The 109,518-nt window shown below is 68.2% G+C and carries 111 protein-coding genes, 2 tRNA genes and 1 other RNA gene (1 of these 114 only partly in view); 37 read left to right on the forward strand and 77 right to left on the reverse strand.

Annotation, left to right across the window (positions count from 1 at the left end; all coding sequences use genetic code 11):
- The 4 genes in view from ACSFBM_RS08105 to ACSFBM_RS08120 are tightly spaced (at most 38 nt apart) and all read left to right on the forward strand, a layout consistent with a single transcriptional unit that may run on beyond the window.
- A protein-coding gene (locus ACSFBM_RS08105; RefSeq protein ID WP_435483903.1) for a YhgE/Pip family protein crosses the window boundary here: on the forward strand, positions 1-125 show its final stretch. 1,777 nt of this gene lie to the left of the window's left edge; the window shows 125 of its 1,902 coding nt (coding positions 1,778-1,902); the start codon falls outside the window, past its left edge; its stop codon occupies positions 123-125.
- A 38-nt stretch (positions 126-163) separates the two neighbouring features.
- On the forward strand, positions 164-886 hold the full coding sequence (locus ACSFBM_RS08110; RefSeq protein WP_435483904.1) for a MerR family transcriptional regulator: 723 nt from the start codon (positions 164-166) through the stop codon (positions 884-886).
- Between the two features lie 4 nt (positions 887-890).
- Positions 891-2,324, forward strand: coding sequence for a TolC family protein (locus tag ACSFBM_RS08115; RefSeq protein ID WP_435483905.1), 1,434 nt, complete (start codon positions 891-893; stop codon positions 2,322-2,324).
- Positions 2,324-3,310, forward strand: coding sequence for an HlyD family secretion protein (locus ACSFBM_RS08120; protein WP_435483906.1), 987 nt, complete (start codon positions 2,324-2,326; stop codon positions 3,308-3,310). The genes ACSFBM_RS08115 and ACSFBM_RS08120 overlap by 1 nt, the downstream gene beginning before the upstream one ends.
- Here ACSFBM_RS08120 and rpmF read toward each other — a convergent pair.
- On the reverse strand, positions 3,261-3,512 hold the full coding sequence (gene rpmF / locus ACSFBM_RS08125; RefSeq protein ID WP_435484779.1) for a 50S ribosomal protein L32: 252 nt from the start codon (positions 3,510-3,512) through the stop codon (positions 3,261-3,263). The genes ACSFBM_RS08120 and rpmF overlap by 50 nt on opposite strands.
- On the opposite strand from rpmF, the gene ACSFBM_RS08130 reads away from it, so the two are divergent.
- Complete coding sequence (locus ACSFBM_RS08130; RefSeq protein WP_435484780.1) at positions 3,405-4,517, forward strand: ABC transporter permease; 1,113 nt, start codon at positions 3,405-3,407, stop codon at positions 4,515-4,517. The genes rpmF and ACSFBM_RS08130 overlap by 108 nt on opposite strands.
- Positions 4,517-5,665: an ABC transporter permease gene (locus ACSFBM_RS08135; RefSeq protein WP_435483907.1), complete on the forward strand. Its 1,149-nt coding sequence runs from the start codon at positions 4,517-4,519 to the stop codon at positions 5,663-5,665. Before ACSFBM_RS08130 ends, ACSFBM_RS08135 begins: the two co-directional genes overlap by 1 nt.
- Here the strand turns inward: ACSFBM_RS08135 and ACSFBM_RS08140 are convergent.
- The gene (locus ACSFBM_RS08140; protein ID WP_435483908.1) at positions 5,662-6,291 is read right to left on the reverse strand and encodes a TetR/AcrR family transcriptional regulator; all 630 of its coding nucleotides are present in this window, start codon (positions 6,289-6,291) and stop codon (positions 5,662-5,664) included. The two genes, ACSFBM_RS08135 and ACSFBM_RS08140, sit on opposite strands and share 4 nt — an antisense overlap.
- Before the next feature lie 129 nt (positions 6,292-6,420).
- Between ACSFBM_RS08140 and ACSFBM_RS08145 the strand changes: the two genes are divergently transcribed.
- Positions 6,421-7,245: a metal-dependent hydrolase gene (locus ACSFBM_RS08145; protein WP_435483909.1), complete on the forward strand. Its 825-nt coding sequence runs from the start codon at positions 6,421-6,423 to the stop codon at positions 7,243-7,245.
- Between the two features lie 25 nt (positions 7,246-7,270).
- Here the strand turns inward: ACSFBM_RS08145 and ACSFBM_RS08150 are convergent, their stop codons facing one another.
- The 8 genes from ACSFBM_RS08150 to ACSFBM_RS08185 form a co-directional block, all read right to left on the reverse strand.
- Entirely contained in the window at positions 7,271-7,861 is a 591-nt protein-coding gene (locus ACSFBM_RS08150; protein ID WP_435483910.1) for a hypothetical protein, read from the reverse strand.
- 254 nt (positions 7,862-8,115) lie between these two features.
- The gene (locus ACSFBM_RS08155) at positions 8,116-8,346 is read right to left on the reverse strand and encodes a hypothetical protein (RefSeq protein WP_116907419.1); all 231 of its coding nucleotides are present in this window, start codon (positions 8,344-8,346) and stop codon (positions 8,116-8,118) included.
- Positions 8,333-8,695 (reverse strand): hypothetical protein, encoded by a 363-nt coding sequence (locus ACSFBM_RS08160; protein WP_435483911.1) that lies wholly within the window; start codon positions 8,693-8,695, stop codon positions 8,333-8,335. The genes ACSFBM_RS08155 and ACSFBM_RS08160 overlap by 14 nt, the downstream gene beginning before the upstream one ends.
- Before the next feature lie 26 nt (positions 8,696-8,721).
- Entirely contained in the window at positions 8,722-9,642 is a 921-nt protein-coding gene (locus ACSFBM_RS08165; protein WP_435483912.1) for a DUF6999 family protein, read from the reverse strand.
- A complete protein-coding gene (locus ACSFBM_RS08170) occupies positions 9,626-11,542 on the reverse strand; it encodes an iron-containing redox enzyme family protein (protein WP_435483913.1) in 1,917 nt (638 codons plus the stop codon). Before ACSFBM_RS08170 ends, ACSFBM_RS08165 begins: the two co-directional genes overlap by 17 nt.
- A 4-nt stretch (positions 11,543-11,546) precedes the next feature.
- Positions 11,547-12,491: a fatty acid desaturase gene (locus ACSFBM_RS08175; RefSeq protein WP_435483914.1), complete on the reverse strand. Its 945-nt coding sequence runs from the start codon at positions 12,489-12,491 to the stop codon at positions 11,547-11,549.
- Complete coding sequence (locus ACSFBM_RS08180; protein WP_435483915.1) at positions 12,469-13,245, reverse strand: sterol desaturase family protein; 777 nt, start codon at positions 13,243-13,245, stop codon at positions 12,469-12,471. The genes ACSFBM_RS08175 and ACSFBM_RS08180 overlap by 23 nt, the downstream gene beginning before the upstream one ends.
- Before the next feature lie 9 nt (positions 13,246-13,254).
- Positions 13,255-14,829: a phospholipase D family protein gene (locus ACSFBM_RS08185; RefSeq protein ID WP_435483916.1), complete on the reverse strand. Its 1,575-nt coding sequence runs from the start codon at positions 14,827-14,829 to the stop codon at positions 13,255-13,257.
- 131 nt (positions 14,830-14,960) lie between these two features.
- Here ACSFBM_RS08185 and ACSFBM_RS08190 point away from each other — a divergent pair, with 131 nt between their 5' ends.
- Both ACSFBM_RS08190 and ACSFBM_RS08195 read left to right on the forward strand, forming a co-directional pair.
- Entirely contained in the window at positions 14,961-15,524 is a 564-nt protein-coding gene (locus ACSFBM_RS08190) for a peroxiredoxin (protein ID WP_435483917.1), read from the forward strand.
- Between the two features lie 80 nt (positions 15,525-15,604).
- A complete protein-coding gene (locus ACSFBM_RS08195) occupies positions 15,605-17,038 on the forward strand; it encodes an aldehyde dehydrogenase family protein (protein ID WP_435483918.1) in 1,434 nt (477 codons plus the stop codon).
- 113 nt (positions 17,039-17,151) lie between these two features.
- On the opposite strand, the gene ACSFBM_RS08200 is transcribed toward ACSFBM_RS08195, so the two are convergent.
- Together ACSFBM_RS08200 and ACSFBM_RS08205 are read right to left on the reverse strand one after the other, a co-directional pair.
- Complete coding sequence (locus ACSFBM_RS08200; RefSeq protein WP_435483919.1) at positions 17,152-18,072, reverse strand: ZIP family metal transporter; 921 nt, start codon at positions 18,070-18,072, stop codon at positions 17,152-17,154.
- An 11-nt stretch (positions 18,073-18,083) separates the two neighbouring features.
- Positions 18,084-18,719: a superoxide dismutase gene (locus tag ACSFBM_RS08205; protein WP_435483920.1), complete on the reverse strand. Its 636-nt coding sequence runs from the start codon at positions 18,717-18,719 to the stop codon at positions 18,084-18,086.
- Positions 18,720-18,912: 193 nt separating this feature from the next.
- On the opposite strand from ACSFBM_RS08205, the gene ACSFBM_RS08210 reads away from it, so the two are divergent.
- The 5 genes from ACSFBM_RS08210 to moeA all read left to right on the forward strand — a co-directional run bounded on the left by ACSFBM_RS08210 (position 18,913) and on the right by moeA (position 24,157).
- Entirely contained in the window at positions 18,913-19,611 is a 699-nt protein-coding gene (locus ACSFBM_RS08210) for a hypothetical protein (RefSeq protein WP_435483921.1), read from the forward strand.
- A gap of 81 nt (positions 19,612-19,692) precedes the next feature.
- Positions 19,693-20,976: a serine hydrolase domain-containing protein gene (locus ACSFBM_RS08215; protein WP_435483922.1), complete on the forward strand. Its 1,284-nt coding sequence runs from the start codon at positions 19,693-19,695 to the stop codon at positions 20,974-20,976.
- A gap of 57 nt (positions 20,977-21,033) precedes the next feature.
- A complete protein-coding gene (gene moaA / locus ACSFBM_RS08220; protein WP_435483923.1) occupies positions 21,034-22,185 on the forward strand; it encodes a GTP 3',8-cyclase MoaA in 1,152 nt (383 codons plus the stop codon).
- A 14-nt stretch (positions 22,186-22,199) separates the two neighbouring features.
- A complete protein-coding gene (mobA, locus tag ACSFBM_RS08225; RefSeq protein WP_435483924.1) occupies positions 22,200-22,841 on the forward strand; it encodes a molybdenum cofactor guanylyltransferase MobA in 642 nt (213 codons plus the stop codon).
- Positions 22,838-24,157, forward strand: a complete 1,320-nt coding sequence (gene moeA, locus ACSFBM_RS08230) for a molybdopterin molybdotransferase MoeA (RefSeq protein WP_435483925.1) — start codon at positions 22,838-22,840, stop codon at positions 24,155-24,157. Before mobA ends, moeA begins: the two co-directional genes overlap by 4 nt.
- Here moeA and ACSFBM_RS08235 read toward each other — a convergent pair.
- The 11 genes from ACSFBM_RS08235 to ACSFBM_RS08285 form a co-directional block, all read right to left on the reverse strand.
- A complete protein-coding gene (locus ACSFBM_RS08235) occupies positions 24,154-24,645 on the reverse strand; it encodes a GAF domain-containing protein (protein WP_435483926.1) in 492 nt (163 codons plus the stop codon). The genes moeA and ACSFBM_RS08235 overlap by 4 nt on opposite strands.
- A gap of 28 nt (positions 24,646-24,673) precedes the next feature.
- The gene (locus ACSFBM_RS08240) at positions 24,674-25,663 is read right to left on the reverse strand and encodes an acetamidase/formamidase family protein (RefSeq protein ID WP_435483927.1); all 990 of its coding nucleotides are present in this window, start codon (positions 25,661-25,663) and stop codon (positions 24,674-24,676) included.
- Positions 25,664-25,674: 11 nt separating this feature from the next.
- The gene (locus tag ACSFBM_RS08245; RefSeq protein ID WP_435483928.1) at positions 25,675-26,385 is read right to left on the reverse strand and encodes an ABC transporter ATP-binding protein; all 711 of its coding nucleotides are present in this window, start codon (positions 26,383-26,385) and stop codon (positions 25,675-25,677) included.
- Complete coding sequence (locus tag ACSFBM_RS08250) at positions 26,375-27,100, reverse strand: ABC transporter ATP-binding protein (RefSeq protein WP_435483929.1); 726 nt, start codon at positions 27,098-27,100, stop codon at positions 26,375-26,377. Before ACSFBM_RS08250 ends, ACSFBM_RS08245 begins: the two co-directional genes overlap by 11 nt.
- Positions 27,097-28,191: a branched-chain amino acid ABC transporter permease gene (locus tag ACSFBM_RS08255; RefSeq protein ID WP_435483930.1), complete on the reverse strand. Its 1,095-nt coding sequence runs from the start codon at positions 28,189-28,191 to the stop codon at positions 27,097-27,099. The genes ACSFBM_RS08250 and ACSFBM_RS08255 overlap by 4 nt, the downstream gene beginning before the upstream one ends.
- Before the next feature lie 39 nt (positions 28,192-28,230).
- Positions 28,231-29,097 (reverse strand): ABC transporter permease subunit, encoded by an 867-nt coding sequence (locus ACSFBM_RS08260; RefSeq protein WP_435483931.1) that lies wholly within the window; start codon positions 29,095-29,097, stop codon positions 28,231-28,233.
- A gap of 40 nt (positions 29,098-29,137) precedes the next feature.
- Positions 29,138-30,361: an urea ABC transporter substrate-binding protein gene (locus ACSFBM_RS08265; RefSeq protein WP_435483932.1), complete on the reverse strand. Its 1,224-nt coding sequence runs from the start codon at positions 30,359-30,361 to the stop codon at positions 29,138-29,140.
- A gap of 43 nt (positions 30,362-30,404) precedes the next feature.
- Positions 30,405-31,805, reverse strand: a complete 1,401-nt coding sequence (locus ACSFBM_RS08270) for an amidase (RefSeq protein WP_435483933.1) — start codon at positions 31,803-31,805, stop codon at positions 30,405-30,407.
- Between the two features lie 268 nt (positions 31,806-32,073).
- Entirely contained in the window at positions 32,074-33,009 is a 936-nt protein-coding gene (locus tag ACSFBM_RS08275) for a helix-turn-helix domain-containing protein (RefSeq protein WP_435483934.1), read from the reverse strand.
- A 110-nt stretch (positions 33,010-33,119) separates the two neighbouring features.
- Positions 33,120-33,569 (reverse strand): ribonuclease HI, encoded by a 450-nt coding sequence (gene rnhA / locus ACSFBM_RS08280; RefSeq protein ID WP_435446254.1) that lies wholly within the window; start codon positions 33,567-33,569, stop codon positions 33,120-33,122.
- Positions 33,570-33,608: 39 nt separating this feature from the next.
- Positions 33,609-34,385: a class I SAM-dependent methyltransferase gene (locus ACSFBM_RS08285; protein WP_435483935.1), complete on the reverse strand. Its 777-nt coding sequence runs from the start codon at positions 34,383-34,385 to the stop codon at positions 33,609-33,611.
- Here ACSFBM_RS08285 and gloB point away from each other — a divergent pair.
- Together gloB and ACSFBM_RS08295 are read left to right on the forward strand one after the other, a co-directional pair.
- Positions 34,384-35,163, forward strand: coding sequence for a hydroxyacylglutathione hydrolase (gene gloB / locus ACSFBM_RS08290; protein WP_435483936.1), 780 nt, complete (start codon positions 34,384-34,386; stop codon positions 35,161-35,163). The two genes, ACSFBM_RS08285 and gloB, sit on opposite strands and share 2 nt — an antisense overlap.
- Positions 35,160-36,758: a transglycosylase SLT domain-containing protein gene (locus ACSFBM_RS08295; RefSeq protein WP_435483937.1), complete on the forward strand. Its 1,599-nt coding sequence runs from the start codon at positions 35,160-35,162 to the stop codon at positions 36,756-36,758. Before gloB ends, ACSFBM_RS08295 begins: the two co-directional genes overlap by 4 nt.
- Positions 36,759-36,794: 36 nt before the next feature.
- Here the strand turns inward: ACSFBM_RS08295 and ACSFBM_RS08300 are convergent, their stop codons facing one another.
- The 8 genes from ACSFBM_RS08300 to dnaX all read right to left on the reverse strand — a co-directional run bounded on the left by ACSFBM_RS08300 (position 36,795) and on the right by dnaX (position 44,286).
- A complete protein-coding gene (locus ACSFBM_RS08300; RefSeq protein WP_435483938.1) occupies positions 36,795-37,976 on the reverse strand; it encodes a low temperature requirement protein A in 1,182 nt (393 codons plus the stop codon).
- 67 nt (positions 37,977-38,043) lie between these two features.
- On the reverse strand, positions 38,044-38,880 hold the full coding sequence (locus ACSFBM_RS08305; RefSeq protein WP_435438095.1) for an ABC transporter permease: 837 nt from the start codon (positions 38,878-38,880) through the stop codon (positions 38,044-38,046).
- Positions 38,880-39,695, reverse strand: a complete 816-nt coding sequence (locus tag ACSFBM_RS08310) for an ABC transporter ATP-binding protein (RefSeq protein ID WP_435483939.1) — start codon at positions 39,693-39,695, stop codon at positions 38,880-38,882. Before ACSFBM_RS08310 ends, ACSFBM_RS08305 begins: the two co-directional genes overlap by 1 nt.
- A gap of 55 nt (positions 39,696-39,750) precedes the next feature.
- Positions 39,751-40,788 carry an ABC transporter substrate-binding protein gene (locus ACSFBM_RS08315; RefSeq protein WP_435483940.1) on the reverse strand — a complete coding sequence of 346 codons (1,038 nt, stop codon included), beginning with the start codon at positions 40,786-40,788 and terminating at the stop codon, positions 39,751-39,753.
- A gap of 172 nt (positions 40,789-40,960) precedes the next feature.
- Entirely contained in the window at positions 40,961-41,353 is a 393-nt protein-coding gene (locus ACSFBM_RS08320) for an MAPEG family protein (protein WP_435483941.1), read from the reverse strand.
- Positions 41,354-41,369: 16 nt separating this feature from the next.
- On the reverse strand, positions 41,370-41,960 hold the full coding sequence (gene recR, locus ACSFBM_RS08325) for a recombination mediator RecR (RefSeq protein WP_435483942.1): 591 nt from the start codon (positions 41,958-41,960) through the stop codon (positions 41,370-41,372).
- 7 nt (positions 41,961-41,967) lie between these two features.
- On the reverse strand, positions 41,968-42,300 hold the full coding sequence (locus tag ACSFBM_RS08330; RefSeq protein ID WP_007836669.1) for a YbaB/EbfC family nucleoid-associated protein: 333 nt from the start codon (positions 42,298-42,300) through the stop codon (positions 41,968-41,970).
- Positions 42,301-42,372: 72 nt separating this feature from the next.
- Positions 42,373-44,286, reverse strand: a complete 1,914-nt coding sequence (gene dnaX / locus ACSFBM_RS08335; protein ID WP_435483943.1) for a DNA polymerase III subunit gamma/tau — start codon at positions 44,284-44,286, stop codon at positions 42,373-42,375.
- A 178-nt stretch (positions 44,287-44,464) separates the two neighbouring features.
- Between dnaX and ffs the strand changes: the two genes are divergently transcribed.
- Positions 44,465-44,561: signal recognition particle sRNA small type (ffs, locus tag ACSFBM_RS08340), an RNA gene on the forward strand.
- A gap of 94 nt (positions 44,562-44,655) precedes the next feature.
- Here ffs and ACSFBM_RS08345 read toward each other — a convergent pair.
- The 3 genes from ACSFBM_RS08345 to ACSFBM_RS08355 are packed head-to-tail and all read right to left on the reverse strand — an operon-like array spanning position 44,656 to position 51,781.
- On the reverse strand, positions 44,656-45,894 hold the full coding sequence (locus ACSFBM_RS08345; RefSeq protein ID WP_435483944.1) for a TIGR03862 family flavoprotein: 1,239 nt from the start codon (positions 45,892-45,894) through the stop codon (positions 44,656-44,658).
- A complete protein-coding gene (locus ACSFBM_RS08350) occupies positions 45,891-49,151 on the reverse strand; it encodes a UvrD-helicase domain-containing protein (RefSeq protein WP_435483945.1) in 3,261 nt (1,086 codons plus the stop codon). Before ACSFBM_RS08350 ends, ACSFBM_RS08345 begins: the two co-directional genes overlap by 4 nt.
- Complete coding sequence (locus tag ACSFBM_RS08355) at positions 49,148-51,781, reverse strand: PD-(D/E)XK nuclease family protein (protein WP_435483946.1); 2,634 nt, start codon at positions 51,779-51,781, stop codon at positions 49,148-49,150. Before ACSFBM_RS08355 ends, ACSFBM_RS08350 begins: the two co-directional genes overlap by 4 nt.
- A gap of 159 nt (positions 51,782-51,940) precedes the next feature.
- On the opposite strand from ACSFBM_RS08355, the gene trxA reads away from it, so the two are divergent.
- Positions 51,941-52,273, forward strand: coding sequence for a thioredoxin TrxA (trxA, locus tag ACSFBM_RS08360; RefSeq protein ID WP_042578306.1), 333 nt, complete (start codon positions 51,941-51,943; stop codon positions 52,271-52,273).
- Between the two features lie 179 nt (positions 52,274-52,452).
- Positions 52,453-53,718, forward strand: coding sequence for a transcription termination factor Rho (gene rho / locus ACSFBM_RS08365; protein ID WP_435438086.1), 1,266 nt, complete (start codon positions 52,453-52,455; stop codon positions 53,716-53,718).
- Positions 53,719-53,772: 54 nt separating this feature from the next.
- On the opposite strand, the gene ACSFBM_RS08370 is transcribed toward rho, so the two are convergent.
- The gene (locus ACSFBM_RS08370; RefSeq protein ID WP_435483947.1) at positions 53,773-54,840 is read right to left on the reverse strand and encodes an oxidoreductase; all 1,068 of its coding nucleotides are present in this window, start codon (positions 54,838-54,840) and stop codon (positions 53,773-53,775) included.
- Positions 54,841-55,023: 183 nt separating this feature from the next.
- Here ACSFBM_RS08370 and ACSFBM_RS08375 point away from each other — a divergent pair, with 183 nt between their 5' ends.
- From ACSFBM_RS08375 to ACSFBM_RS08385, 3 genes are all read left to right on the forward strand, one after another.
- Positions 55,024-55,293 (forward strand): type B 50S ribosomal protein L31, encoded by a 270-nt coding sequence (locus tag ACSFBM_RS08375; protein ID WP_257860341.1) that lies wholly within the window; start codon positions 55,024-55,026, stop codon positions 55,291-55,293.
- A gap of 76 nt (positions 55,294-55,369) precedes the next feature.
- The gene (locus ACSFBM_RS08380) at positions 55,370-57,109 is read left to right on the forward strand and encodes a DUF2339 domain-containing protein (RefSeq protein ID WP_435483948.1); all 1,740 of its coding nucleotides are present in this window, start codon (positions 55,370-55,372) and stop codon (positions 57,107-57,109) included.
- On the forward strand, positions 57,106-58,449 hold the full coding sequence (locus tag ACSFBM_RS08385) for an MATE family efflux transporter (protein ID WP_435483949.1): 1,344 nt from the start codon (positions 57,106-57,108) through the stop codon (positions 58,447-58,449). Before ACSFBM_RS08380 ends, ACSFBM_RS08385 begins: the two co-directional genes overlap by 4 nt.
- A gap of 13 nt (positions 58,450-58,462) precedes the next feature.
- On the opposite strand, the gene phoR is transcribed toward ACSFBM_RS08385, so the two are convergent.
- From phoR to pstS, 7 genes are read right to left on the reverse strand one after another with little or no spacing between them, the layout of a single operon-like run.
- Positions 58,463-59,803 (reverse strand): phosphate regulon sensor histidine kinase PhoR, encoded by a 1,341-nt coding sequence (gene phoR / locus ACSFBM_RS08390; protein ID WP_435483950.1) that lies wholly within the window; start codon positions 59,801-59,803, stop codon positions 58,463-58,465.
- Positions 59,804-59,853: 50 nt separating this feature from the next.
- Entirely contained in the window at positions 59,854-60,546 is a 693-nt protein-coding gene (gene phoB / locus ACSFBM_RS08395) for a phosphate regulon transcriptional regulator PhoB (RefSeq protein WP_435483951.1), read from the reverse strand.
- A 28-nt stretch (positions 60,547-60,574) separates the two neighbouring features.
- The gene (gene phoU / locus ACSFBM_RS08400; protein WP_435446234.1) at positions 60,575-61,276 is read right to left on the reverse strand and encodes a phosphate signaling complex protein PhoU; all 702 of its coding nucleotides are present in this window, start codon (positions 61,274-61,276) and stop codon (positions 60,575-60,577) included.
- A 10-nt stretch (positions 61,277-61,286) separates the two neighbouring features.
- Positions 61,287-62,069, reverse strand: a complete 783-nt coding sequence (gene pstB / locus ACSFBM_RS08405; RefSeq protein ID WP_435483952.1) for a phosphate ABC transporter ATP-binding protein PstB — start codon at positions 62,067-62,069, stop codon at positions 61,287-61,289.
- A gap of 13 nt (positions 62,070-62,082) precedes the next feature.
- On the reverse strand, positions 62,083-62,967 hold the full coding sequence (gene pstA / locus ACSFBM_RS08410; RefSeq protein WP_435483953.1) for a phosphate ABC transporter permease PstA: 885 nt from the start codon (positions 62,965-62,967) through the stop codon (positions 62,083-62,085).
- Positions 62,964-64,046, reverse strand: coding sequence for a phosphate ABC transporter permease subunit PstC (gene pstC, locus ACSFBM_RS08415; protein ID WP_435483954.1), 1,083 nt, complete (start codon positions 64,044-64,046; stop codon positions 62,964-62,966). Before pstC ends, pstA begins: the two co-directional genes overlap by 4 nt.
- 30 nt (positions 64,047-64,076) lie before the next feature.
- Positions 64,077-65,111, reverse strand: a complete 1,035-nt coding sequence (gene pstS, locus ACSFBM_RS08420) for a phosphate ABC transporter substrate-binding protein PstS (RefSeq protein ID WP_435483955.1) — start codon at positions 65,109-65,111, stop codon at positions 64,077-64,079.
- A gap of 261 nt (positions 65,112-65,372) precedes the next feature.
- Here pstS and ACSFBM_RS08425 point away from each other — a divergent pair, with 261 nt between their 5' ends.
- Entirely contained in the window at positions 65,373-66,893 is a 1,521-nt protein-coding gene (locus ACSFBM_RS08425; protein WP_435438076.1) for a Ppx/GppA phosphatase family protein, read from the forward strand.
- A gap of 10 nt (positions 66,894-66,903) precedes the next feature.
- Here ACSFBM_RS08425 and ACSFBM_RS08430 read toward each other — a convergent pair whose 3' ends face one another.
- The 3 genes from ACSFBM_RS08430 to ACSFBM_RS08440 form a co-directional block, all read right to left on the reverse strand.
- Positions 66,904-67,365 carry a SixA phosphatase family protein gene (locus tag ACSFBM_RS08430; protein WP_435484781.1) on the reverse strand — a complete coding sequence of 154 codons (462 nt, stop codon included), beginning with the start codon at positions 67,363-67,365 and terminating at the stop codon, positions 66,904-66,906.
- Positions 67,366-67,384: 19 nt separating this feature from the next.
- A complete protein-coding gene (gene ppk1 / locus ACSFBM_RS08435; RefSeq protein ID WP_435483956.1) occupies positions 67,385-69,523 on the reverse strand; it encodes a polyphosphate kinase 1 in 2,139 nt (712 codons plus the stop codon).
- A gap of 191 nt (positions 69,524-69,714) precedes the next feature.
- Positions 69,715-70,605: a GNAT family N-acetyltransferase gene (locus ACSFBM_RS08440; RefSeq protein ID WP_435483957.1), complete on the reverse strand. Its 891-nt coding sequence runs from the start codon at positions 70,603-70,605 to the stop codon at positions 69,715-69,717.
- Between the two features lie 166 nt (positions 70,606-70,771).
- On the opposite strand from ACSFBM_RS08440, the gene ACSFBM_RS08445 reads away from it, so the two are divergent.
- The 4 genes from ACSFBM_RS08445 to ACSFBM_RS08460 all read left to right on the forward strand — a co-directional run bounded on the left by ACSFBM_RS08445 (position 70,772) and on the right by ACSFBM_RS08460 (position 73,638).
- The gene (locus tag ACSFBM_RS08445) at positions 70,772-72,451 is read left to right on the forward strand and encodes an FAD-dependent oxidoreductase (RefSeq protein ID WP_435483958.1); all 1,680 of its coding nucleotides are present in this window, start codon (positions 70,772-70,774) and stop codon (positions 72,449-72,451) included.
- 96 nt (positions 72,452-72,547) lie between these two features.
- On the forward strand, positions 72,548-73,252 hold the full coding sequence (locus tag ACSFBM_RS08450; RefSeq protein ID WP_435438072.1) for a glutathione binding-like protein: 705 nt from the start codon (positions 72,548-72,550) through the stop codon (positions 73,250-73,252).
- 47 nt (positions 73,253-73,299) lie between these two features.
- Positions 73,300-73,376 (forward strand) — tRNA-Pro (locus ACSFBM_RS08455).
- Positions 73,377-73,561: 185 nt separating this feature from the next.
- Positions 73,562-73,638, forward strand: a tRNA-Arg gene (locus ACSFBM_RS08460).
- Positions 73,639-73,682: 44 nt separating this feature from the next.
- Here the strand turns inward: ACSFBM_RS08460 and ACSFBM_RS08465 are convergent.
- The 21 genes from ACSFBM_RS08465 to ACSFBM_RS08565 form a co-directional block, all read right to left on the reverse strand.
- Positions 73,683-73,913, reverse strand: a complete 231-nt coding sequence (locus ACSFBM_RS08465) for a hypothetical protein (RefSeq protein ID WP_475544715.1) — start codon at positions 73,911-73,913, stop codon at positions 73,683-73,685.
- Between the two features lie 114 nt (positions 73,914-74,027).
- Positions 74,028-74,705 carry a class I SAM-dependent methyltransferase gene (locus ACSFBM_RS08470; RefSeq protein WP_435483959.1) on the reverse strand — a complete coding sequence of 226 codons (678 nt, stop codon included), beginning with the start codon at positions 74,703-74,705 and terminating at the stop codon, positions 74,028-74,030.
- Between the two features lie 476 nt (positions 74,706-75,181).
- Positions 75,182-75,445, reverse strand: a complete 264-nt coding sequence (locus tag ACSFBM_RS08475) for a hypothetical protein (protein WP_435483960.1) — start codon at positions 75,443-75,445, stop codon at positions 75,182-75,184.
- Positions 75,446-75,534: 89 nt separating this feature from the next.
- Entirely contained in the window at positions 75,535-75,855 is a 321-nt protein-coding gene (locus tag ACSFBM_RS08480) for a hypothetical protein (RefSeq protein WP_435483961.1), read from the reverse strand.
- Positions 75,856-76,003: 148 nt separating this feature from the next.
- Entirely contained in the window at positions 76,004-76,477 is a 474-nt protein-coding gene (locus ACSFBM_RS08485; protein WP_435483962.1) for a hypothetical protein, read from the reverse strand.
- A 201-nt stretch (positions 76,478-76,678) separates the two neighbouring features.
- The gene (locus ACSFBM_RS08490) at positions 76,679-76,876 is read right to left on the reverse strand and encodes a hypothetical protein (RefSeq protein ID WP_435438684.1); all 198 of its coding nucleotides are present in this window, start codon (positions 76,874-76,876) and stop codon (positions 76,679-76,681) included.
- A 69-nt stretch (positions 76,877-76,945) separates the two neighbouring features.
- Positions 76,946-77,245 (reverse strand): hypothetical protein, encoded by a 300-nt coding sequence (locus ACSFBM_RS08495; RefSeq protein ID WP_435483963.1) that lies wholly within the window; start codon positions 77,243-77,245, stop codon positions 76,946-76,948.
- 72 nt (positions 77,246-77,317) lie between these two features.
- Positions 77,318-77,578, reverse strand: a complete 261-nt coding sequence (locus ACSFBM_RS08500) for a hypothetical protein (protein ID WP_435483964.1) — start codon at positions 77,576-77,578, stop codon at positions 77,318-77,320.
- Between the two features lie 216 nt (positions 77,579-77,794).
- Positions 77,795-78,061: a hypothetical protein gene (locus ACSFBM_RS08505; protein ID WP_435483965.1), complete on the reverse strand. Its 267-nt coding sequence runs from the start codon at positions 78,059-78,061 to the stop codon at positions 77,795-77,797.
- A gap of 52 nt (positions 78,062-78,113) precedes the next feature.
- A complete protein-coding gene (locus ACSFBM_RS08510; protein ID WP_435483966.1) occupies positions 78,114-79,076 on the reverse strand; it encodes a cupin domain-containing protein in 963 nt (320 codons plus the stop codon).
- Positions 79,073-80,368 (reverse strand): Zn-dependent hydrolase, encoded by a 1,296-nt coding sequence (locus ACSFBM_RS08515; RefSeq protein ID WP_435483967.1) that lies wholly within the window; start codon positions 80,366-80,368, stop codon positions 79,073-79,075. The genes ACSFBM_RS08510 and ACSFBM_RS08515 overlap by 4 nt, the downstream gene beginning before the upstream one ends.
- Positions 80,368-81,249: an alpha/beta fold hydrolase gene (locus ACSFBM_RS08520; RefSeq protein WP_435483968.1), complete on the reverse strand. Its 882-nt coding sequence runs from the start codon at positions 81,247-81,249 to the stop codon at positions 80,368-80,370. Before ACSFBM_RS08520 ends, ACSFBM_RS08515 begins: the two co-directional genes overlap by 1 nt.
- An 11-nt stretch (positions 81,250-81,260) precedes the next feature.
- Entirely contained in the window at positions 81,261-82,436 is a 1,176-nt protein-coding gene (locus ACSFBM_RS08525; RefSeq protein WP_435483969.1) for a pyridoxal phosphate-dependent aminotransferase, read from the reverse strand.
- Positions 82,433-83,266 carry an SDR family oxidoreductase gene (locus ACSFBM_RS08530; protein WP_435438676.1) on the reverse strand — a complete coding sequence of 278 codons (834 nt, stop codon included), beginning with the start codon at positions 83,264-83,266 and terminating at the stop codon, positions 82,433-82,435. The genes ACSFBM_RS08525 and ACSFBM_RS08530 overlap by 4 nt, the downstream gene beginning before the upstream one ends.
- A gap of 52 nt (positions 83,267-83,318) precedes the next feature.
- Positions 83,319-84,053 (reverse strand): GntR family transcriptional regulator, encoded by a 735-nt coding sequence (locus ACSFBM_RS08535; protein WP_435483970.1) that lies wholly within the window; start codon positions 84,051-84,053, stop codon positions 83,319-83,321.
- 70 nt (positions 84,054-84,123) lie between these two features.
- The gene (locus ACSFBM_RS08540; RefSeq protein ID WP_435483971.1) at positions 84,124-84,963 is read right to left on the reverse strand and encodes a TauD/TfdA dioxygenase family protein; all 840 of its coding nucleotides are present in this window, start codon (positions 84,961-84,963) and stop codon (positions 84,124-84,126) included.
- Between the two features lie 43 nt (positions 84,964-85,006).
- A complete protein-coding gene (locus ACSFBM_RS08545) occupies positions 85,007-85,777 on the reverse strand; it encodes a class II aldolase/adducin family protein (RefSeq protein WP_435483972.1) in 771 nt (256 codons plus the stop codon).
- Positions 85,777-86,517 carry an ABC transporter permease gene (locus tag ACSFBM_RS08550; RefSeq protein WP_435483973.1) on the reverse strand — a complete coding sequence of 247 codons (741 nt, stop codon included), beginning with the start codon at positions 86,515-86,517 and terminating at the stop codon, positions 85,777-85,779. The genes ACSFBM_RS08545 and ACSFBM_RS08550 overlap by 1 nt, the downstream gene beginning before the upstream one ends.
- Positions 86,514-87,272 (reverse strand): ABC transporter permease, encoded by a 759-nt coding sequence (locus ACSFBM_RS08555; RefSeq protein WP_435483974.1) that lies wholly within the window; start codon positions 87,270-87,272, stop codon positions 86,514-86,516. The genes ACSFBM_RS08550 and ACSFBM_RS08555 overlap by 4 nt, the downstream gene beginning before the upstream one ends.
- Positions 87,269-88,120 carry an ABC transporter ATP-binding protein gene (locus ACSFBM_RS08560; protein ID WP_435483975.1) on the reverse strand — a complete coding sequence of 284 codons (852 nt, stop codon included), beginning with the start codon at positions 88,118-88,120 and terminating at the stop codon, positions 87,269-87,271. Before ACSFBM_RS08560 ends, ACSFBM_RS08555 begins: the two co-directional genes overlap by 4 nt.
- Positions 88,121-88,136: 16 nt before the next feature.
- A complete protein-coding gene (locus ACSFBM_RS08565) occupies positions 88,137-89,144 on the reverse strand; it encodes an ABC transporter substrate-binding protein (protein ID WP_435483976.1) in 1,008 nt (335 codons plus the stop codon).
- Between the two features lie 138 nt (positions 89,145-89,282).
- On the opposite strand from ACSFBM_RS08565, the gene ACSFBM_RS08570 reads away from it, so the two are divergent.
- Positions 89,283-90,725, forward strand: coding sequence for an amidase family protein (locus ACSFBM_RS08570; protein ID WP_435483977.1), 1,443 nt, complete (start codon positions 89,283-89,285; stop codon positions 90,723-90,725).
- 79 nt (positions 90,726-90,804) lie between these two features.
- Positions 90,805-91,128, forward strand: a complete 324-nt coding sequence (locus ACSFBM_RS08575; protein ID WP_435483978.1) for a hypothetical protein — start codon at positions 90,805-90,807, stop codon at positions 91,126-91,128.
- On the opposite strand, the gene ACSFBM_RS08580 is transcribed toward ACSFBM_RS08575, so the two are convergent.
- From ACSFBM_RS08580 to ACSFBM_RS08605, 6 genes are read right to left on the reverse strand one after another with little or no spacing between them, the layout of a single operon-like run.
- A complete protein-coding gene (locus ACSFBM_RS08580; RefSeq protein ID WP_435483979.1) occupies positions 91,049-91,843 on the reverse strand; it encodes an ABC transporter ATP-binding protein in 795 nt (264 codons plus the stop codon). The two genes, ACSFBM_RS08575 and ACSFBM_RS08580, sit on opposite strands and share 80 nt — an antisense overlap.
- Positions 91,836-93,644 carry a branched-chain amino acid ABC transporter ATP-binding protein/permease gene (locus ACSFBM_RS08585; RefSeq protein WP_435483980.1) on the reverse strand — a complete coding sequence of 603 codons (1,809 nt, stop codon included), beginning with the start codon at positions 93,642-93,644 and terminating at the stop codon, positions 91,836-91,838. Before ACSFBM_RS08585 ends, ACSFBM_RS08580 begins: the two co-directional genes overlap by 8 nt.
- Complete coding sequence (locus ACSFBM_RS08590; protein ID WP_435438664.1) at positions 93,641-94,501, reverse strand: branched-chain amino acid ABC transporter permease; 861 nt, start codon at positions 94,499-94,501, stop codon at positions 93,641-93,643. The genes ACSFBM_RS08585 and ACSFBM_RS08590 overlap by 4 nt, the downstream gene beginning before the upstream one ends.
- Positions 94,501-95,724 (reverse strand): amino acid ABC transporter substrate-binding protein, encoded by a 1,224-nt coding sequence (locus tag ACSFBM_RS08595; RefSeq protein WP_435483981.1) that lies wholly within the window; start codon positions 95,722-95,724, stop codon positions 94,501-94,503. The genes ACSFBM_RS08590 and ACSFBM_RS08595 overlap by 1 nt, the downstream gene beginning before the upstream one ends.
- 52 nt (positions 95,725-95,776) lie before the next feature.
- Positions 95,777-96,631: a fumarylacetoacetate hydrolase family protein gene (locus ACSFBM_RS08600; RefSeq protein ID WP_435483982.1), complete on the reverse strand. Its 855-nt coding sequence runs from the start codon at positions 96,629-96,631 to the stop codon at positions 95,777-95,779.
- A gap of 58 nt (positions 96,632-96,689) precedes the next feature.
- Positions 96,690-97,667 carry a VOC family protein gene (locus tag ACSFBM_RS08605; RefSeq protein ID WP_435483983.1) on the reverse strand — a complete coding sequence of 326 codons (978 nt, stop codon included), beginning with the start codon at positions 97,665-97,667 and terminating at the stop codon, positions 96,690-96,692.
- Positions 97,668-97,804: 137 nt separating this feature from the next.
- Between ACSFBM_RS08605 and ACSFBM_RS08610 the strand changes: the two genes are divergently transcribed.
- From ACSFBM_RS08610 to ACSFBM_RS08625, 4 genes are all read left to right on the forward strand, one after another.
- Positions 97,805-98,494 (forward strand): GntR family transcriptional regulator, encoded by a 690-nt coding sequence (locus ACSFBM_RS08610; RefSeq protein ID WP_435438660.1) that lies wholly within the window; start codon positions 97,805-97,807, stop codon positions 98,492-98,494.
- A 151-nt stretch (positions 98,495-98,645) separates the two neighbouring features.
- Positions 98,646-99,791: a DSD1 family PLP-dependent enzyme gene (locus ACSFBM_RS08615; protein ID WP_435483984.1), complete on the forward strand. Its 1,146-nt coding sequence runs from the start codon at positions 98,646-98,648 to the stop codon at positions 99,789-99,791.
- Between the two features lie 119 nt (positions 99,792-99,910).
- The gene (locus tag ACSFBM_RS08620) at positions 99,911-101,170 is read left to right on the forward strand and encodes an acyl-CoA dehydrogenase family protein (RefSeq protein WP_435483985.1); all 1,260 of its coding nucleotides are present in this window, start codon (positions 99,911-99,913) and stop codon (positions 101,168-101,170) included.
- Positions 101,171-101,223: 53 nt separating this feature from the next.
- Complete coding sequence (locus ACSFBM_RS08625; RefSeq protein WP_435483986.1) at positions 101,224-101,439, forward strand: hypothetical protein; 216 nt, start codon at positions 101,224-101,226, stop codon at positions 101,437-101,439.
- A 15-nt stretch (positions 101,440-101,454) separates the two neighbouring features.
- Here the strand turns inward: ACSFBM_RS08625 and ACSFBM_RS08630 are convergent, their stop codons facing one another.
- Together ACSFBM_RS08630 and ACSFBM_RS08635 are read right to left on the reverse strand one after the other, a co-directional pair.
- Positions 101,455-101,769 (reverse strand): hypothetical protein, encoded by a 315-nt coding sequence (locus tag ACSFBM_RS08630; RefSeq protein ID WP_435483987.1) that lies wholly within the window; start codon positions 101,767-101,769, stop codon positions 101,455-101,457.
- A 362-nt stretch (positions 101,770-102,131) separates the two neighbouring features.
- Positions 102,132-102,959 carry a crotonase/enoyl-CoA hydratase family protein gene (locus tag ACSFBM_RS08635; protein WP_435483988.1) on the reverse strand — a complete coding sequence of 276 codons (828 nt, stop codon included), beginning with the start codon at positions 102,957-102,959 and terminating at the stop codon, positions 102,132-102,134.
- Positions 102,960-103,057: 98 nt separating this feature from the next.
- Between ACSFBM_RS08635 and ACSFBM_RS08640 the strand changes: the two genes are divergently transcribed.
- Together ACSFBM_RS08640 and ACSFBM_RS08645 are read left to right on the forward strand one after the other, a co-directional pair.
- The gene (locus ACSFBM_RS08640) at positions 103,058-104,950 is read left to right on the forward strand and encodes a PhoX family protein (RefSeq protein ID WP_435483989.1); all 1,893 of its coding nucleotides are present in this window, start codon (positions 103,058-103,060) and stop codon (positions 104,948-104,950) included.
- A gap of 18 nt (positions 104,951-104,968) precedes the next feature.
- On the forward strand, positions 104,969-105,367 hold the full coding sequence (locus ACSFBM_RS08645; protein ID WP_435438653.1) for a DUF488 domain-containing protein: 399 nt from the start codon (positions 104,969-104,971) through the stop codon (positions 105,365-105,367).
- A 10-nt stretch (positions 105,368-105,377) separates the two neighbouring features.
- Here ACSFBM_RS08645 and ACSFBM_RS08650 read toward each other — a convergent pair whose 3' ends face one another.
- On the reverse strand, positions 105,378-105,986 hold the full coding sequence (locus tag ACSFBM_RS08650; protein WP_435483990.1) for a glutathione S-transferase family protein: 609 nt from the start codon (positions 105,984-105,986) through the stop codon (positions 105,378-105,380).
- Positions 105,987-106,110: 124 nt separating this feature from the next.
- Between ACSFBM_RS08650 and ACSFBM_RS08655 the strand changes: the two genes are divergently transcribed.
- Positions 106,111-106,578, forward strand: coding sequence for an Lrp/AsnC family transcriptional regulator (locus ACSFBM_RS08655; protein WP_435483991.1), 468 nt, complete (start codon positions 106,111-106,113; stop codon positions 106,576-106,578).
- Positions 106,579-106,595: 17 nt separating this feature from the next.
- Here ACSFBM_RS08655 and ACSFBM_RS08660 read toward each other — a convergent pair whose 3' ends face one another.
- The gene (locus tag ACSFBM_RS08660; RefSeq protein ID WP_435483992.1) at positions 106,596-107,498 is read right to left on the reverse strand and encodes an SDR family oxidoreductase; all 903 of its coding nucleotides are present in this window, start codon (positions 107,496-107,498) and stop codon (positions 106,596-106,598) included.
- Between the two features lie 167 nt (positions 107,499-107,665).
- On the opposite strand from ACSFBM_RS08660, the gene ACSFBM_RS08665 reads away from it, so the two are divergent.
- Positions 107,666-108,574 carry a CoA transferase gene (locus ACSFBM_RS08665; RefSeq protein ID WP_435483993.1) on the forward strand — a complete coding sequence of 303 codons (909 nt, stop codon included), beginning with the start codon at positions 107,666-107,668 and terminating at the stop codon, positions 108,572-108,574.
- An 18-nt stretch (positions 108,575-108,592) separates the two neighbouring features.
- Here the strand turns inward: ACSFBM_RS08665 and ACSFBM_RS08670 are convergent, their stop codons facing one another.
- Positions 108,593-109,513: a hypothetical protein gene (locus tag ACSFBM_RS08670; RefSeq protein WP_435483994.1), complete on the reverse strand. Its 921-nt coding sequence runs from the start codon at positions 109,511-109,513 to the stop codon at positions 108,593-108,595.
- Positions 109,514-109,518 lie beyond the last annotated feature (5 nt).

Here is a 109,518-nt window from a genome sequence, read left to right on the forward strand (position 1 = left end):
ACGGATGGGCGCATGCCTGCGGGGTGGTGGTGCTGTCCGGCACGGTGGCGGTGGGGCTGATGGCGATCTTCGGCAAGTGGAACGACGTGCTGCTGGCCGACTACAAGCCGACGATACAGGTTTGATCTATGTGACATTCACGATGTAACATTCGTACCGTCACATGAATTCCGCCCCTGCCCTCGCTGCTGCCCAGGACCTCTCCATCGAGGCCCTGGCGGCGCACACGGGCGTGACGGTGCGCAACATCCGCGCCTACAGCACCGCAGGGCTGCTGCCACCGCCCCGGCTTCGGGGGCGCCTGGGCCTGTACGACGACGAGCACGCGCAGCGCCTGGCGCTGATCCGCGAGCTGCGCGACCAGGGCTTCGGCATCGAGGCCATCCGCCGCATCTTTGCGCGCGCGCCGGCCTCGTCCTGGCCCGACCTGGTCGCCGTGGCGCGCTCGGTCTCCGGCAGCCTGTTCGCCGAAGAAACGCCGGTGGTGGTGTCGGCCAAGGCGCTCGCCGCCAAGTGGAAAGGCCAGATGACGCCCGCCCTGCTCGCACGCGCCACCAGGGCCGGCCTGATGCGCGAACTGCCCGACGGCAAGATCCAGATGCTCAGCCCCGCGCTGGGCCAGGTCGCAGAGCAACTCGCCGCGCTCGGCCTGCCGCTGGAGCAGGTGATCGGCATGCAGGAGACCATGGCGCGCACGCTGCGCACCGTGGCGCGCCACTGGCTGCGCACGCTGGCCGACAGCCTGCTGAGCGGCGACGCCATCGATGCCGACCGCCTGGCCCAACTGCTCGAGAAAGCGCGCCCGCTCGCCACCGGCGCGGTGCAGGCCGCGTTTCCCGTGATCCTGCAGCAGGAGCTCGACACCCTGCTGCGCAAGGCAGCCTGAAACGATGCAACGACCTCGCCACGCCCTCTTCCCTTCCCTGCTCCTGCTGCCGGCCCTGATCGGGCTCGGTACCTCGGCCTTCGCACAGGTGCCGCCCCGCGCGGACACCCTCTCACTGAGCTTCGACGCAGCCCGCGCCCGCATGGTCGACCGCTCCGACAAGCTGGCCGCAGCGCGCGCGGCCGTCGAATCGAAAGAGCTGCAGGGCGAAGGCGTCAAGGGCCTGGGCGGCCCGGTGGTCAGCATCTCGGGCCTGGCCTACGCGTACAACGCCAACCTGAACCTCGACCTCGATCCGCTCAACCAGAAGCTGGGGCAGATCGGTTCCTCGCTGCCCTCGTCGGTCCAGAGCTTCATCTCGCGCGTGCCCATTCCGCAACTGCCCAACAGCTACACGCTGAACCGGCACGACACGGGGACCAACACCTCGATCTCGGCCGTGTGGCCGCTGTACGTGGGCGGCGCGACCGACGCGGTGCGCGGCTTCGTGTCGGCACAGACGCGCGAGGCGCAGGCCGATGCCGAACAGGCCGGCCACGAGGTCGACACCCTGCTGGTGCAGCGCTACTTCGGCGCGCAGCTCGCGCAGCGCGCGGCCACGCTGCGCGCGCAGGCCGAGCGCACCATCGCGCAACACGATTCGGCCGCGCAGAAGATGCTCGCGGCCGGCGTGATCTCGCGCGTGGAGCGGCTGCAGGCCAGCGCCGCCTACGAAGAAGCGCGCCGCAACGCGCGCAAGGCAGAGGACGACGCGGCGCTGGCCGCCGTGGCGCTCGCCCGCACGGTGCGCGCGGACGGCAGCGTGGCGCCGCAGACGCCGCTCTTCATCCTCAGCACGCCGGTCGAGCCGCTGGGCTACTTCATCGATTCGGCGCTCACGCGCCACCCCGGCCTGGGCAAGGTCGCGGCCAAGAAGTCGCAGGCCGAGCAGCTGCACGAGGGTGAAGAGGCGTTGCGCCGCCCGCAGGTCATTGCCTTCGGCACGCGCGAACTCAAGAGCGGCAACGCCGACTGGGTGGCCGGCATCGGCGTGCGCTGGACGCTGTACGACTCGGTCGACCGCAGCGCCCTGTCGGCCTCCTCGCTCAAGCAGATCGAACAGGCCGAGCGCACCGACGCGCAGGCGCGCAGCGACATCTCGCTGCTGGTCGAGCGCAACTGGCGCGCGCTGGAAAACGCACGCCGCGAGTACCTGGAGATGAAGGCCTCGGTCGAACTGGCGCAAGAGGTGGTCAGGCTGCGTGTCTCGGGACTTCGCGAAGGCACGAGCACCACGCTCGACCTGATCGACGCCGAAACCAACCAGGCCAAGGTGCTGACCGAACGCGCGCAGGCCGCCAACGACTATGTGCAGGCGCTGGCGCAGCTGCTCGAGAGCGCGGGCATTTCCGACAGGTTTTCCGACTACATCGCGCGTGCCGACGTGAAGGTGAATTGATGATGAGTGCCAAGACCCGACAACTGATCGCCATCCTTGCCGCCCTGCTCGTGCTGGCGGTGCTCGTCTGGGGTTTCTGGCGCGCGTCGCAGCCCGCGCCCGAGGTGTTCCAGGGCCAGATGGAAGCACGCGAGACCGACGTGGCCGGCAAGGTCACGGCGCGCGTGGCCGATGTGCTGGTGAAGGAAGGCGATCGCATCCAGGCCGGTGCGGTGCTGGTGCGCATGGACAGCCCCGAAGTGCGCGCCAAGCTCGCGCAGGCCACCGCCGCCGAGCAGGCCGCGCAGGCCGTGGCCGACAAGGCGCAGAACGGCGCGCGGCCACAGGAGCTCGAGATGGCGCGCATGCAATGGCAGCGGGCGGAAACCGCGGCGCAGCTCGCGCAGACCTCGTTCCGCCGTGTCGACGGGCTGGCGCGCGAAGGCCTGGTGGCCGACCAGAAGCGCGACGAGGCCGAAGCCAACTGGAAGGCTTCGCGTGACGCCGCCATTGCCGCCAGGGCGCAGTACGACATGGCGCGCAGCGGCGCCCGGCCCGAAGACAAGGCCGCGGCCAATGCGCAGGCGCGCCAGGTCGCCGGCGTGGTCGCCGAAGCGCAGGCCGCCAAGGCCGAGACCGAGCTGCGCAGCCCCGTCGGCGGCGAGGTGGCCAAGGTGCTGGCCAAGGTCGGCGAGCTGTCGCCGCAGGGCGTGGCCGTGGTGACGGTGGTCGACCTCAACGACCAGTGGCTGGTGCTCAACGTGCGCGAAGACCGGCTCGCCCGGTTCGCGACGGGCAACGAGTTCGACGCGCGCCTGCCCGCGCTGGCCGAAGACAAGCGCACGGCGCGCTTCAAGGTCTACTACAGCGCCGTGCTGCCCGACTTCGCGACCTGGCGCGCCACGCGCGGCGGCGCCGGCTTCGACGTGCGCACCTTCGAGGTCCGTGCACGGCCGCTCAAGCCCGTCGAGGGCGCGCGGCCCGGCATGAGCGTGCTGGTCGACTGACCCCGCAACGAGCGCAGATCCGATGAGCCTCCGCGGCTTTTCCGCAGCCAGCGCACGGCGCGAGTTCGCGCTGCTGCGCACGCGCCCCTGGGACCTGGCCATGGTCTCGTGGGTGCCGCTGCTCGCGGTCTTCCTGATCTGGTGGATCTTCTCGGCCGGGCTGCCCGAGCGCTTGCCGATCGGCGTGCTCGACCAGGACCACTCCTCGCTGTCACGCCAGCTGGTGCGCTTTCTGGACGCCACGCCCGGCCTGCGCGTGGTGCAGCACTACGGCGACGAAGGCGAGATGGCTCGCGCGCTGACCAGCGGCGCGGTCGACGCCGCGGTGCAGCTGCCGCGCGCGCTGAGCCGCGACGTCAAGCAGGGCCGCGCCGGCCAGGTCGTGCTGCTGCACAACGCGCAGCTCGGCACGCATTCGAGCCTGATCCAGCGCGACGTGCGCACGGCCGTGGCCACCGTGTCGGGCGGCGTCGAGCTCACGGTGCGCAACAAGCGCGGCGAATCGATGACGGCCGCGCGCGTGAGCATGGAGCCGATCAAGGCGAGCATGGTGGCGCTGTTCAACACCTCGACCGACTACGAGCAGTTCCTGGGCGCGGCGTTGATTCCCGCGCTGCTGCACATCCTGGCGATGACGGCCGGCGCGTGGGCCGTGGGCCGCGAGCTGCGCGACCGCAGCATCGGCGAATGGCTGGGCGCCGCGCCGCGCTGGCACGAGGCGCTGGCTGCGCTGGCGGGCAAGCTGGCGCTGCCGTTCGCGAGCCTGAGCGCGGTGGCCATCGCTGCGATGCTATGGATCACGGCGGGGCGCGGGTGGCACCCGGTGGGCTCGCTCGGTTGGACGTTGTTTGCGCTGGTGGTTTTCCTGGCGCTGTCGATCGCGCTGGGGGCGTTCGTGTCGGGCCTCACGCGCTCCCTGCGCACCGCGCTGTCGGCCACGGGCTTCATCACCGCGCCGGCCTTCGCGTTCGGCGGCGTGGGCTTCCCGCTGGTCGCGATGCCGTTTTTCGCACAGGCATGGGCCAACCTGCTGCCTTACACGCACTACATCCGGGTGCAGATGGAGCAGTTGCAGATGGGTGCGCCGTTGGCCTACTCGGCGGCCACGCCGCTGTGGATGGTGCTCGGCACCGCCGTGCTGCTGGCGGCGACGGCCGTCGCGCTGGCGCGCGCCGCCAGGGCGCCTGAGAGCTGGGGCGGGCGCTGATGACGAACGACCGCCTGCACTTCGGCGCCGCATGGCGCGATACCGCCTTGGCCGTGCTTCGCGACAAGGGCGTGCTGCTGATCATGCTGCTCGCGCCCGTCATCTACGGCTTCTTCTACCCGTGGCCCTATGGCACGCAGGCCGTCACGCGCGTGCCGGTGGCCGTGGTCGACCAGGACCACAGTGCGCTGTCGCGCCAGATCGCGCGCTTCGCGATGGCCAATCCGCGCCTCGACGTGCGCATGGTCACCGCCGATGTGCACGAGGCGCAGCAGGCGCTGTGGCGTGGCGAGATCGAGGGCTATGCGCTGCTGCCGGCCGACCTCAAGCGCGACGTGCTGCGCGGCACCTCGGCCGTGGTCACCATCGAAGGCAACGGCGCTTATGCCTTGCTCAACAAGGCCGTGCTGTACGGGTTCTCGGAGGTGGTGGGCACGGTGTCGGCGGGTGTCGAGATCCGCAAGCTGCAGGCGGGCGGACAGAGCGCGATACAGGCCGCACGCAGCCGCAGCCCGCTCAACACGCAACTCGTCGCGCTGTTCAACCCGACCGAAGGCTATGGCAGCTACGTGGTGCCGGCGGTGGCGCTGCTGATCCTGCAGCAGACGCTGCTGATGGGCGCGGCCATGCTGGCCGGCACCTGGGCCGAGGCCGGACGGCTGCGCGCCTCGATGGGGGCCTGGCTGGGGCGGCTGGGCGCGCTCTCGGGGTTCGGCTTGCTGAGCGGGCTTTTCTACTTCGGCTGGGTGTTCTTCCTGCAGGACTATCCGCGCGGCGGCAATCCATGGGGTGCGCTGGTGCTGCTGGCCTTCTACGTGCCGGCGATCTGCACCGCCGGCCTGCTGCTGGGCTGCTGGTTCCGCGACCGCGAGCGAGCTTTGCAGGTGCTGCTGTTCACCGCTCTGCCGATGGCTTTTCTCTCGGGCTTCTCCTGGCCCGTCGAAGCATTGCCGGGGCCGCTGCAGGTGCTGCGCTGGATCTTTCCCAGCACGGCCGGCATCCAGGCCTCGCTGCGGCTCAACCAGATGGGTGCGCCGCTGCACGACGTGCTGCCTTACCTCGGCGGGCTGCTGGTGCTGACCTTGGCCGGACTGCTGACCCTGTGGCTGGCAGCCACGCCACGCGCCGTCGAACGCAAGCGCGTCTAACGCTGGCTCTCGGCCGCCACCGCGCGCACCAGCCGCGTGGCCGGCGCCACCAGCTCGCGCAAGTCGCCCGCGCGGTCCTGCTCGATGGCCTGCAGCACCAGTTCGTTGATGCCGCCGACCACCGTCATCGCCATCTCTCCGGTCAGGTGCGCGGCTGGCTCCTGGGGGCTGCCGCTGCTGTTGATCGCCACCTGGATGAAGCTGGCGATCTCGTCGTTCACCCGGCGCCGCACCACGAGGCCCGGCATGCCCAGGCCCAGGATCTCGACGAACAGCGTGCGCAGCAGCACCGGGTCTTGCGCCAGGTAGTCGAAGTAGGCCGCCATGGCCCGCTCCACCTGCGTGTGCCAGGGCTGCACCGGGTCGAAGGCCTCGCTCACCGCCTGCAAGGCAAGCCGGCTCGCCGTTTCGTAGAGCGCGATCAGGCACTCGGTCTTGGTGCTGAAGTGCTCGTAGAAGGTGCGGCGCGACACGGCGGCCTCGCGCACGATGTCGGCAATGGTCGTCTCCGCGTAGCCCTTGGCGGCCACGGCGTGCGCCATGCCCTGCAGCAGGCGAGCGTAGTGCTCGCTCCCCGGCGCGTCGCCAGACTTGGAAGACGCTGGTTTTTCAATGGTTTCGCTCATGAGCCGTACATTTTCCTACGCCTCGGTACTTGACAGTACCGATTCACAATTGCAATATGAAGGCAAGCGGTACGAAGTTGTACCAACTTTCCAGCCCACGCATTCCAGGCTTTTTTCGAGGTTTTTTGCATGACCGAACTCGTTGTCCGCCGTCTTCTGATCGACCTGCAGTCGCCCTTCTCCCGCAACTGGTGTGGCGGCGATGCATTCTCGACCGCTTTCTTCAACGCCCTGTCGATGAGCTTCCCCTTCGGCGAGCAGTTCTTCATCGACGCCGTGCGCAACACCGTGGCCACGCTGCCGGCCGAGGCGCAGGACAAGCACCGTGCCGAGGTGCGCGGCTTCATCGGCCAGGAAGCCACGCACCGGCGCATTCATTCGCTGTTCAACAACCACCTCGAAAGCCAGGGGCTGGTGGACGGCTGGACGGCGCGTGCCAGCAAGCGCCTGACGCTGATGGAGAACGCCGATCCGCGCCACGCGCTGGCGGTCACGGCCGCCACCGAGCACTTCACGGCGATGTTCGCCGAATGGCTGCTGGCCCATCCGCAGGTTCTAGAGGGCGCCGAGCCCCGGCTGCGCACCATGTGGCTGTGGCACAGCGCGGAAGAGCTGGAGCACAAGAGCGTGGCCTTCGACATCTACAAGGCCGCGGGCGGCTCCGACGCGTGGCGCAACCGCTGGTTCCGCCGCGTGACGATGATGTTCCTGGGCGACCTGATGCGCCAGACCGTCGACAACCTGCGCCACGAGAAGCAGCTGTGGAAATGGTCGACGTGGAAGAGCGCCGCGCGCATCCTGTTGAGCCGCGACGGCCTGCTGCGCGGCAACGTGGCGGGCTGGCGCAGCTACCTGCGGTCGGACTTCCATCCGGCGCAGCAGGACAGCGTCCTGTCCGAACGCTGGCTGGCGGACAACCGCGCGCAGTACACGCCCGTGGGCGCAGCGCCCTGAGCGGCCTCGGCTGACCAGCCAGGATTCAGTAAAAGCTGGCGCGGTGCGGCGCGCCGTTGCCGGACTGCTGCTGTTGCTCGGGGCGCAGCGAAAGGTCGTGCAGCGTGTCGAAGTCGGACGGGGCGTCCGGCACGCGCATCACGGTTTCCAGCTCGTGCATCGACGTGACCCAGCGGCCGGCCGGCGATTCGGCCGGCTCGTCGTTGGCGAACACACCATCGCGGATGTAGAGGGTTTCGCCTTCGGGGCGCTCGGCATGCAACTCGATCAGGCGCGCGATCGCGAAGTTGTAGGTAACGAGCTTTTCGCGCGTCTTGCGGTCCTTGCCACCGCAATTGAACGAGCCCTCGGCGGCAATGACGATGCAGGAGCCGTCCACGCCCCCGTCCATCTCGATCTCGCTGCCCGAGCGCCAGATGGCGTTGGGCAGGCGCACCCTCACCTTGTCGATCACCAGATCTCGTTGCTTGTTGAGGCTGCCCAGCGGCGGCACCAGGGAACGCAACTGGCGCAGGCGCTCGGCAAAGTTGTCGTCCATCAGGAACTCGACATGGTGCGTGGCGCTGCCAGACGAGCGCTTGACCACCTGCATGATGACGTGGCGCGGTTTAGCCATGGCGGCACCCCTTTGCAAGCGTTGGAACCCATGTCCCGCGCGAAGAGTCAATGGCGTGGCTGCAATTCATTGGAATCGACTACAAATTAGAACTTTGGCGTGAATGCAATTGCTTGCATCATTTGTTTCTAACTGTATAGCGATTGCAGCCACTGTGGAAGCCATCCGTGACTTTCTGCAAACGGGAATGTCTCCTAAATGTCTTCCTGACGTGCTAAGAGGTTACCCCGTCAGTGGCGTGTTTCCAACAACCCCTATTCGAGGGATTCGTCGAGCGCCTTGCACGAGGGCGCGCAAACGGTCTGGGACTTGCCCAGCACCTGGCGCGTGCGCAACTGCGAGCGCACCCGGTGCTTGCCGCACATGAAGCACGACATGGTCGCGCCGCTGAACGACGCGGAGGCACGAAACGGCGAACCCGGTGCCTTGGTCTTGTAGCGCAGGCCGTCCGCCACCACTGCCGTCTTCACTTCACCCTTCGCCATGCGTCTTTTCCTTGCTGTTCGGTTCGGCACGGCGCATGGCGCGTGCAATGGCTTCGCGGGCGCTGAATTCAGCAGCCAGCGAAGCGTCTAGTGCCGAGCGGCAAAGCCCGGCGTGCTGGTAATTGAGGTTTTCGTACACCTCGGCCGCGGCCGGAAAGGCGTCGAGCAGTCGGCCGAGTTCGGCTCCCTGTTCGACGTCCTCGAACTCGTGCACCAGGTGCTCGACAACGGAGCGGTACTGCGCTGCGCCGACGGGCACGGCACTGTGCTCGAGTTTTTCCAGCAGATGAGCCAGTACATGGGTCACTGCCAGATCGGTCTTGGGAGACGGATTATCGGTGGTGTTCATGAGTTCCATCTGGGGGCAGCATACGCCTATGCAAGTGGCTGCTCGTAGAGGGTCGTCTCCGGCGCCCCCGCCTGCTGCAGGTTCTGCGCCGCCTGCATGCGCTGGAGCAGGCTGTGGAGCATCTCGGTTGACAGCCCATGGATCACCAGCCGGTGCCCCGCCCGCAGGGTCGACAGCGGCACCAGCGGATGCTTGTTGTTGACCAGGATCAGGTGTTCCGGCGCATTCAGGATGGTCGCGGTGTAGATGCCGATGGTTTCATCCAGTTGCAAGGAGTTGGCCGCACGCCAGAAGTCGTTGTCCGTGAGCATCAGCTGGTACAGCGGCGTGAACAGCTCGATGGCGCTTTGCAGGTCGAGGAAATTGAGCTTGCCCTGGGGCATGTCCTCCAGCCGCAGCCCGGGCTCCTTGATCATCGAGAAGTCGACGTTCTCGGCCTTGCACAGCGCCAGCCCCTTGTCGCGCAACGCCGTGTTCAGCCGGATCACGAAGTTGAACAGGTTCAGGTCGTGCTTCAGGAACATCTCGTCCTTCAGCGCGTCGATGTCGGCCGGCTCCAGTGGATGGGTTCCGACGGGCGCCGGTGAATTGCGCCCGATGAAGGCCAGCACCTGCGAGCCCAGGTGAAAGTGCCGCAGGATCAGCCAGTTGGCCTCGGGCGAGACGAAGCGCTTCAGCCCCCACGCCAGAAACCGATGCAGCAGCATCGAGTGCGACCAGTTGCGCGGCACGAACACCTTCACGACCTGGATCAGGATGATCGTCAGCCGCGCCAGCGGCCGCAGGAACGGCAGCAGGTACTGACGCGAGCCCGAGCTCGAGTCGGCCAGCCACGCCGACTTCACGTTGTCAGGCAGCGGCGTGCTCTGGTCGAGGTACAGCGCCAGCCAGGGGCTGGGGTCGCGCTCGTCGTGCGCCTGGGTCAGGAAGTCAGGTGTTCGGTCCATGGGGCATTCGCTCGGTGATGTGCTGGAACTGCATCAGGTACAGCGCGGCCGTGTGGCGCGCGGTGTCGGTGATCTGGCGGGCGGCGCGCGCCTGCCCTTCCACGGCCATCACCATCTCGACCGCGGTGAGCCAGCGGCTCAGGTGGTGCTCGTCGTTGTGGCCGTGGTACTCGAGGAAGCGGAAGGCGTCGGGCGGCAGCTTCAGGCTGGCCTTGAGCAACGGCAGCAGCGCCGGCACGATGCGCTGGCCCGTGCCCTCGATGATGTAGATCGCGCCCAGCAGCCCGATGGGGTCGCGCGTGGCGGCCAGGCCGTGCAGGTAGGCGTTGAGCGCCTCGCCGCCGGGGTTGCGGCGCAGGTCCTCGATGCGCTCGACCTTGCCACCGGCCTGGCGGTAGTCGCTGAAGAGAATGTTGAAGTCGTTCTGCTCCTCGCCCGCATGCACGCCGATCAGCGAGGCCAGCATCTGGTACGGCTCGCTCAGCGAGGCTGCGCCTTCGCGCATCCACAGGCTGCCTTCGCGCACCTGCGGCACCCACTGCTCCATCCAGTTCAGGTAGTCGGGCACGGCGAAGCGGCGCTCGCGGATCTGCCGGACGAGCGGCGTGCGCCACACGCGCGAACGGTAGTCGTGCCAGATGGCGGCCAGCTCGGTCAGCAGGGCGCCCAGGCCTTCGGGCGCGGCGGCCGGGTCGTGCGGGGGCGCGATCACCAGGTCGTCGTCGGGCGCTGCCGCCGCGCGGGGCGCCACCGCCACGGGTGCGGCGTCCACCGCCTCCACCTCGAGCAGCATGTAGGCCGCCATGAAGCGCCCCGACTCCGGCACGTAGCAGAAGATCTGCTCGCCCGGCTTCAACGTCCTGGTGTGCAGGAACTCGGCCAGCATGACGAGGATCGACGCCGCGCCGGTGTTGCCGCGCCATGCGAGGTTGCTCCACCAGCGTTCCCGCGGAATCGACAGGTCGGCCTTGGCCATCAGGGCTTCGACCACCGGAATGAATTTTTCCGACGAGTAGTGACAAAGAAAGTGATCGACCCGCTTCGGATCGACCCAGCCGTCGCGCACCAGCCCCGCGTATTCATGGATGCCGATGTCGAACAGGTGCGGCAGCAGCCGGATGTCCTGCCGCAGCGACAAGGCGCCCGCCGCCTCGGCCTCGGCCCAGGAGCCGAAGTCGAGGTGACCGCGCGCGCGGTCTTCGGTCAGGCCCAGTTGCATGCACACCGGGTAGTCGCCTGAAAACGCGCGCTGGTGCACCCACTTCAGCTTCAGCCGCAGCCCCGGCGCGCCGGCCAGCGCGGGCGTGCCGTCGGACAGCAGCAAGGCTCCCGCGCCATCGGAGAGCATCCAGCGCAGGAAGTGCGAGTCGAAGTCGGCTTCGTAGCCGCGTGCCGCGAAACGCGAGCGCTTGAACAGGCGCGACGGCATCTCGCTCGCCACCGCCATGGCCGTGCGGTGCGCGCCCAGCTCGATGCCTTGGGCCGCCGTCTGGATCGCCGACACGCCCGCCGCGCAGATGCCGTGCACCGAGTGCGTCTCCATCGGCTGCGCCGCCAGTTCGCCCTGGATCATGTTGGCGAAGCCCGGCATCAGCGTGTCGCCGCCCGAGGAGCCGCTGGCCAGCAGCGACACGCGCGACAGCTCGGCCCCGCCGCGCCGCAGGCAGTCGCGAATGGCGCCGGCCGCCAGTTGCGCATTGGTGTGCTGGGTGACGCCTTCCGCATCGATGGCGTAATGCCGCGTGAGGATGCCGTTCTCCGCCAGGATGCGCCGCTTGATGCGCTCGGACATGCGGTTCAGCGGCGCGATGTACGCGTCCATGCGGTCGTTGGGAATGGGTTCGCCCGGCATGAAATAGCCGGCGCTCTCGAGGTAGACGCGTTGGAATGAAACGGGCATGGGTTCAGGAGATAGGTGAATCGGGAGGCATCAGCGGGCGGCTGCGAAAACGCGGCCACACGGTCCCCAGCACGAACACGCGCACCATGTACGGCACCAGCCCGCCCTCGTTGAGCACGGGCGCGACCTGCGCGCGGTAGCGCGTGCGATGCAGGTGCGTGAGCTCGGACCAATGGGCATGCGGGTTCTCGTGGTGTGCGGTGTGCAGGCCGATGTTGAACAGCAAGGGGTTCACCAGCCCCTCGAAATTGCGGGCGTAGTTCAGCTGGCTACCCGGGGTATCGCCGGGCGCCTCCTTGCGTGATGTCTTTCGGCCGTCCGCGTGGGCGTGCTGCAGGTAGTTGGTCGCCAGCAGCCAGTGCAGGCCGTGCAGCTGCGGCACGATCACGAAGACCAGCGCGCGGCGCCAGTCGAGCGCCAGCAGCACCGCCCAGCTTCCCAGCCACAGCGCGTACTGCGCCATGCAGTAGCGCCACGCGCCGCGCCGGTGCAGCCTCAGCCGCGCGAGCCACGCGACAAACACCGGCACCAACACCCACACCGCCTGGAACGGGTGCAGCAGGTAACCCCCCAGGTGGTTGGTGTCGCCGCCGAAGCGGTAGGTGCGCGCCACGTCCTTCGGGCCATGTCGATGGCGATGGTGGTTGGCCACGTGCGCGGGCCAGAACACGAAGGTCGGATGGCCCTGCAGCAGCGTGATCCAGAAGTCGGTGAAGCGGTTCATGCGCCGGCCTCGCCACATGCGAAGGTGCACATGGTTGTGATGGACCACGCCGACGCCGAGCGTGAGGAACAGCATCAGCGCATACAGCACGACGTTGAAGCCGTGCAGCCACTGCCAGGCCGCCAGCGCAGGCAAGGCCACGAGGTAGGCCAGGCTCTGCCAGTCCCGCCCGTGGCGCAGCCTCGGCAAGCGATGGCGCGCGTCAGGCGATCGTGGTCGCGCCATGCTTCTTGTGGAAAGCCTGGAAAAGCGGCTCGGCCGCGTCGGCCGCGATGCGGGTGCGGAACAGCCGGTCCATGAAGGTGAACTGAAAACCGTAGTTGCCGTTGTGCACGGCATGGTGCAGGTGGTGCCGGCGGCTCGCCGCGAACCAGTGGCTGTACGACACGCGCGTGAAGAAGTCGTAGTTCGAATGCCCGACGCAATTGAAGAACAGGCTGAACACCGGCACCGCAGCCAGCGCCCAGAAGCTGAAGTCGTGCACCACCATCGGCAGCAGGATCACGTTGCCGAGCATCAGCGCCTCGACGGGATGAAAGCTGTAGGTCGCCCATGGCGTGGTCACGAACGAGCGGTGGTGCGGCCCGTGAAAACGCCGCAGCCAGCGCGTGTGCAGCAGCCGGTGGTTGACCCAGAAATGCACGTCGTTCCAGACCGCGAGCACAAGGATTTCAAGCGCGACCTGCCGCCAGCCCGCATCGCCGTCGAGCCGCGCCCAGCCCAGCTGCAGCAAGCCCCACGGAAACACCATGCCCAGCCCGAAGATCAGCACCGACACGCCCGACTGCCCCAGCTCGCGCCGCAGTTGCCCCGGCTGCAACGGCCGCGGATCGAGCACGCGCCCGATGCCCAGCGCCGGCAGCACGCGCTTCGTCAAAAGCCAGGTGAGCCCGCCGAAACCGAGATAGATGCCGCCGAAAAAAAGGACGCCCCACAGCATGACCTGCGGGGCGGACAACGAGGAGAAAGTCTGCGCCATCCCCCGAGGCTACAACAGCATCTCGGGAACGATGGGTGCAATGAGCATGTTGTAGAAGCGCTGGAAGAAACCCGACTCCGGCTCGTAGGTCAGGATGACCTCTTTCTCGCCGTCGTTGGTGAGCCACTGCAGCGTGCCGGTGTCCTTGGCCAGGCGCAGCCGGTAGGAGTTCTGCAGCTTGCTGATGTTGATGATGCGCAGCATCTCGCGCGCCAGCTGCGGGCTGTCGACCACCAGCCCCATCTCGGTGTTCTGGCTGGCCGAGCGCGGGTCGAGGTTCATCGAGCCGATGAAGATGCGCTTCTTGTCGATGGCGGCGGTCTTGGCGTGCAGCCGGCCGAGCGACTTGCCGAACATGCCGAAGCGCTCGCCCTTGCTGGTGCGCTGCGGGCTCAGCTCGTACAGGTCGGCGCCGCTTTCGAGCAGCCGCTGGCGGTAGCGCGCATAGCCGGTGTGCACCAGCGGCTCGTCGTTGGCGGCCAGCGAGTTGGTCAGCAGCGTGAGCTTCACGTTGCGCTTGGCCAGGTCTTCGAAGGCGGCCATGCCGCGCTCGCCCGGCACGAGGTAGGGCGAGGTCAGGTCGACCTCGGTCTTGGCGTCCAGCAACAGGGCCCACACCTTCATCGTCACGCTGGTGGCGATGGCCTCGTCGGCCGTCATGGTCGCGGGCTTGGTGGGCGGGTCGGCAATGGCGCGGGCCTCGCCCCACAGCAGGCCCATGCGGCCGCCGTCGAGCTCCTCGGCAATCGGGCCGTAGCCAAGGATGTCGGATGGCGGCAGCACGATCTTCGGCGGCGGCGCGGCCATGCCGACCCAGCTGTCGAAGTCGGCGGTGCCGGGCTTGTGGCCGCCCTCGCCCGTCACGATGTCGGCAATGGGCCAGACCTGCACGCTGTTCCAGTAGGCGTCGAAGATCGATTCGAGCTGCGGCACCACCTTGCCGACCACCAGCGCGTCCATGTCGATGAAGTTCTGCGCCTCGCTCAGCACGAAATACTCGTCGGCGATGTTGCGCCCGCCCACCACCGCCATCACGCCGTCGGCGATGAACAGCTTGTTGTGCATGCGGTGGTTGAGCCGCACGATCTCGAAGGGCGAGGCCGCAAAGCGCGACAGGAAGCCGTTGCGCCCGCAGCAGAACGGGTTGAACAGGCGCACTTGCACGTTGGGGGTTTCGGACAGGGCCAGCAACAGTTGCTGGCTCTTGACCGTGTACAGGTCGTCGACCAGCACGCGCACCTTCACGCCGCGTGCCGCCGCTTCGCGCAGCGTGCGCAGCAGCAGCCGGCCCACCGCGTCGTTCTCGAGCTGGTAGTACTGCACCACCAGCGAGCGCTGGGCCCGCTGCGCGAGCTGGATGCGCGCGTCCAGCGAGTAAACGCCCAGCGGCATCAGCCGGAAGCCCGAATGCTCGCCCGGCGGGGTGGACGCGTCGACGATCTTCGCCAGCGTGGTCGACGCATCGGCGGACGCGGAGAACTCCGCCGGCCTTTCCGGCGTCGGCGGCAGGGAGCCGCAGGCGCCGAGCGCCGCGGCCAGAGCGCCTGCAAGCGCCATGCGCAGAAGTGAGGTCCAGGCCTTCATGATCGAGATTTACCTTGCGTTGTGGTTTTGTCGTTGTCTTCTGTACGCCCGCGGGGCGGTGCCGGTTTCAGGCAAGCCCCTGCGTTCACGCCGCGGCCTAGAATTCCCGCCACACCGCACCGGAGTACATCATGGCCCGTTCGACCCTCTCGCGCATCGCCGTGACGACTGTTTTTGCCGCTGTCTCGGCCCTTGCACTCCCCGCCTGGGCCGCGCTGGACATCGGCGACCCCGTGCCCCGCTTCACCGCCGACGCCGCCCTGGGCGGCAAGACCTTTCGCTATTCGCTGAACGACGCGCTCGCCAAGGGGCCGGTGGTGGTCTACTTTTTTCCGGCCGCCGACTCCGCCGACTGCTCCATCGAGGCGCACGCCTTCGCCGAGGCCGTCGACAAGTTCGCCGCCCTGGGCGCCACCGTGATCGGCGTCTCGGCGGACGACATCGGCACGCTGTCGAAGTTTTCCGTCAAGTCCTGCCAGAGCCGGTTTCCGGTGGCGTCGGACGAAGCCAAGACCGTCATCAACGGATTCGACGCGCTGATGCAGACCCGGCCCGACTTCGCCAACCGCCTGTCCTACGTGATCGCACCCGACGGCAAGGTCGCCTATTACTACCAGAACCTGAACCCCGACAAGCATGTGGAACGCATGCTGAACGCCGTGCGGGCGCTGCCGAAGGCCACGGCCGCCAAGTAGGGGCGGCACGCAGCAGCTGCACAGGGGCTGCCGGCGCGCCCGGCCACGGATTTCGCGCGCTTCGCGCAAAATCCTGCCCCATGCAGCTCAACTACATCGCCAACGCGGACGTTCCCTCCTCCTCCGGCCGCACCCTGCCGGTCATCGACCCTTCCGACGGCCAGCCCTTCGACGACATCCAGCGCAGCAACGCCGCCGACATCGACTCCGCCGTGCGCGCCGCGCGCGACTGTTTCGAGGGCGTGTGGCACAAGGTCAGCGCCGCCGACCGCGGCCGCCTGCTCTACAAGCTCTCGCAGAAGATCGCCGAGCACGTCGACGAACTGGCGCTCATCGAGCAGCGTGATTGCGGCAAGCCCGTGAAGCAGGCCCGCGCCGACGCCGTGGCCCTGGTGCGCTACTTCGAGTTCTATGCCGGCGCCTGCGACAAGCTGCACGGAGAGACCATTCCCTACCAGGACGGCTACAGCGTGTTCACCTGGCGCGAGCCGCACGGCGTCACCGGCCACATCATTCCCTGGAACTACCCGATGCAGATCTTCGGGCGCAGCGTGGGCGGCGCGCTGGCCGCGGGCAACGTGTGCGTGGTGAAGCCGGCCGAAGACGCCTGCCTGTCGCTGATTCGCGTGGCGCAGCTGGCGGCCGAGGTCGGGTTTCCGGCCGGTGCGCTCAACATCGTGACGGGATACGGCCACGAGGTGGGCGACGCGCTCGCGCGGCACGAGGGCATCGACCACATCAGCTTCACCGGCAGCCCGAAGATCGGCACGCTGATCCAGCAGGTGGCGGCCGAACGGCACTGCCCGGTCACGCTCGAGCTCGGCGGCAAGAGCCCGCAGATCGTCTTTGCCGACGCCGACCTGGACGCGGTCGTGCCGGTGGTCATCAACGCCATCGTGCAGAACGCGGGCCAGACCTGCTCGGCCGGTTCGCGCGTGCTGATCCAGCGCGATATCTACGAGCCGCTGCTCGAGCGCCTGGGACATGCCTTCGAGGCGCTGCGCGTCGGCCCCGCCGCGATGGACCTCGACGTGGGCCCGCTGATCCGCCAGACGCAGCAGCAGCGCGTGTGGGATTTCCTGAGTGATGCCCAACATGCCGGCATTCCGATGGTGGCGCAGGGCGTCGTGGTCGAGGAAGCGCCAGAAACGGGCTTCTACCAGGCCCCCACCCTGCTGCGCGACGTGCCCGTGGGCCATCGCCTGGCACAGGAAGAGGTGTTCGGCCCGGTGCTGGCCGCCATGTCCTTCACCGACGAAGACGAGGCGGTGGCGCTTGCCAACGCCACGCAGTTCGGCCTGGTGGCCGGCGTGTGGACCGCCGACGGCTCGCGCCAGTTCCGCATGGCCAAACGCGTGCGCAGCGGCCAGGTGTTCATCAACAACTACGGCGCGGGCGGCGGCGTGGAGTTGCCGTTCGGCGGCGTGAAGTCCTCGGGCTATGGCCGCGAGAAGGGCTTCGAGGCGCTGTACGGCTTCACCACGCTCAAGACCGTCGCAGTCAAGCACGGCTAGAACCTGGCGCTCCCCCAGGCTGCGCGCACTTCGTGTCGCTTCGCCAACCCCCTCGCCGGGGGCGACACCTGCGGCCCGGCAAAGCCGGTTCCGCGGTGTCCCACGAAGGCCCCCTACCCCAACGCGGTGTCCAGCAGCATCATCAGCACGAAGCCGATCATCAGCCCGCTGGTGGCGAAGGCTTCGTGCCCCTTGCGGTGCGACTCCGGAATGATCTCGTGGCTGATCACGAACAGCATCGCGCCCGCCGCGAAGCCCAGCCCCCAGGGCAGCAGCATCGCCGAATGGCCGACCACTGCGGCGCCCAGCACCGCGCCCAGCGGCTCCACCAGGCCCGAGGCCATGCCGATCAGCACCGCGAACACGCGGCTGTAGCCCGCGGCCAGCAGCGCCACCGCGACGACCAGGCCTTCGGGTACGTCCTGGATCGCGATGCCGGTCGCCAGCGCGTCGGCGCGCAGGCCGTTGTTGGCCGCATAGCCCACGCCGATCGCCAGGCCCTCGGGCACGTTGTGCAGCGCAATCGCGAACACGAAGAGCCAGGTGCGACGCAGCTGTTTCGCGCTCTGGCCTTCGCGGCCCTTGATGAAGTGCTCGTGCGGCAGCACGCGGTCCATCAGCATCAGCACCGCGCCGCCCAGCAGGATGGCCGAGCCGATCACCCCGCCCGCCGCCCAACTGCCGCCGCCGAACACGCCCACCTGCTTCGCGGCCTGCAGCCCCGGAATGATCAGCGAGAAGGCGCTGGCCGCGAGCATCACGCCGGCGCCGAAGCCGAACAGCGTGTCCTGCAAACGGTCGGGCAGCTTCTGCGAGAACAGCACCGGCAACGTGCCCAGCGCCGTCGCCAGCGCGGCGACGCAGCCGCCCACCAGTGCGCTCCACACCAACGGATCGGCGCGCACGAACTGCCAGAACTGCGACACCGCCACCAGCACACCTGCCGCGACGATGGCCAGGCCGATCCATTCGCGCATCGGACGTGCCGGCTTCGGCTGTGCGCCGGCCACCGTGGCGTGCAGCGGTTCGTTCATGGGCCCGCTCCTCAGCCAGCGGTCGCGGCGGCGTGGCGCCGGGCCACCTCGGCCCAGTTCACCACGTTGTAGAAGGCCGCGATGTACTCGGGGCGGCGGTTCTGGTACTTGAGGTAATAGGCGTGCTCCCACACGTCCAGCCCCAGGATGGGCGTGTTGCCCGAGCCGATGCCGCGCATCAACGGGCTGTCCTGGTTGCCGCTGCTTTCCACGGCGAGCTTGCCGCCCGCGCCCACCGACAGCCAGGCCCAGCCGCTGCCGAAGCGCGTGAGGGCGGCCTTGGTGAAGGCGTCCTTGAACGCGTCGAGGCCGCCCAGGTCGGTGTCGATGGCCTTTGCAAGCGCGCCCGTGGGGGCTCCGCCGCCGCCCTGCCCGACCGGCGCCATCACCAGCCAGAACAGGCTGTGGTTGGCGTGGCCGCCGCCGTTGTTGCGCACCGGTGCGCGCAGCGCCTCGGGCAATTGCGCTACATCGGCAATCAGTTCTTCGACCGGCGTTTGCGCATGCGGCGTGTCTTTCAACGCCGCATTGAGGTTGTTCACATAGGTCTGGTGGTGCTTGCCGTGGTGGATTTCCATCGTCTGCGCGTCGATGTGCGGTTCGAGCGCATCGAAGGCATAGGGCAAGGCTGGCAAGGTGTACGGCACGGGCTGGAGCTCCTGGGTTGGAAGAGCCCTTTGCGTTGTCGACTTGGTGCGTACTCAGGCAGCCAAATGATAGGAATTCTCATTGGCTGCGTCAAGACATCGACACCACGTTGACGAAAAGCAGCCAAAAGCAGGAAGCTTTTGGCAACGATCGATACACTGCCTTCGGTACGTTTTCAGGGAGATTCCAACGATGAAGTTCAGGCACATCCGTCCCGTCGCACCGCTTCTGCTGCTCCTGGCCACAGGCCTGGCCGGCGCGCAGACCGCCACCCCGCCAGCGGGCGACTACATCTTTCAGTACGGCAGCGGCGCGCTGCACGTCAAGCCGAACGGGCACTTCGACATTGCCACCATCGGCGCCAACGCCCACACCTGCGCGCTCGACGGCACCATCGTGCGCGGCAAGGCCAAGATCGACGACACCGCCTGCGTGGTGAACTTCGCGGTCGACGCCGACAAGGTGAAAGTCACCACCAACGGGTCCGAGCAGTGCCGCGAAAGCTGCGGCGCGCGCGCCAGCTTCGAAGGCACCTACACCCGTCCCACCCCTGGCTGCACCGACAAGGCCGTGGCCAATTCGCGCAAGACCTTCAAGCGCCAGTACGACGCCAAGGACTACGCCGCCGCCCGTGCCACGCTGGCGCCCGTGCTGTCGGACTGCGAGAAGACGCTCGACTGGATCACCACGGGCTGGATCCGCAACGACCTCGCGCTCACGCAGTTCAAGCTCGGCGACCGCGCCGCCTGCCTGAAGAGCCTTCAACCCCTGGCCGAGGACGCCGCCTTGACGGACGACGGCATCAAGGACAACTACCCGCCGGCCGACGCCGAGATCTACCTGCCCGTGGTCCGCGCCACCCGCACCAACCTGAAGCTCTGCCGCGGATAGCCCAGTGCGCACTCGCAACAGACGGCGCTCAAGACCGTCGTGCCGGTTCTGAATTCACCACAACAAGACGGAGACAAATCCATGAGATTCCTGAAACGCACCCTGTGCACCGCCGTGCTGGGCCTCGGCCTGGCCATTCCGCTGCTGGCCGCCGCGCAGGCGCTGCCCACCGCCACGCCCGAGCAGGTCGGCCTGTCGAGCGAGCGCCTGCAGATGCTCAGCGACGTGCTCAAGGCCGACGTGGCCGCCGGCAAGATCCCCGGCGCGGTGCTGCTGGTGGCACGCCAGGGCAAAGTGGCCTGGTTCGATCCGGTGGGCAAGCTCGACACGGCCACGGGCGCGCCGATGCCGCGCGACGGCATCTTCCGCATCTACTCGATGAGCAAGCCCATCACCACGGTTGCCGCGATGATGCTGGTGGAAGACGGGCGCCTGAAGCTGGACGACCCCGTCGCCACCTACCTGCCGGAGTTCGCCAGCATGACGGTGGGCGTCGAGAAGCCCGGCCCCGACGGCAAGCCGGTGCTCGACACCGTGCCCGCGCGCCGCCCGATCACCGTGCAGGACCTGATGCGCCACACCTCGGGCCTGACCTACGGCTTCTTCGGCCCGGGCCTGGTCAAGCAGGCCTACAACGCCGCCGGCCTGGGCGCCGGCGACCCGACGCTGGCCGAGTTTTCCCAGCGCCTGGCCAGGCTGCCGCTGGCCTACCAGCCCGGCACGACCTGGGAGTACAGCCAGTCGACCGACATCCTGGGGCGCGTGATCGAGGTGGTGTCGGGCCAGTCGCTCTACCAGTTCGAGAAAACCCGCCTGCTCGACCCGCTGGGCATGAAGGACACCAGCTACTACGTGCCGGAGGCGGCGCGCCAGCCGCGCATTGCCGAGCCGCTGCCCAGCGACCGCAGCTTCGGCGTGGGGGCCGACTTCAACGACCCGCGCATCGTGCGCAAGTACGAGTCGGGCGGCGGCGGGCTGGTGTCGACCGCGAACGACTACGCGCGCTTCCTGCAGATGCTGCTGAACGGCGGCTCGCTCGACGGCAAGCGCTACCTCGGTCCGCGCACCCTGGCGCTGATGACCTCCGACCATGCCAACGCGGGCGCCGGCATCGTGCCCGGCCCGCTCTACCTGCCGGGCCCGGGCTACGGCTTCGGCCTGGGTTTCGCGGTGCGCCGCAACGACGGCGAGGCGCCCTACCCGGCCGCCGGCGGCGAATACAACTGGGGCGGCGCGGGCGGCACCTACATGTGGGTCGACCCCAGGAACGAGATGTTCGTGGTGCTGATGCTGCAGTCGCCCAAGTACCGCACGCACTATCGGAGCCTTGCGCGCAACATGGTCTATGCGGCCGTGCTCAAGTAGCCTGCGCCGCGTGGGCTCATGGGCGATGGCGCAAAATCGCCCTCTCCCCTCGACGCCATGAAGAACAGCAGCACCGTCATTCCCATTTCCGCCGTCGGCCACGCGCACCCCGCCGTGGCCGTGCCGGAGCTGACCGTGCCTGCCACCGGCCAGTTGCTCGACCGCCTGGGCCGGCCCCTGACCGACCTGCGCATCAGCGTGACCGACCGCTGCAACTTCCGCTGCAGCTACTGCATGCCCAAGGACGTGTTCGACAAGGACTACAAGTACCTGCCGCACAGCGCGCTGCTGAGCTTCGAGGAAATGACGCGGCTGGCCCGCCTGTTCGCCGGCCACGGCGTACGCAAGATCCGCCTCACCGGCGGCGAGCCCCTGCTGCGCAAGAACATCGAAGGGCTGATCGAACAGCTCGCCGGCATCCGCACGCCGGACGGCGAGCCGCTGGCGCTCACGCTCACCACCAACGGATCGCTGCTGCAGCGCAAGGCCGCCGCATTGCGGGCCTCGGGCCTGCAGCGCGTGACGGTGAGCCTCGACAGCTTGGACGACGCCGTGTTCCGCCACATGAACGACGTCGACTTTCCGGTGGCCGACGTGCTGGCCGGCATCGACGCGGCGCTGGCCGCGGGCCTGGGGCCCATCAAGGTCAACATGGTGGTCAAGCGCGGCACCAACGAGCAAGAGATATTGCCGATGGCGCGCTACTTTCGCCAGCACCACGGCGGCAAGGTGGTGCTGCGCTTCATCGAATACATGGACGTGGGCGCCACCAACGGCTGGCGCATGGACGAGGTGCTGCCCTCGGCCGACGTCATCGCGCGCATCCACGCCGAGTTCCCGCTGGTGCCGCTGGAGGCCTCCACGCCCGGCGAAACGGCCCAGCGCTGGGCCTATGCGGATGGCGGCGGCGAAATCGGCGTCATCAGCAGCGTGACCCAGGCCTTCTGCCACGACTGCAGCCGCGCGCGCCTGTCGACCGAAGGCAAGCTGTACCTGTGCCTGTTCGCCAGCGCCGGCCACGACCTGCGGCCGCTGCTGCGTGGCACCGCGAGCGACGACGACCTGTCTTCCGCCATCGGCCACATCTGGCAAGGCCGCACCGACCGCTATTCCGAGTTGCGCGCCCTGCGCGGACCCGAGGACGAGCACAGCGGCAGCGCGGGCGACAAGGCCCCGCGCCGCGTCGAGATGAGCTACATCGGCGGATGAGGCCGGCCGTGGCCATGCCCGCGCAGCCCGCCATCGCGCCTGCCGACATCACGGGCTTGCTGCTGGCCGGCGGACGCGGCTCGCGCATGGGCGGCGTCGACAAGGGCCTGCAGCTTTTCCGAGGCGAGCCGCTGGCGCTGCATGCGGTACGCCGACTGCGCCCGCAGGTCGGCGCGCTCATGGTCAATGCCAACCGAAACCGCCCCGCCTACGAAGCCTTCGGCGCACCGGTGTGGCCCGACAGCCTGGCCGACTACCCGGGGCCGCTCGCCGGCTTCCTGAGCGGCCTCGAACACTGCACCACGCCCTGGCTGCTGACCGTGCCCTGCGACACCCCGTTGTTTCCGCTCGACCTGGCGGCCCGGCTCGCCGCTGCGGCGGCCGCCGAAGATGCCGAGATCGCCATGGTTGCCGCCCCCGAAGCCGTCGACGGCGATGCCGCCGCCGCGCTGCGCCCCCAACCCGTCTTCTGCCTGCTGCGCGCCGACCTGGGCCACAGCCTGCGCCGCTACACCGAAGCCGGCGGCCGCAAGGTCCACGCCTGGACCGCGCAGCACCGCACGGTGCGCGTGCCCTTCGACCGCCCCGGCGACGCGCCCGAGGCCTTCTTCAACGTCAACACCCTGATCGAGCTGCACGCGCTCGAGAACCGATGAGCCGCATTGCAGACATCGCCGCCGCCCTGCCGGGCTACGACGCCGCCGACCTGAGCGTCGACGCCGTTCACGCCTTTCTCGCGCAGCTCACCGCGCCGTGCGTCGTCACCCAGTGCGAAAACGTGGCGCTCTTCGATGCGCTGGGTCGCGTGCTGGCCGAGGACATCGTCTCGCCGCTGAGCGTGCCGCCGCACGACAACTCCGCCATGGACGGCTACGCCTTCGACGGCACCGTGCTGCGGGACGACGCGCTCAGCGACGCTTCCGTCACCGTGCGCGTGGTGGGCACGGCGCTGGCCGGCGCGGCCTGGCGCGGCGCGCTGGGCGCGGGCGACGCGGTGCGCATCATGACCGGCGCAATGATGCCGGCCGGGCTCGACACCGTGATCCCGCAGGAGTTCTGCAACGTCGAGGGCGACCAGGTGCGCTTTCCGGCGCATGTGGTGCGCCGCGGCGACAACCGCCGCTTTGCCGGCGAAGACCTCATGCAGGGCCAGCCTGCGCTGCGCCGGGGCGAGCGCCTGTCGCCCGCCGCGCTAGGCATGGTCGCGAGCCTGGGCCTGCCCGGCGTGAGCGCGCTGCGGCGGCTGCGGGTTGCGTACTTCTCGACCGGCGACGAAATCCTGAGCCTGGGCGACGCCCCCCGCGAAGGCGCGGTGTACGACAGCAACCGCTACACCGTGTTCGGGCTGCTCACCAAGCTGGGCTGCGAGGTGATCGACCTCGGCCTGGTGCGCGACGACCCCGCCACGCTGGCCGCCACGCTGCGGCGCGCGGCACGCGAGGCCGATGCCATCGTCACCAGCGGCGGCGTCAGCGCGGGTGCGGCCGACCACACGCGCGACGTGATGCAGCAGCTGGGCGACATGGCCTTCTGGCGGGTGGCGATGCGCCCGGGGCGGCCGCTGGCCGTGGGGCTCATTTCACGCGACGGGCCCGACGCCTCGGCGCAGCCGGCCTTGCTGTTCGGCCTGCCTGGCAACCCGGTGGCCGTGATGGTGACCTTCCTGGCCTTCGTGCGCCCGGCCCTGCTGCGCCTGATGGGCTGCCACGCAACCGCATGCGCCCCGCCGCCCTTGCTGCGTGCGCGCAGCACGGGCCCCATCCGCAAGAAGCCCGGACGCACCGAGTACCAGCGCGGCTTCGTCACGTCGGTGAACGGGGCCTTGCCCGAGGTGACGGTGGCCGCCAACCAGGGCTCCGGCGTGCTGAGCTCGATGCTCGAGGCCAACGGGCTCGTGGTGCTGCACCACGCCCAGGGCAACGTCGCGCCGGGCGACGAGGTCGACGTGATGATGTTCGACGGGGCGATCTAGGCCGAAGGGTCGTTTTCGCGCGCCCGTTCCTCGAGCTTCGTGACCACCTGCTGCGCCAGGAAGCGCAGTTGCTCCAGGGCTTCGAGGCTGATCTCGCGCGGCTTGGTATCGATCACGCACACCGTGCCCAGCGCTTCGCCGTTGCTCGTCACCAGGGGCGCGCCCGCATAGAAGCGGATGCTCGGGTCGCCGGTGACCAGCGGGTTGGACTTGAAGCGCTCGTCCGCCAGGGCATCGTTGACCACCATCACCTCGCCCGGCGTCTGGATCGCATGCGCGCAGAACGCATGCGCCCGGGGCGTTTCCGCCGCCTCCAGCCCCACCCGCGACTTGAACCACTGCCGCCGGTCGTCGATCAGCGAGATCAGCGCAATGGGCGTCCCGCACATCTGCGCGGCAAGGCGGGTGATTTCGTTGTAGGCGGCCTCTTCGCTCGTGTCGAGGATGGCCACGCGGCGCAGTTCGGCCAAACGTGAGGTTTCAGTCATGCCGCGATTATCGGGCCCCCGAAAGTACTCACGGCGCCAGGTACGTTTTCGAGATGCCGGCTCCCACGGTGTACTTCGGGTCGACGAAGTTGCCCAGCCGCACCTTGCCGCACTGGCTCAGCATCATGTAGGCGTCCCAGCGGTCGTAGCCGTATTCGGCCTCCATCCAGAGCACCAGCTCCTTGTAGGCGATGCGGGTCGCGTCTTCCAGCGGCCGGGCGCTGCCGATGGCCATGATCATGTCGGCAGTCTCCAGCCGCGGCCAGTCGAGCGTCCAGCCCTTGACGAGGTCCACGCGGATGGTCGTGAGGCTCGGGTACTCCACCGCCGTGCCGCAGACCTCGCCGTCGCCCTGGCAGGCGTGCGCGTCGCCGATGAACACGCGCGCGCCCGCGGTGCGCACCGGCAGGTAGGTGATGCTGCCCGGGCCCATGTCGGGCAGGTCCATGTTGCCGCCGTGCTGGTCGGGCGTGAGGCTGTTGATGGAGTCGATTTCAGGCGAGCAGCTCAGCGTGCCGATGTGCGGCCTGTAGGGCAGCGTGACGCGCTTGCTCCAGTACACGCCCTCTTCGTCCACGTCGATCTTGCGGGTGATCTCGGGCAGCGGCTCGTTCAGCAGCGCGGTGAAGGCGGTGCCGCTGAGCGCGCCGAAGGACGGGATCATGCAGCAGGTGCCGCGCGGGTTGGGCCCGCGCGGCGCCATCGACTCGATGTACACGGCCAGGGTGTCGCCGGGCTCGGCCCCCTCGACCATGATCGGTCCGTTCTGCGGGTTCACGAAGGGCATGGTCAGCACCTTCGAGGGCAGATCCTGCTCCGTTTTTATTTTGCCGTCGAAGGCGTCGCGCGTTTCCACCACGATGCGGTCGCCGGGCTTCACCGTCATCACGGGGCTGGAATACGGGCCGATGGTGAAGTGGAAAGTGCCCTGCTTCGCCTCGGTGAGTTCATGCGTGACGATGCTGCGTTCGCGGCCGATGCCGCGCGTGTGCATGATCGATTGGTCGAGCCAGCTCATGAGGTTGTCCTTCAGATCATCAGGTGGTTGCGCACGGTCTGCGCGTTCATGTGACCCGCTTCGATGCGGCCCACCACGCGGCCCTTCTCCATCACGTAGGCGCGCTCGCCCACGTCCAGGATCGTGTCGAGGTTCTGTTCCACGAACAGAATCGTCGTGCCCAGGTCGCGCCGGATGGCGCGCAGCACGTCGCAGATCAGCTGCACGATGGAAGGCTGGATGCCTTCGGACGGCTCGTCGAGCAGCATCAGCGCCGGGTTGCCCACCAGCGCGCGGCCGATGGCGAGCTGCTGCTGCTCGCCGCCCGACATGGTGCCGGCCAGCTGGTTGCGGCGCTCCGCGAGCTTGGGAAAGTACTGGTAGACCAGGTCGGGCAGCTTCTTGCCCTGGGGCCCGCCGACCAGTTCGCCCACCATCAGGTTCTCCGCCACCGTCATGCGCGCGAACACGTCGCGGCCTTGCGGCACGTAGCCGATGCCCAGGCGCGCGCGCGCATCGCTCGGCAGCGCCGATATCTCCTGCCCGCGCAGTTGCACGCTGCCGCCGCGCGTGCGCAGCAGGCCCATCAGGCAGCGCATGGTAGTGGTCTTGCCCACGCCGTTGCGCCCGATGAGGCTCACGATCTCGCCCTTGCGCACCCTGAGGTCCACGCCCTGCAGGATCGGCGTGGCGCCGTAGCTCGCATGCAGGCCCTTCACGTCCAGAACGACTTCAGTGCTCATGGGTCTTCCCCAGGTAGATCTCGGCCACGCGCGGGTCGGCGATGACTTCTGCGATGGAACCTTCGGCAAACACCTTGCCGAAATGCAGCACCGTCACGCGCTGCGCGATCTGGCGGATGAAGGCCATGTCGTGCTCCACCACCAGCACGGTCATGCCTTCGGCGTTGAGCTTCTGGATCAGCTCGCCGGTCTTGAAGGTTTCCTCGGGCGACAGGCCCGCGGTCGGCTCGTCCATCAGCAGCAGCACGGGCTTGAGCGCCAGCGCCATGCCGATCTCCAGCCACTGCTGCTGGCCGTGCGCCAGCTCGCCCGCGAGCTTCTTCGCATCGGCGGCGAGGTCGAGCAGCGCCAGCAGCCGGTCTTCCTCGCGCGTGAGCTCCGCGCGGCCCGTCACGTGGTGCTGCAGCGCGATGTGGATGTTCTGCCGCACCGGCAGCTCCTTGAACACGCTGGGCGCCTGCATCTTGATGCTCATGCCCTGCTGCACGCGCTGGAACGGACGCTGGCGGGTCACGTCCGCGCCCTGGAAGGCGATGTGGCCCGAGGTGGCCTCGTGCGTGCCCACGATGAGCTTGAACAGCGTGCTCTTGCCCGCGCCGTTGGGGCCGATCAGGCAATGGATCTCGCCCTGCGTCACCGACAGGTCCACCTCGGACACGGCCGCGTGGCCGCCGAAATGCTTGGTCAGCGAGCGGGTTTGCAACAAGGGGGTCATGCGCGCACCTCCTGTGCGTCGGGCACGGACTGAACCGAACGCTCTTTCACGGCGCTGCCGCCGCGCCTGGCGAACACGCGCCGCACCGCCTGCACCACGCCGATGACGAAGCCCTGCGGCGCCACCATCACCGTGCACAGCAGCATCGCGCCCATCAGCAGCAGCGCGGCCTGCTGGCTGTAGACCGTGATGGTCTGGAACGCCCACAGCACCAGGAACGAGCCGACCAGCGTGGCCGTGATGTCCCCGCGCCCCGAGAACGCCACCCACACGATCGGCATGGCGGCCGCCGGCAGCCCGATGCTCGCGGGCGTGATGAACTGGCCCCACGAGGTGTAGAGCACACCGCTCAGGCCCGCCAGCGCCGAGCCGATGACGAAGGTCGCCAACTGGTACTTGCGCACGTCGTAGCCCAGCAGCTCGGCGCGCTGCGGGTCTTCGCGCACCGCGACCACCACGTGGCCGAAGCGCGAGTTCAGCAGCATGCGCAGGCCGATGTACACCACCACGATCAGCCCCACCACCAGGTAGTAGAGCGGCATGCCGTCGAAGTACAGCGTCTCGCCGCCAGGCAGCGGCAGGTTCAGCGGCGCCATGTCCTTCATGCCGTTGAAGCCGTTGAGCCGCGCGCTGCCGATGTGCCATTCGGGCCCCGCCGTCTGCCCCAGGAAGAAGGCCAGCACCAGCGTGGCCGACAGCGTGACGATGCCGAAGAACACGCCGCCCACGCGCCCCCAGATCATGAAATAGCCCAGCACCGCCGCGGCCAGCGCCGCGAGCACCAACGCCCCCAGCAGCGCCAGAAAGGTGGTGCCCGCCTCGCCGCCCAGGTTGATGGCGAGCACGCCGTAGCCGTAGCCCGCGATGCCGAAGAACAGCGTCTGCCCGAAGGACAGCATGCCGCCGTAGCCCCACACCAGGCACAGGCCCATGGCCATGAAGACCCAGGTGAGCAGGTAGGCCATGTTGCCCACGTCGTAGGCGTCGGCGACCACCGGGTACAGCAGCACCGCGGCGAGCACCGCCAGGAAGGGAAGCCAGAAGACGCGCGTGGTGCCTAGCGTCTGCGGGCCGTTGATGAGTTGGAACATGAAAGGTGACTCCGTCGATTCAGCGTGGTTCAGCGCAGTTCATCGGGTTTTGCGTGCCAGCCAGCCCGACACCCCCTCGGGCAGGATGCGGATGACGACGATCACCGCGAGCAGCATGCCGATCTGCCCCACGATCTGCCCGCCCCAGCCGTTCAGCCCGGTGCGGATCACCGCCAGCAGGATGCCCGCCGGCGCGGTGCCCAGCAGCACGTTGGCGCCGCCCACCACCACCGTGACGAAGCTCTCGACCAGAAAGGCCGCGCCCATCGTCGGGATCAGCGTCATGGTGGGCGCATAGAGCGCGCCGCACAGGCCGGCCAGCGCCGCCCCGATGCCGAAGCTCAGCGCATACACCCGCCCCACGCGCACGCCGGTGGCCTGCGCAATGGACGCGTTCTGCATCGTGGCCCGCGCATGCACGCCGAAGCGGGTGCGCATGAAGATGAAGTAGATGCCGCCCAGCACCGCCACGGCCGCCGCGAACAGCACCATGCGGTACACCGAGAAGGTGTAGCCGCCCACCACGAAGCTGCCTTCGGGCGTGCCGATGCCCGTGACCGACGAGCCCACCGTCAGCAGCATGCCCTGCGTGACGATCAGGCTCAGCCCCCAGGTGGCCAGCAGCGAATCGAGCGGGCGCTTGTAGAGCTTGCGCACCAGGCTCCACTCCAGCACCACGCCGATGAGCCCGGCGGCCAGCGTGCCGCACAGCTGCGCGAGCGGCAGTGGAAAGCCCGCATGCACCAGGCCCACCGTCACGTAGGCCCCGCACATGATGAACTCGCCGTGGGCCATGTTGATCACGCCCATCATCCCGAACACGATCGCCAGCCCGGCGGCCGACAGGATGAGGAACGCGAACACGTCCGCGAACTGGTAGAAGAACGAAAAGATTTCGGCGAACACCGCAGGGTCCTTTGAAGAACGCGGATGAAGGGCGCGGGTGTCAGGACTTCTTCGGCAGGTCCGAAGGCGTGTACTGCTTCTTGTCGTTGTTCTTCGTCAGGTCGCAACCGATCTTGCCCAGCCAGTACGGCTGGATGGTCCCGTAGTCCTTCAGCACGTTGACCTTGTGCTTCTCGTCCACCGCGATCAGGCGCATCTGGTGCGAGGCGTGCTGGCTCTTGGGGTCGATGCAGATCTTGCCCTCGCCTGCCTCGATGCACGCGTCGCCCGATGCGATCACCTTGCGCAGGTCGGCCAGCTTGGTCGACTTGGCCTTCTCCACCATCGTCTTGTACATGTACAGCGCGTTGTAGGCGTTGTAGCCCATGTCGTTGATGTACGGCTCGTTGGGGAACTTGGCGTGCCAGCGCTTCTTGAAATCGGTGGCGGCGGGCGAATCGATCTCCTCGAACCAGTTGGCCGTGGCGTGCATGCGGTTGAGCGCCGGCGGCGCGAAGCGCTTGTGCTCGAAGCCCAGCATCACCTTCACCGACGAGCCCATCGGCAGGTTCAGCTTGGCGGCGGCGGCCTGCTCGAAGAACGAGTCCTGCGCGGCGCCCACGTTGAGCATCAGCAGCCAGTCGGGCTTGGCCTTCTGGATGTTCTGGATGGTCTGCGCGAACTGCGACACGCCCAGCGGAATGAACTCCTCGCCCACCACGGTGCCGCCGATGTCCTTCAATATCGAGCGGTTCCACTCGGCGCTGATCTGGCCGAAGTTGTAGTCGGCTGCCACCACGTAGACCTTCTTGCCGAACTTCTCGACCATGTAGGGAATGAGCGTGGAGAACTGCTGCTCGGGCACCGCGCCCATGCTGATCATGTTGGCGTCGCACACGCCGCCTTCGTACTGGTTGGTATAGAAGTAAGGCGTCTGCGTGCGGTCGACGATGGGGCGCACGGCCTCGCGCGAGGCCGAGGTGATGCCGCCGATGAGCACGTCGACCTTGTCCTTGCTCAGCAGGCGCCGCGTGAACTCCTGGTAGCGCGCGTTGTCGCCCTGCGGGTCGAGATGAATCAGCTCCACCTGCCGGCCCATGATGCCGCCGGCCTTGTTGATTTCTTCCACGGCCAGCAGCGAGCCGTTGAGCTTGGGCTTGCCCATGAAGGCGAGGTCGCCCGAGACGTCTTCCATCAGCCCGACCTTCAGCGGGTCGGCGGCCCATGCGGAGGTGGCCAGGGCCAGCGTGCAACCCAGGGAGACAAGCGCGTGACGTAGTTTCATGGTGATGTGCTTTCGAGGGATGTGATGAAAGGAAGAAAGAGATTCAGAGCGCCGGGTGCTTGCGGTGCCAGTCGGTCGCTTGCTGGAAGGCCGCGCCCGCGCGCACCAGCAGCGCCTCGTCGAAGTGGCGCGCCACGAACTGGAAGGCCACCGGCATGCCCGCGGGCGTGAAGCCGCCGGGCAGCGTGATCGTGGGGCTGCCGGTCATGTCGAAGGGGCAGGTGTAGCGCAGCATCGCGGACATCAGATCGGCGTCCACGCCCATCTGCGACATGCGCTCCATGGTCGGCGACGCGATGCCCGTGGCCGGGATCAGCAGCAGGTCGATGTCCTGGAACAGCGCCCTCACCTTGCCGCTGAAGTCGTGGCGGCGCAGCACGATCTTCTGGTAGTCGACGCCGCGCTGCGCCAGGCCCAGCTCGACCAGGCCGGCCACCGCCGGGCCGTACATGTCCTTGCGCGAGGGGTAGGTCTTCTCGTGCACCACGGCGGCTTCCATGCCGCACAGCGGGAACCAGTCTTCGATGGCCTGCGTGGGGTCGGGGAAGCTCACTTCGCGCACCTCGCCACCCAGCGCCTTCACGGCCGCAATGGCGGCGTCGAGCACGGCGCGCGTCGGCGCATCGACGCCTTCGGTGGTCCAGCGCGTGTCGATGCCCACGCGCAGGCCGGCTAGGCCCTTGGCCATGTCCGCGAGGTAGTCGGGCACGGGCAGCAGGCTCGCGGTCGGGTCCTTCGCGTCGGCGCCCGCGATGGCGCCGAGCATGGCGCCCGCGTCGGCCGCGCTGCGGGTCATCGGGCCGATGTGGTCCAGCGTGGCCGCCAGCTCGAAGGCGCCGTAGCGGCTCACCCGGCCCCAGGTCGGTTTCAGGCCCGTGAGGCCATTGGCGGCCGAGGGAAAACGGATGGAGCCGCCCGTGTCGGTGCCCAGCGAGCCGTAGCACAGGCCCGCCGCCGTGGCCACGCCGGAGCCGCTGGACGACACGCCCGGCCAGTGCGCCGCGTTCCACGGATTGACCGGCGGCGACACCGAGGGATGGTGGTCGGCGTAGGCGCTCTCGGTGAGCTGCAGCTTGCCGAGGATGACCGCGCCGGCCTCGCGCAGCTTGCGCACCACGGTGCCGTCTTCGGTGGGCACGAAGTCCTTGTACAGCGTCATGCCGGCGACGGTGGGCACGCCTTGCGTCCAGCACAGGTCCTTCACGCCGACCGGCACACCCTGCAGCGGGCCGCGCAGCTGCCCCTTGGCGATCTCGGCATCGGCGCGCTCGGCTTCGGCCAGCGCCGAGTCGGTCATCACGCGCACATAGCTCTTCAGGGCGCCGTCTACCTCGTCGATGCGCGCGAACTGCGCCTTCGTCACCTCCACCGAGGACAGTTCACGGGACTGGATGAGGCGGCCGACTTCAAGAAGCTCGAGGTAGTGCAGATCGTTGCTCGACATGGCGGGAGGACTCCGGTCGTTGTTGAAGAAAGAAGGGCTCTGGAAGCGCGTCCAGAGCAGGTACCGAAGTTATCGGCCGGCGGCTGCGAGCGCTTTGCTCACAGCGCCATTGCGATGTGCTGGTTCGGCCAGCCTGTGCCTTTCAGCGCAGGTCAGCGCGGAACAGGCTTGCGCCGATGGAAGGCGGTGGCACGCTGGAAAGCATGGCCGGCGCGCAGCGGCGCGGCTCGGCGCAAGGCCAGCCAATGATCTTTGGGAGGGTGCCGGCTCAGTGCCGGCGCAGGAGCGTCTGCGGCGTCACGCCGTAGGCCTTCTTGAAGACACGGCAGAAGTGCGACATGTCGCTGAAGCCGTACTGGAACGCCGCCTGCGTGACCTGCCGCACGCGCCCGTCCATCAGCGCACGGTGGCTGGCTTCGAGCCGCTGCTTCCACAGCCACTGCGTCGGTGTGGTGCCCTGCTCGGCGAACACCCGCGCCAGCGTGCGGGCCGAGACGTTCTGTGCGCGGGCGATCTGCGCCACGTCGAGCTCGCAGTCGTCGAGATGGGCCACGATGTAGTCGCGCGTTTTCTGCAGCAGTGCGCCGTGCGCGGTACGCGCCGAGTCCGTGCCTTCGGCCTGCACCTGCAGCGCGGCCGAGAGCATGTCCAGCAGCGAGCTCGCCAGGCTGGCCTGCATGCCGTCGCGCCCTGAAATGTCGAGCACCGCCGCCTCGCGGATCATGGTGCCCAACAGCTTCGCTATGGGGTGGCCCTCGGCCAGGTGCATGGCCGTGAGGTTGTGCGCCTCGGGCACGCGGCACAGCAGCTGCATGCGCGGAATGCGCACCAGCAGCGCCGATTCGGGCGCGAGGTCGAAGGTGAAGGGGCGCGCGGCGTCGTACAGCACGATGTCGCCGTTGCGCTGCTGCACGCTGCGGCCCGACTGCGACAGCACGCCATGGCCCGACACCATCAGGCTGAGCATGAAGTCTTCGTTGGGCCCGCTGCGCAGGTGCCGGGCATCGCGCTCCCAGAGGCACCGCGGGGAACACATCTCGGCCAGTGTGAGGTTGCCCAGCGAACGCACCGAAAAGCGCGCATTGAAATGCGCGCGGTCGGGCACCAGGCTCTTGGCGGGAATGAAGTGCCTGCAGACCACGTCGCTCCAGTAGTCGAAGCGCTGGCCGGGGTCGACCGCGTCGGTGGTGTAGTCGAGGTTCATGCTGCGAACGAATGAGTGACCGTGGGACGGGAACCGCCCGGTGGCGCCGAAACGCACTCTAGCAACATCCATGCCCCTTGCGCAGGGGCCCGACCCGGGTCAGCCGTGCATCAAAGGCGGCCGAGTGCCTTGTCCACGCCCTTGTTGGCCAGCATGTCGGCGCGCTCGTTGCCCGGGTCGCCGGAGTGGCCCTTGACCCAGCGCCATTCGATCTGGTGGCCGCCCTCGGCCACCAGCTTGTCGAGCCGCTGCCAGAGCTCGACGTTCTTCACGGGCTGTTTGCTCGCGGTCATCCAGCCCTTGGCCTTCCAGCCACGGATCCACTCGGTGATGCCCTTGCGCACGTACTGGCTGTCGAGGTAAAGCAGCACCTTGCAGGGCCGCTTGAGCGCGGCCAGGCCTTCGATGACGGCGGTCAGCTCCATGCGGTTGTTGGTGGTGTCGAGTTCACCGCCGAACAGGTCCTTCTCGGTGGCACCGGACTTGAGCCACGCGCCCCAGCCTCCGGGGCCAGGGTTGCCCTTGCATGCACCGTCTGTGTAGATCACGACTTCGTTCAAACCGACTGTCCTTGTGTATTCGTTGGCATCATTTTCTTGTCAATTGCCGGGTTCGCCGGTCTTGTTGCGGTGCACCTTGCCCGCAATGGGCACGGGCGCCGTGGTCCGGGCGGCGGCACGGCGCCAGTCGGCGCTGAGCAGGCGCATGCCGCGCACGCGCTTCACCGCCACCAGGAAGTAGGCCGCGCCGAAGATCGGCCACCAGCGCTCGCCGGCGGCGTCCATCCAGCGCGCGCGCTCCAGCCAGGCCTCGCTGCGCACGGCCGGCCGGTAGATGCCGAAGCGGCCCGACTCGACCTCGAAGCTCAGCAGCCGCAGCCAGTCGCGCATGCGCCAGTAGCCGATGAACTCCCCGCCCTCGGGCAGGTAGAGATCGCCGACGCCCAGCTTGCGGTAAAGATGCGCCCTGCGCTGCCGCATGCCCCACAGGCTGGCCGGGTTGAGCCCGCAGATCACCACCCGGCCCTCGGGCACCAGCACCCGCTCGACCTCGCGCAGGGTGGCGTGCGGGTCAGGGCTGAGCTCCAGCGCGTGGGGCAGCACCACCAGGTCCAGGCTGTTGGCCGCGAACGGCAGTGCCGCAAAGTCGGTCAGGAGCGTCCCTCTGGCGCCGCGCGCCGGGTCGTCCAGCGCCAGCCAGCGGTGCGGCATGCGGTTGGTGCGCAGGGCGTCGACCTCGGCCGCGCCCAGCTGCAGCGCGTGATAGCCGAACACGTCGGCCACCGCCTGGTCGAACTGGGCCTGCTCCCAAGCCAGAAGGTAGCGCCCCGGGGGGGTCGCGAACCAATCATGCAAACCTATAATTTGACCGCTCATGACCCTTGTTCCGCTGCCCGCCTTCGCCGACAACTACATCTGGATGCTGCACGACGGGTCCCACGCCATCGTGGTGGATCCGGGCGATGCCCAACCGGTGTTCGACGCGCTCGCGCGCCACAAGCTGCAGCTCGCCGCGATTCTAGTCACGCACCACCACGCCGATCACACGGGCGGCGTGGCCGCACTGCACGCGGCCACCGGCGCGCCGGTGTGGGGCCCCGCGACCGAGCGCATTCCCGAGCCCTTCACGCCGATGGCGCAGGGCGACGTGGCCGAGGTGCTGGGGCTGCAGTTCCGGGTGATCGACGTGCCGGGCCACACCGCCGGGCACATCGCCTACTTCCTGCCAGCGGCGCCTTCCCAGGCGCCGTTGCTTTTCTGCGGCGACACGCTGTTCTCCGGCGGCTGCGGGCGCCTGTTCGAGGGCACGCCCGCGCAGATGCTGCATTCGCTCGACGCGCTTGCTGCGCTGCCCGGCGATACCCGTGTCTGCTGCGCCCACGAATACACACTTTCTAACCTGCGTTTCGCGCTGGCCGTGGAACCGGGCAACGCCGAACTGAGTCTTTACTACGCGCACTGCGAAAGCCTGCGCGCGCAGGGGCAGCCGACGCTGCCCTCGCAACTGGCCACCGAACGCCAGATCAACCCTTTTCTTCGCAGCCGCGAAGCCACTGTCCTTCGAGCGGTGCGTGCCCACGCCGAGCTGGCTGCCGACGCAGCCCAAGCCGACGTGTTCGCCGCACTGCGCCAATGGAAAAACGACTTCCGATGAAATTTTTCGCTGCCACCTGCCTTGCAGGTTCACTGGTGCTCGCGGGCTGCGCGGGCACGAACAACAACTCCACACCCTCCTCTTCTTCACCCCAGGCCGGCGGCACCGGCAGTGCGGCCCCGGTCTATCCGCGCAGCGCCCTCTCCCCGCTTGCCAGCGGCAGCGCGCAGTCGCAAAGCGTGGTCACGCTCGCCCCGCCGGTGGACATGTGGGACCGCATCCGCCGCGGCTTCAAGATGCCCAACCTGGAAAGCGACCTGGTTCGCGACCGCGAGCAGTGGTACGCCAGCCGGCCCGACTACATCCAGCGCATGACCGCGCGCTCGGACAAGTACATCTTCCACATCGTCGAGGAACTCGAGCGCCGCAACATGCCGACCGAGCTCGCGCTGCTGCCCTACATCGAGAGCGCGTTCAACCCGCAGGCCGTCTCCAGCGCGCGCGCGGCGGGCATGTGGCAGTTCATGCCGGCCACCGGCAACGACTTCGACCTGAAGCAGAACATCTTTCGCGACGACCGCCGCGACGTGCTGGCCTCCACCCGCGCCGCACTCGACTACCTGCAAAAGCTCTACGGCATGTTCGGCGACTGGCAGCTCGCCCTGGCCGCCTACAACTGGGGCGAAGGCAGTGTGAGCCGCGCCATCGCCAAGAACCAGCGGCTGGGCCTGCCGACCACCTACAGCGACCTGACGATGCCGGCCGAAACGCGCCTGTACGTGCCCAAGCTGCAGGCCGTGAAGAACATCGTGGCGAACCCGCAGGCCTTCAACACCGAGTTGCCGGTGATCGCCAACCACCCGTACTTCCAGACCGTCACGCTCACGCGCGACCTCGACGTGGAGCTCGCCGCCAAGCTGGCCGATGTGCGGCTGGAAGACTTCCGCGCCCTGAACCCGGCCGCGCACAAGCCGGTGCTCATCGCCTCCGGCACGCCGCAGATCCTGCTGCCCTGGGACAACGCGGCCGTGTTCCAGCGCAACTTCGACGCCTACTCGCAAGGCCAGTACGCCAGCTGGACCGCCTGGGTCGTGCCCACCACCATGACGGTGGCCGACGCCGCCCAGCGCTCGGGCATGAGCGAAGCCGACCTGCGCGCCATGAACAACGTGCCACCGCGCATGCTCATCAAGGCCGGCTCGACGCTGATCGTGCCGCGCGGCGCGCGCGTGAAGGAAGACGTGGCGGCGGTCGTGGCCGACGGTGGTCACCTGAGCTTCCAGCCCGAAATCGTCACCCGCCGCACCACCGTGAAGGCGGGGCGCGCCGACAACGTGGCCAGCATCGCGCGGCGCTACAACCTCAAGCCCGCCAACGTGGCCGAGTGGAACGACGTGCAGCAGAACCACGCGTTCAAGCGGGGCTACAGCGTGGTGGTGTACCTGCCCATCCGCGCGAGCGTCGCGGCCCGCGTCGGCACCGGCATCCGGCCCGTCGCCCACACGCCCACGGTCTCGACCTCGCGGCGCGGCGCGGCGGCCCCCTCCAAGGCGGCGGCGCCCAGGGGCTCCAACATCGTCAAGGTGCCTGCCAGCAGCAAGCAGCCAGTCGTGCGCGAGAAGCGCGGCGGCACGCCGGCGAAGAAGCAGCGCTGAACCCCGCGGTTCGCCGCATTTGCTGCGTTCGCCGCTTCAGTGGGCCTTGGCGGCCCACGCCCTGCGGCGCACTACCGCTTCGAGCGCGGCCACGGCAATCATGATGACCGTGGTCAGTGCGCCCACCGCCATCACCGTGAGGTGCGACCCGAAGACCGCAAGCACCGCCAGCAGGCCCAGCCCGTACAGGTGCGACTGCGGCAGGAAGCCGCGCACCACGCGCTTGAACAGCGCATTGCCGAACAGGTAGAGCGCCGGCCCGCCGATCAGGGCGCCCAGGTACTTGAGCTCGGCATGGTGCGCGCCCTCGCCGATCGTCAGTTCGTCGGCCACCGCGCACACGATGATGCCGGCCACCAGGATCACGTGCGTGTAGTGGAACTTGGCGCCGATGGCGCCCGGGTCCGCCGAATGCTCGATGACGTGCGTCGCCTCCTTGGCGCTGGTGTCGAAGTACATCCACCACATCGCCAGGCTGCCCGCAAAGCCCACGAGCAGCGCGAACAGGTCGGCGACATGCCATTCGGCGTGGTGCCCGAAGGCGATGCCGGTGGCCAGCACCGACTCGCCCAGCGCCACGATCACGAACAGCTGGCAACGCTCGGCCAGGTGGCCGCCGTCGATGGTCCACTCGCGGGTCGACGAGCGCCCCAACCCCGGAAAGTGCAGCCCGATCATCGGCGCGATGTACTCGCACAGCACGCCGCCGAACCACAGCGCAAGGCGCACCGGCCCGTCGGCCAGGCCGCCCGCGATCCAGAATGCGCCCGCCACGCAGTTCCAGGCCAGCAGGCGGCGGAAGTTGGGCGTGAGCGGATCGTTGCGGCCGATGGCGATCAGCATGCAGAGCGTGCGCCCCGCCTGGATGCCCACGAAGCACAGCGCGAACACCAGCCCCCGCTCGGCAAAGGCCCCGGGCAGCGCCGAGGCCATCACCAGGGCCAGCAGCATGATCGCGAACAGCACGCCGCGGATGCGCAGCGTGCCGGGGTTGAACCAGTTGGTGGTCCACGCCGTGTACTGCCAGCCCAGCCATACGGCGAACCACATCACCAGTGTCTGGAACGCGCCCAGCAGCGTGAGGTGGTCCAGCAGATAGTGGGACAGCTGCGTGACGGAGAACGCGTAGACCAGGTCGAAGAACAGTTCTTCGTTCGAGACCCTGGCCGCCTGGTCGCGCGAGCGCAAGGTCGTGGCCCGCTTGTGGTCCTGATTCATTGTTCACCCCGGTGGATTCGTTGCGGCGCCCTGCGCACCGCGCGGGATCATCGCACGCACGCCGGGGCTAGAGCTTTTCGGTTTCGCCCGTTCTGGGCTGCCACTTCATGAGGCGCTTTTCGACCAGGCCCACGATGCCGTCGAGCACCAGCGCAAAGGCGGTGAGCACCACGATGCCTGCGAACACGGTGTTGACGTCGAAGGTGCCCTCGGCCTGGAGAATCAGGTAGCCCACGCCGCGCGCCGAGCCCAGGTACTCGCCCACCACCGCGCCCACGAAGGCCAGCCCCACCGACGTGTGCAGGCTGGAGAACACCCAGCTCGTCGCGCTCGGCAGGTACACGGTGCGCAGCAGCTGCCGCTGGTTGGCACCCAGCATCTTCGCGTTGGCCAGCACCACCGGGCTCACCTCGCGCACGCCCTGGTAGACGTTGAAGAAGACGATGAAGAACACCAGCGTGACGGCCAGCGCCACCTTGCTCCAGATGCCCAGGCCGAACCACAGCGCGAAGATGGGCGCGAGGATCACGCGCGGCATCGAGTTGGCGGCCTTGATGTAGGGGTCGAGGATCAGGCTCGCGGTGGGCGCGAGCGCCAGCCACAGCCCGCAGGCCAGCCCGAGCACGGTGCCGATGCCGAACGCCAGCACGGTCTCCAGCAGCGTGGTGCCCAGGTGCAGGTAGATGTCGGCGTTGCCCTTCAGTCCTTCGGGAAAGAACACGTTGGCCGGCACCGCGAACGGCAGGAACCAGCTCCAGATGCGACCCGCCACCTGGATGGGCTCGCCCAGGAAGAAGGCGAACTGCTGGTTGCGCGAGGCAAGGTGCCACGCCACCAGAATGACCACCAGCAGCGCCAGTTGCCAGAAGCGCGCATTGCGTTCGTTGAGTCCGAGGCGGGCCATCAGGCGGCCTTCCTCAGTTGCTGCGCATAGCCCTTGAGCACCTCGTCGCGCAGCACCTCCCAGATCTGCGTGTGCAGCTCGACGAAGCGCGGCTGCGTGCGCACCTCGGCCACGTCGCGCGGGCGTGCGAGGTCGATCGCGAATTCGCCGATCGGGTGCGTGGCCGGCCCGGCCGACAGCACCACCACGCGGTCGCTCATGGCGATGGCCTCGTCGAGGTCGTGCGTGATGAACAGCACCGCTTTCTTCTTGGCGCTCCAGAGGTCCAGCACCTCGTTCTCCATCAGCTGGCGCGTCTGGATGTCGAGTGCGCTGAAGGGCTCGTCCATCAGGATGATGTCGGGGTCGAGCACCAGTGTCTGCGCCAGCGCCACGCGCTTGCGCATGCCGCCGGAGAGCTGGTGCGGGTAGCGGTCGCCAAAGCCCGAGAGTCCCACGCGCGAGAGCCACGCCTCGGCTTGCCGGCGCGCCTCGGCATCGGGCACGCCGCGGTACTGCAGCCCCACCATCACGTTGTCGACGGCGCTGCGCCACGGCATCAGCGCCTCGGTCTGGAACATGTAGCCCGCGCGCGCGTTGACATCCGCAAGCGTCTTGCCGAAGACCTTCACGGTGCCCGACGAAGGCTCCAGCAGGCCCGCGCCCACGTTCAGCAGCGTCGACTTGCCGCAGCCCGTGGGGCCGACCACCGACACGAACTCCCCGGCCTTGATGCGCAGCGTGGTGTCCGCCACCGCGGTGTAGCGCTGGCCGGGATCGTCCTTCGAGTGGAAGGTGCAGCTGATGGAGAGGAGTTCGAGTGCGTGGTCGTGCATCGTCGGACGGGGAATAAAAAACCCGGCCGAAGCCGGGTCGCGGGGACGTTCGTTGTCAGGCTTTGAACCTGTCTTTCGCGCGCCGAGCAAAATCGTTGGTGTAGGTTTTCGCGAGGTCGATCTTGTCGGCCTTCACGGAGGTGTCGAAGCTCGCAATGGCGTTGAGCGCCGTCTTGGGGCCGTCCGTGGGCACGAGCCCGTCGGTGGCGATGGATTCGCGCACCTTGTCGAAGGACGCGAGGTACAGCGCGCGGTCGCCGAGCAGATAGGTCTCGGGCACCGTCTTGATGATGTCGCCCGGCCCCGCCGTCTGCAGCCACTTCAGGCCGTGCACGATGGCATTGGCCAGCGCCTGGCAGGTGTTGGGGTTCTTCTGGACGAAGTCGGCCGACGCGTACAGGCAGGCCGCCGGCATCGTGCCGCCGAACACCTGTTCCGTACCCTTGAGCGTGCGCGTGTCGCTGATGATCTTCACGTCGCCCTTCTGCTCGAGCATGGTCATCACCGGATCGGTGTTGCTGATGGCGTCGATCTGGCCCGAGCGCAGCGCGGTGAGCGCGCCGGCCGCCACGCCCACGCCGATGAAGCTCACGTCGCTGGCCTTCAGCCCGCCGCGCGACAGCACGAGGTTGGCCACCATGTTGGTCGACGAGCCCGGCGCCGAGACGCCGATCTTCTTTCCCTTGAGGTCTTGAATGCCGGTGTAGCCCGCCATGTTCTTGGTCGACACACCCACCGCGATCTGCGGTGCGCGGCCCTGCAGCACGAAGGCCTGGAAGAACTGGTTCTTGGCCTGCAGGTTGATGGTGTGTTCGTACGCTCCCGAACAGACATCGGCCGAACCGCCGACCACCGCCTGCAGCGCCCGCGCGCCGCCGGCGAAGTCCGAAATTTCGACCTCGAGCCCTTCGGCCTTGAAGTAGCCCAGCTGCTCTGAAATGGTGAGCGGCAGGTAGTAAAACGCCGCCTTGCCGCCCACGGCGATGGAGATCTTCGTCTTCTCCAGCTTCGCCTGCTGCGCAAAGACACGCGGCAACCCGATGGTTGCGGCGGCAATGGCGGAGGCTGAAATGAGGGTGCGGCGATGAAGCATGAAACGGTGCCTGTGACGGGGCCTGTAGGCTCTGTGATTCCTGTGAACTGAATCGAGCTTAGAGGCCGCATCACGCCACTGCATCGGGGTCATCCCGTGCGGGTTTTCACGTAAGCACGAAGGCCTCCAGGAGGCCCGTGGCCAACCGTTCTTCTGCGCTTGTCCTGCGCGCTTACCGCGCGAGAAAAAGAATCGCGACGTTCACCAGGAACCCCAGGGCCCAGACCGCGCTGCGCGCACCGCCGATGCCCTTGATGTAGAGCCCCAGGTAGATCACGCGCAGCACCACGTAGGCCACGGCGAGCATGTCCAGGCGGGACTGCGCCGCGCCAAGCTGGTGCGCAATGATCACCGCGCCGACGAAGAATGGCAGCCCTTCGAAGCTGTTCGCCTGCGCACTGTTGGCGCGTGCGCGCCAGCCGCTCTGCCTGGCGGCCCAGTCGCGCGGGTGCTGGTTGTCGCGCGGCCCGAAGCTGCCGGCCTTGGCGAGCCACGCGGAGAGGTACGGCAGGCCGCAGGCGATGAACACGCACCAGTAGGCGACGGTGAGCAATGAGAACGTCATGTCGAGGGGGGCTGTGTTAACGGCGGTCGACCAGCGCGTGGGCGATGGTGCCCAGGTCCACGTATTCGAGTTCGCTGCCGGCCGGCACGCCGCGCGCCAGGCGTGTCACGGTCAGGCCATGCTGCTTGAGCGCTTCGCCGATCACATGCGCGGTGGCTTCGCCTTCGGCCGTGAAGTTCGTGGCCAGGATGACCTCGCTCACCGTGCCGTCGCGGGCGCGGTCGAAGAGCTTCTGCAGGCCGATGTCGTTGGGCCCGATGCCGTCGAGCGGACTGAGCTTGCCCATGAGCACGAAGTAGTAGCCGCGAAAGGCGCCAGTGCGCTCCAGCGCGGCCTGGTCGGCCGGCGTCTCGACCACGCAGAGCTTGGTGCCGTCGCGACGGGAGTCCATGCAGACGTTGCAGATCGGCGCTTCGGTGAAGGTGTTGCACAGCTCGCAGTGCCGCACATGGCCCGCGGCCTGCTGCAACGCGCGCGCGAGCAGCTGCGCGCCGTCGCGGTCGTGCTGCAACAGATGGAACGCCATGCGCGAGGCCGACTTGATGCCGACACCCGGCAGGCGGCGCAGCGCATCGACCAGGGCGTCGAGCGAGCTTGCGTCTGCCATGTACCGCTTAGAACGGCAGCTTCATGCCGGGCGGCAGACCGGGCATGCCGGCCGTCAGCTTGCCCATCTTCTGTTCGCTCGTTTCCTCGGCCTTGCGCACGGCAGCGTTGAAGGCTGCGGCCACGAGATCTTCGAGCATGTCCTTGTCGTCCGCCAGCAGGCTGGGGTCGATGGTGATGCGCTTGACGTCGTGCTTGCAGGTCATGACGACCTTCACGAGACCGGCACCGGACTCGCCTTCGACCTCGATGTGCGCCAGTTCTTCCTGGGCCTTCTTGAGGTTGTCCTGCATTGCCTGCGCCTGCTTCATGAGGCCGGCGAGTTGTCCTTTGTTGAACATCGTGTGGTCCTAGTCGATTGAGATGGGTTGGAAAGTGGGGAAGGATAAGAGAGACGGGCCATCGGTCCGGTGTCAGACCGGCTTCAGCGTGCCAGGGACGATCTTCGCATCGAAGTCGCGCATCAGCGCCTGCACCTCGGGGTCGCTCAGGATGGCGTCTTCGGCCACCCGCTGGCGCTCTTCGGCGGCCTGCTTGTTGCGGCGCGCGGGGCTGTCGATGACGCCACCGATCTCGATGGCCAGCTTGACGTCATGGCCGATGGCGGCCAGGGCAGTGGTCAGCTTTTCGCGGCTGGAGGGCTGGCTGAGCGTTTCGCGCTCGATGCGCAGCAGCCATTGGTCGGTGTCACGCCCCACCAGTTGCGACTGCAGCGCCAGTTCGCGCGCCAGTGCGGTGATGGCCTCGGCCGCGACCAACTGGGTGACCGTGGCGTACCAGAAATCGCCGTCCTCGCTGGGGGGAATGGGCGTGAAGGCGCCGCGTTGCCCTTCGGCATGCGGCACGTCGCGTGCACCCGCCGGCGGCTGCACGCGAATCGGTACGCCGAAGACCTTGGCAGACGCTTCCGTGGGCGCCGGACGAGGGTCGGCATGGCGGGGTTCGTCGACCACCGAGAGGCGTTGGCCTGCCGGGGCGGCGGGGGCAGCGGGAGCAGTGGGTGCGGGAGCGGCCGAGGCCGGCGGCTCTGCGGAAGGGTGAACCGCTGCGGGTGCGGGTGCGGGTGCGGGTGCAGGTACCGGGGCAAGGGGCGCCGCGGGCGCGGTCACCGATGCAACGGGCGCCGCGGGCGCGGCGCGTGCCGGCGCCTGCGGCGCGACCGCCGCAGCTTCATTCAGAGTTTTTTTTTCCGTGGAGGCTGTCGAAGCAGCCGCGTGGGACGGTTTGAAGGCCAGCAGCCGCAGCAGCACCATGGTCAGCGCGGCGTACTCGTCGGGCGCCAGGCCCAGCTCGCCGCGCCCGTGCAGGCAGAGGCTGTAGAGCAGTTGCGTTTCGTCGGCCGGCATCAGCGCGGCGAGGCGCGCGGTGTCGGCCGCGTCGGGGTCGGTGGCCGAGTCGGCCGATTCCGCCCGAGAAGGCACCGCCTGCAGCACCGCCATGGCCTGCAGCACAGCCGTCATTTCTTCCAGCGTGGAGGCGGCGGACATGCCGTCGACGCGCAGCGCCTCCGAGGTCTCGACCACCGTCTTGCCGTCGCCTTGCGCCAGCGCCTCGATCAGGCGGAACACATGCCCGCGATCGACGCTGCCGAGCATCTGGCGCACGCCGGTCTCGAGCAGCTCGCCGTTGCCGAAGGCGATGGCCTGGTCGGTGAGCGACAGCGCATCGCGCATCGAGCCGCGCGCCGCGCGCGCTAGGAGGCGCAGCGCCTGCTGCTCGGCGGGGACCTGCTCGGTCTGCAGCACGCTCGTCAGATGTTCGAGCACCGTCTCGGGTGCCATCGGGCGCAGGTTGAACTGCAGGCAGCGCGACAGCACCGTGACCGGCACCTTCTGCGGATCGGTGGTGGCCAGCACGAACTTGAGGTACTCGGGCGGCTCCTCGAGGGTCTTCAGCATCGCGTTGAACGCGGTGTTGGTGAGCATGTGCACTTCGTCGATCATGAAGACCTTGAAGCGCCCCTGCACCGGCTTGTAGACGGCCTGCTCGAGCAGCGACTGCACTTCGTCCACGCCGCGGTTGGAGGCCGCGTCGAGCTCGGTGTAGTCCACGAAGCGGCCCGAATCGATGTCGCGGCAGGCCTGGCAGACACCGCACGGCGTGGCCGTGATGCCGCCCTGCCCGTCCGGCCCCTGGCAGTTGAGCGACTTCGCCAGGATGCGCGAGACCGTGGTCTTGCCCACGCCGCGCGTGCCGGTGAACAGATAGGCGTGATGCAGGCGTTGCGTGGTCAGTGCGTTCTCGAGTGCCTGCACCACGTGCCCCTGGCCGACCATCTCGGCGAAGGTTTTCGGACGGAACTTGCGGGCGAGCACGAGATAGGACATTGCGGGCATTCTAAAAGGCGCAGCGCTCCTCCTCGAGACCGCACGGCAATGAAAAAGGGACTGCCTCTTTCGCGGGATACCGAGGAACCGGCTTTGCCGGGCCTCTGGTATCGCCCCCAGCAGGGGGAAGGAGAAGCGACACGAAGTGCGCGCAGCCTGGGGGGTTACAATGACAGCTGACGGGCCTCCCTGCATGGTGAAGTGGCCAACCGGGTCAGGTGGGGAACCAAGCAGCCCTAACTGCGTAGTCAGTGCCAGGGGTAAGGCTCGTCAACCTCTTCAGCAGCCTCGTTTCATTCCGTGCGAAATGAAACGAGGCTTGCAAATTCACTCAGCCAGTCAGCAGAAACACCCAGCGCTTCGGGGCCTTCACAGGCCCAGCCGCTGAATCGCGCCGCGCGCTGCCGCCGCACCGCTGGCCATCGACGCGGTGAGCAGGTAGCCGCCGGTCGCCGCTTCCCAGTCCAGCATTTCTCCCGCAGCAAAAACACCCGGCAGCGCGCTGGCCATCAGTTGGGCATCGAGCGCGTCGAAGCGCACACCGCCCGCCGTGCTGATGGCCTCGTCCACCGGCCGCGTCGCGACCAGCTTCAGCGGCACCGCCTTGATCGTGGCCGCCAGTTGCGCCGCGTCCTGCATTGCCTCGCGGCTCAGCGCTTCGTGCAGCACGCCGGCCTTGATACCTTCGAGCCCGAGCCGGCTCTTGAGGTGGCTGCTCAGCGAACGCGCGCCGCGCGGATGCTTCACCGCGGCCAGCACCTGCTCGGCAGTGCGATCGGGCAGCAAGTCCAGCAACAGCGTCGCACTGCCGTTGGCTGCGATCTCGTCGCGCAGCAGCGCGGAGGCCGCATAGACCAGGCTGCCTTCGATGCCCGTAGCGGTCGCCACGAACTCGCCCTTGCGCGCAAAGTGCCGGCCCTGGCTGTCGGTGAATGCAATGGCCACCGACTTGAAGGGCTGGCCGGCGAAGCGGCTGGAGAAATGCTCGCTCCAGCCCGCGCCGTCGAAGCCGGAATTGGCGGGCAGCAGCGGAGCCACGTCCACGCCCTGCGCCTGCAGCCAGGGCACCCAGGCACCGTCGGAACCCAATCGCGCCCAGCTGGCGCCGCCCAGCGCCAGCACCACCGCATCGGCCTTCGCCGTGACCTCGCCGCCCGGCGTCCTGAAGCGCAACGCACCCAGGTCCAGCGCCCCGTCGCCCTGCCAGCGATGCCGCATGTGAAATTGCACGCCCGCCGCGCGCAGCCGCTGCAGCCAGGCGCGCAGCAGCGGGGCTGCCTTCATGTCGGTCGGGAACACGCGCCCCGAGGTGCCTACAAAGGTCTCGACGCCCAATCCCGCCGCCCATTCGCGCACCTGCTGCGGCCCGAACTGCGCGAGCATCGGCTCGAGCTGCGCGCGCCGGTCGCCGAAGCGGCTCATGAACACGTCGAAAGGCTCGGAGTGCGTGAGGTTCAGCCCGCCGCGGCCGGCCAGCAGGAACTTGCGGCCCACCGAGGGCATGGCGTCGTACACATGCACCTGCGCGCCGGAGGCGCTCAGCACTTCGGCCGCCATCAGGCCGGCAGGTCCGCCGCCGATCACGGCAACGGTAGAGGAAACAGTCATTCGAGATTTACCAGTTCGCCCTGCCCGGTCAGGAACGCGACGCGCACCGTGGCACCGGGGTAGGCATGTTGCACTGCGGCGCGGTAGCGCTGCATCTGTGCGATCAGCGCGGCGTCCCGTTCGGGGCGCGCCGCGGATTTGTAGTCGAGGATCCACCAGGCGCCGCCGTCGCGCTCGCGCACCAGACGGTCGATGCGCAAGGTCTCGCCTTCATGCACCAGCGTGACTTCGTTGCCATGCCAGTCGACCCTGCGATCGTCCCACACCCAGGCGCCCTCGCCCGCGCGGATGCGCTGGGCCAGCGCCGCCGCGCCGCGCGCCTGCTGCGCGTCGAGCATGAATTCGCGTGCCGCGGCACGCACATGCGCCGCCGGCAGCGCCTCGCCCGGCACGGCCCATTCGAGCAGCCGGTGCATGGCCTGGCCGAAAGCCGCGGCGCGCGCATCGACGGTCGCGTCGGCGGCCTTCTTCGCGGTCGGCGGCGCGGCGGATGCGGGCACCGCAGGCATCTGCTTCATGCCGAAGGTGCCCGCGCTCGCTGCCGTCGGCAGCGCGACCACCGGCTCGTCGGCCTCGGTGGGCTCGCACAGAGGCTCCAGCCGCGACCACCAACTGCTTTCGTTGGCACGCGCGGGACGCACCGACGACAGCACCAGCCGCTCGCGCGCCCGCGTGGTCGCCACGTAAAGGCCGTTGAGCTCCTCGCGATGCCGCGCGCGCTGCTCTTCCTCGAGCAGCGAGACCGCGCAGGCGGGCGGCGCCTTCTCGCTCGCAAGGAACACGAAGCGCGTGGGCGCGCTGTCGCTTCCCTTCCATTCGACCAGCACGCCCATGGTCTGGGCGCGCGGTGGCGCGGCGTCGCAGTCCAGCATCAGCACCGTGTCGGCTTCAAGGCCCTTGGCGCCGTGCACGGTCAGCAGTTGCACCGCATCGGGCGCGGCCACGGTCGGCGCACGCACCCCGCCGGCGCGCAGCGCACGCACCAGCGCGTAAGGTGTGACGAAGCGCGCGCCGTCGATGTCGAGCGACGCCGTCAGCACGCCGCGCAGGTTGGCCAGTACGCCTTGGCGCAGGGTGGCCGGCACGGCGGCGCCGAATTTTGCGAGCAGGTCGCCGTCGTGAAAGATCGCGTCCAGCGCATCGTGCGGCGGCAGCGTCATCAGCCAGCGCTGCCACTTCTTCAACCTCGCGCCCGCCTCGGTCAACACCGGCGGCAGGCTTTCGTCCTTCTGCACCAGCGCAAACCAGCTGACCATGCCGCGCTCGCGCTGGCGCAATGCCAGTTCAACCAGCACCTCGTCGTCGACGCCGAACACGGGCGACTTGAGCGCGCGCGCCAGCGACAGGTCGTGCGCGGGCGACACCAGCGCGTCGATGAGCGCGACCACGTCCTGCACTTCGGGCGCGTCGTGCAGCTCGTTCTTCTCGGGCTGCTGCACGGGAATGTGGCGCTGGCGCAGGGCGTCCTGCATGGCGGACAGGCGGCTGCGACGCCGCGCCAGCACCATGATCTGCCGCGGCGGCGTGCCGTCGGCGATGCGCTGCGCGACCCATCTGGCGGCCTGCTCGCACTCCTTCTGCAGCAGTTGCTCTTCGGGCAGCACGCGCGGGGTGACGAGGCTGTCGCGCCAGTGCAGCATGCCGTCGTCCGCCGGCGCCGCCTCGGCCGATTCACCGAGCGCATCGCGGTCGATGGCCGGCAGCTTGAGCAGCTCGCCCTCGTCGCCGCGTTCGGTGGTGTGGGCGCGGTAGCCGTCGAACTCACCGGCATCCTGCGCGGCCAGCATCGCCGCGTTGACCAGGCCGACCACGTTGCGCGCGTTGCGGTGCGTGTGGTCGCAGTTCAGCAGCTCGCCGCCCAGCCCTTCGCGCACGAACTTCTTGGCCGCGATGAACACCTGCGGCTCGGCCCGGCGAAAGCGGTAGATGCTCTGTTTCGGATCGCCCACGATGAACACGCGCGGCGCGCTGCTGCCTGCGCCGACGTAGGCGCTGAGCCAGCCGTAGAGCGCCTGCCACTGCAGCGGGTTGGTGTCCTGGAACTCGTCGATCAGCAGGTGCGCGATGCGCGCGTCGAGCCGCTCCTGCACCCAGCCTGACAGCGCCGACTGGCCCAGCAGCAGTTGCGCGGCCTGCTCGACGTCGTTCATGTCGACCCAGCCGTGGGCGCGCTTGACATCGGCAAAGGCGGCGATCAGCAGGCGCGTGAGGCGCGTCATGCGCTGCTGGTAGAGCCAGGCCGCGTGCTGCGCCTGCGCGCCGCACAGCACCTGCAGTTCGGCCTCGGCCTCCTGGGCGGCGGGGAACTTCTGCAGGTTCTTGTTGAGCCGGTCTTCGGTCGCGACGAAGAAGTTCTTGCGCAGGTGCGCGAGTGCGGACGACAGCGATTCAACCGCGGGCTCGCCCGTGCCGAACACGTCGATGATGGCTTCGGCCGCCTTCTGCGGCGTCTTGTTGGATTCGCGGCCCAGCGCGGCGGCGCGGTCGAGCCAGCGACGCCGGACGGGTTCTCCGCGCAACGCATCGGTCGGCGCGTCCAGGCCTTCGAGCGACGGATGGAACGCGCTGAAATGCTGCACGGCGTTTTCCGGGTCGGCGAGCGAGAACTCCACGCGCTTGGACAGGGCTTCGCTCAGCGCCTTGGCCGTCTGCGAGCGGCCGTGCGTCGCGACGACGGCGTAGTAGTCGGCCAGGGCGTCCTTGTCGGCAGTGACCGCTTCGAAGAACGGGCGCCACGTGTGGCCGCGCGCCTCGGCATCGTCTTCGAGCAGCTCGTAGTTGGAAGGCAGCCCCAGTTCGCGCAGCACCGCGAGCGGCGCATTGCGCAGCAGGCCCGCAAACCAGGCGTGGAAGGTGCGGAACTGCACCGGCCGGCCGCCTTCGAGCAGGCGCCGGTAGAGGCCCTTCAGGCGCGGAACGGCAGCCAGTGCGGCCGCAGGTTCGACACCACGGATCACGAGTTCGCGCACCAGCTCTTCCGGCGGGCGCTCGGCGAAGTCTTCGAGCCACTGGTCGAGCCGCTCGCGCATTTCACCGGCCGCCTTCTTCGTGAAGGTGATCGCCAGGATCTCGTGCGGTTCGCAGGCGGATTCGCCCTCTTCGAGCAATGCACGCAGGATGCGCGAGACCAGCATCCAGGTCTTGCCCGCACCGGCGCAGGCCTCCACCGCCACGGAGCGGCGCGGATCGCAGGCGACCGTGTAGAAAGCCTCGCGCGCGACGTGGCGGCCGTTGTGTTCGTATGCCGCGCCGTTCATTTCGTATCGCCTCCGACCGCCGGGCCGCCCCAAGGCGCAGGCGCCTCCCCCTCGGGGGATGGCGAAGCAAGCCGGGGGGCCTTATCGCCCCAGAAATCCTTGCGGCACAGGCCGCGCGCCACGCAGTAGTCGCACACGGCGCCCTCCCCCAGCGGCGGCAACGCGGCGCCCTGCGCGATGCGGGCGAAGTCTTCGATGATGCCGGACACCAGGGCGTCGCGCGCCTCGACCACCGCGGGCTGCTCGACGGTCTGCGTGCCGGACGATTTCTCGCCCACGTTCACGTAGGCCGCGCGCAGGGTGTCGTCGGCCACCAGCGCCGCGTAGAACGCGAGCTGCGTGTCTTCGGTCGGATCCTTCACGCGCTCCTTGGTCACCGAGGAAGACTCGGTCTTGTAGTCGATCACGAAGGCCTGGCCGTCGGGCATGCGGTCGATGCGGTCGAGACGGCCGACCAGCCGAAGGTTGCCCAGCGACTGCTCCTTCCAGGGCTCGGACTCGACGAAGACCGCGCCGCCCGCCTCGTGGCCCGTGAGCCAGCCGAGGTAGCCGTCGCGTACCGCAGGCCAGGCCGCGGCAAAAGGCAGGAACTCGGCGTCGGACAGCGCCATTTCACGGGTGGCGCGCTGCGCGGCGTCTTCGATGAACGCGAGGCGCTCCTGCGCATCCTGCGTCGGGGTTTCGATCAGCGCCTCATGGAAATGCCCCAGCACGGCGTGCAGCCAGTTGCCGAAGTCGCGCTTGTCGACCTCGGCGTCGAGCTCGTCGGCGCTGCGCAGGCCCAACTGGCGCAGCGCGAAGAAACGGTAGGGACAACGGCGCAGGTCCTCGTACACGCTGGTGGAGATGTTCTCCAGCGGCAGGAGCGCGCCCGAGGGCTTCGGGTACGCGGTCGGCTCCACGGCAACCTCGCGCGGCAGGCGCGGATCGGCGGAAGGCTGCAAGGCGTGGTCGAGCCGCAGTGCCTGCACCAGCGGACTGGGACTCACCGGCTCGCCGGTGGCATCGGACTGGCGCCAGAGCAACTCGCAGCAGGGGTTGCGCAGGGCCGCGGCCCATGCCGCGCGCTGTGCCGCCTCGAGCACCTCGCGCGAAGGCAGGCCGAGTTCGAGGCGTTGCGCCGCGCTCCAGTTGCCGGGTGGCTCGGGCGATGCGGGCAGGCGCCGGTCGTCGCAACCGGGGATGACCACGGCGCCGAACGCGCGACCCAGCAGTTGGTACAGCGGGAGCACGACGACGCGCGGGGCCTGATCGCCGGCCGGCGGCACGAAGCTGGCGTCTTCCAGCACGTCGCGGGCCCAGGCGGTGAACTCGGCCAGCGTGTGACGCCCGCCCGGAAACGCGTCGTCGTCGCCGTGCGCGCCGGCGTCGAGCCACAGCGCACCGATGACCTTGCCGCCGGCGAAGTCGTCGACCAGCAGCTGCCAATGGCCGCCCGCCTCGAGCAGCTCTCGCAAGGCGTGCAGCCATTCGGCCAAGGGGCGCGAACGGGCCATCGGCATGCGGCGCGCCTCGACGGCCTCGGTGAAGGGCAGCAGCGCGACGTCCTGCGCTTTCTCGCTGCGCGCCACCAGCGCACACCACGCGGACCAGTCGCGCAGGCCCTCGCGGCGAAGGCGGGCCTCGAGCGACTGCACGGCCGGAGCGTCGCCGTCGGCGCCGCCCTTGAGCCACTCGAGCACCTGGTCGCTGCCGGCGTCGTGGGCGCAGGCGCGCAGCGCGCTCATCAGCGTGGCGGCGGCGCGCGTGGTCGACAGTTTCCAGCCGGTCTCGTCGTGCGTGACCACACCTTGCGCCGCGAGCTGGGCGTTGATGCGGCGGGTGAGCGCGCGGTCGGTCGCAGCCAGCGCGACGGGGGAGCGTTCTTCGGCCAGGTGGCGCAGCACGCAGGCGGCGGCGAGCTGGGCTTCGTCTTCCGGATCCAGCGCCACGTGGAAAGCAGCCGGCTCCCCGGGCGCGCCCGGCGGCACGAGCGAGAAACGCAGGGCATCGTCGCCCCACAGGGCGCACAGCGACTGGGTGAGCGGATCGGCCTGGAAGCCTTCGAGAACGATCAGCGCATCGACCTGCGCGCGCGTGGATTCACGCAGCAGCACGTCGGTCGCATAGCCCGAGGTCGAGACCCACGCGACGGCGATGCGGATCAGCGCGCTTTCGGTGCGGAACCACTCCGATTCGCTGCCCGCCTCGGCCACGCCGGCGGCACGCTGCGCCCAGTCGCCGGCGCGTGCCTCGGGCGTCTCGGCTGCCGCGAGGGGCGCCAGTTGGTAGGCCAGCTCGACCACACGGCCAGCCAGGGCGAATCGCTCGGCGGTGAACCCCGACTGCGAAAGCAGCGCCTGGGCCGTGACGAGGTCGCGCGCCATGTCGTGCGCGATGTCGTAGCCGCTCGGCACAAAGCCGCCCGCGCTGCGTGCCCAGTTGTGGGTGGTTTCGAAGCGCGGCACGAAGCCGGCGCTGCCGCAGCGCGCCCACATGGCGCGCGCCACGCCCATCAGCTGCGCATAGGGCACCAGCACCACGGTGCGGGCCGCATGCAGCTGGCGGTCGTCGAGCGCGCGGACGATGCGCGCGACGACGCCGGCGGCGGGATCGCACCACAGGGCCTGGACAGGGTGGCCTTCGTTCATGTTCTATCGAGGGGGTTGGAGAGCGCGTGGAGGTGACGGACAAGGGCTTTGGCTATCGCTGCCATAGCATGCCCGCACGGCACGCCACCCCTTGGTTTCTGTCACAATGACCAGCACTTTAGCTGCACCGAAACTCTCTGCGCACCAAGGACACATCACATGGCCAGCGAACTCATCAAACACATCTCCGATTCCTCTTTCGAGGCCGACGTGCTCAAGTCCAGCCAGCCCGTGCTGGTCGACTACTGGGCCGAATGGTGCGGCCCCTGCAAGATGATCGCCCCGATCCTCGACGAAGTGTCGGCCACCTACGAAGGCAAGCTGCAGATCGCCAAGCTGAATGTGGACGAGAACCGCGACATCCCCGCCAAGTTCGGCATTCGCGGCATCCCCACGCTGATGCTGTTCAAGGACGGCCAGCTGGCCGCCACCAAGGTCGGCGCCATGAGCAAGGCGCAACTCACGGCCTTCATCGACCAGCAACTCGCCTGAACGATTTCAACCGGCCAGCGCGCAATGCGTTGGCCGGCGCGTTTTTCCTGTCATAATCTCCCACAGATCACCGGCCCTTCCAGGCAACCGGTTCGAGTTCCCCGGTTAGTGAAGCAGTTCTCGCTTCACATTCAACCTCCCCCCGTTTTCCGTTCGATTACCCCGCGAGGGGTCATTCCATGCACTTAAACGAACTCAAGGCACTCCACGTGTCTGAAGTCCTCAAGCAAGCTGAAGCGCTTGAAATCGAAAACGTCGGCCGCATGCGCAAGCAGGAGCTGATGTTCGCGATCATCAAGAAGCGCGCCAAGGCGGGCGAACAGGTCTTCGCCGACGGTGTGCTCGAAATCCTGCCCGACGGCTTCGGCTTTCTGCGCAGCCCCGACACCAGCTTCACGGCCAGCACGGACGACATCTACATCTCGCCCAGCCAGGTGCGCCGCTTCAACCTGCACACCGGCGACATGATCGAAGGTGAAGTGCGCACGCCCAAGGACGGCGAACGCTACTTCGCGCTGACCAAGCTCGACAAGGTCAACGACGGTCCGCCCGAGCAGAACAAGCACAAGGTGATGTTCGAAAACCTGACGCCGCTGTTCCCCAAGGAACAGATGAAGCTGGAACGCGACGGCGTCAAGGGCGAAGAGAACATCACGGGCCGCATCATCGACATCATCGCCCCCATCGGCAAAGGCCAGCGCGCCCTGCTCGTGGCGCCGCCCAAGAGCGGCAAGACGGTGATGATGCAGCACATCGCCCACGCAATCAGCGCCAACTACCCCGACGTGCACATGATGGTGCTGCTCGTGGACGAGCGCCCTGAAGAAGTGACCGAAATGCAGCGCACGGTGAAGGGCGAAGTCATTGCTTCGACCTTCGACGAGCCCGCAGCGCGCCACGTGCACGTCGCCGAAATGGTGATCGAGCGCGCCAAGCGCCTGGTCGAACTCAAGAAGGACGTGGTGATCCTGCTCGACTCGATCACCCGCCTGGCCCGCGCCTACAACAACGTCGTGCCCTCCTCGGGCAAGGTGCTGACCGGCGGTGTCGACTCCAACGCACTGCAACGCCCCAAGCGCTTCCTGGGCGCCGCGCGCAACGTGGAAGAAGGCGGCTCGCTGACCATCATCGGCACCGCGCTGATCGACACCGGCAGCCGCATGGACGAAGTGATCTTCGAAGAGTTCAAGGGCACCGGCAACTCCGAAATCCACCTCGACCGCCGCCTGTACGAAAAGCGCGTGTTCCCGTCGATCCAGCTCAACCGCAGCGGCACGCGCCGCGAAGAGCTGCTGCTGGCGCCCGAGATCCTGCAGAAGACACGCATCCTTCGCCAGCTCATGTACAACATGGACGAGATCGAGGCGATGGAGCTGATGCTCAAGAACATGAAGGCGACCAAGACCAATGTCGAGTTCTTCGACATGATGCGTCGCGGCGGCTGAGTACCACGCTCTGTCGCAAAAGCGCGTTGGCCCTCACGGGTCAACGCGCTTTTTTCATGGGCGCGCGATGCCGATCGCGCGGCCCTCAAGGGCGCTCTGGCGACCGATGTCCAGCAGTTCCATCAGCGCGACCGCCTGCTCCGGCGGCACCGGGTTCTGCCCCTGGCCGAGGATCGCGTCACGCACCGCGGCGTAATAGTCCACATAGTTGCCCGGGCGCGTCGGCACGGCACGCGTGCTGGCGGCCCCGTCGCTGCCGATCAGCGTGAGTTCGCCGTCGAGCGGATCGGCGCCCCACCCTTCGGACGGCGGCCGCTGGCCGGCGCGCAGCGCATCTTCCTGCGTATCGACGCCGTGCTTCACGTAGCTCCCGCGCGTGCCGTGAAGGATGTAGCGCGGCGCGGCATGCGCGGCCAGCGTGGTCGAATGCAGCACCACGCGCAAGGGTGCATGCGGTCCGCTGTCGTAGCGCAGCACCGCATGAAAGTAGTCTTCGACCACGGCGCCGTCGCGCAGGACGGCGGTGTCGAGCTGGAGCGTGTCGGGCCGGCCGAACAGCTGCACGGCCTGGTCGACCAGGTGGGCGCCCAGGTCGACCCAGAGGCCCGAACCCGGCACGGCCTGCTCGCGCCAGCGCACCTTCACTTCGGGCCGGAAGCGGTCGAAATGTGACTCGAAGTACACAGGTCGGCCCAGCTCACCGCTGGCCAGAACGTCTTTCAGCGTCAGGAAATCGGCGTCGAAACGCCGGTTCTGGTAGACGCTCAGCACGCGGTGGCGGCTCCGCGCCAATGCCTCCAGCGCCCGGGCCTGCGTCACGTCGAGCGTGAAGGGCTTGTCCACCACCACATGCCTTCCGGCCTCCAGTGCCGCCTTGGCGACCGGAAAGTGCTCGGCATTCGGTGTTGCCACCACGACCAGGTCGATGTCCGCCCGGGCCACGAGCGCTGCCACATCGGGCACCACGGCCACGCCCGGCCAGTCGGCGTGGACCTTGTGCGGCTGCGAACTGGCCACGGCGGCCAGTTCGAGCCCCGGCACGGCGGAAAGCACCGGGGCATGGAAGGTCTGGCCGGCAAAACCATAGCCGACGAGGCCGGCGCGCAGGGGTCTGGAAGTCATGGAAGCGCCTCGATTTGCTCGAAAATGGGGCAGTATGCGATAATCATGGGCTCCGCGAAAAGTGCGGCTGGGCAGCTTGGCCCGGCCTCCCCAGCTTGTCTGGGGCAGCGCGCCAGACGACTGGCATGCTGGTGGCTCTCGCATCGACCGCGCATTGATTCCAACAGCGCAAAAGGAAACACCATGGCAAAAGAAGGCATCCACCCCAATTACCGCGAAATCCTGTTCGTCGACATGTCGAACGGCTTCAAGTTCGTGACCCGTTCGTGCGCGAACACCAAGGAAATGGGCAAGACCGACGACGGCCGCGAGCTGCCCCTGTTCAAGCTCGACACCACGAGCGAATCGCACCCGTTCTACACCGGCACGCAAAAGTCGGTCGACAACATGGGCGGTCGCGTCGAGAAGTTCCGCAACCGCTTCGGCAAGACCACCGGCACTGCTTCGAAGTAAAGCACGCGCTTGTGCGTCGAGGGCAGCCCGGTTTACCGCGCTGCCCTTTTTCTTTCCGACTCCTGCTTTTCGCCACTTGAACCAGCCCACCCCCGCCATCGTTGCCCAGAATGCCGTGCGTCGCCTCCCGCGCATCGCATTGCTCCTGCTGTGCGCGGCCTATCTGCTGCCGGGCCTTGTCGGCCGGGGCCCCTGGAAGAGCGCGGACATCACCTCCTTCGGCTACATGGCCGAGCTGGCCCGCACCGCCGAAGGCATCGCGCGCTGGTTCGACCCGATGCTGCTGGGCCTGCGCCCGGAAACGCCCGCGCTGGTCCCCTACTGGATCGGCGCCCTGGCCATCAAGATCGCCCCCTCGTGGCTGAACCCCGACCTGGCCGTGCGCATCGTGTTCGCGTTCCTGCTGTGGGGCGCGTTCACCGCCACCTGGTACGCCGTGTATTACCTGGCCCGCACCGCGCGCGCCCAGCCCGTGGCCTTCGCCTTCGGCGGCGAGGCCCGACCGACCGACTACGCGCGCGCCATTGCCGACGGCGGCCTGCTCGCGCTGATCGCCTGCCTCGGCCTGGCCCAGCTCGGCCATGAAACCACGCCCGCGCTGGCGCAGTTGTTCTTCGCCTCGTACCTGTTCTACGGCGTGGCCGCCTTGCCCTACCGCCGGGCCGGCCCGGTGACCGCCCTGGTCGTGGGCACGCTCGGCGTCACGCTGAGCGGCGCGCCCACCGTCGGCCTGGCATTGGCCATCGGGAGCGCGCTCTACATCGCCTACGAACGCCGACTCGTGGCCACGCGCCTCGCCAAGGACGCGTCCAGCGAAGACGACAGCGGCCCCGGCTACACGCGCGCCGCCTTCCTCACGGTGGTCGGCGTCACCGTGCTGGCCGCCGTGCTGGTGTTCGCCCTGAAGCTGCCGACCTGGAAGATCACCATGACCGGCGGCTCGCTGCTCGGCGACGTGCGCAGCCAGGCCAAGCTGCTCCTGTGGTTCACCTGGCCGGTCTGGCCGCTGGCCCTCTGGACGCTCTGGCGGTGGCGGCGCCAGCTCACGGCACGCCATGTCGCCCTGCCGTTCTGGTTCGCGCTGGTGCCCCTGGCCGCCACCTGGACCACCGACTTCTCGGACCGCTCGCTGCTGCTGGCCCTGCCCGCCTTCGCCACGCTCGCGGCCTTCGCCCTGCCCACTTTCCGGCGCAGCGCGGCAGCGCTGATCGACTGGTTCAACGTGCTGTTCTTCAGCGGCCTCGCCGTGCTGGGCTGGATCTACTGGATCGCGATGCAGACCGGCGTGCCGCCCAAGCCGGCCGCCAGCGTGGCCCGCCTGGTGCCGGGGTTCGTGCCCGAGTTCTCTCTGATTGCCGTCGTGCTGGCGGTGGCCGCGACCATTGCCTGGTGCTGGCTGGTGCGCTGGCGCACCGGGCGCCACCGTGCGGCACTGTGGAAGACGCTGGTGCTGCCGGCCGGCGGCACCGCGTTGTGCTGGATGCTGCTCATGACGCTGTGGCTGCCGCCGATCGACTACGCGCGCAGCTACGTGCCGCAGGTCGACGCCGTGGTCCAACGCGTCGGTCGAAACGGCTGCGTGGCCGAGCTGGCCCTGAGCCGCGCGCACATCGCGGCGCTGCGGCATCACGGCCAGCTCGACGTCAAGCCGCTGCTGCTGGACAACAACTGCCCGTGGCTGCTGGCCAGCCCCGAGACCATCGAGCGGCTGCACACCATCATTCCGTTCGACCAGTGGCGCTTTGCCGGCACGCTGCGCCGCCCCAGCAGCGCGGCGGACGACCTTCTCCTGTACCAGAAGATCCCGCCGCAGTGAGTGGCGAACGGGGCCTGATCGCACGGCACGCCGGCACCGTGCTGGTCGGCCAGTTGGCCGTGATGGCCTTCGGCGTGACCGACACCATCATCGCGGGCCGCTATTCCGAAAACGCACTGGCCGCCCTGTCGGTCGGCGCGGCCGTGTTCATCAGCGTGTACGTGTCGCTGATGGGGGTGCTGCAGGCGCTGTTGCCGATCTGGGCGGAGCTGCACGGCGGCGGCCGCGGCGCGGAGGTGGGCCGTTCGGTGCGCCAGTCGCTGTACCTTGCCGCCATCGCCATCGTGGTCGGCATGGCGGTGCTGCTGTCGCCCGGTGCCGTGCTCCGGTGGACCCAGGTGCCGGCCGAGATGCGCGGCGAGGTCGAGGCCTACCTCATCGTGCTGGCCTTCGGCCTGGCGCCGGCCCTGCTGTTTCGCCTGTTCAGCACGCTCAACCAGAGCCTGGGCAAGCCACAACTCGTGACGTGGCTGCAGCTGGGCTCGCTGCTGGTGAAGCTGCCGCTGTCGGTGTGGTTCACCTTCGGTGGCGCCGGCGTGCCGGCCATGGGCCTCGTGGGCTGCGGCTGGGCGACGCTGTGCGTCAACTGGGCCATGCTGGCCTGCGCGGTCTGGCTGCTGCGCAGCAGCCCCCTGTACCGCGGCTACAGGCTGTGGGAGCGCCCGGAAGCCCCCGACTGGCACACGATCCGCCACTTCGCGCGCATGGGCGTGCCCGCGGGCCTGGCGGTGCTGGTGGAGGTGACCTCGTTCACGCTGATGGCGCTGTTCATCGCCCGCCTCGGCACAGCCGCGGCCGCCGCGCACCAGATCGCCGCCAACCTGATGGCGGTGGCCTACATGGTGCCGCTGTCGCTGTCCATCGCGACCAGCGCGCGCGTGAGCTTCTGGCTCGGCGCCGGGGATGTGGCCAAGGCCAGGCACATCTGCCGGCTGGGGTTCGAGCTGACGGTGCTGTGCGCGCTGCTGTTCGCGGGGGTGATGGTTGCGCTGCGCTCGCAGCTCGCCAACGTGTATTCGGACAACCCCGCCGTGGTGGCGCTGGCCGCCGCATTGCTGCTGCCCGTGGCGGCGTTCCACCTGTCGGACGCCGTCCAGACGCTCTGCGTGTTCGTGCTGCGCTGCTACCGCGTGACGCTGGCGCCGCTGCTCATCTACTGCACCATGCTCTGGGGCCTGGGGCTGGGCGGCAGCTACCTGCTGGCCTACCGAGGCATTGGCCCCTGGCCGGCCATGCAGTCGCCGCTGGCGTTCTGGTTCATGAGCGCCGGCGCGCTGGCACTGACGGCGTTGATGTTCATCGCGCTGCTGCGCCGCACGATGTCACAGCGGCCGGGCTGAAACGCCCCGCGGGCTACCTGACCAGCACGCGCGCTTCCCGCACGCGCGCGGCCGGAAACAGCAGCGCGAAGCGCGAGCCCTTGCCCACGGTGCTTTCGATGCGCAACTCTGCGCCGTGCCGCTGCGCGATGTGCTTCACGATCGCCAGGCCCAGCCCGGTGCCGCCCGTTTCGCGCGAACGGCTGCGGTCGATGCGGTAGAAGCGCTCGGTCAGCCGCGGAATGTGCTCCGCGGCAATGCCCGGGCCGGTGTCCTTCACGGCGTATTCGCCGCGCCCGTCGGGCAGCACGCGCCAGCTCACGGCCACCTCGCCGCCGCCCGGCGTGTAGCGGACGGCGTTGCTCAGCAGGTTCGACATGGCGCTTTGCAGCTCGGTCGGCGCGCCCGACACCTCGGACTCCGCGTCGATGGTGAAAGACAGCCGGTGCCCCAGCGGCGCCAGCCGGCCGGAGAGCCCGCGCCCTTCGTCCTCGCAGTGCGCAAGCAGCGCGCGAATGCGGATCCACTGGTTGCCAGAAGGCGCCGCGCTGCCTTCCAGCCGCGACAGCGTCAGCAGGTCGTTCACCAGCGTTTCCATGCGGTGCGACTGCTGCCCCATCAGCGACAGGTAGCGCATGCGCTCGTCCGCATCGAGCGGCAGGTTCTGCAGCGTTTCGACAAAGCCTGCCAGCACGGTCAGCGGCGTGCGGATTTCATGCGACACGTTGGCCACGAAATCGCGCCGCATCGCCTCGGCCTGCTCCAGTGCCGTGATGTCGCGCGTGAGCAGCATGCGGCGGTTGCCCGCATAGGGATGCACCTGCACCGACAGCCGCATCGCATGCCCGCGCTGGTGCGCGTGATGCCCGATGCCCGGTGCGTCGATGACCACATCGCGGCTGTAGTTCCACGAGGCCAGGTAGGCCACGAAGGCCGGATCGCGCACCAGGTTCGCCAGGTGCTGCGCCAGGTCGCGCTCGGCGTCGATGCCGAACTGGGCCGCCGCCGTCTGGTTGCACCACTCGATGCGCCCCTGTTCGTCGAGCAGCACCACGCCGTTGGGCGAGGCCTGGATGGCCGCCAGAAACTCCTGCAGCCGGTCTTCGGCCTGGCGTGTCTGCTGCTCGCGCTCGCGCAACAGCTTGCGGATGCGCTCTGACAGCTCGCCCCACACACCCGGCCCGCGCGTCGGCAGGCCCGCCGCGTCGTTGCGCAGCACCTGCAGCAGCCGCTCGGCGCGCCAGGCGTCCAGCGCCAGCCAGAGCACAGCGCCCAGCCATGCACCCAGCCAACCGTATTTCCAGCCGAAAGCAACGATAGCGCCCGTCGCTATTGCGAGAGACGCTATTAAAAATGTAGCAATGCGAAAAGGCATGGCGGGCGATTATCCGCGCCTGCCATCGGGCGGCGCCGACGGCACGGCGCTCAGACCGTGACCTGGGCCGTCAGGCGGTAGCCCGCGCCGCGAACGGTTTCCACCATCGGTGCGGCCGCGCCCAGCGATTCGCGCAGGCGCTTGACGTGCACGTCGACCGTGCGTTCCTCGATGTAGACGTGGTCGCCCCACACCTTGTCGAGCAGTTGCGCCCGGCTGTGCACGCGCTCGGCATGCTGCATCAGGTAGGCCAGCAGCTTGAACTCGGTCGGCCCGACCTTCAGCGCGCCGCCCTGCCAGGTCACGCGGTGCGTGGCGGTGTCGAGTGCGAGCTCGCCGATCTCCACCCGCTCCGTGACCACTTCCGGCGCCCGGCGGCGCAGCACCGCACGGATGCGCGCCAGCATTTCCTGCGTGGAAAAGGGCTTGGTGATGTAGTCGTCGGCACCGGCGTCCAGGCCGGCCACCTTGTCGGGTTCGTCGCCGCGCGCCGTCAGCATCAGGATCGGAATGGCCTTGGTGCGCGGGTCCTTGCGCCACTGGCGCGCGAGTTGCAGGCCACTCTGGCCCGGCAGCATCCAGTCGAGCAGGATCAGGTCCGGCAGCAACGCGTCGATCTCGCGCTGGGCTGCCGCGCCGTCTTCCGACCAGATCGGCTCGAAGCCGTTGTGGCGCAGGTTGACGGCGATCAGCTCGGCGATCGAGGACTCGTCTTCGACGATCAGGACTCGGGGTTTCTTCATGTTGTTTGAGGGAGTCTTGCCGCCGCCGTTACAGGAGCGCGGACTCGATTTCCTGCATTGAAGTGTGCCGCACATCGGCGCCCTTGACGATGTAGATGATGAATTCGGCAATGTTCTTGGCGTGGTCGCCGATGCGTTCGATCGCCTTGGCCAGGAACAGCAGGTCCAGGCTGGCGGAGATGGTGCGCGGGTCTTCCATCATGTAGGTGACCAGCTTGCGCACGAAGCCGTCGAACTCCTTGTCGATCAGGTCGTCGTCCTTCAGGATCGACACCGCGGCGGCCGTGTCCAGGCGCGCGAAGGCGTCGAGCGCCTTGCGCAGCAGGCCCGAGGCCAGGTCGGCCGCAATGCGCAGCTCGGTGGTGGGCAAGGCCCGGGCCGAACCGCTCTCGATGATCGACTTGACCATGCGCGCGATCTTGTTGGCCTCGTCGCCCACGCGCTCCAGGTTGGCGGTGGTCTTGCTGATGGCGATCAGCAGGCGCAGGTCGCGTGCCGTCGGCTGGCGGCGCGCAATGATCGAGGAGAGCTCGCGGTCGATGTCGATTTCCATCGCATTGACGCGGTTCTCCGTTTCCATCACGCGGTCGGCGGCTTCCACGTCGAACTGCAGCAGCGCGTACACGGCCGTGTGGATCTGCGACTCGACCATGCCGCCGAGCTCCATCACGCGCGACGAGACGCCGTTGAGTTCGCTGTCGAACTGGCTGGACAAATGTTTTTCAGTCATGGTTGACTCCTTAGCCGAAACGGCCGGTGATGTAGTCCTCGGTCTCCTTGCGCTGCGGCTTGAAGAACATCTGCTCCGTCGCGCCGAACTCGATCAGGTCGCCCAGGTACATGTACGCGGTGTAGTCGCTGCAGCGGGCGGCCTGCTGCATGTTGTGGGTCACGATGACCACGGTGTACTCGTTTTTCAGCTCGGCGATCAACTCTTCGATCTTCGCGGTCGAGATCGGGTCCAGCGCCGAGCAGGGTTCGTCGAGCAGCAGCACTTCGGGCTTGATCGCGATGCCGCGCGCAATGCACAGGCGCTGCTGCTGCCCGCCGGACAGGCCCGAGCCGCTTTGCTGCAGCTTGTCGCGCACTTCGGTCCACAGGGCGGCCTTCTTCAGTGCCCATTCGACGCGGTCGTCCATGTCGCTGGCCGAGAGGCTCTCGAACAGCTTCACGCCGAAGGCGATGTTGTCGTAGATCGACATCGGGAACGGCGTGGGCTTCTGGAAGACCATGCCGATCTTGGCGCGGATCAGTGCCACGTCCTGCTTGGACGTGAGCAGGTTCTCGCCGTCCAGGGCGATCGTGCCTTCGGCACGCTGCTCCGGGTACAGCTCGAACATGCGGTTGAAGGTGCGCAGCAAGGTCGACTTGCCGCAGCCCGACGGGCCGATGAAGGCCGTGACCTTGTTCTCGGGAATCTCGAGGTTGATGCCCTTGAGCGCGTGGAACTTGCCGTAGTAGAAATTCAGGTCCTTGACCGAGAGCTTCGAGCGCGACATTTGGGGTGCGACGGTGGTTGGCATGAAAGCTTCTTCTTCAGTGTTTGTTGCGCGTCAGCACACGCGCCAGGATGTTGAGGGCGAGCACGGCGACGGTGATCAGGAACACGCCGGCCCAGGCCAGCTTTTGCCAGTTCTCGTACGGGCTCATCGCGAACTTGAAGATCGTGACCGGCAGGCTGGCCATCGGCTGGCTCACGTCGGCGGTCCAGAACTGGTTGTTCAGCGCGGTGAAGAGCAGCGGCGCTGTTTCACCCGCGATGCGCGCCACGGCCAGCAGGATGCCCGTGACCACACCGGCGCGTGCGGCGCGCAGCGTGATGCTCAGAATGACCTTCCACTTCGGCGCACCCAGTGCGTAGGCGGCTTCGCGCAGGCCCGGCGGCACCAGCTGCAGCATGTTCTCGGTGGTGCGGATCACCACCGGAATCACGATCAGCGCGAGCGCCAGCGCACCGGCCAGGCCCGAGAAGGTCTTGAAGTAGGCCACCACCACGGCGTAGACGAACAGGCCGATCACGATCGACGGCGCCGACAGCAGGATGTCGTTGACGAAGCGCGTGACCGAGGCAAGCCAGCCCTTGGTGTTGTATTCGGCCAGGTAGATGCCGGCCATGATGCCGATCGGCGTGCCCACGAAGGTGGCGAGCGCCACCATCACGAACGAGCCGAAGATCGCGTTGGCGATACCGCCCATCTCGTTCGGCGGCGGTGTCATTTCGGTGAAGGTGGCGAGCGCCAGCCCGCCTAGCCCCAAGCGCAGCGTTTCCCACAGGATCCACACCAGCCAGAACACGCCGAACACCATCGCGGCGAGCGACAGCGTAAGCGCGATCTTGTTGACGCGGTTGCGGGAAGCAAACCGGGCCTGGCGCGTTTCGGCCAGCGCCTGTGCGTTCATCAGGTTTTGAGCAGTACTCACGACTTGGTCCCTTCGCTCTTCTTCATCTGCGCCAGCAGCACCTTCGAGAGCGTCAGCACGACGAAGGTGATGAAGAACAGCACGAGGCCGAGGTACATCAGCGCGGCCTGGTGCAGGCCTGCGCCGGCTTCGGCGAATTCGTTGGCCAGTGCCGAGGTGATGCTGTTGGCAGCCTCGAACACCGACAGCGAGTTGAGCTGGTTCATGTTGCCGATCACGAAGGTGACCGCCATCGTTTCACCCAGCGCCCGGCCCAGGCCGAGCATGATGCCGCCGATCACGCCGGCCTTGGTGTACGGCAGCACCACCTTGGAAACGACTTCCCAGGTGGTCGAGCCGAGGCCGTAGGCCGACTCTTTGAGCAGCGGCGGCGTCACTTCGAACACGTCGCGCATCACAGAGGCGATGAACGGAATGATCATGATCGCCAGGATGATGCCGGCCGACAGGATGCCGATGCCCACGGGCGGGCCGGACACCAGCGCGCCGAGGTACGGCACGCCGGCGAGCAGCTTCTGCAGCGGCTGCTGCACCCAGGTCGACAGGATCGGCCCGAACACCAGCAGGCCCCACATGCCGTACACGATGGACGGCACGGCGGCCAGCAGCTCGATGGCAGTGCCCAGCGGGCGCTTGAGCCAGTTGGGCGAGAGTTCGGTCAGGAACAGCGCAATGCCGAAGCTCACCGGCACGGCGATCACCAGCGCGATGAACGAGGTGGCCAGCGTGCCGTAGATCATGACCAGGCCGCCGTACTCCTCCTTCACCGGGTCCCACGTGCTGTTGGTGAGAAAGCCGAGGCCGTACTTCGAAATGGCGGGCCAGGCGCCGACGATCAGCGACAGCAGGATGCCGATGAGCATCGCGAGCGTCAGCAGCGCGGCGCCCTTGGCGGCCCAGCCGAACAGGCGGTCGGCCATGGGGCCGGAACGCGGTGCCTTCACGGGCGGCGGTGGGGCGGTGGCGCGACCGCGCTCGGCCGAGAGGTCGAGCGAGGTGGCAGCGGTGGGAAAGGTGGATGACACAGGTCGCTCCGGCAAAGACGAAAGCGGCGCGTCCTTGAGCGAGGAGTTGCTCATGGGCGCGCCGGTCTGGACTGGTGGTTGGATTTACTTGAACGCGACGGCCTTGCCCGACGCGTCCTTCACATCGCCCCATGCCTTGGCGATGGTGGCCTTCACGGCGTCAGGCATCGGCACGTAGTCGAGGTCGTCGGCCGTCTTGTCGCCACTCTTGTAGGCCCAGTCGAAGAACTTCAGCACGGTGGTCGCGTTGGCCGGCTTGTCCTGCACCTTGTGCAGCAGGATGAAGGTGGCGCCGGTGATGGGCCATGCGCCCTTGTCGGCCTGGTTGGTCAGCACCTGGTAGAAGCTCTTGTTCCAGTCGGCAGCGGCTGCGGCGGCCTTGAAGGCGGTGTCTTCGGGCGAGACGAAGTTGCCGGCGGCGTTCTGCAGCTGGGCGTAGGTCATCTTGTTCTGCTTGACGTAGGCGTACTCGACGTAGCCGATCGAGTTGGGCAGGCGGTTCACGAAGGCGGCGACGCCTTCGTTGCCCTTGCCGCCCGCGCCGGTGGGCCAGTTCACGGCCGTGCCTTCGCCGACCTTGGTCTTCCACTCGGCGTTGACCTTGCTCAGGTAGTTGGTGAACAGGAAGCTGGTGCCCGAACCGTCGGCGCGGCGAACCGGGGCGATGGCGGCGTCAGGCAGGGCCAGCGAACCGTTCAGCGCCTTGATGGCGGGGTCGTTCCACTTGGTGATCTTGCCGAGGTAGATGTCGCCCAGCACCTGGCCGTTGAGCTTCAGCTCGCCGGGCTTGATGCCCTGGATGTTGACCACGGGAATCACGCCGCCGATGACGGTGGGGAACTGCATCAGGCCCTTGGCCTGCAGTTCGTCGTCCTTCAGGGGGGCGTCGGAAGCGCCGAAATCGACGGTCTTGGCCTCGATCTGCTTCAGGCCGGCACCCGAGCCGACCGATTGGTAGTTGATCTTGACGCCGGTGGCCTTGTTGAAGTCCGAAGCCCACTTGGCGTACAGCGGTGCGGGGAAGCTGGCGCCGGCGCCGGTCACGTCCTGTGCGAAGGCGGGAATGGTGAACATCGCGGCCAGCAGGCCGGCGGTTGCAAATTTGAACGTCGTTTTCATGAAGCTTCCTTTAGAAGTAAGAAGTAGTCCCTTGAGGGCTTGGCACGGACTCTAAAAACCTTGTGTGACATCGGTGTGACACCCCGCTGTCGAGGGAAAATGCCGTGATTCACCCCGTGGCGCGTGTGACGCTGTCACACAACCGTCATGCGTCGCGCCTAGCCTTGCGAGCCTCGCCGCTGCGCGAAAACGGGAGGCCGCGCGCGCTGTCACGGCGCTACGATCGAACTCCAGGGCACCCGCCTTCTTCATCAGAACAACATGCAAAACGGCACCCGCCTCGCAGCAGTCGACCTGGGCTCGAACAGCTTCAGGCTCGAAATCGGACAGGTCGACCACGGCCAGATCCACCGCACCGAGTACCTCAAGGAAACCGTGCGCCAGGGCAACGGCCTGGACAGCGCGCGCAACCTGACCACCGAAGCCATGCAGCGCGGCTGGGACGCCCTCGCCCGCTTCGGCGAACGCCTGGCCGGCTTCAAGCGCTCGCAGGTGAGGGCCGTGGCCACGCAAACGCTGCGCGAAGCGCGCAACCGCGAAGAGTTCTTGTTGCGCGCACGCACCATCCTGGGCTTTGGTATCGACGTGATCCCCGGCCGGGAAGAAGCGCGACTGATCTACCAGGGCGTGGCGCACATGCTGCCGCACACCGACGCCTCGGACAGCGAACGCCGGCTGGTGGTCGACATCGGCGGGCGCTCCACTGAAATGATCATCGGCCAGGCCTTGGTGGCCGACCGCATGGAGTCTTACCGCGTCGGCAGCGTCGCCTGGTCGATGAAGCACTTCAGCGAAGGCCAGTTCACGCCCGCGGCATTCCGCGCCGCCGAAGTGGCCGCCAAGGCGGTGCTGGACGACGCGCTCGCCAGCTACACCCGCGACCAGTGGGACGTGGCGTACGGCGCCTCCGGCACCATCGGCGCGGTCGGCGACGTACTGGCCGCTTCCGGTGCCGAGCCCGGCAAGGTCACGCGCGAAGGCCTCGACTGGCTGCTCGACCGCCTGCTGAAGGCCGGCAGCGCCGACAAGCTGCGCATCGAAGGCATGCGCGACGACCGCAAGGCCGTCATCGGCGGCGGCGTGAGCGTGCTGCGCGCGGTGTTCGACCTGCTCGACATCGAGGAAATGAAGGTCGCCCAGGGCGCGCTGCGCCACGGCGTGCTCTATGAACTGCTGGAACGCGACGACAGCGTGGCCGACATGCGCACCGCCACGGTGGCGCGCCTGGCCAACCGCTTCGCCGTCGATGCGGCGCAAGCCAGGCGCGTGGGCGACACGGCCGCGGCGCTGTTCGTGCAACTGGCACCCGCCGCGCGCGGCGGCAGCACGGCCAACCGCGCGGGCCGCGCGCTGCGCAAGCTGGGCTGGGCGGCGCAGCTGCATGAAATTGGCACGCAGATTTCGCACAGCGACTATCACAAGCACGGTGCCTACATCCTCGACAACACCGACGCGCCCGGGTTCGCGGTGAACGAAATGCATGCGCTGGCGCAACTGGTGCTGGGCCAGCGCGGCAAGCTGCGCAAGCTGGAGGCGGCGCTGGACGACGAGACCTTCGTCATGCAGCTGCTGTCGCTGCGCCTCGCGCTCATTCTTTGCCACGCGCGCCGCGACCCCGATCCGCGGGCGCTGCACCTCGCGGCACTGGGCGCACGGGCCTTCACGATCGTGTGCGCACCCGACTGGGCGGAGGCCTATCCGCAGTCGGCCCACCTGCTGCGCGAAGAGGTGCTGGCCTGGCAGAAGACCAGCAGCTGGCGCGTGGAGCTCAACGGAGCCTGAGCGAAGAGGGCTAGAGCAGCTCGGGCGACTGCACCGTCACCACGACGGTCTGCACGTCGCCGTCGCGTTCGCGCGTGCGGATCCACCACAGCGCGCCCTTGCGCACCGGGCAACTGTCCTGCTTGAGGCCCAGCAGCAGCGAAATCGCCTGCCCCACCGAGGGCTGGTGGCCGATCATCAGCACCACCGACTTGCCGCTGGGCCAGCCCGCCGCGCCGAGCAGCGCCTCGGGCGTGGTCTCGGGCGACAGTTCTTCCCGCAGCTTGAACTTGCGGCCCAGCGCCAGCGCCGTCTGCTCGCAGCGGCGCGCGGGGCTGCAGATGATGCGGGTGCCGTCGGGCAGTTGCCGGTCGAGCCAGCTGGCCATGCGCTTGGCCTGCTTCTCGCCGCGTGCGGTGAGCGAGCGTTGCATGTCGTCGCAACCCTCGGTCCAGTCCTCGGCTTCGGCATGGCGCCAGAAGATCAAGTCCATGGTCATCGTCTTTCGGTCGTCAGTTGTTGGATGCATCCCTGAGATGCCCTCGTGATGCGTAGCGGTTCATGAGCGCGGCCTGCGCGCCATGCGCCTCGATGGCTCGCGAGGCGCCCTCTTCGCCCGGATGCGTGTCGCGGTCCACGCGCGTGTAGGTGCCGTCCGCGCCCAGGTCCCAGGCGTCGCGCCCGTCGTGCAGGTACGCCACCAGGCATTCGTCAATCAGGCGCTGCCGCAGGCCCGGGTCGGTGACCGGCCAGGCGAGCTCGATGCGCCGCATCATGTTGCGGTTCATCCAGTCGGCGCTGGACAGGTACAGCGACTCGTCTTCGCCGTTGCGGAAATAGAAGACCCGCGAATGCTCCAGGAAGCGCCCGATCACCGAGCGCACGCGGATGTTGTCGGTCAATCCCGGCACCTGCGCGGGCAGCGTGCAGGCGCCGCGCACGATCAGGTCGATCTTCACGCCCTTCTGCCCCGCACGGATCAGCGCCCCGATGATCTCCTCGTCGGTCAGCGCATTCATCTTGGCCACGATGCGCGTGGGCTGGCCGGCCACGGCGGCAAGGCCCAGCGCATCGATCTGCGCCACGATGTTCTTGTGCAGGTCGAACGGCGCCAGCCACATGCGGTTGAGCTTGGGCAGCCGGCTCTGGCTGGCCAGGTGCACGAACACGGCCTCCATGTCGGCCGTCAGCAGCGGGTCGGCCGTGAGGTGGCTGATGTCGGTGTAGAGCCTGGCGGTGCGCGGGTTGTAGTTGCCGGTGGACAGATGGCCGTAGCGGCGCATCTGCTTGCCCTCGCGGCGCGTCACCAGCAGCATCTTGGCGTGCGTCTTCAGGCCGACCACGCCGTACACCACCTGCGCGCCGATCGACTCGAGCATTTCGGCCCAGTTGATGTTGGCCTCTTCGTCGAAGCGCGCCTTCAGCTCCACCACCACCGTGACTTCCTTGCCGCGGCGCACCGCCTCGCGCAGCAGGTCCATCAGCTCCGAGTCCGCGCCGGTGCGGTAGATCGTCTGCTTGATGGCCAGCACCTGCGGGTCGAGCACCGCCTCGCGCAGAAACGCGAGCACGCCGTCGAAGCTCTCGAAGGGCTGGTGGATCAGCACGTCGCTGCGCTGCAGCCGCTCGAAGAACGACTGCGAAGGCGACAGCGTGACAGGGTACGACGCGGGGTATGGCGCAAAGCGCAGCTGCGGCTCTTCGAGCAGGTCGGCCAGCTGCGTGAGCCGCGCCAGGTTGACCGGGCCGTGCACGCGGTACAGCGACTGCGGCGGCAGGTTGAACTGCGCCAGCAGAAAGCTCGCGAGCGATTCGGCGCAGCTTGCCGACACTTCCAGTCGCACGGCCTGCCCGTAGTGGCGGTGCTGAAGGCCCTGGCGCAACGCGGTGCGCAGGTTCTTCACGTCTTCCTCGTCCACCGCCAGGTCGGAATGCCGCGTGACGCGGAACTGCGAGAAGTCGCCCACCTCCCGGCCCACGAACATGCTCGCCAGGTGCGCGCGCACCACGCTCGACAGCGCCACGAACAGCGTCTTGCCGTCGGAGACCTTGGCCGGCATCCGGATCAGGCGCGGCAGCACGCGCGGCACCTTGACGATCTGGATCGGGTTTTCGCGCCCGAAGGCGTCCTTGCCGCCCAGCCGCACGATGAAATTCAGCGACTTGTTGGCCACCTGCGGAAAAGGATGCGCCGGGTCGAGCCCGACCGGAATCAGCAGCGGGCGCACCTCGCGCTCGAAATACTCGCTGACCCACTTGCGCTGCGCCGGGTTGCGCTCGCCGTGCGAAATGATGTGGATGCCGTGGGTGGCAAAGGTCGGCATCAGCTCGTCGTTGTACAGCGCGTACTGGCGCGCCACGAGCGTGTGCGCCGCCTCGGCCAGCCGCTCGAACGAATCGACCGTGTAGGTGCCCTTGAGGTCACCCGCGCTCCCCGCGATCAGGTGCGGCGCGGCGCGCACTTCGAAGAACTCGTCGAGGTTCGACGACACGATGCACAGGTAGCGCAGCCGCTCGATCAGCGGCACCTCGGGCCGATGCGCCCAGTCCAGCACCCGTTCATTGAACGAGAGGATGCTGTGGTCGCGGTCGAGCAGCGTGAACGCGGGCGCCGCGACGGCAAGCGACCGGTCTGCGGGGGCGGATGGCATGGGGACTGATTCTGGAGCAAGGGGCACGGGAGCACACGTAGGCGGAAATATGACAGTGTCGACATCGTTTGTGACGTTCTCATGACACCCTCGTGACGCCTCTGGCCCCGTTGTCCCATGCGCCTTGTGCGGCTCCATCATGCCCGGAGGCAGTGCGGACGGCCCGTTGCCGGACGGGACGGCCGCCGGTTTCATGCGCCCAGGAAGTGCTTGCGGTAGCGCGCCGGCAGGTCGTCGATGCGCATCAGCATCGGCAGGTCGGCGGCGTTGAAGTCCGGGTCCCAGGCGGGTGCGCCCAGCACCTTGGCGCCCAGGCGCAGGTAACCCTTGATCAGCGCGGGCGGCTCCACGTCGAGCGTGCTGTCCAGCCGTTCGACCGGCAGCGGCAGGCGCGGCTGCACCTGGTACTGGATGGGCGCCATGTGCTTGGCCGACACCTGGCGCCAGATGCTGGCCGCCGCGTCGCCGTTGGTCACGCCGTTGTGTGACATCGGAATGCTGGCGCAGCCGATCATCGTGTCCAGCTTGTTGCGGTGCATGAAGCCGGCCAGCGCACCCCACAGCGCGAGGATCACCCCGCCCTGGCGGTGCTCGGGGTGCACGCAGCTGCGGCCCAGCTCGACCATGCGTTCGCGCAGGTCGCGCAGGCGGGTCAGGTCGAACTCGGTGTCGCTGTAGGTGCTGCCGACGCGGCGGGCCTGCGCTGGCGTGAGCACGCGGTAGGTGCCGACGACCTGCTGGGTCAGCTCGTCGCGCACCAGCAGGTGCTCGCAGAAGTCGTCGAACAGGTCGATGTCGTGGCCGGCCAGCGGCGACGAGACACGGGCGCCCATTTCGCCGACGAACACGTCGTAGCGCAGGCGCTGCGCGGCACGCACGTCGTCCAGGTGGCGGGCCCAGCCGACCGTGATGCCCTGCTTGGCTTCGACGGGCGAAGGAAGAATGACGGCGGGTGCCTGCGGCACCGACACACGGTCCGCGGTGGAAGCAGCGGCGGCAGCGACGACCGTGGGCGCAGGCCACAAGGCCGCGCGCAGCCCGAGCTGCGAGAGCGGAAACGTCGGGTTGGGCAGTTCTTTCATGGGGAACCCTTTCTGCCGAGGGAGTCTGCGCACGTGGAATGAAGCGTGCATGTCAGGAAGATGGCAGACGGATGACGGTGTTTGCAGCGCCGACATCGCATGGAACGCCACGCTGGCGCCACTTGGTCGTCTAATGCGGTTTGCAAGCGACATGGAGCTTTACCGCATGGCCACCGAAGCAAACGGCACAGACACCAGCCGACTCCACCAGACCTTTCCCGTCTTGAGCGACACCGAGATTGCGCGCATTGCCCGCTTCGGCAGCGTGCGGCAATTTGCGCGCGGCACCCGGCTCTTTACCGCCGGCGAGACCGGGCCCGGCATGTTCGTGCTGCTCAAGGGCGTCGTGGCCGTCACGCAACGCGACGGCCTCGGCCATGTGGTGCCCATCGTGCGGCAGGGGCCGGGTGAATTCCTGGCCGAAGTCGGCCAATTGAGCGGCCGCCCTGCCCTGGTCGACGGCCAGGCCGACGAGGACGTGGAAGCGCTGCTCGTCTCGCCCGAGCAACTGCGCGCGCTGCTGGTGGCCGAAGCCGACCTGGGCGAGCGCATCACACGCGCACTCATCTTGCGTCGGGTGGCGCTGATCGAGTCCGGCGCCGGCGGGCCGGTGCTCATCGGCGCGCCCCAGTCGCCCGACATGGCGCGGCTGGAAAACTTTTTGCGCCGCAACGGCTATCCCTACCACGTGGTCGACGCCAATGAAGACCCCGACGCCGCCGCGCTGCTCGCGCAGTACGGCGCCGGCCACCTGCTGGCCGTGTGCCCCGACGGTTCGGTGCTGGTGAACCCGACGGACGAAGGACTGGCGCGCTGCCTGGGCATGCTCGACACCGCCGAGCACGACGCCCTGTACGACGTCGCCGTGGTCGGCGCCGGCCCGGCGGGCCTGGCGACGTCGGTGTATGCAGCCTCCGAAGGGCTGCGCGTGATCGTGCTCGACTGCCGCGCCTTCGGCGGGCAGGCCGGCGCCAGCGCGCGCATCGAGAACTACCTCGGCTTTCCGACCGGCATCTCGGGGCAGGCGCTGGCGGGCCGCGCCTTCGTTCAGGCGCAGAAGTTCGGCGTCGAGATGCTGATCCCGGCCAAGGTGCTGTCGCTGGACTGCGCGCGCGACAACGCGCTCGGGTGCCTGCGCATCGCGCTGGCCGACGGCCGCACGATCAACGCGCGCACCGTCGTCGTGGCCAGCGGCGCGCGCTACCGGCGCCCCGAGGTGCCGCGCCTAGCCGAATTCGAAGGCCGCGGCATCTGGTACTGGGCTTCGGCCATCGAGGCCAGGATCTGCTCGCAGCAGGAAGTGGCGCTGGTCGGCGGCGGCAACTCCGCGGGCCAGGCCGCGGTGTTCCTGTCGCGCCATGCGGCCAAGATCAACGTGCTGGTGCGCGGGCCGTCGCTGGCGGCCAGCATGTCGCGCTATCTCATCGACCGCATCGAGGCCACGCCCAACATCGAGCTGCATCCGTTCACCGAACTCGTGCGCCTGCATGGCGGCCCCGACGAAGGCCTGACGGGTGCCACCTGGCGCAGCCACACCACGGGTGCGGAACACGACTGCCCCGCGCGCAACATCTTTCTTTTCGTGGGTGCCGAGCCCGAGACCTCGTGGCTCGAAGGCTGCGGCGTGTCGGTCGACAAGCACGGCTTCGTGCAGACCGGCGACGCGGCGAGCGGGGGCTTTCCGGCGCGGCCGTCCACCGCGCTCGAGTCCAGCGTGTCGGGCGTGTTCGCCGTGGGCGACGTGCGCTCGGGCTCGGTCAAGCGCGTGGGCGGCGCGATCGGCGAAGGCGCGGCCGTGGTGGCGCTGATTCATCAACACCTCTCGCAGGCCTCGGCGGTGGCCTGACGCGGGCGGTGAGTCGCGCGAATTCCCGGCGCGGTGCGCGATTGAACCGGCACGTATAAGCTGCCGGCTCGCGTCATACCCACCGGAGCAAGAGACATGTCCGCATCGCCCATCGAGGTCTATTCCTGGCCCACGCCCAACGGCCACAAGATTCACGTCATGCTGGAAGAGTGCGGCCTGCCGTACCACGCGCACCCGGTGAACATCGGCAAGGGCGATCAGTTCGCGCCCGAGTTCCTGCGGATCAGCCCCAACAACAAGATCCCCGCCATCACCGACCCCGACGGTCCGGACGGCAAGCCGATCTCGCTGTTCGAGTCGGGCGCCATCCTCGTGTACCTCGCGGGCAAGACCGGCAAGTTCCTGCCCACGGGCGACCGCGAACGCTACGACGTGCTGCAGTGGCTCATGTTCCAGATGGGCGGCGTCGGCCCCATGCTGGGCCAGGCGCACCACTTCCGCATGTACGCGCCCGAGAAGATCGCCTATGCCATCGAGCGCTACAGCAACGAGGCCAAGCGCATCTACGGCGTGATCGACAAGCAGCTGGCCAAGAACAAGTTCATCGCCGGCAAGACCTATTCCATTGCGGACATCGCCATCTTCCCGTGGCTGCGCAGCTGGGAAAACCAGGGCATCACGCTCACCGACTACCCGCATCTGAAGGCCTGGTTCGACGGCATCGCCGCCCGCCCCGCCGTGCAGCGCGGCGTGAAAGTGCTGGCCGACCTGCGCCAGCCGATTACCGGCGACAAGGAGCGCGAGATTCTTTTCGGCAAAACGCAGTACGAGAAACGCTGAGAAACTCGCCGGCCGGGTAAATATCCGGGCTAGAATAGAAGGCTTGGCGGGGTGTAGCGCAGCCTGGTAGCGCATCTGGTTTGGGACCAGAGGGTCGAAGGTTCGAATCCTTTCGCCCCGACCAAAGAAATCGATATGCACACAGTTCCCAACGGACTGTGTGCATTTTTCGTTTCAGGCCCCGCACGGCCTTGCACAAGCGCTTCGGAGCGCTGCGCGAGACACGGAACTCGGTAGAATCCGCCGCTGCCGGTTGGAAACAACAACGCCTAAGTTGTTGATTTTTCTTGGTTTCTTCCGGCTTCAAATCTGCCCGTAGCTCAGTTGGATAGAGCACCTGCCTTCTAAGCAGGTTGTCGGGGGTTCGATCCCCTCCGGGCAGGCCATCAAGGCCTCTAACCGTTGCAGTTTTCTCTTACCACAAGGTGATTCAGGTCGCCACCGGTCCCGCCTCGAACTCCTCGACCGGCGCTAGGCGCAGCAGGGTCTTTGCCTCCTCTACGGTGCCGGCCAGCCACAGATCGACGTCGCCGAACTCGATGGGGATCACGCTGCGCTTGTCCTGCTTGTAGGGCGGCAGCTTCGGGTCGGGCTGATGCATCCAGTTCATCAGCGGGGGCTCGTCGGCTTTCAGCGTGAGCATCGTGTAGCTCTCATGCACCTCACCTGTCTCCTTGTCGATCCAGGTGGCCCACAGCTCGGCCAGGTCCCACGGTGCGCCGTCGGCGCGGCGGAACTCCCAAAAGCCCCCAGCCCGAAGGCTGGGAGTGTCTTCCTACGCAAGGCCCAAAAATCGACGCAACAGGCTCTTAGGCTTGGCGGCCGATCTCAGAACCGCGCCGAGTTCGCTTATGAACCGGTCCTTTGCATAGGAATAGTCCTGAAGTGTCTGTTCGGTGCCATGCCCTACGCGCAGAAATAGGTCTCCAACATAAGCGGCGTCCAATGTTGCGGTGTGATTTGCATCGAACGCCGCGAGATAGGGACTTGTCTCTCGAATCATCAGCCAGAAATCTTGACTGCGACGAAGCGCATATCCGTGCCGCTCCCCGAACGCTCTAAGCGCCTGCTCTCGATAAAAGAATATGTGTTGGCCGCAGTAGGGGACGAGGTATTCCCAGTCGGGCCCTTGGCCTTCGTAGAAAACTGTCGAAAACACGATCAGGTCGGGCTTTATCGCAAACAGTTCGCCGATGGATTCGGCCGGCTGTGGAAAGTGTTCAAAAACTTCGAAGGCAGACACCAAGCCCGGAGAGACGTTCTCCAGGCGGCTAACCTTGAAGTAGTTCGCGTATTTCGAATCGTCGTAGGTGTCGTAAGCCAAGTACCTGTACCCGCTGTCCCGCATCAAGCGAGTCAGCAGGCCCGCCGATCCACCGTAGTCGATGCATTCGCGTTGCTTGTCGAAACCGATCGCCTCCAGGAGAAAGCAAAGCCGTACCCAGGTTTGCACGACTCGCGCAGCCTGTCCGACATCAACGTGCACCCCGGGTATCGCGTATGCCTCGTCAAGCCAATGGGGGTTTTCCGTTTGTAAGCTTGCGCAGCTCTCACATTCAAAATAGTTGACTTGATGGCGGCCCAGTACTTCGTGCGTGAAGATGAACCGGGGCTTTGACCCGCATAGGCGACAGGTATCTTGCATCGCCTGATGCTAAGCGACAAAGCCCCACCCCGAAGGCTGGGGGTGATGGAATACGGTGATGATGGACTGCTACCGGTCAAGGCTCGGTTGCGTCCGCGTGTCGCTCGCAGATGGTGCCGGCGGAGCCGCGTTCATCAGCGACAGTTTTCCGGCGGCAGCAGGTCAGACTCCGGTCGTTCACGCCTCCAGTGCTCCAGGTCCTCGACTAGCCATGCGGTGCACGCTGGGCCAGAACAGCCTCCAACCCTCACGATTCGCGGTCCGTCTGTCGATCTCGATACAAGTCAATCTCCGGAACCGGCCTTGCCGTCGCCTCCCGACGTGGAGGCTGGCGCCGCCTCGAGACCAAGGCAGTCGGGGTCGCCCTGTGCGCTGCCTGCGAACCGCCAGGCAGCGACCCGCTCGTTGACCGCAACAGGCGGGAAGTTCGTGATCCAGGGATTCGCGAGCAACGCGTTGGAGGGGCCGATGAGCTTTGACCGCGGCAGCAAAGCCCAGGCAAACCATGGCAGCGTGAGCACAGCGAGCACAGGGAGGTAGAACCACACGGCTGCTGGTTGTTGACGCCCTGCCGGAACCCGTGAAACCAGGCTCCAGCACCATGCGGACGCCATCGCAGCTCGCCAGCCTGGCCTTGCTAATGCAGCCCGCGCCGAACACCCGCATCCGACTGCGCATCCCGCGCGCCCCAACCCACCTCCGCAACGCCAGTGCTGTCCCCTATCGCAAAGAACCTGCAAAGGCCGTTGCACGTGTCGAAGTGCCCGCCGTGCGTGCGGTGCACGAAGCGCCCGTCGAGCAACTGGTAATTCACGCTCACGACCATCGGCATGTACTGCCTGTGAAGGCTGACGCGCAGGAAAAAAGTCGTGTATTCGACGACAGTGCCCTCGCAGTCGTTGGCGTCGACCACGTCGAACCGCGCGGTTTCGCGGATCACTTTCTCGTAGGTTGCCATGGCTCTTCTCCAGCTTCAGGTGGAAAAAGCGGCCTGCAGGGAATGACGTGCCGTGAACGGTGACACGGCTCGGGAATCAGGCCATCAGCATGCTTTACGCAGCGGGAGCAGAAGTGGATTCGCTTCGCCCGGCGAGCGACGGCACGGCTCAGATCGGCCGCACGTCGAAGAAAGCCTCGTCGGTATCCCCCAGATCGCGAAAGCCCGCCGTGCGCGCCGCGTCGTAGGCCTTTGCCCAGCGCTTGGCCATGGCGATCTCGGCCTTCGACAGGTCGCTTTCGCTCGATTCGCTCGCGTTCTGGAATGCGCGCAATGCCGCGACGACATCGCCGCCGAGCTGCTTGTCTAGCTCCCGGCGGAAGCGCTGCTCGGCTACCTTCACGGCGTCGGCCGCCGGATGCGGATAGTCCGCCAGCCGCACGGCGTACACGACGCGCGCTTCGACTTCGATGTCTTCGAACCGGAATGGCGCCTCACTCGCTTCTGCCCGGGAAGCAGGTGGCGGCGCGGGCACCGGCCGAGCCGGTTGTGAAGGTGGCCACGGCACCGCGGCATGCTGCGCCGCCGCCATGGGCACCACCGACGCGGTCACGCGCGGAAAGAAAAGCTCAAACTGATTCATGGTTCATCGCCCCCTGCGCGTTGCGCGCTCACCAAAGGCCTGCTGCCAAAAGACTGTATGAATATACAGTTTTAAATTGCAGTTAACCAGCCCCTGTCTGAGGGGCCGAGGGCCTCGGCGGGAACGACAGGGGCACAAGCGCGCGTGACCCCGTGGGCCCTGCAGGCCCTCGGGGCGTCTTCCCCTCGGTCTTTGCTCGACTCAACGACCGTCGTAGATCATTCGCCAGACGTTGCAGCCGCTCGGGCATGCCGCGCTGGCCTGGCTGGTGTTGAGCTGTGCTTCGACAACGGGTGAGGCAGAAAGGGAAGGCCCGGCCGGATCGGCGCCCGGTGTCGGCACGCCGCCCATCGCCAGGGCGGTCACCCCAGCCGCAACGACTTTGGTAACCATCAACATGTGTGTCTCCAACAGTGGGTCACAAATGCAACTTAGACCCATGGGAGACAAAAATCGCCGGGACTTACCCTAGCTGCCCGATGCCGGGGCGGCCGGCGGCGCAGGCAGATCGCCCTCTCGCAGCTTGCGGCCCACCCACATCGTTCCGTTCGCATGGTCGACCGCCCCCACCTGGATGCCGCCAACGGTTCGAAGCGCACCGGTGCCGTCGTCGGTGGCGGGGCCCTCGCCCGTGTACTCGCCCGGAACCAGCAGCCGGCCTTCCTTCAGGAAATCGGCAATGCGAAGTTCCCGCATGGCACGGCCCCAGTGCCACTGCTTCTTGATGTCGTAGGGAGCCGGCCTGGCCGGAGGTCTGGATTTCTTCATGTCGTTCAGATCGCGCAAAAAACTGGCGCCAGCATAGCCGCGCCGCATCACGACCCCACGACCCGCCAGTACCTACTCCGCGCACGGCCTCCTGCCGTCGCTTTGCATCAGCGGGGCCGGTTCGGTGGCCTCGCCCGATTCCACATAGTTGGGTTCGACCGGATGCACGATGACGGCCGAGGGCTCTCCGTCGAACTTCACCAGCAGGTATTCCCCGCTGGCCCCGGTGATGACGCCGAACTTGCCATGAAGCTCGATGCGCCCGCCGCGTCGCGCGGGCACCTTGAAACGAACGCGAATGTAGGGCAATCCCACGCGGAAATATTCGACCATCTGAACTCCCGAAACTTGCCGATCTGGCCAGTGCGTGCGACCACCGGCATGCCATGCAGGCGGAGTGACATCCGCGACTGCACGCTGCACTGTCCTCGTTCGGCCGGGGGGACGCATGTAAGCCATAGCCTACGCTTGCTGACAGGCATTGGACATCCGCCAGATGGCCATGGCACCGCCGATCGGCCTGGGTGCGGCATTGCGCCGTGCAGGCCTTCAGTCGTATTCGCCGCTGGTGCCGTCCTCGACCAGGGCCGGGTCGTCGGCTTCTTCGCGGGGGCCGACGTTCAGGTCTTCCGACAGTCCCCGCAGCACCGCGTAGCCGGCCTGCAAGGCTTCGGCATAGGTAGGGAAGCCCTGGGCGGCCTCCATCAGCGACTCGAACTCCATCGAATTGTCGAAGGACTCGAGCAGCACCCAGAAATAGTCGCCGCCGTCGTGTTGGTCCACGGACAGGGCAATGGAGATAAGTTGACCAGCCATGCGCGCATGGTGACCCGCCCGAATGACGGATCGAAGAAAGGGCCGTGACCCTTTACTCGACGCCTTCCAGAAACTCGAACCCCATGGTTCGCGCGTGATAGTGCAGCCCGCCGTCCTGCACGATCAAGAAGCGCGCACCCTGCGGCCCCGCGTTGTGGTGCGAATGCGGCGCGCCCGGCGGCGTGACCAGCGTGGCCCAGGGCTCCCACGGGCACTGCGCGTCGCCGACGACCGAACGGCAGCCCTCGCCCTGCACCACCAGCGTGACGGCGGCCGAGTTGTGGCGGTGCGTGCGCTGGTGCGTGCCCGGCTCCAGCGTGTTGAAGCTCAGCGTCAGCGTGGGCGTGAGGTTGCGCGCGGCGGCCTGCCGGTCGGACGAGAAGATCAGCGCGCGGCCCGAAGTGTCGTCGCGCGTGCCGCTAGAAAAGATCAGCGCGAACTGGCGCTCGATTTCCGCGGCCGGATAGTGCACGGCGTCGATGGTCGCCCTGGCCAGCGGCGCAGGCTGCGCGCGCTCGAACGCCAGCTGCGGCTCGTTGCCGACGGTCCACAGCAGCACGCCTTCGGCGCCGGCCTCGAGCCGGTAGCCCCTGGCTCCAGGCAGCAGAAAGACATCGCCCGTACCGAACGCAAAGCCGTCCGTGCCGCCGGCCAGGCGGCCGCTGCCCGAGATCACGTACCACACCGACCCGGTGGCGCACACGTCCAGCGGCAGCAGCGCGTCGCGCGCGGCAACGCGCACATAGCGCGCGAGCATCAGCGGCGTGGTGGCCGCAAAGCCGCAGCCCAGCGCACGCGACTGGTCGCAGTCGAACACGCCGAAGCGATCTTCCGCGGGCGGCGAGAAAAGCCGCGCCGGCACTGCCGGCAGCTTCACGTTGAAGGCATTGCCCGAGTTGAAGAAACGCGCGCGCGCCTGCGCGGCGCTGGCCGGCGCACGCGGATGCTGCATCGGCAGGTCGGCCATGTCCACGGCGGTGGCGGTGGCTTCTGTGGCGGCGACAGTGGCATTCATGGCAAATCACCCTCCCCGGTTGTTGCGCCTGGCAGCGCGTAAGGCAGCAAGACGCGCAGCAGCACGTTCGCCCCCGCCGCCACGTGCGCGGGCTCGGCCCACTCGTGTTCCGCATGGCTCACGCCGTCGCGGCAGGGAATGAAGATCATCGCGCTCGGGCACAGCGGCGCCATGTGGCGTGCGTCATGGCCGGCCGCCGAAAGAATGGGCATGTGCGGCTCCCCGATGCGCTGCGCGGCATGGGCAATCGCCTGCTGCAGCGCCGGGTCGAATTCATTCGACGGTGCATCGACCAGCGGCGTCACCGTCACCCGGCACGGCAGCGCGAACAGCTCGCACGAGGCCGCGAGCCGCTGGCCCAGCAGTTCCAGCACGGTGTTGTCGGGGTGGCGCAGGTCGATGCGCAGCGTCACGCGCTCGGGCACCACCGACGGCGCGTTGGGCTCGACCTGCAGGCGGCCGATGGTGAACTTGACCGCGTCGTCGTAGCCGCCGATCTGCGCGTACAGCACCATCGCCATGCGCGAGAACGCCGCCAGCGCGTCGCGCCGGTCCGCCATCGCGAGCGTGCCGGCGTGGCCGCGCTCGCCTTCGATGACGATGTCGAAGGTCTTCTTGCCCTGGATGCCGATGACGACGCCGATCACGCACTCCTGCGCCTCCAGGATCGGCCCCTGCTCGATGTGCGCCTCGACATAGGCCGCCAGCGGAAACCCGAGCGGGCGTCGGCGCAGCGGGGGGAACGCGGCATGCAAGGCATCCAGCGCATCGGCCACCGAGACACCCTTCGCATCGCGCACCGCGCGCACGTCTTCGAGGCTGCGCACGCCGGCGAAGGCTTCCGAGCCCATCATGCCGGGCGCGAAGCGCGAGCCCTCCTCGTTCATCCACGCCACGCACACGATGTCCACCGGCGGACGCACGCCGCGCTGCGACAGCGTGGTCAGCACCTCCAGCGCGGCCGCAACGCCGTACACGCCGTCGAAGCGCCCGCCGCCGGGCTGGCTGTCGAGGTGGCTGCCGGCCAGCACCGGCGGTGCCTCCCGGTCCGCGCCGGGCAGCGCGATGAACAGGTTGCCGGCCGCGTCGGTCGAAGGCTCCAGCCCGGCCGACAGCGCCCAGTCGATCATCGTGCGCCACGACGCGATTTCTTCCGCGCTCAGCGCCTGCCGGTCGACGCCGCCGCCCGGCGTGGCACCGATGCAGGCCAGCGCCATGAGCCGGTCCCAGAGCCGGTCGGCATCGATGCGCCAGATGCCCTGCCGCACCGCGACGGTCGCTGGGGCGTTCATCAGTCGGTCTTCATGATCTGGCTGGGCAGCGCACGCGGGTCGCGCGGCTTCCATTGCCCGGCCTCGACCTGCGCGAAGAACTCGGCCAGCAACGCATTGAACGCGGCAGGTTCTTCCAGGTTGAGCGTGTGGCCGGTCTTGGGCATCACGGCCAGGCCGCAGGCCGGCACGGTCTTCTTCAGGAAGATGCCGGGCTGCAGGCAGTGGTCGTCCTCGTCGCCGACCACCACGAGCGAAGGCACGGCCATCGCGCGCAGGTCGCTTTCCAGGTCGTAGATCGACGGGCGCCGCGCCTGCACCCCGCGCATGGTGTTGGCCGCACCCACGACATCGTGCTCGCCGAGCCAGGTCGCAAACTCCTGCCAGCCGCGCGGGTCCTTGTTCTGGAACTGCACGCGGCTTGCGCCCAGCGAATAGGTGCGGGCGAATTTCTCGGAGCCCTGGGCCTCGAACTGTTTCGCGACCTCGAGCGAAACGCCGCGAAAGTAGTCTTCGTGCTCCTTCTCGGCGCCGTAGCCCGCGCCTGCAATCACCAGCGAGGCTGCGCGCTTCGCATGGCGCAGGCCGAAGTGCAGCGTCGCGAAGCCGCCCATCGACAGCCCCACGATGTGCGCGCGCTCCAGGTTCAGCGCATCCATCACGGCCACGATGTCATCGGCCGCTGTGGCCTGCGAATAGCGTTCCACGTCGGCCGGCACGTCCGACGGCGGATAGCCGCGCGCGCCGAAGGTCACGCACTGGTGGCGCCGCGCGAAGTAGCGCATCTGCGGCTCCCAGCTGCGGTGGTCGCCGCCGAACTCGTGCACGAACACGATGGGCGTGCCGCTGCCGGCCGTCTCGTAGTACAGGCGAATGCCGTCGGGGGCGGTGGCAAAACTCATGGCCCGGCCTTTCAGAAGAGCGCCGCCGTGGCGGGCAGGCTGCGCGCGCGTTCCACCGCCTGCGGCAGCACGTCGCACAACGCCTGCGCCCACGCCTTCGGCACCGTGGTCGATATCTTGATGAAGCGGTGCCCGAAGCGCGGCGTGTGGTACGTGCCCTGGCGCACCATGATGTCGTGCTCGCCCAGCGCGCTGACCAGCGCCTCCGGCGTCACGCCCGCCTTGCTGCACTCGATCACGATGAAGTTGGCCTGCGACGGGAACACCGGCACTTCGAAGCCCGCCAGCCTGGCGAAGGCGTCGACGATCATCTGCTGGTTCTCGCGCTGCTGGGTGATGACTTCGGCCATCCATTCGTCCTTCACGCCCAGGCCCGCGATGGCCGCGCGCTGCGCCAGCACGCTGGCGCCCAGCGGCGCCTGCGAGTGCGGCAGGATCCGCGCGAGCAGCTCGGGCGACGCCACCAGCGCGCCCAGCCGCAGGCCGGCAAGGCCGAGCCACTTCGAGAAGCTCACGATGGTCACGGTGCCTTCCGGGTAGAAGCGCGAGGCCAGCGTGTGGCTGTCGGCAAAGTCGCGGTAGGTGCAGTCGTGGATCAGCACGGCGCCGATCTCGCGCGCACGCTCGGCAAAGGCGCGGATCTCGTCTTCGGTGTAGGTGGTGCCCAGCGGGTTGTTCGGGTCCACCAGGTAGATGACCGAGGTGTTCTCGTCGGTCGCTGCGGCCAGCGCCTCGGCCGAGAGCTTGAAGCCGTATTCGGGCCCGTAGATCGGAATCTCGGTGATCACCGAGCCGGCCTTGGCCGCGAACTGCAGCGGCCACTTCCAGCCCGGGTCGGTGGTCACGAAGCCCTTGCCGGCCGCGCAGAAGGCACGGCAGGCCAGCGCCAGCGCCGAGACGGCACCATCGGTCACCACGGCCGACTGGTTCGGCACGCCCAGGTCTTCAACAATCGCCGAGCGCAGCGCCTCCATGCCCAGCGGCGGCGCATAGGCGTGGAAGCTCTCGTCGTCGATGGCGTCATGCAGCGCCTTCTTCACCGCGGGGTGCAGCGGGAAGTGGTTGGTGTTCTGGCCCAGCCACATCAGGTCGGGGTTGGTGAAGAGCTTGTCGAAATACTGGTTGCGGGTTTCGGCGTCGCTCGTCACTGCGGGCACGGCCGCTGCGGGGTTCAACGCCGCGTTCATGCCGCCAGCCTTTGCGCCTGCTCGGCGGCCATGGCCTTCTTGCTGGTCTTGATGATCGAACCGCGCGAGGCAATGCCGCCGTCGATGGTCACCACCGTGCCCGTGATGTAGCCCGCGCGCGGCGAGGCCAGGAACACCATCAGCTCGGCCACTTCTTCCGGCGTGGCCGGGCGACCGCCCGGGTAGTTGTCGAACAGCTCTTCCCAGCGGCCTTCGTCGCCGTGCGTGTCGAAGGCGCGGCGCTTCATGAGCTTGACCATGCGGTCGGTCGCGACCGGGCCAGGGTTCACGCCCACCACGCGGATGCCGTCGTCCAGGCTCACGCCGCCCAGGGCGCGCGTGAAGGCCATCACGGCCGCGTTGCCGGTGGAGCCCGCGATGTAGTTGGCGTCCCAGTTCTCGCCGGAGTTGCCGATGTCGTTCACGATCACGCCGCCGCCCGCGGCCTTCATGCGCGCGTAGTAGATCTGCGTGAGCTCCATGTAGCCCAGCACCTTGAGCTGGAAGCCGCGGCGCACCACGGCGAAGTCCAGCGACTCGATGGGGCCGGCCGGAATGTCGCCCGCGTTGTTCACGAGGATGTCGACATGCCCCGCCGCCTCGGCCAGCTGCTGCATGGCGCCGGGGGCGGCCAGGTCCATCGGGTGGATGCGCACGTTGATCGGGTAGATCTTCTCGATCTCTTCCTTGGCCGCGGCCAGCGCCACGCCGTCGCGCGCGGCCAGCTGCAGGTGGCAGCCTTCGGCCGCGAACGAATGGGCGGCCGCAAGGCCGATGCCTTTGGACGCGCCGGTGATGAGTACGGTCTTGCCTTCGAGTTCGAGTTTCATGATGAGGTGATGTCCGGGAATGCGGTCGAAAAAGTGGGTGTTGAAAAGGCGCTCAGGGCGCGCCGCCGTCCTGCTCGGACAGCGCCGCGATCAGGTCGACGATGTCGTCCTCGAGCAGGCTCACGTGGTCGATGGCGGAAGAAAACGCCGCGCCCGGATCGTTGCGCCGGATGGCGTCCAGGATGGCGCCGTGCTCGCCGATGGTGGCGGTCATGCGCCCGGGCTGGAAGGTGACGTAGCGGCGGTACACGCGCACCCGCTTGCGCAGCGCGCGCGTCTGCTCGGCCAGGTAGTGCGTGTTGGAGGCCTCGTACAGCGCGTCGTGGAAGTCCTGGTTCACGTCGTAGAAACGCGAGTGGTCGCCCGAGGCCAGGATGCTGGTCAGCTCGTCGTGAAGCGCGCCCATGCGCGCCTTCTGCACTTCGGTGGCACGGCGCGCGGCGAACTTGGCGCACAGGCCTTCCATCACGGCCATCATCTGGAACATCTCGATGAGCATCGGCAGCGAGATGCGCGCCACGCACACGCCGCCCTGGCGGCTGCGCAGGTCGACCAGGCCCGTGGCGGCCAGCGCCTTCAGTGCCTCGCGCACCGGCGTGCGCGACACCTTGAAGCGCTCGGCCAGCTCGGCTTCGTCGAGCCGCGCGCCGGGCTTCATGACGCCGCTGACGATCAGGTCTTCCAGCGTGTCCTTCAGTTCGTCGGACAGCGTGGCGCCCTTGCCGCGCTGGCGCTCGCGTCCGCGCAGCATCGCGGGCTCCGCCATCTCGGGTTCGTTCGGTTCCATGGTCTTGCCTTCCTTGTTGTGTTTGTCTTTGTCGGTCTTCGATCGCGGGGCGCTGCGGCGAATCGGCGCGTCAGAACGGGCGGTCGCCCGCCACCGTGGTGCGGTGCATCACGCGGCGGTACACGTTGTCGTCGTACGGGGTGGCGCGGTGCATGGTGCAGCGGTTGTCCCACACCAGCAGGTCGCCCGCGAGCCACTTGTGGCGGTAGCTGAACTCGGGCGAGATGGCGTGTGCATTCAGCTCGGCCAGCAACGCGACGCTTTCTTCGGCGGGCAGCCCGTCGATCTGCTTGACCACGTCCTCGCCCACGTAGAGCGACAGGCGGCCGGTCTCGGGGTGCGTGCGCACCAGCGGATGCACCACGTCGGGCGTGGCGGCCAGCTGCTCGGGCGTGAGCGGGTTGCGGTCGGCAAAAGCCTTGCCGTAGTAGTTGGCGTAGCTGTGCGTGGCCGTCATGGGGCGGATGCGCGCCTTCATGTCGTCGTCCAGCGCCTCGTAGGCGGCGTGCATCGAGGCGAAGAAGGTGTCACCCTCCACCGGCGGCACTTCCAGCGCGTAGAGCAGCGCGCCCATCGAGGGTTCGGCCTTGTACGACAGGTCGGAGTGCCAGTTCCAGCCCTCCTTGTGGTTGCCGATGGGCTTGCCGTTTTCCGACACGTTCGACAGCACGTACACCTCCGGGTGCTCCTTCTTCAGGAACTGGGTGAGCACATGGCCCAGCAGCGGTCCGAAGCGCCGCGAGAACGCCACGTGCTGCGCCTCGTTGATGCTCTGGCCGCGAAACAGCAGCACCGAGCGCTGGTTGAGCGTGTCGCGCAGCACGGCGAAGTCGTCGTCGCTCACGGGCTCGCGCAGGTCGATGCCTTTGACTTCGGTGCCGATGAAGGAGGTGAGGTTCTCGAGTTGCATGATCGAAATGTGTCTCTGGGGGTGAAGATGAAAAGAACGGCTGTCAGAGCCTGTAGTCGGGCTGCGTGCGCTCCAGCATGCGCAGGAACGCAGGCCATTCGCGCGTGCCGGGCGGCAGGATGTCGCCGGCGAATTCGGTGAACTGGCGCGCGGCCAGCGCGCTCACCTCGGGCTGCGGGTACACCAGCGATTCGCCGGGCGCCACGCCGCCCTGCGCGAGCAGCTGCACCTTGGCCGCCTTCTCGAAGTAGTACATGAGGATGAAGGCCTCGGGAATGGTGCGGCCCACGGTCAGGATGCCGTGGTTGCGCAAGACCAGGGTGTTGTGCGCACCGAGGTCGCGCACCAGCCGCTCGCGCTCGCCGGTTTCCAGCGCCACGCCTTCGTAGTCGTGGAACGCGGTGTGGCCCTGGTAGCGCATTGCGAACTGGCTCAGCGGCGAAAGGCCGTTCGGCATGGCCGCGATGGCGGTGCCCGCGTCGGAGTGCGTGTGCAGCACGCACAGCGCATCGGGCCGGCCCGCGTGAATGGCGCTGTGGATCACGAAGCCGGCCTGGTTGACCTCGGCCTCGGTGTCGTCGATCTTGTGGCCGTCGAGGTCGATCTTCACCAGCGACGAGGCCGTCACTTCCGAGAACAGCAACCCGTACGGGTTGATGAGGAAGTGATGCGCCGGCCCCGGCACGCGTGCCGAGATGTGGTTGTAGATGAGGTCGTCCATGCCGAAATGCGCCACCAGCCGGTAGCAGGCGGCCAACTGCACGCGCAGCTCGGCTTCGGTGTCGGGGTACGCCGCGGGATTCGTCTTTGCCATCAGCGCCACCACACCAGTTTCTGGTCGATCCAGATCAGCAGGCCATAGAACACCATGCTCGCCAGCGACGCCACCAGCACCGCCGACCACACGCTCAGCAGGTCGACCTGCTGCGTCGACTCATAGATCATTCGCCCGAGCCCCGCATAGGCGCCCAGCATCTCGCCGACGATCGCGACGATCATGCTGCGCGGCACGCCGATGCGCAGGGCAGTGACCACCGAGGGCATCGCCACCGGCAGGCGCAGGCGCCACACGATCTTCATGGGCCCTGCGCCGAAGCTGCGCATCAGGTTCACCGCCGCCAGGTCGGCCTGCTTCAGGCCGTGCAGCGCATTCACCAGCATGGTGAAGCCGACTGCCAGCGCCACCAGCGCGATCTTCGAGGCGGCGCCCAGGCCGAACCAGATCAGGAAGAGCGGCGCATAGGCCACCGTGGGCACCGCGTTCACGGCCACCGCCAGCGGCATCACGATGCGCTCCAGCGGCGGTGCGAGCAGCAGCAGCACGGCCAGCAGCAAGCCCAGCACGCTGCCCAGCGCATAGCCGCCGAGTGCTTCGCCCAGCGTGGCCAGCAACGCGGCCATCAGGCGGGCGGTGTCGGTGAAGGCGTGCTGCACGATCGCGCCCAGGCTGGGCAGCACGAACGGCGGAATCTTGAACAACAGGATCGCGCCCTCCCACACCACCAGCAGCACGACCACGCTCAGCACCACCGGCACCACGGGCGAATCTTTCAACTTTCGCTGCGCCACCATACGAGCCTCCTTTCCACGAAGGTGAGCAGCCCGTACAGCAGCGCACCCATGAGCCCGCAGGCAAACATCACCACCCACAGGCGCACCACGAGGTCGGCGTTCATCGCCTCCATGAGCATCACGCCAAGGCCCACGGTCTCGCCGAACCATTCGCCCACCACCGAGCCGATGAGGCTCAGGCCGATGGCCACGCGCAGTCCCACCATGATCTGCGGCAGCGCCGAGGGCACGGCCAGCTTGAAGAACATCGTGAAGCGGTTCGCGCCGAAGCTGCGCATCAGCGCCATGCGCTGCGGGTCGCACGACTTCAACCCGCGCAGCGTGTTCACCGTGACGGGGAAGAACGTGAGGAAGAACGCGGTCATCACCTTGGCCAGCAGCGAGTTGCCGAACCAGATGACGATGAGCGCACCGAAGGCCACCACCGGCACCGTCTGCGACACCACGAACAGGGGGAACACCGAGCGCTCCATCCAGCGCGAGTAAGTGAACACGGTGCCGCAGAGGCAGCCGAACACCGCCCCCATAGCAAAGCCCAGCACCGTTTCGAGCAGCGTGCGGCCGAAGCCGCGCGCCAGTTGCGGCCACACCGACCAGGCGTCCTGCGCGATGGCGCTGAGCGCCGGCAGGTAGCGCGGCGACGGCGCGAAGGCGTGCACGCACAGCTCCCACACCAGCGCCAGGCCCACGAAGGCCAGCACGGGCGAGCGCACGGCGCGCTGCAGGAGTGCGTTCACGAGGCGGTGCCCTCCTGCGCGAAGGTCTTCTGGCTTTCTTCCTCGATCTCGGCCAGCAGGCGCTGCTTGAGGCCGATGAACTCGGGCGTGAGCACCACCGACGGGTCGCGCGGACGCGGCAGGTCGATCACGGTTTCGCTCTTCACGGTGCCGGGGCGCGCCGTCATCACCAGCACCTTGTCGCCCAGCAGGATGGCTTCGTCGATGTCGTGGGTGATGAAGAGCACCGTGCGGCGGTGGCGCGCCCACAGCTCCAGCAGCCAGTGCTGCATGCGGGTGCGCGTGAGCGCGTCGAGCGCGCCGAAGGGTTCGTCGAGCAGCATCAGGTCGCGCTCGAACAGGAAGGTGCGCATCAGCGCCACGCGCTGGCGCATGCCGCCCGACAGCTGGTGCGGGTAGTGGTTGGCGAAGCCGGCCAGGCCGAACTCCGGCAGCATGGCGCGGGCGCGTTCACGCGCCTCCTTGCGCGGCACGCCTTCCACCTCGAGCGCGAGGATGGCGTTGTCCAGCACGGTGCGCCACGGAAACAGCAGGTCGCGCTGCGGCATGAACGACACCTTGCCCAGGAGCTGGCCGTCGCGCTGCGGCGCACCGCCGAACAGCAGCGAGCCGTCGTCGTCGGGCGGCAGCAGGCCCGCGATCATGTTGAAGAGCGTCGACTTGCCGCAACCCGAGGGTCCCACGAGCGTGACGAACTCGCTCTTCGCGATCCGCAGGTTGACGCCCGACACCGCGACGGTCTGGGCCTGCGCTTCACCGAAGCGCTTCCACACGTTGACCAGTTCGAGCATGGGCGGCGCCGTGTCTGCCACGGCGGGCGGCATCACTTCGTGAGGCATGAATTTCATGACGTTGCGATACGGCTCAGAACTTCTTGTCGGCCGCAGGCACCTGCGTCCAGAAGCTGGCGTCGTAGGCCTTCGACAGGTCGGCCGGCGCCTTCAGCGCCTTGTAGCCCACGAGCTGCGTCTGCATCTTCTCGACCGTCGGCAGGTCGATGGCCAGGATGCCGTCGCTGCCGCCCTTGCCGGCCTTCACGAGCTTCTCGAACTCGTCGAGCATGGCTTCCTGGTGCGGGCGGTTCAGGCTGGGCGCGGCGGCCATGATGATGTCGATGGCCTCCTTCTTGTTCTGCAGCGCGTACTTCCAGCCCTTGACGGTGGCGTTCATGAAGGCCTGCACCTGCTGCGGCTTCTCGTTGCGGTACTTCTCGGACACCAGCACGGTGTCTTGCTGCACCACCACGCCGTAGTCGTCGGGCTTGATGAGCACCAGCTTGTCGCCCAGGCCCTGCTCCTTGAGCGTGTTGAGCTCGTTGTAGTAGGTGGCGGCGGCCACGTCGAACTGCTTCTCGACGAAGGGCGCCATGGAGCCCGACTGCGGCACGATGGTCAGGTCGGACTGCTTCACGCCGGCCGAGGCCAGCATCGAGTACAGCGTGTACTGCGTGCCGGTGAACCAGGTGGCCACCTTCTTGCCCGCGAAGTCCTGCACCTTGGTGATGCCGGAGTCCTTGTAGGTGACGTAGGTGAAGGGCGTCTTCTGCACGGTCACGCCGATGCACACCAGCGGCAGGCCCTTTTCGCGGGCGAGCAGCACGGTCTCGGTGCCGCCGGCCAGGCCGAAGGTGTCGTTGCCCGAGGCCACCAGCGTCTCGACGTTGAGGTTGGGGCCGCCGGGGTTGATCGTCAGGTCGAGGCCGGCCTGGTCGTAGAAGCCCTTGGCCTTGGCCACATAGAAGCCGGCGAACTGCGCCTGCGCCAGCCACTTCAGGCGCAAGGACACCTTTTCAGCGGCGGACGCCGGCAGGGCCGACAGAAGGGCCATCGACGCAGCGACGGCAGCCAGGAGACGCAAGGACTTGAAAGACATGTTGAAAGCCTCTTGAATACAAAAAACTCTTTAAGCAGTATCCATGCCATGCAGTTTGAGCGTGTTTTGGGCCGCAAGACGGCGAAATTGGCCCGGAACATGCACCGGAGTGCAGCTCCTGCCCCAATTCGAACCCCCATGAACCGAATCCATGCGCTGACCGATCTCTCCGCGCGACAGGCCGCCGAGCAGATGTCCAACGGCGACCTGCGTGCCACCGACTACGCCCAGGCGCTGCTGGAGCGCGCCGAGGCCACCGTGTCTTTCGGCGCCCTGCTGCATGTCGAACCCGACGCGCTGCTGGCGTCCGCCGCGTCACTGGATGCAGGGCCCCGCCCCGCACCCGGCACCCTGCCCCTGTACGGCGTGCCGCTGGCCTTCAAGGACAACATCGACGTCGCCGGCATGCCCACCACCGCCGGCAGCCCCTGGATGGCGGACCACCGTCCGCGCATCCACGCCGGCGTGACCCGGCGATTGCTGGACGCGGGCGCGCTCGTGCTCGGCAAGACGAACCTGCACGAGTGGTCGCAAGGCGTCACCGGCCACAACCACGGCTTCGGGCCCTCGCGCAACCCGTTCGACCCGGCGCGCGTCACGGGCGGCTCCAGCGGCGGCAATGCGGCGCTGCTGGCCCTGCGCGCCGCGCCGGCGGCCATCGGCACCGACACGGGCGGCTCGGTGCGCGTACCGGCCGCGCATTGCGGCCTCGTGGGCTTCCGCCCGACCGTGTACCGCTGGCCGGACGAAGGCCTGGTGCCGATCTCGCCGACCTTCGACACCGCCGGCGTGATGGCGCGCTGCGTGGACGACTGCGTGCTGGTCGACCACGCCGTGGCCGGCGGTCCGCTGCGGATTGCCCCGGCACCGCTGGCGGGGGTGCGCCTGGGCGTGCCCGAGGCCTACTTCTGGCAAGACGTCGATCCTCCCGTGGCCGGCCTGGCCCGCGAAAGCCTCGAGCGGCTGCGCGCCGCGGGCGCGGTGCTGGTGCCGTGCAACCTGGCCGAAGCCGGTGCGCTGTTCCAGGAAGGATCGATGTCGATCTCGCTGTACGAGATTCTTCCGGCGCTGGCCGCGTACTTTGCGCGCCACGACCGCCCCTTCGACGCCCGCGCGCTCACCGACGCCGTGGTCAGCCCCGACGTGCGCCCGCTGTTCGAGCGCCTGTTCGGCGACACCGCCGTCACGCCCGAGGCCTATGCCCACGCGCTGCACACCCTGCGCCCGCGCATGCAGGCCGCCTACCGCGAATGCTTCGCCCGGCACAACCTGGCAGCGCTGGTGTTCCCGACCAGCCCGCTGACCGCGGCGCGCATCGGCGAGGACGTGGAAGTCACGCTGTGCGGCCGCCCGGCCTCCGCGTTCTCGGCCTACATCCGCAACACCGGCCCGGCCGGCATGGCGGGGCTTCCGGCCCTGAGCCTGCCGATGGGACTGAGCTTCGACGGCCTGCCAGCGGGGCTGGAACTGACCGGCGCGGCAGGCGACGACACGGCCCTGCTCGCGCTGGCCCTGGGTGTCGAAGCCGTGCTGCCGCCCGCCCCCGTGGCCGCTGTTGTGCACAAGTTGGCAAATCGCTGAAACGGGCGTCGCCAAAACACTACGTGGCTTGGCGTAACAAGCCTTCACGGCAGGGGGTGGGATCGGCGATGCTCAGGGCATGCCCATCGCAAATCCGGCAAGTTCACGACCGCCCCGGCGCTCCGGCTGGCGCACCGCCGCGCTGATCTACACGGTCAGCGGCGTGGTGTGCATCCTGGCCATGGCCGTCGCGCCCGACAGCGAAGTGGGCATGCTCGCCGCCATCGCGGGCGGCCTGCCGTGGTCGCTGAGCCTGCTCACGCTGGGCCTGTCGCCGGGCGTGGCCAGCACCGCGCTGGTGATGCTGGCCGCGAGCTGGGCGATCAATGCCGCGCTGCTGTGGTGGCTGGCGCTGCGGCGCCCCCGACGCCCGCGGCAGCATGCGCCGTCGCGCCTGGCGTAGCGCCGGCTTCTTCCAGGCCCAGGTACGCGCGCCGCAACTCCGGCCGCGCCATCAGTTCCTCCGGTCGGCCCAGCGCGACGATGCGCCCCTCCTCCAGCACCGCGGCACGTTCGGCCACATCCAGCGCCATGCCCACGTTCTGCTCCACCAGCAGCACCGCGATGCCCTCGGCATGGATGCGCCGGATGGCGGTGAACATGTCGAGCACCACGCTCGGCGCCAGGCCCAGCGAGGGCTCGTCGAGCAGCAGCAGCTTGGGACGCGCCATCAGCGCACGGCCGATGGCCACCATCTGCTGCTGGCCGCCCGACAGCGAGCCGGCCGGCTGCGCCAGCTTTTCCTTCAGCACGGGGAACAGCGTGCACACATGCTCCATCGAGCGCGAGCGCTCCAGGCGCGCCGCGCGCAGGTAGCTGCCCAGCTCCAGGTTCTCGCGCACCGTCATCTCGGTGAACAGGCGCCGCCCCTCGGGCACCAGCGCAATGCCCTGCGCGCAGAAGCGATGCGGCGCCAGGCGCGAGATGTCCTGCCCCTCGAAGCGCATGCGCCCCGCGCTGATGCGGTGCAGCCCGGCCACCGCGTTGATGAGCGTGCTCTTGCCCGCGCTGTTGGGCCCGACGATGCACAGCAGCTCGCCCTTGCCGATGGACAGCGACACGTCCCACAGCGCGGTCGCCTGCCCGTAGGCGACGCGGATGGCTTCGAGTTCAAGCATGGGCCAGCTCCCTTTCGATGCCGGTTGCGGGCGGTGCGCTCGCCGGTGCGGCGGGGTCGGGCGCCATCGCCTGCCCCAGGTAGGCCGACACCACCTCGGGGCGCTGCATCACGTCGTGCGGCGCGCCTTCGGCCAGAACCTCGCCGCGGTTGAACACCACGATGCGGTCGCACAGCGCCATCACCGCGCGCATCACGTGCTCGACGAAGACGATGGTCGCGCCCTGGTCGCGAATACGGCGAATGAGCGCCACGGCCTCGTCGATTTCCGACGGCGTGAGACCCGACAGCACCTCGTCGAGCATCAGCACCTGCGGGCGCGAGGCCAGTGCGCGTGCGAACTCCAGGAACTTGCGCTGGTGCAGGTTCAGCTCGGCCGGCAAGGCGTGCGCGCGCTCGGTGAGGCCGGTGAAGGCCAGCCACTGCCATGCCTCGGCCTCGGCCGTCTGGCGGTCGAGCACGGCCGCGCCGAACATCGCCGGCAGCGCCACGTTTTCCAGCACCGTGAGGTGCGCGAAGGGCCGCGGGATCTGGTAAGTGCGCGCAATGCCGCCCTGCGCAATGCGGTGCGCCGGCACGCCCGAGATGCGCCGCCCCTCGAACTCGATGAGCCCGGCCGTCACCGCATAGTGGCCGCTCGCGACATTGATGAAGGTCGACTTGCCCGAGCCGTTGGGCCCGAGCAGCCCGAGGATCTCGCCGCGCCGCACCTCCAGGCTCACGCCGCGCAGCGCGTGCACGCCCTTGAAGGACTTGCGCACGCCTTCGGCACGCAGCAGCACCTCGCCGTTGGCAACGGCAGGCTTCTTCGCTTCGGCGGCAACAGGCGCGAGGGCCGGTGCCGACGAAGCGGCCGGCGCACCCCGCCTTGCGCTCCACCACTTCAGCACCTGTCCCAGCAGCCCCTGCGGCATGAACAAAATCACCACGATCAGCACCAGCCCCGTCAGGCCCTTGCCGATGATCGCGCTGTCGCCGCCCGTGAAGGCGTAGAGCAGCAGCGTGATCGCCGTCGCGCCGACGATGGGCCCGGCCCAGTGCCGCGTGCCGCCGAGCACCGCCATCAGCACCACGGTGAGCGGCATCGCGATGGTGAAGGTGTCGCCCGTGGTCACGTACGAGATGAACAGCGCATGCACCCCGCCCACCACGCCGGCCAAGCCGCACGACAGCGCGAAGGCGCCGAGCTTGTAGCGGTAGGTGGGCACGCCCATCACCTCGGCCACGTCCTCGTCGTCATGGATGGCGAACAGGCCCGTGCCGAAGCGCGAGTGGTACACGGCCAGCGCGGCCAGCACCGTGACCACCGCCACGCCCAAGGCCAGCAGGTAGAAGGTGCCCGAGGCGGTCGGCCCGAGCTGCGGCACCGCCACCGCGCTCATGGACACGCCCGGTCCGCCGTCGATGGGCGTGTTCAGGATGATGGTCGCCACCACGAAGGTGGCGGCCAGCGTGAGCAGCGAGAACAGTTCGGCGCGCACCGCCTGCACGCGGAAGGCTACCGCGCCCAGCAGCGTGCCCACCAGCGCGGCCACCACGGCGGCGGCCGGCAGCGTCCAGAGAAAGGGAACGTCGAAGCGTGTCGCCAGCGTGGCCGTGGTGTACATGCCGATGCCGAAGAACGCCCCATGCCCGAACGAGAAGTACCCCGAGTAGCCCGACAGCAGGTTCCACGAGGTGGCCAGCGCCACCCAGTGCAGCACCAGGTAGAGGATGGATTCGTAGAACGCCGGCAGCCCGAGCCACGGCACCACGGCCAGCCCCGCGCCGGCCGCAAGAATCAGCAGGAACGAGCGCTTCATGCCACCCTCCCCGGCCGCACCAGCAGCACGAACATCAGCAGCGAGAACGACACCAGCGGTGCCCACGAGGGTGCGGTCACGGTCATGGTCACGGCCTCGGTCACGCCGATAATGCAGCCCGCAATCAGCGGCCCGAGCGGGCGGCCCAGGCCGCCCAGCATCACGGCCGCGAACACCACGCCGATCCATGCGTAGATCTGCGAGGGCGACAGCGTGTACGCCAGCGCAATGCACACGCCCGCCACGCCGGCCAGCGCCGCGTTCAGGCCCGAGAGCATGAGCGCCAGTGCGTGCTGGTTCACGCCGAAGGCCGCGGCAATGGGCGCGTCTTCGGCCGCCGCGCGCATCGCCTTGCCCAGGTCGGTGCGGCGCAGCGCGAGCCACACCGCCAGCGAGATGCCCACGCCCAGCCCCAGCGTGATGAGCTCGGGCACCGGCAGGTACAGCGTGCCGATCTGCAGCTTGTGCTCCGCGTAGCTCGACTCCAGCTTGCGGTAGTCGGCCGTCCAGGTCCACTGCAGCAGCGCCTCGATGATCACGGTGATGCCGAAGGTGACCAGCAGCGAGTTGAAGGGGCTCACCCGAAAGCGCGTGAGCACCCAGTGCAGCGCCACGCCCAGCACGAAGAACAGCGGCACGATGACCACCAGCGTGAGCAGCGGATCGACGCCGCGGTGGCTCGACAGTTCGTACGTGAGGTAGGCGCCCAGGAAGGCGAGCGCGAAGTGCGCCAGGTTGATCTGCCGCAGCATGCCCCACGACAGGCTGAGGCCGAGCCCCAGCAGGCCGTAGAGCGCCCCGGTGAACAGGCCCGCCAGGATGGACTGGGCCAGCAGCGTGGCACTGGGAAAGCTCATCAGCCGGTCACTCCGCGCGTCTGCAGCTTCGCGCCGGGGGCGGTCCACTCCTTGGGCCACACCACCACCCACTTGCCGTTCTGCACCTGCTTCACCTTGCCGAGGTCGTCGCCGAAGTTGCCGCGCTCGTTGAAGCGCAGCTTGCCCTGGATGGTGTCGACCTTGTTGGCGCGCAGCCAGGTGGCCATGGCCTTGTCGTCCAGGCCCTGCGTCGCGACCACGGCGGCCTCGATGATCTGCCAGGCCGAGAACGAGGCGGCGGCCTGCGTCTCCACCGCCGTGTCGGGCATGGCGGCCTTGGCCGCGCGCTCGCGGTAGAGCTTCACGAACGCGGCGGCCGTCGGGTTGTCGGTGAAGGGCGGATGGTCTTCGAAGATGGTGGTGGCCAGCGCGCCGTTGGCCTCGGGCGCCTTGAGCATCGGCGCGGGCGCGGGCACGTGATAGAAGTGATGCAGCGGCGCGTAGTCGATCTTCTTCATCGCATCGAGCAGCTGGTTGCCTTCGAGGCCGATGGCGCCGTTCCAGATGAAGTCGGGGTTGGCCTCCTTCAGCCGGCCCGCAATGGGGCCGAAGTCGCGGTTGCCGAAGTCCCACTCCAGGAACAGCACTTCCTTCAGCCCGCGCTGCCGGGCCACCTCGCGCGCGCCCAGCGCCACGAAGTGCACCGAGGGGAACTTGCTGGTGACGATGGCGATGGTCTTCGGCGGCTTGGGCGACGTGGCCAGCGCGTCGAACACCATGGCAGGCATCGTCTTCTCGGGGTCGGGGCCGAGCGACCACGCCGGAAACTGCTGGTCGTACTTGGCCAGGCTGGGAATGCCGAAGGTGTGGTGCACCAGCGTCTTGTTGTAGCGCTGGGCCACGCCCATGGCCGAGAGAATGGCGCCCGTGGCATAGGGGCCGATGAGCAGGTCGACCTTGTCGGCCGTCACCAGTTGCTCGTACAGCGTGCGCGCAAGGTCGGGCTTGGACTGGTCGTCCTTCAGCACCCACTCCACCGGCCGGCCCAGCAGGCCGCCGCGCTGGTTGAGCGACTCCACGTAGATCTCGCCCGTGAGCTTGTGCACCAGGCCCGTGGCCGAGAGCGGCCCGGTGAGCGCCAGCGTGCCGCCCACGCGAATGGGCTTGCCCGCTGGCTGCTGCGCGGCGGCGCTGCCGCTGAAGAGCGCGCCGGTGCCCAGGGCACCGACAGCTGCGACGAAGGAACGACGATCGATGCTCATTTTTTTGTCTCCGGAATGGTTGTTGTCTGCGCGGCGTGGAAACAGCCGCGCGTCAGTCGCCGTCGACGACCGGGTTGGAGAGCAGGCCCACGCCTTCGATCTCCACCTCGCACACATCGCCCGCCTTCATGAACACCTGCGGCTTGCGCGCCAGGCCTACGCCCGAGGGGGTGCCGGCGATGATGATGTCGCCCGGCTGCAGCGCGAAGGGCTCGGAGCACACCGACACCAGCGTGGCCACGTCGAAGATCATGTCGCGCGTGTTGGCGTCCTGCAGCACCGTTCCGTTCAGGCGCGTCTGCAGCTTCAGGCCCGCGGCGCCCGCGGGCAGTTCGTCGGCGGTGACGAACTCGGGGCCGAAGGAGCCCGAGCGGTCGAAGTTCTTGCCCATCATCCATTGCGCGGACTTGAACTGGTAGTCGCGGATGGAACCGTCGTTGAACACCGAGTAGCCCGCCACGTGGTTCAGCGCGTCGCCCTTCTTGATGTAGCGCCCGGCCTTGCCGATGACCACCAGCAGTTCGCCCTCGTAGTCGAACTGCGTGGACACGTGCGGCCGAACGATCGGCTGGTTGTGGCCCACCCACGACGACGGAAAGCGATGGAACAGCACCGGATAGGTCGGCGGGTCGAACTTGCTTTCGGCGGCGTGGTCGATGTAGTTGAGGCCCACCGCAATGGCCTTGGAAGGCGACTGCACCGGCGCCAGCCAGTCGATGTCGGACAGCGGCAGCCGCGTGCGCGCGGCGTCGCCGGCCTTCTTCGCGGCGGCCATGGCCTCGGGGCCGCCGCGCAGCAGTTCGTCCAGCGTGGCGGGCAGGCCTTCGGCCGTGAGGTTGACGACTTCCTTGTCGAGGCGCAGGCCGAGGGCCGGCTTGCCGTGGTGGTTGAAGGCGAGAAGACGCATGGAAATTCCTTGTCAGGCGGGGTTGTTCGAACGAAAAAAGAAGCGGTGGCCAGGGTGCTCAGGTCGTGGGCGCCTCGACCTCGTAGTTGGTGACGAAGTCCTCGGGCACCTTGGGGCCCCAGGCGTAGAAGGAGTCTTCGGGCGGGTGGTCGGCGTGGGGCCAGTCGAAGTCGCCGGGCACGAAGTCCATGTCGCAGGAGTACTCCGAATAGCTGCCCCACGGGTCGCGCACGTAGTGGAAGTAGTTCGAGCCGAGCACGTGGCGCCCCACGCCCCAGCCGCGCACGTGGCCGGCGGCGTACATCTGCTCCATGCCGCGCCCGACCTCGTCGATGTTGGCGACGTCCCAGCTCAGGTGGTGCAGGCCCGGCCCGTTCGAATGCGCCATGGCGATCAGGTGATGGTCGCTGCCGTGCGCGCCGTGCATGAAGACGATGAGGTCGCCCGAGCGGTCGGTCACGCGCAGGCCCAGGGCCTCCTCGAAGAAGCGCACCGCTTCGGGCACCTTGGCGCTGAACAGCAGGATGTGCGAGAGCCGGCGCGGATGCACTTTGGGAATGCGCGCACGGTTGGGCGACGCCCCGGTGCCGACCGGCGGGCGCGGCGCCACCACGGGCTCGCTGCCGGCGTCGGGCGCGCTCTTGGCGGCCACGACGAGCTGCACCGCATAGCCCTCCGGATGCAGCACCCACAGGCCGCGGTCGTCGCCCAGCGCATGCGGCGAGCAGCGCGGCACGCCCAACCGCTCGATGCGCGCGGCAATGGCGTCGAAGTCTTCCGCGAAGCAGGCAAAGCGCAGGTACTGCAGCTTCTTCACGCCGCTGGCCTGGAAGAGCGAACCCCAGGCATGGGGATGGCCGGCCGTGTACAGGTCGAGCCGGCCGCCCTCTCGCTTGGGCTCCAGCCCGAAGGCCTCGTAGAAGCGCGCGGCTTCGTCGAGGTCGGGCACGGTGAAGACGAAGGCATCGAGCGAATGAACGCCGTGCAGCGCCGCGCGGTGCGGGCTTTTCTGGGTGCGAAGCTGGATCTCGGCCATGGGTGGTGTCTCCGTTCGGCTGTCCATGTTGGGACAAACAATATATTATTTTGTTGTTAGTCTATTGTTTGGCTGTTTATCCATCATTAGGGTTAACAAGTAACATCGACCGTTTTTCGCGGTGTGACGGGAGTGCAATGAACGAGAAAACGAAGGGCCTGGGCCAGACGCGCCAGGTCTTTGCCGAGCTGCGCACGGCCATCGTGGGCGGGCGGCTGCTGCCGGGCTCCAAGCTCAACATCGCCGCGCTGGCCGAGGAGCTGGACGTGAGCGCGGGCGCGGTGCGCGAAGGGCTGGCCATGCTGGAGGCCGAGGCGCTGGTGGTGTCGGAGCCCGCGCGCGGCTACCGGGTGAGCCCGATTTCGCCCGAGGACCTCGAAGAGCTGGTGAACGCGCGCATCGAGATCGAGAAGCTCTGCCTGGCCGAAGCCATCCGCCACGGCGACCTGGCCTGGGAAGGCAGCGTGGTGTCGGCGCACCACCGGCTGTCGCGGCAGGCCGAGCGCGACGCGGCCATGCCTACGGTGCTGAGCGCCGAATGGACCAGCAGCCACGCCGACTTTCACAACGCGCTGGTCTCGGGCTGCCCGAACAGCTGGCTGCTGCGCATGCACCAGATGCTGTACCAGCAGAGCGAGCGCTACCGGCAGCTGTCGGCGCCGCTGGGCAAGGAATCGCGCGACGTGGGCGCCGAGCACCAGGCGCTGCTCGACGCGGTGCTCAACCGCGACATCCAGGCCGCGCAGGCGCTGATGGGCGAGCACCTGCAGACGACCGGGCGGCTGCTGATGGCCGCGCTGAAGGCGAGCCCGCCCGCCGACCGGTAGGCTGCGCCACCCGGGCTCGGCACAGGCTCGGCACCGTCGTGCGGCCATTTGGGAAACTACGAGGCATCGCACCGAACGTTCGATGCGATCATTTCGCAACGAATCCCGGCCTGCACCGCAGGCCCCCTCTTCCCACAAAGGCTTTTCCTCGATGTTCCAGGACCTGCAAGTCAACGCGCCCCTGATCGGCGTTCCCGGCGGCCGCCATCTGCTCGACACACCCGCACTGCTGGTCGACCTGCCCGCCATGACGCGCAACATCGAACGCATGGCCGCCTTCGCCAAGGCACGCGGCGTCAACCTGCGCCCGCACGTGAAGACGCACAAGTCGGTCGAGATCGCGCGCCGCCAGGTGGCGGCCGGCGCCGTCGGCGTGAGCTGCGTCACGCTGGGCGAGGCGGAGGTGATGGTCGGGGGCGGCATTCCCGGCGTGCTGATCACCTCGCCGGCCGTCACGCCGAGCAAGATCGCGCGGCTCATCAAGCTGGCGCAGCGCGCGCGTCCCGGCGACGTGATGGTGGTGGTCGACAACCCGCGCAACCTGGCCGACCTGGCCCAGGCCGCAAGCGGCCTCACGCACCCGCTGGACGTGCTGGTGGACTACGGCGCCGGCTACAACCGCACCGGCGCCGCCACTCAGGCGAAGGTGCTCGAACTCGCGGCGCTGGCGGCCGCCGAACCGCGCCTGCGGCTGCGCGGGCTGCAGTCGTATGCCGGCAACCTGCAGCACATCGTGGCGCGCGCCGAGCGCAGCGCCGCGGCGGCCGCCCTGCGCGAGACCGTGGCCGGCATCGTCGCGGCGGCCAGGCGCCAGGGCCTGCAATTCGAGATCGTCACCGGTGCGGGCACCGGCACGCACGACCTCGATTCGCAGGAGAACGCATTCACCGAACTGCAGGCCGGCTCCTATGTGTTCATGGACGCGGAATACACGCAGGTGCTCGCCGATGCCGGGCAGGCCTCGCCCTTCGAGGTGTCGCTGTTCGTGCAGGCGGCGGTGGTCAGCACCAACGCGGCCGACTGGGTCACGGTCGACGCGGGCACCAAGTGCTTCTCGACAGACAGCGGCGCGCCGCTGGTGGCGCGGGGCGTCGATGCATCGACCCGCTATGCCTTCTTCGGCGACGAGCACGGCAAGCTGATGGTGCCGGCAGGCGCGCGTCCCGCGCTGGGCGCGCGCGTGGAGTTCGTCACGCCGCACTGCGACCCGACGGTGAACCTGCACGACACGTACCACGTGGTCGATGGCGGCACGCTGGTGGGCATCTGGCCGGTGGACGCGCGCGGCAAACGCTAGTCATCGCGCACGGCATAAGAAAACGCGAAAAGCGTATTTCACAAAAGCCGCGGTGCGGGGGACAGTCGCAGGCCTGTCTCCCCTCTTTCCGGGCGCGCGTCATTGCCGCCCCGCCCCCCATGGAATCCATCCAAGAAACGACGCGCCCCGCAGCGCACGTCGCCGGCGCGCACGCGCCCGGCTCGCAACAACTCGCCGAGCGCTTCCGCCCCGTCTTCCAGCGCATCGCCGAGGGCGCGGCGCAACGCGAAATCGACCGCGAGCTGGCCTACGAGCCCGTGGCCTGGCTCAATGCCGAGCGCTTCGGCGCGCTGCGCGTGCCGCTGGAGCACGGCGGCATCGGCGCATCGGTCGAGCAGCTGTACGACCTGCTGATCGAGCTCGGCGAGGCCGACTCCAACCTGCCGCAGATCCTGCGCGCGCACTTCGGCTTCATCGAACGGCTGCTGGCGGAAATCGACCCCGCCCTGCACGGCCCGTGGATGCGCCTGGCCGCCGAAGGCGTGGTGTTCGGCAACGCCACCACGGAACTCGGCGACGGCGCCATCGGCACCATGCAGACCACGCTCAAGCGCGAAGGCGACGCGTGGCTGCTCGAGGGCGACAAGTACTACAGCACCGGCACGCTGTACGCCGACTGGATCGCGGTGTCGGGCCAGCGGCTGAACGCCGATGGCAGCAGCGACCGCGTGATTGCGCTGGTGCCGGCCGAGGCACCGGGCGTGGAGCGCGTGGACGACTGGCGCGGCTTCGGCCAGCGGCTGACGGCCTCGGGCACCACGCGCTTTCGCAACGTGCGCGTGAAGCCCGAGAACGTGCTGCTCTACGTGCGCGACCAGCCCACGCCGATGACCGCGCATTTCCAGCTCATACACCTGGCCACGCTGGCGGGCATTGCGCGCGCCATCGTGCGCGACGCGGTGGCCTTCGTGCAGCCGCGCAAGCGCGTCTACACCCACGGCAGCGGCAGCACGCCGCGCGAAGATCCGCTGGTGCAGCAGGTCATCGGGCAGCTGGCCAGCACGGCTTTTATCGCTGCGTCCACCGTGCAGGCGGTGGCGCGCGGGCTCGGCGAGATCGACCGCTACCGCGCGCGCGGCGAGACGGTTCCGGAAAGCCTGTTGTTCGAAGTGGAACTGAACACGGCCAAGGCGCAGGCCGGCATCGTCGATGCCGTGCTGCAGGCGGGCACGCGGCTGTTCGACATCGGCGGCGCCTCGGCGCTGCAGGAAGACCGGCGGCTCGACCGCCACTGGCGCAATGCGCGCACGCTGGCCTCGCACAACCCGACCATCTACAAGGGCCGCGTGGTGGGCGACCACCTGCTGAACGGCGCAAGGCCGACCTTCTACTGGGCGGTGGGCGCGATCGCGTCCTGAAGCGCGGGGCGGCGCAGCGCTTAAAGTCTCCGGTCTTCCGACTGGACCTTTTCATGCGCCTGCTGTTGCTTACCCTCGTTTCCTTGGCCCTGGCCGCCTGCTCCACGCCCGTGACGGGGGTGGTGCGGCTGTACGACGGCATCCTTCGCGCGGGCAGCCAGCCCGAGGCCGAGGCCTATTGCCGCAAGGACGGCAACCCGATCCGCTTCCTCGAGCAGGCCGACGCGCCGCAGACCCCGGGCAATGGCGTGCTGTTCAGGTGCGACTGAGCGCGGCCTGCGCGTTCAGACGCGCGGCAATGCGGCCAGGAAGGTGGACACCACAATCGCCGCGGCGCGGTCGAGTTGCAGGATGTCCGCCACTTCGAAAGCGTGCGGCGAGGTGCGTCCGCTCGCGAGGGCCGGCTTGCGGATCTCGACAAGCACTTCGGCCGCCAGTTCGCGGTCGCTGCGCGGCGCCCCGTCGGCATCCATCACCCATTCGTCGACCTGGTCGAACGGAATGCTGCGAAAGACCCCGACGATGGGGATGTACTTGTAGCGATCCTCGCCCACCAGGATGGGCACGCTGAGGTTACAAAAAAACGTAGTGATCGACATGCAGGATCGCTGTCGCGAAACTAAAGCATCCAATTGTTGATGAGCGCGGCGTCAGGGGCCATCCTCCAACGGTCGCTGGGGGAGAAGACGTGACCTTCTGCACACAAATTGTCTCTGAATTCCCTCGTTTTCCCCATAAAACAACTACTTTATTCTTACATATTGGCGCGTAAAGACACTTCCGTTGCTGCCAAACGTTGCAATGGCGTGAAAAAGCGTGCGCGCAGGGGAAGACCGGCACGGCTTTGCCTTGAGGGGGAAAGACACAGAGGGGCCGCGAGATTGCGCGAAGACCGGCCCCGGCAGACTGCTGGATTACCCGACGACGTCGGTGCGCCGCAACACAAGGCGGCGGGCGGGCGTCAGTGCGGGTCGGTGAACTTCGGCGCGCGGCGTTCGATGTTGGCCTTCACGGCCTCGACCTGGTTGGGGCTGCCGATCAGCGCCTTCTGCTCGAGCGACTCGGCCAGCAGCAGTTGCGCCGCGCTCTGCGACGCGCTGCCGTTCAGCAGCCGCTTGCCCGCGCGAATGGCGTCGGGGCTCTTCTGTGCAATGTCGTGCGCCATTTGCAGCGCCTCGGCCAGCGGGTCGGCCGCCACGCGGGTGGCGAAGCCGATGCGCAGGGCCTCCTCGCCCGAGAAGATGCGCCCGGTGTAGGTGAGCTCGCGCACCACGTCGCTGCGGGCCAGCTCGCGCATGAGCACCATGCCGGCCATGTCGGGCACCAGGCCCCACTTGATTTCCATGACCGAGAGCCGGGTGTCGGGCGCCACGATGCGGATGTCCGCGCCCAGCGCCACCTGCAGCCCGCCGCCGAAGGCCACGCCGTGCACCGCCGCAATCACCGGCACCGGCACGTCGCGCCAGACCATCGCCACCTGCTGGGCCGCATTGGAGATGCCGTGGGTGCGCACCAGCAGGTCGGCCCCTGCGGCCCCCTCGCCCAGCACGTCGGCGCCGGCGCCTTCCTGCATGCGCTGGAACGAGGCCATGTCCAGCCCCGCGCAAAAGGCCTTGCCGCGGCCCGAAATCACCACCGCCCGCACCGTGCTGTCGCTGCACAGCGCCTGCCCGGCCTCGATCAGCGCGTCGAACATCGCGGGGTCGAGCGCGTTCATCTTGTCGTCGCGGGCGAGCTGCAGTTGCACCACGCCGTCGGCGTGGCGGGTCGTTGCGATGCGGTCGTTCATCCGGTGTCTCCTGGGGCGGTTCTTGCGCCAGTATCGCGCCGTGCGGCGCTGCGCGATGATGGCGGCTGTCGCCTGCACAACACCTTGAACACCTCGCCATGCCATTGGACCGCCGCCAGTTTCTTCTTCAATCGGGTTCGGCCGCCGCGGTGGTGGCGCTGTTCGGACAGGGCTGTGCCACATCGCTGCCGCCGGCGCCGGCCGCACCTGGCGGTGTGCTCGGCTTCACCGGCGTGCCCGCCTCGCTGCGCGACGGCATCGCGATACCGCCCGAGTACGAATGGCAGCTGCTCTACCCCTGGGGCACGCCCACCGGCGTGGCGGGCCAGATGCCGGCCTTCGCGCCCGATGCCGGCAACAGCGCCGACGACCAGGCGGTGCAGGCCGGCATGCACCACGACGGCATGCACTTCTTCGCGCTCGATGCGCTCGGCGAACGCGGCCTGCTCGTGATGAACCACGAATACACCGACGAGCAGCTGCTGCACACCGATGGCGTGAAGGGCGCGTCGGGTGCCGCGGGCTGGACCGCCGACAAGGTGCGCAAGTCGCTGCACGCCATGGGCGTCTCGGTGATCGAGATCCGCCGCACCGTGCAGGGCTGGCAGCAGGTGCTGCCCTCGCCCTTCGCGCGCCGCGTGCACGGCCGCACGCCGATGCGCATCGCCGGCCCGGCCGCCGGCACGCCGCTGATGCGCACCGCCGCCAACCCGGCGGGCGACGCGGTGCTCGGCACCTTCGCCAACTGCGCGATGGGCGTCACGCCGTGGGGCACCTACCTGACCTGTGAGGAGAACTTTCACGGCTACTTCGGCGGCCCCAAGGAAGCCGCGCAGGCCATGACGCCCGCGCAGCGCCGCTACGGCACGGTGCCGGGCGCGCAATGGGTCGAGTACTGGCGCTTCGACGAGCGCTTCGACCTGAGCCGGCATCCCAACGAACCACACCGCTTCGGCTGGGTGGTCGAGATCGATCCGTTCGACGCGACCGCCACGCCCGTCAAGCGCACCGCGCTGGGCCGCAAGCGGCAGGAAAGCGCCACCTGCACCATCGCGAAGGACGGCCGCCTGGTGGTCTACATGGGCGATGACTCGCGCTTCGAATACATCTACAAGTTCGTCAGCCGCGACAAGGTGCGCCCCGGCACGGACGCCGCCGCGCGCGCCGCCAACCGGCACCTGCTGGACGAGGGCACGCTGCACGTGGCGCGCTACGACGCGGGCGGGCGCGGCCAATGGCTCGAGCTCAGGCACGGGCGCGACGGGCTGGACGCGGCGCACGGCTTTGCCGACCAGGCCGAGGTGCTCATCCACGCCCGGCTGGCCGGCGACATCGTCGGCGGCACGAAGATGGACCGGCCCGAATGGATTGCCGTGCATCCGCAGTCCGGTGAGGTGTACGTCACGCTCACCAACAACACCCAGCGCGGCGACGCCGGCAAGCCCGGCCCCGACGCGGCCAACCCGCGTGCCGACAACTTCTTCGGCGGCATCCTGCGCTGGCGAGAGGACGGCGGCGACGCCGCGAGCAGCGCCTTCGCCTGGGACCATTTCGCGCTCGCGGGCGACCCGGCGCAGCCCGGCAGCGGCGCGCGCTACCCCAGCGCCGATGCCGACATGTTCGGCGCGCCCGACGGCCTGCATTTCGACCGGGGCGGCCTGCTCTGGATCCAGACCGACATGAGCGGCCAGTTGATCGGCAAGCCGCCCTACACCGCGCTGGGCAACAACCAGATGCTGTGCGCCGACCCGGCGTCAGGGCGCATCAAGCGCTTTCTCACCGGGCCGAACGGCTGCGAGATCACGGGCTGCGTGGTCACGCCCGACCGGCGCACGCTGTTCGTCAACATCCAGCATCCGGGCGAGGCGCGCGACGACGGCGACGGCGGCCACAACAGCGCATGGCCCGACGGCACCGTGCCGGGCAGCACGCGGCCACGCTCGGCCACGCTGGCGATCCGCCGGCGCGACGGCGGCATCGTCGGCACCTGAATCCGAGGGAGCAACCCCATGAGCATCCGCATCGTCCGCCTGGGCACGCCGCGCGCACCCGGCGAAGGCTTGCGCGTCGGCACCGTGCGCCGCCCGCCGCGCGGCGTTCCAAAGACCGAGTTCGCCTCGCAGGACTGGTACGACGTGTGGTTCCCGAACCTGGCCCCCTCCGTCGAGACGATGAAGCAGGCGCAGGAGGCACAGGCGAGCGGTTCGCCCGCGCAATGGAACGCCTTCGTGCGCAAGTTCAAGGCCGAGATGGCCGAACCGGATGCGAGCCGCAGCCTCGACCTGCTGGCAGCGCTGTCGCACGGCACGGCGCTGGCGGTCGGCTGCTATTGCGAGCACGAATCGCGCTGCCACCGCGGCGTGCTGCGCAGCCTGCTGGCCGAGCGCGGCGCGGACATCGCGGACTGAACCTCGTCGTTCAGACCTGCGGCGCGCCGAGGAACACGGGCAGGTTTTCCGCTTGCGCGGCATGCGCCGCCAACGCGGGGAAACCGCCGGACGAGATGAGCTCGGGCAGCATCAGCTGCGTGAAGGACCACGCCACGGCGCTCGACACGCCGGCCTGCGTCATCGTCGTTTCCTCGGCGGACAGAGGCGAAGCGGCCACCTCCGTTTCGAGCGCCGAATACGCGGCCATCAATTGGCTTCGCACGCGGTCGACCCACGGCTGGTGCAGCTTCTCGGCCGGCCGCAGCTGGTGCTCGTAGACGATCTGCACGGTCTTCTCGCAGGCCGCGAGCGCGAGCCCCGTGAGGCGCAGTGCACGCAGCCGTCGGGCGGGGTCGGCGGGCATCAGGCTGCGCCCGCTCAGCGCCTGGGCATGGTCGATGATCAGCGTGGAGTCCATCAGCACCGTGCCGTCGTCGCACACCAGCGTGGGCGCCTTCACCACCGGGTTGATCGCGCGGAAGTGCTCGAAGGTGCTGAAGACCGAGACCGGCCTGTGCACGAAAGGCAGGCCGAGCAGGCGCAGCGAGATGGCGGCGCGCCGCACGTAGGGTGAGTCGAGCATGCCGACGAGTTGCATGGGTTCTCCTGGAAAAATGAGAACCACGATAGCGGGCGTGCCGCGCGCGCAGAAGCGCAATCCATCGAAAATCGCGGCCGCAAACCGATCAGGCATCGGTCCCTACACCCCTGACTTCGCCCTCATGAACATCGACAGGAAAGACCGGCTGATTCTCGAAGCGCTGCAGGCCGACGCGCGCCAGAGCCTGGCCGCCATCGGCAAGCGCATCGGCCTGTCGCAGCCGGCCATGAGCGAGCGCGTGCGCAAGCTCGAGGAGGCCGGCGTGATCGAGGGCTACGGCGCGCGCGTCAATCTGCGCGCGCTGGGCGTGGGGCTGCAGGCCATCATCCGCATTGAGACCACGCACGCGGGCATCGCCAGCTACCTGAAGCTGTTCGAGGCCATGCCCGAGGTGCTGAGCGCCGACCGCGTGACGGGCGAAGACTGCTTCATCGTGCGCTGCGCGATCGCCGAGCCGGCCGACCTGGAGCGCGTGGTGGACGCGCTGGCGGTCGATGGTGCGGTGACCACCTCGCTGGTGTTGTCGAGCCCGGTGAACAAGCACGTGACGGTGCACGCGGCCCGGTCGGCGATGTCGCCGAAGAAGTAGGCAGTGAGCCCCGCGAATCAGCGCTGGGCCTTGTCCTTCTGGTTCTGCGCCTCGATGCGTTCGCGCGCGGCCAGCCAGTCGGCGTCGCTCCACTGGCGCAGCTCGTAGAAGTTGCCGCCGGTGGCCAGCGCATTGCCGCCGTCCATCATGATGCTCTGGCCCGTGAGCCAGTCGCACTGGCCCGGCGCCATCAGGAAGGCCGCGAGGTTCTGCAGCTCGCTCATGCGGCCGGTGCGCGCCATCGGGTTGTGCAGCTTGCTGCGCGCGCCGGGCTCTTCGCCGGGGTTCAGGCGCTTGCTCATGCCTTCGGTGGGAATCTCGCCGGGGCCCACGGCGTTCAGGCGAATGCCGTGCCGCGCCCATTCGACCGCGAGCGACTTGGTCATCACGTCGATGCCGGCCTTGCTCATGGCCGAGGGCACCACGTAGGGGCTGCCGTTGTCGACCCAGGTCGTGATGATGCTCATGACGCTGCGGTAGGCGTCGCCGCTCTTCCACTCGCCCGCCTTGGCCTGCGCCACCCAGCGCTTGCCCACGGCCTGCGTCACGTAGAAGCTGCCGTGGAAGACGATGTTGGCGACGGCATCGAAGGCGCGCGGCGAGAGGTTCTCGGTGGGCGAGACGAAGTTGCCCGCCGCGTTGTTGACGAGCCCGGTGAGGCCGCCGCTCTTGAACAGGCTATCGACCATGTCGTCCACGCTCTGCGCAATGCGGATGTCCACGCCGAAGGTGTCGATGCGCCGGTCCGGGAACTGCTGGCGCCATTCGGCCGCCGTTTCCTCGCAGACCGCCTGGCGCCGCCCGCAGATGACCACGTCGGCGCCCAGGCTCAGGAAGCGCTCGGCCATGGCCCGGCCGAGGCCGGTGCCCCCGCCGGTCACGAGGATGCGCTGGCCGCTCATGAGGGAAGCTTCAAACATGTCTGTCTCCTGTTCGTTGAGGCAGCGGCAAGGTGGATGTGGCTGCCACCAGCGGATGCTACGCGCGGGGCGGCACGGCGGCTTGCGGGAAGTGGCTCCTTGCGGGACTTCGGGTGCAGATGCACCGGGTGAGAATGTGTGAAACAAGTTCCCTGGAGACAAGACCGATGCCGAGTTCCGCCAGCCCTGCCAGCTCCGTCAACGCCGCCGATGCCGCCAATGCCCCTGCCGCGCCGCTCGCAGGCGTGCGCATCGTGAGCCTTGCGCTCAACCTGCCCGGCCCCGCCGCGCTGCTGCGCTGCCGCGCGATGGGCGCCACCTGCCTCAAGCTGGAGCCGCCGGGCGGCGACCCGATGGGGCTGTACAACCGGCCCGCCTATGCCGCGCTGCACGAGGGCATCGAGATCCGCGCCGTCGACTTGAAGAGCGAAGCCGGCCAGCAGCAGCTGCACGCCGAACTCGCGAAGACCGACGTGCTGCTCACCTCGTTCCGCCCCTCCGCGCTCCACAAGCTCCAGCTCGACTGGGCCACGCTGCATGCACGCCACCCGTCACTGTCGCAGGTGGCAATCGTCGGGGCGCCGGGCGAGCGCGCCGAGGAGCCGGGGCACGACCTGACCTACCTCGCGGAAAGCGGGCTCGTCACCGGCACCGAGCTGCCGCCGACGCTGTACGCGGACATGGGCGGTGCGCTGCTCGCGAGCGAGGCGGTGCTCAAGGCCATGCTGCTGCAGTCACGCAAGGCAGGCGGCGTGTACCTCGAAGTGGCGTTGAACGCCTCGGCCGACTGGCTCGCCCTGCCCCGCACCTGGGGCCTGACGCAGCCCTCGGGCGCGGTCGGCGGCGCGCACGCGGGCTACCGCGTGTACCCCTGCGCCGACGGCCGCGTCGCCGTGGCCGCGCTGGAGCCGCATTTCGCAGCGCGTCTGTGCGAAGCGGCGCAGATCGCATCGCGCGACATGATGGCGCCGGCCACGCACGAGGCGCTGGCTGCATGGCTGGCAGGCCGCACGCGGGCCGAGCTCGACGCCATGGGCCGCGAGCGCGACGTGCCGCTGCTCACGCTGGCGGACTGATCAAGCCCGCCGGCCCGCTCATTTAGGCGCGCCGTCGCGCTGCCGGTCTTCGCGCTTGAGCGCGAGGTAGGTGTCGAGGTCGACCTCGTGCAACTGCCGCGGGTATTGCTCGGCCCCGGCGAACCAGCGTCGCTGCCGGCGGTCGAGCTGCTCCGCCCCCGGCCCAGGCGCCGCGAGGTAGGCGTCCAGCGTCAGGAAGTAGCGCATCGCATTGCGTTCCACCAGCCCGCGCAGGCCGCGGATGTAGTCGGGCTGCCCGTCCGGCGTCTTGCCCAGCACGGTGAAGCCCACCTTGTCGCTGCCGAAGGTCGCCAGGTAGGCCATGGTGCCCAGCCGCACCATGGTGTTGTGGTCGTAGCTGTAGCTGAAGTGCAGGAAGCTCTTGCGTTCGTCGAGCGCAATGGCCTCCAGCGTCACGTGGTAGTTGCTGGTGCCCAGCGGCCCGCTCTCGGCCGTCAACTCGACCGACAGGTGCTCGGGCGTCGCGCTGGCCACGCGGTAGACGAAGGGCAACTCGAAGGCCTGGTCGAGCGGCTTGTCGTAGCGCCGCACCACGTAGAGCGTGAGCGCTTCGCGCCCCTGCGGTGCGCCGGCCGCGACGCAGCGCCGGTTGTTGATGTGCAGGGTGAGCACGTCGCACCAATGGGCCGAGCCCTTGAGCGTGGCGCTGATCTCCGACAGCGGATGGTCGACCACCGCGTAGACGTCGCCCTGCACGCCGTCGGCCGTTTCCGTGGAATCGAGCTGCACCGGCCGCCCGAAGCTGCTGTGGTCGAGCTTGTCGCTCAGCCGCTGGTGGGTGGCGCGCAGCGCCTGGGCGGAGGGGTTGTCCGGCGCCGCGGCCCCCGCCAGCACCGAGGCCGAGAGCAGCAGCGCCCCCGCCAGCGACCTTGCAGGAATGTGCGTCCATGAAGCCGACGGGTGGGGCGAACTGCTCATGGGGC

Origin of the sequence: Variovorax pasteuri (assembly GCF_051216435.1) — a bacterium.
GTDB lineage: Bacteria > Pseudomonadota > Gammaproteobacteria > Burkholderiales > Burkholderiaceae_C > Variovorax.

Bases quoted from the DNA above. Each gene is read 5' to 3' on its own strand.
- ACSFBM_RS08120 (WP_435483906.1), top strand. From the start codon at position 2,324: ATGATGAGTGCCAAGACCCGACAACTGATCGCCATCCTTGCCGCCCTG.
- ACSFBM_RS08635 (WP_435483988.1), bottom strand. From the start codon at position 102,959: ATGAACGACCGCATCGCAACGACCCGCCACGCCGACGGCGTGGTGCAA.
- ACSFBM_RS08505 (WP_435483965.1), bottom strand. From the start codon at position 78,061: ATGGCTGGTCAACTTATCTCCATTGCCCTGTCCGTGGACCAACACGAC.
- ACSFBM_RS08285 (WP_435483935.1), bottom strand. From the start codon at position 34,385: ATGAGCGGTCAAATTATAGGTTTGCATGATTGGTTCGCGACCCCCCCG.
- ACSFBM_RS08135 (WP_435483907.1), top strand. From the start codon at position 4,517: ATGACGAACGACCGCCTGCACTTCGGCGCCGCATGGCGCGATACCGCC.
- ACSFBM_RS08625 (WP_435483986.1), top strand. From the start codon at position 101,224: ATGCGCCTGCTGTTGCTTACCCTCGTTTCCTTGGCCCTGGCCGCCTGC.
- ACSFBM_RS08295 (WP_435483937.1), top strand. From the start codon at position 35,160: ATGAAATTTTTCGCTGCCACCTGCCTTGCAGGTTCACTGGTGCTCGCG.
- ACSFBM_RS08500 (WP_435483964.1), bottom strand. From the start codon at position 77,578: ATGGTCGAATATTTCCGCGTGGGATTGCCCTACATTCGCGTTCGTTTC.
- ACSFBM_RS08300 (WP_435483938.1), bottom strand. From the start codon at position 37,976: ATGAATCAGGACCACAAGCGGGCCACGACCTTGCGCTCGCGCGACCAG.
- ACSFBM_RS08605 (WP_435483983.1), bottom strand. From the start codon at position 97,667: ATGGCCGAGATCCAGCTTCGCACCCAGAAAAGCCCGCACCGCGCGGCG.
- ACSFBM_RS08520 (WP_435483968.1), bottom strand. From the start codon at position 81,249: ATGAGTTTTGCCACCGCCCCCGACGGCATTCGCCTGTACTACGAGACG.
- ACSFBM_RS08660 (WP_435483992.1), bottom strand. From the start codon at position 107,498: ATGTTTGAAGCTTCCCTCATGAGCGGCCAGCGCATCCTCGTGACCGGC.
- ACSFBM_RS08190 (WP_435483917.1), top strand. From the start codon at position 14,961: ATGGCCCGTTCGACCCTCTCGCGCATCGCCGTGACGACTGTTTTTGCC.
- ACSFBM_RS08490 (WP_435438684.1), bottom strand. From the start codon at position 76,876: ATGTTGATGGTTACCAAAGTCGTTGCGGCTGGGGTGACCGCCCTGGCG.
- ACSFBM_RS08180 (WP_435483915.1), bottom strand. From the start codon at position 13,245: ATGGCGCAGACTTTCTCCTCGTTGTCCGCCCCGCAGGTCATGCTGTGG.
- ACSFBM_RS08425 (WP_435438076.1), top strand. From the start codon at position 65,373: ATGCAAAACGGCACCCGCCTCGCAGCAGTCGACCTGGGCTCGAACAGC.
- ACSFBM_RS08570 (WP_435483977.1), top strand. From the start codon at position 89,283: ATGAACCGAATCCATGCGCTGACCGATCTCTCCGCGCGACAGGCCGCC.
- ACSFBM_RS08535 (WP_435483970.1), bottom strand. From the start codon at position 84,053: ATGGAACCGAACGAACCCGAGATGGCGGAGCCCGCGATGCTGCGCGGA.
- ACSFBM_RS08670 (WP_435483994.1), bottom strand. From the start codon at position 109,513: ATGAGCAGTTCGCCCCACCCGTCGGCTTCATGGACGCACATTCCTGCA.
- ACSFBM_RS08530 (WP_435438676.1), bottom strand. From the start codon at position 83,266: ATGAAACTCGAACTCGAAGGCAAGACCGTACTCATCACCGGCGCGTCC.
- ACSFBM_RS08495 (WP_435483963.1), bottom strand. From the start codon at position 77,245: ATGAAGAAATCCAGACCTCCGGCCAGGCCGGCTCCCTACGACATCAAG.
- ACSFBM_RS08600 (WP_435483982.1), bottom strand. From the start codon at position 96,631: ATGCGTCTTCTCGCCTTCAACCACCACGGCAAGCCGGCCCTCGGCCTG.
- ACSFBM_RS08320 (WP_435483941.1), bottom strand. From the start codon at position 41,353: ATGACGTTCTCATTGCTCACCGTCGCCTACTGGTGCGTGTTCATCGCC.
- ACSFBM_RS08615 (WP_435483984.1), top strand. From the start codon at position 98,646: ATGTTCCAGGACCTGCAAGTCAACGCGCCCCTGATCGGCGTTCCCGGC.
- ACSFBM_RS08255 (WP_435483930.1), bottom strand. From the start codon at position 28,191: ATGTTCCAACTCATCAACGGCCCGCAGACGCTAGGCACCACGCGCGTC.
- ACSFBM_RS08175 (WP_435483914.1), bottom strand. From the start codon at position 12,491: ATGGCGCGACCACGATCGCCTGACGCGCGCCATCGCTTGCCGAGGCTG.
- ACSFBM_RS08160 (WP_435483911.1), bottom strand. From the start codon at position 8,695: ATGAACACCACCGATAATCCGTCTCCCAAGACCGATCTGGCAGTGACC.
- ACSFBM_RS08560 (WP_435483975.1), bottom strand. From the start codon at position 88,120: ATGAAATTCATGCCTCACGAAGTGATGCCGCCCGCCGTGGCAGACACG.
- ACSFBM_RS08210 (WP_435483921.1), top strand. From the start codon at position 18,913: ATGAAGTTCAGGCACATCCGTCCCGTCGCACCGCTTCTGCTGCTCCTG.
- ACSFBM_RS08275 (WP_435483934.1), bottom strand. From the start codon at position 33,009: ATGAACCTCGACTACACCACCGACGCGGTCGACCCCGGCCAGCGCTTC.
- ACSFBM_RS08150 (WP_435483910.1), bottom strand. From the start codon at position 7,861: ATGGCTAAACCGCGCCACGTCATCATGCAGGTGGTCAAGCGCTCGTCT.
- ACSFBM_RS08510 (WP_435483966.1), bottom strand. From the start codon at position 79,076: ATGAATGCCACTGTCGCCGCCACAGAAGCCACCGCCACCGCCGTGGAC.
- mobA (WP_435483924.1), top strand. From the start codon at position 22,200: ATGCCCGCGCAGCCCGCCATCGCGCCTGCCGACATCACGGGCTTGCTG.
- ppk1 (WP_435483956.1), bottom strand. From the start codon at position 69,523: ATGCCATCCGCCCCCGCAGACCGGTCGCTTGCCGTCGCGGCGCCCGCG.
- moeA (WP_435483925.1), top strand. From the start codon at position 22,838: ATGAGCCGCATTGCAGACATCGCCGCCGCCCTGCCGGGCTACGACGCC.
- ACSFBM_RS08200 (WP_435483919.1), bottom strand. From the start codon at position 18,072: ATGAACGAACCGCTGCACGCCACGGTGGCCGGCGCACAGCCGAAGCCG.
- ACSFBM_RS08630 (WP_435483987.1), bottom strand. From the start codon at position 101,769: ATGTCGATCACTACGTTTTTTTGTAACCTCAGCGTGCCCATCCTGGTG.
- pstS (WP_435483955.1), bottom strand. From the start codon at position 65,111: ATGAAAACGACGTTCAAATTTGCAACCGCCGGCCTGCTGGCCGCGATG.
- dnaX (WP_435483943.1), bottom strand. From the start codon at position 44,286: ATGTCCTATCTCGTGCTCGCCCGCAAGTTCCGTCCGAAAACCTTCGCC.
- ACSFBM_RS08585 (WP_435483980.1), bottom strand. From the start codon at position 93,644: ATGAAGCGCTCGTTCCTGCTGATTCTTGCGGCCGGCGCGGGGCTGGCC.
- ACSFBM_RS08440 (WP_435483957.1), bottom strand. From the start codon at position 70,605: ATGAAAGAACTGCCCAACCCGACGTTTCCGCTCTCGCAGCTCGGGCTG.
- ACSFBM_RS08315 (WP_435483940.1), bottom strand. From the start codon at position 40,788: ATGCTTCATCGCCGCACCCTCATTTCAGCCTCCGCCATTGCCGCCGCA.
- ACSFBM_RS08610 (WP_435438660.1), top strand. From the start codon at position 97,805: ATGAACGAGAAAACGAAGGGCCTGGGCCAGACGCGCCAGGTCTTTGCC.
- ACSFBM_RS08590 (WP_435438664.1), bottom strand. From the start codon at position 94,501: ATGAGCTTTCCCAGTGCCACGCTGCTGGCCCAGTCCATCCTGGCGGGC.
- ACSFBM_RS08145 (WP_435483909.1), top strand. From the start codon at position 6,421: ATGACCGAACTCGTTGTCCGCCGTCTTCTGATCGACCTGCAGTCGCCC.
- ACSFBM_RS08645 (WP_435438653.1), top strand. From the start codon at position 104,969: ATGAGCATCCGCATCGTCCGCCTGGGCACGCCGCGCGCACCCGGCGAA.
- ACSFBM_RS08575 (WP_435483978.1), top strand. From the start codon at position 90,805: ATGCCCATCGCAAATCCGGCAAGTTCACGACCGCCCCGGCGCTCCGGC.
- ACSFBM_RS08215 (WP_435483922.1), top strand. From the start codon at position 19,693: ATGAGATTCCTGAAACGCACCCTGTGCACCGCCGTGCTGGGCCTCGGC.
- ACSFBM_RS08195 (WP_435483918.1), top strand. From the start codon at position 15,605: ATGCAGCTCAACTACATCGCCAACGCGGACGTTCCCTCCTCCTCCGGC.
- pstC (WP_435483954.1), bottom strand. From the start codon at position 64,046: ATGAGCAACTCCTCGCTCAAGGACGCGCCGCTTTCGTCTTTGCCGGAG.
- ACSFBM_RS08240 (WP_435483927.1), bottom strand. From the start codon at position 25,663: ATGAGCTGGCTCGACCAATCGATCATGCACACGCGCGGCATCGGCCGC.
- ACSFBM_RS08140 (WP_435483908.1), bottom strand. From the start codon at position 6,291: ATGAGCGAAACCATTGAAAAACCAGCGTCTTCCAAGTCTGGCGACGCG.
- ACSFBM_RS08430 (WP_435484781.1), bottom strand. From the start codon at position 67,365: ATGGACTTGATCTTCTGGCGCCATGCCGAAGCCGAGGACTGGACCGAG.
- ACSFBM_RS08485 (WP_435483962.1), bottom strand. From the start codon at position 76,477: ATGAATCAGTTTGAGCTTTTCTTTCCGCGCGTGACCGCGTCGGTGGTG.
- moaA (WP_435483923.1), top strand. From the start codon at position 21,034: ATGAAGAACAGCAGCACCGTCATTCCCATTTCCGCCGTCGGCCACGCG.
- ACSFBM_RS08515 (WP_435483967.1), bottom strand. From the start codon at position 80,368: ATGAACGCCCCAGCGACCGTCGCGGTGCGGCAGGGCATCTGGCGCATC.
- ACSFBM_RS08480 (WP_435483961.1), bottom strand. From the start codon at position 75,855: ATGGCAACCTACGAGAAAGTGATCCGCGAAACCGCGCGGTTCGACGTG.
- ACSFBM_RS08170 (WP_435483913.1), bottom strand. From the start codon at position 11,542: ATGCCCGTTTCATTCCAACGCGTCTACCTCGAGAGCGCCGGCTATTTC.
- gloB (WP_435483936.1), top strand. From the start codon at position 34,384: ATGACCCTTGTTCCGCTGCCCGCCTTCGCCGACAACTACATCTGGATG.
- ACSFBM_RS08185 (WP_435483916.1), bottom strand. From the start codon at position 14,829: ATGAAGGCCTGGACCTCACTTCTGCGCATGGCGCTTGCAGGCGCTCTG.
- ACSFBM_RS08355 (WP_435483946.1), bottom strand. From the start codon at position 51,781: ATGAACGAAGGCCACCCTGTCCAGGCCCTGTGGTGCGATCCCGCCGCC.
- ACSFBM_RS08245 (WP_435483928.1), bottom strand. From the start codon at position 26,385: ATGAGCACTGAAGTCGTTCTGGACGTGAAGGGCCTGCATGCGAGCTAC.
- ACSFBM_RS08265 (WP_435483932.1), bottom strand. From the start codon at position 30,361: ATGAAACTACGTCACGCGCTTGTCTCCCTGGGTTGCACGCTGGCCCTG.
- ACSFBM_RS08580 (WP_435483979.1), bottom strand. From the start codon at position 91,843: ATGCTTGAACTCGAAGCCATCCGCGTCGCCTACGGGCAGGCGACCGCG.
- ACSFBM_RS08345 (WP_435483944.1), bottom strand. From the start codon at position 45,894: ATGACTGTTTCCTCTACCGTTGCCGTGATCGGCGGCGGACCTGCCGGC.
- ACSFBM_RS08375 (WP_257860341.1), top strand. From the start codon at position 55,024: ATGGCAAAAGAAGGCATCCACCCCAATTACCGCGAAATCCTGTTCGTC.
- trxA (WP_042578306.1), top strand. From the start codon at position 51,941: ATGGCCAGCGAACTCATCAAACACATCTCCGATTCCTCTTTCGAGGCC.
- pstB (WP_435483952.1), bottom strand. From the start codon at position 62,069: ATGCCAACCACCGTCGCACCCCAAATGTCGCGCTCGAAGCTCTCGGTC.
- ACSFBM_RS08370 (WP_435483947.1), bottom strand. From the start codon at position 54,840: ATGACTTCCAGACCCCTGCGCGCCGGCCTCGTCGGCTATGGTTTTGCC.
- phoR (WP_435483950.1), bottom strand. From the start codon at position 59,803: ATGCCTTTTCGCATTGCTACATTTTTAATAGCGTCTCTCGCAATAGCG.
- ACSFBM_RS08620 (WP_435483985.1), top strand. From the start codon at position 99,911: ATGGAATCCATCCAAGAAACGACGCGCCCCGCAGCGCACGTCGCCGGC.
- ACSFBM_RS08110 (WP_435483904.1), top strand. From the start codon at position 164: ATGAATTCCGCCCCTGCCCTCGCTGCTGCCCAGGACCTCTCCATCGAG.
- ACSFBM_RS08310 (WP_435483939.1), bottom strand. From the start codon at position 39,695: ATGCACGACCACGCACTCGAACTCCTCTCCATCAGCTGCACCTTCCAC.
- ACSFBM_RS08235 (WP_435483926.1), bottom strand. From the start codon at position 24,645: ATGACTGAAACCTCACGTTTGGCCGAACTGCGCCGCGTGGCCATCCTC.
- ACSFBM_RS08115 (WP_435483905.1), top strand. From the start codon at position 891: ATGCAACGACCTCGCCACGCCCTCTTCCCTTCCCTGCTCCTGCTGCCG.
- ACSFBM_RS08270 (WP_435483933.1), bottom strand. From the start codon at position 31,805: ATGTCGAGCAACGATCTGCACTACCTCGAGCTTCTTGAAGTCGGCCGC.
- recR (WP_435483942.1), bottom strand. From the start codon at position 41,960: ATGGCAGACGCAAGCTCGCTCGACGCCCTGGTCGATGCGCTGCGCCGC.
- rho (WP_435438086.1), top strand. From the start codon at position 52,453: ATGCACTTAAACGAACTCAAGGCACTCCACGTGTCTGAAGTCCTCAAG.
- ACSFBM_RS08540 (WP_435483971.1), bottom strand. From the start codon at position 84,963: ATGCAACTCGAGAACCTCACCTCCTTCATCGGCACCGAAGTCAAAGGC.
- ACSFBM_RS08595 (WP_435483981.1), bottom strand. From the start codon at position 95,724: ATGAGCATCGATCGTCGTTCCTTCGTCGCAGCTGTCGGTGCCCTGGGC.
- ACSFBM_RS08305 (WP_435438095.1), bottom strand. From the start codon at position 38,880: ATGGCCCGCCTCGGACTCAACGAACGCAATGCGCGCTTCTGGCAACTG.
- phoB (WP_435483951.1), bottom strand. From the start codon at position 60,546: ATGAAGAAACCCCGAGTCCTGATCGTCGAAGACGAGTCCTCGATCGCC.
- ACSFBM_RS08525 (WP_435483969.1), bottom strand. From the start codon at position 82,436: ATGAACGCGGCGTTGAACCCCGCAGCGGCCGTGCCCGCAGTGACGAGC.
- ACSFBM_RS08650 (WP_435483990.1), bottom strand. From the start codon at position 105,986: ATGCAACTCGTCGGCATGCTCGACTCACCCTACGTGCGGCGCGCCGCC.
- ACSFBM_RS08250 (WP_435483929.1), bottom strand. From the start codon at position 27,100: ATGACCCCCTTGTTGCAAACCCGCTCGCTGACCAAGCATTTCGGCGGC.
- ACSFBM_RS08445 (WP_435483958.1), top strand. From the start codon at position 70,772: ATGGCCACCGAAGCAAACGGCACAGACACCAGCCGACTCCACCAGACC.
- ACSFBM_RS08545 (WP_435483972.1), bottom strand. From the start codon at position 85,777: ATGGCAAAGACGAATCCCGCGGCGTACCCCGACACCGAAGCCGAGCTG.
- ACSFBM_RS08665 (WP_435483993.1), top strand. From the start codon at position 107,666: ATGCCGAGTTCCGCCAGCCCTGCCAGCTCCGTCAACGCCGCCGATGCC.
- ACSFBM_RS08330 (WP_007836669.1), bottom strand. From the start codon at position 42,300: ATGTTCAACAAAGGACAACTCGCCGGCCTCATGAAGCAGGCGCAGGCA.
- ACSFBM_RS08155 (WP_116907419.1), bottom strand. From the start codon at position 8,346: ATGGCGAAGGGTGAAGTGAAGACGGCAGTGGTGGCGGACGGCCTGCGC.
- ACSFBM_RS08350 (WP_435483945.1), bottom strand. From the start codon at position 49,151: ATGAACGGCGCGGCATACGAACACAACGGCCGCCACGTCGCGCGCGAG.
- ACSFBM_RS08565 (WP_435483976.1), bottom strand. From the start codon at position 89,144: ATGTCTTTCAAGTCCTTGCGTCTCCTGGCTGCCGTCGCTGCGTCGATG.
- ACSFBM_RS08165 (WP_435483912.1), bottom strand. From the start codon at position 9,642: ATGGACCGAACACCTGACTTCCTGACCCAGGCGCACGACGAGCGCGAC.
- ACSFBM_RS08450 (WP_435438072.1), top strand. From the start codon at position 72,548: ATGTCCGCATCGCCCATCGAGGTCTATTCCTGGCCCACGCCCAACGGC.
- ACSFBM_RS08640 (WP_435483989.1), top strand. From the start codon at position 103,058: ATGCCATTGGACCGCCGCCAGTTTCTTCTTCAATCGGGTTCGGCCGCC.
- ACSFBM_RS08655 (WP_435483991.1), top strand. From the start codon at position 106,111: ATGAACATCGACAGGAAAGACCGGCTGATTCTCGAAGCGCTGCAGGCC.
- phoU (WP_435446234.1), bottom strand. From the start codon at position 61,276: ATGACTGAAAAACATTTGTCCAGCCAGTTCGACAGCGAACTCAACGGC.